Source organism: Chryseobacterium sp. SG20098 (assembly GCF_031844745.1).
In the GTDB taxonomy this organism is placed as follows: domain Bacteria; phylum Bacteroidota; class Bacteroidia; order Flavobacteriales; family Weeksellaceae; genus Chryseobacterium; species Chryseobacterium cucumeris.
In genome coordinates this window covers 1-115343 of the sequence record NZ_CP134622.1, presented here as the reverse complement: position 1 = coordinate 115343, position 115343 = coordinate 1, and the positions used below count along the sequence as shown (strand labels likewise).

97 protein-coding genes and 2 pseudogenes (1 of these 99 running past the window's edge) are annotated in these 115343 nt (G+C 37.1%); 40 read left to right on the top strand and 59 right to left on the bottom strand.

Translation table 11 applies throughout. From position 1 onward, the window contains the following. The 4 genes from carB to RHP76_RS00480 all read right to left on the bottom strand — a co-directional run. Nucleotides 1-804, bottom strand: partial view of a carbamoyl-phosphate synthase large subunit gene (gene carB, locus RHP76_RS00495; protein WP_120230614.1) — the 5' end (the start) only. Its footprint begins 2379 nt before the window's first position; 804 of the gene's 3183 nt are visible here — the first part of the coding sequence; it begins with the start codon at nucleotides 802-804; its stop codon lies beyond the left edge, outside the window. 59 nt (nucleotides 805-863) lie between these two features. Beyond that, nucleotides 864-1217, bottom strand: coding sequence for a four helix bundle protein (locus RHP76_RS00490; RefSeq protein ID WP_311230277.1), 354 nt, complete (start codon nucleotides 1215-1217; stop codon nucleotides 864-866). 41 nt (nucleotides 1218-1258) lie between these two features. Further along, nucleotides 1259-2332 (bottom strand): carbamoyl phosphate synthase small subunit, encoded by a 1074-nt coding sequence (locus RHP76_RS00485; protein ID WP_062670679.1) that lies wholly within the window; start codon nucleotides 2330-2332, stop codon nucleotides 1259-1261. Nucleotides 2333-2474: 142 nt separating this feature from the next. Then, entirely contained in the window at nucleotides 2475-3365 is an 891-nt protein-coding gene (locus RHP76_RS00480; protein WP_062670681.1) for an aspartate carbamoyltransferase catalytic subunit, read from the bottom strand. Between the two features lie 239 nt (nucleotides 3366-3604). On the opposite strand from RHP76_RS00480, the gene RHP76_RS00475 reads away from it, so the two are divergent. Then, nucleotides 3605-4066 carry an Lrp/AsnC family transcriptional regulator gene (locus tag RHP76_RS00475; RefSeq protein WP_034696246.1) on the top strand — a complete coding sequence of 154 codons (462 nt, stop codon included), beginning with the start codon at nucleotides 3605-3607 and terminating at the stop codon, nucleotides 4064-4066. A gap of 437 nt (nucleotides 4067-4503) precedes the next feature. Here RHP76_RS00475 and argH read toward each other — a convergent pair whose 3' ends face one another. The 8 genes from argH to RHP76_RS00435 all read right to left on the bottom strand — a co-directional run bounded on the left by argH (nucleotide 4504) and on the right by RHP76_RS00435 (nucleotide 13103). Beyond that, a complete protein-coding gene (argH, locus tag RHP76_RS00470; protein ID WP_288442461.1) occupies nucleotides 4504-5808 on the bottom strand; it encodes an argininosuccinate lyase in 1305 nt (434 codons plus the stop codon). Nucleotides 5809-6064: 256 nt separating this feature from the next. Then, nucleotides 6065-7147, bottom strand: coding sequence for a M20 family metallo-hydrolase (locus RHP76_RS00465; RefSeq protein WP_311229218.1), 1083 nt, complete (start codon nucleotides 7145-7147; stop codon nucleotides 6065-6067). Continuing rightward, nucleotides 7122-7916, bottom strand: a complete 795-nt coding sequence (gene argB, locus RHP76_RS00460; RefSeq protein WP_311229217.1) for an acetylglutamate kinase — start codon at nucleotides 7914-7916, stop codon at nucleotides 7122-7124. The genes RHP76_RS00465 and argB overlap by 26 nt, the downstream gene beginning before the upstream one ends. Before the next feature lie 66 nt (nucleotides 7917-7982). After that, nucleotides 7983-8942, bottom strand: coding sequence for an N-acetylornithine carbamoyltransferase (locus tag RHP76_RS00455; protein ID WP_311229216.1), 960 nt, complete (start codon nucleotides 8940-8942; stop codon nucleotides 7983-7985). 85 nt (nucleotides 8943-9027) lie between these two features. Then, nucleotides 9028-10167 (bottom strand): aspartate aminotransferase family protein, encoded by a 1140-nt coding sequence (locus RHP76_RS00450; RefSeq protein WP_120230609.1) that lies wholly within the window; start codon nucleotides 10165-10167, stop codon nucleotides 9028-9030. A gap of 84 nt (nucleotides 10168-10251) precedes the next feature. After that, a complete protein-coding gene (gene argC, locus RHP76_RS00445; protein WP_120230608.1) occupies nucleotides 10252-11217 on the bottom strand; it encodes an N-acetyl-gamma-glutamyl-phosphate reductase in 966 nt (321 codons plus the stop codon). 52 nt (nucleotides 11218-11269) lie between these two features. Next, nucleotides 11270-12466 (bottom strand): argininosuccinate synthase, encoded by a 1197-nt coding sequence (argG, locus tag RHP76_RS00440; RefSeq protein WP_123277955.1) that lies wholly within the window; start codon nucleotides 12464-12466, stop codon nucleotides 11270-11272. Then, entirely contained in the window at nucleotides 12438-13103 is a 666-nt protein-coding gene (locus RHP76_RS00435; RefSeq protein WP_062670699.1) for a GNAT family N-acetyltransferase, read from the bottom strand. Before RHP76_RS00435 ends, argG begins: the two co-directional genes overlap by 29 nt. A 160-nt stretch (nucleotides 13104-13263) precedes the next feature. Here RHP76_RS00435 and RHP76_RS00430 point away from each other — a divergent pair, with 160 nt between their 5' ends. The 13 genes from RHP76_RS00430 (at nucleotide 13264) to nhaA (ending at nucleotide 29096) form a co-directional block, all read left to right on the top strand. Then, nucleotides 13264-13680: an IS1/IS1595 family N-terminal zinc-binding domain-containing protein gene (locus RHP76_RS00430; RefSeq protein WP_062670701.1), complete on the top strand. Its 417-nt coding sequence runs from the start codon at nucleotides 13264-13266 to the stop codon at nucleotides 13678-13680. Between the two features lie 254 nt (nucleotides 13681-13934). Further along, nucleotides 13935-15314 (top strand): porin, encoded by a 1380-nt coding sequence (locus RHP76_RS00425; RefSeq protein WP_311229215.1) that lies wholly within the window; start codon nucleotides 13935-13937, stop codon nucleotides 15312-15314. A gap of 66 nt (nucleotides 15315-15380) precedes the next feature. Next, nucleotides 15381-16961, top strand: a complete 1581-nt coding sequence (locus RHP76_RS00420) for an MFS transporter (RefSeq protein ID WP_216444948.1) — start codon at nucleotides 15381-15383, stop codon at nucleotides 16959-16961. A gap of 43 nt (nucleotides 16962-17004) precedes the next feature. Beyond that, on the top strand, nucleotides 17005-17232 hold the full coding sequence (locus RHP76_RS00415; RefSeq protein WP_311229214.1) for a DUF6814 family protein: 228 nt from the start codon (nucleotides 17005-17007) through the stop codon (nucleotides 17230-17232). 64 nt (nucleotides 17233-17296) lie between these two features. Continuing rightward, entirely contained in the window at nucleotides 17297-17755 is a 459-nt protein-coding gene (locus RHP76_RS00410) for a GNAT family N-acetyltransferase (protein ID WP_120230605.1), read from the top strand. A 2-nt stretch (nucleotides 17756-17757) separates the two neighbouring features. After that, nucleotides 17758-17952 carry a hypothetical protein gene (locus tag RHP76_RS00405; protein ID WP_062670711.1) on the top strand — a complete coding sequence of 65 codons (195 nt, stop codon included), beginning with the start codon at nucleotides 17758-17760 and terminating at the stop codon, nucleotides 17950-17952. Further along, on the top strand, nucleotides 17945-20647 hold the full coding sequence (locus RHP76_RS00400; RefSeq protein WP_409193539.1) for an ATP-binding protein: 2703 nt from the start codon (nucleotides 17945-17947) through the stop codon (nucleotides 20645-20647). Before RHP76_RS00405 ends, RHP76_RS00400 begins: the two co-directional genes overlap by 8 nt. Before the next feature lie 9 nt (nucleotides 20648-20656). After that, nucleotides 20657-21016, top strand: coding sequence for a response regulator transcription factor (locus RHP76_RS00395; RefSeq protein ID WP_110011117.1), 360 nt, complete (start codon nucleotides 20657-20659; stop codon nucleotides 21014-21016). A 98-nt stretch (nucleotides 21017-21114) separates the two neighbouring features. Next, entirely contained in the window at nucleotides 21115-23001 is a 1887-nt protein-coding gene (locus RHP76_RS00390) for an AMP-binding protein (RefSeq protein WP_311229212.1), read from the top strand. Between the two features lie 61 nt (nucleotides 23002-23062). Then, nucleotides 23063-24970 (top strand): acetate--CoA ligase, encoded by a 1908-nt coding sequence (acs, locus tag RHP76_RS00385; RefSeq protein ID WP_288442452.1) that lies wholly within the window; start codon nucleotides 23063-23065, stop codon nucleotides 24968-24970. A 259-nt stretch (nucleotides 24971-25229) separates the two neighbouring features. After that, complete coding sequence (locus tag RHP76_RS00380; protein ID WP_062670722.1) at nucleotides 25230-25595, top strand: hypothetical protein; 366 nt, start codon at nucleotides 25230-25232, stop codon at nucleotides 25593-25595. Nucleotides 25596-25704: 109 nt separating this feature from the next. Beyond that, entirely contained in the window at nucleotides 25705-27915 is a 2211-nt protein-coding gene (locus RHP76_RS00375; protein ID WP_062670724.1) for a RelA/SpoT family protein, read from the top strand. Nucleotides 27916-27917: 2 nt separating this feature from the next. After that, nucleotides 27918-29096: a Na+/H+ antiporter NhaA gene (gene nhaA, locus RHP76_RS00370; RefSeq protein ID WP_079241208.1), complete on the top strand. Its 1179-nt coding sequence runs from the start codon at nucleotides 27918-27920 to the stop codon at nucleotides 29094-29096. On the opposite strand, the gene RHP76_RS00365 is transcribed toward nhaA, so the two are convergent. Continuing rightward, nucleotides 29093-30106, bottom strand: a complete 1014-nt coding sequence (locus RHP76_RS00365) for a YihY/virulence factor BrkB family protein (RefSeq protein WP_062670728.1) — start codon at nucleotides 30104-30106, stop codon at nucleotides 29093-29095. The two genes, nhaA and RHP76_RS00365, sit on opposite strands and share 4 nt — an antisense overlap. Nucleotides 30107-30335: 229 nt before the next feature. Here RHP76_RS00365 and rlmH point away from each other — a divergent pair, with 229 nt between their 5' ends. After that, the gene (gene rlmH / locus RHP76_RS00360) at nucleotides 30336-30809 is read left to right on the top strand and encodes a 23S rRNA (pseudouridine(1915)-N(3))-methyltransferase RlmH (RefSeq protein WP_062670730.1); all 474 of its coding nucleotides are present in this window, start codon (nucleotides 30336-30338) and stop codon (nucleotides 30807-30809) included. 158 nt (nucleotides 30810-30967) lie between these two features. On the opposite strand, the gene RHP76_RS00355 is transcribed toward rlmH, so the two are convergent. From RHP76_RS00355 to RHP76_RS00340, 4 genes are all read right to left on the bottom strand, one after another. Further along, complete coding sequence (locus tag RHP76_RS00355; protein WP_062670732.1) at nucleotides 30968-31420, bottom strand: tRNA (cytidine(34)-2'-O)-methyltransferase; 453 nt, start codon at nucleotides 31418-31420, stop codon at nucleotides 30968-30970. A gap of 80 nt (nucleotides 31421-31500) precedes the next feature. Beyond that, nucleotides 31501-32313, bottom strand: a complete 813-nt coding sequence (locus RHP76_RS00350; protein ID WP_120230601.1) for a tetratricopeptide repeat protein — start codon at nucleotides 32311-32313, stop codon at nucleotides 31501-31503. Next, on the bottom strand, nucleotides 32310-32876 hold the full coding sequence (locus RHP76_RS00345; protein ID WP_062670736.1) for a phosphatase PAP2 family protein: 567 nt from the start codon (nucleotides 32874-32876) through the stop codon (nucleotides 32310-32312). The genes RHP76_RS00350 and RHP76_RS00345 overlap by 4 nt, the downstream gene beginning before the upstream one ends. Before the next feature lie 2 nt (nucleotides 32877-32878). Further along, nucleotides 32879-33220, bottom strand: coding sequence for a Sec-independent protein translocase subunit TatA/TatB (locus tag RHP76_RS00340; RefSeq protein WP_034696279.1), 342 nt, complete (start codon nucleotides 33218-33220; stop codon nucleotides 32879-32881). 384 nt (nucleotides 33221-33604) lie between these two features. Here RHP76_RS00340 and RHP76_RS00335 point away from each other — a divergent pair, with 384 nt between their 5' ends. After that, complete coding sequence (locus RHP76_RS00335) at nucleotides 33605-34552, top strand: hypothetical protein (protein WP_062670738.1); 948 nt, start codon at nucleotides 33605-33607, stop codon at nucleotides 34550-34552. Between the two features lie 75 nt (nucleotides 34553-34627). Here RHP76_RS00335 and RHP76_RS00330 read toward each other — a convergent pair whose 3' ends face one another. The 3 genes from RHP76_RS00330 to secD all read right to left on the bottom strand — a co-directional run bounded on the left by RHP76_RS00330 (nucleotide 34628) and on the right by secD (nucleotide 39866). Continuing rightward, complete coding sequence (locus tag RHP76_RS00330) at nucleotides 34628-35431, bottom strand: arylamine N-acetyltransferase family protein (RefSeq protein WP_311229211.1); 804 nt, start codon at nucleotides 35429-35431, stop codon at nucleotides 34628-34630. Nucleotides 35432-35520: 89 nt separating this feature from the next. Then, entirely contained in the window at nucleotides 35521-36780 is a 1260-nt protein-coding gene (locus RHP76_RS00325; protein ID WP_120230597.1) for a TCR/Tet family MFS transporter, read from the bottom strand. Nucleotides 36781-36956: 176 nt separating this feature from the next. Then, entirely contained in the window at nucleotides 36957-39866 is a 2910-nt protein-coding gene (gene secD, locus RHP76_RS00320) for a protein translocase subunit SecD (protein ID WP_311229210.1), read from the bottom strand. 216 nt (nucleotides 39867-40082) lie between these two features. Between secD and RHP76_RS00315 the strand changes: the two genes are divergently transcribed. From RHP76_RS00315 to RHP76_RS00305, 3 genes are read left to right on the top strand one after another with little or no spacing between them, the layout of a single operon-like run. Further along, on the top strand, nucleotides 40083-40448 hold the full coding sequence (locus RHP76_RS00315) for a PQQ-dependent sugar dehydrogenase (protein ID WP_311229209.1): 366 nt from the start codon (nucleotides 40083-40085) through the stop codon (nucleotides 40446-40448). 26 nt (nucleotides 40449-40474) lie between these two features. Further along, nucleotides 40475-40975: a PQQ-dependent sugar dehydrogenase gene (locus RHP76_RS00310; RefSeq protein ID WP_311229208.1), complete on the top strand. Its 501-nt coding sequence runs from the start codon at nucleotides 40475-40477 to the stop codon at nucleotides 40973-40975. Further along, nucleotides 40954-41439, top strand: coding sequence for a T9SS type A sorting domain-containing protein (locus RHP76_RS00305; RefSeq protein ID WP_311229207.1), 486 nt, complete (start codon nucleotides 40954-40956; stop codon nucleotides 41437-41439). The genes RHP76_RS00310 and RHP76_RS00305 overlap by 22 nt, the downstream gene beginning before the upstream one ends. Before the next feature lie 203 nt (nucleotides 41440-41642). Here RHP76_RS00305 and hemN read toward each other — a convergent pair whose 3' ends face one another. From hemN to RHP76_RS00290, 3 genes are all read right to left on the bottom strand, one after another. Continuing rightward, entirely contained in the window at nucleotides 41643-43001 is a 1359-nt protein-coding gene (gene hemN, locus RHP76_RS00300) for an oxygen-independent coproporphyrinogen III oxidase (RefSeq protein ID WP_062670747.1), read from the bottom strand. A gap of 178 nt (nucleotides 43002-43179) precedes the next feature. After that, nucleotides 43180-44193 (bottom strand): WD40/YVTN/BNR-like repeat-containing protein, encoded by a 1014-nt coding sequence (locus RHP76_RS00295; RefSeq protein ID WP_288442444.1) that lies wholly within the window; start codon nucleotides 44191-44193, stop codon nucleotides 43180-43182. 49 nt (nucleotides 44194-44242) lie between these two features. Beyond that, complete coding sequence (locus tag RHP76_RS00290) at nucleotides 44243-45760, bottom strand: amino acid permease (protein ID WP_062670751.1); 1518 nt, start codon at nucleotides 45758-45760, stop codon at nucleotides 44243-44245. Between the two features lie 164 nt (nucleotides 45761-45924). Here RHP76_RS00290 and pnuC point away from each other — a divergent pair, with 164 nt between their 5' ends. The 5 genes from pnuC (at nucleotide 45925) to RHP76_RS00265 (ending at nucleotide 51913) form a co-directional block, all read left to right on the top strand. Next, a complete protein-coding gene (gene pnuC / locus RHP76_RS00285; protein ID WP_120230593.1) occupies nucleotides 45925-46587 on the top strand; it encodes a nicotinamide riboside transporter PnuC in 663 nt (220 codons plus the stop codon). Between the two features lie 4 nt (nucleotides 46588-46591). Then, the gene (locus tag RHP76_RS00280) at nucleotides 46592-47257 is read left to right on the top strand and encodes a hypothetical protein (RefSeq protein WP_062670754.1); all 666 of its coding nucleotides are present in this window, start codon (nucleotides 46592-46594) and stop codon (nucleotides 47255-47257) included. An 89-nt stretch (nucleotides 47258-47346) separates the two neighbouring features. Beyond that, entirely contained in the window at nucleotides 47347-48114 is a 768-nt protein-coding gene (dapF, locus tag RHP76_RS00275) for a diaminopimelate epimerase (protein ID WP_288442441.1), read from the top strand. Between the two features lie 32 nt (nucleotides 48115-48146). Further along, complete coding sequence (mltG, locus tag RHP76_RS00270; RefSeq protein ID WP_202843893.1) at nucleotides 48147-49172, top strand: endolytic transglycosylase MltG; 1026 nt, start codon at nucleotides 48147-48149, stop codon at nucleotides 49170-49172. A 131-nt stretch (nucleotides 49173-49303) separates the two neighbouring features. Next, nucleotides 49304-51913, top strand: a complete 2610-nt coding sequence (locus tag RHP76_RS00265) for a TonB-dependent receptor domain-containing protein (RefSeq protein ID WP_123277967.1) — start codon at nucleotides 49304-49306, stop codon at nucleotides 51911-51913. A gap of 45 nt (nucleotides 51914-51958) precedes the next feature. Here RHP76_RS00265 and RHP76_RS00260 read toward each other — a convergent pair whose 3' ends face one another. The 4 genes from RHP76_RS00260 to RHP76_RS00245 all read right to left on the bottom strand — a co-directional run bounded on the left by RHP76_RS00260 (nucleotide 51959) and on the right by RHP76_RS00245 (nucleotide 55186). Continuing rightward, nucleotides 51959-52411, bottom strand: coding sequence for an adenylyltransferase/cytidyltransferase family protein (locus RHP76_RS00260; protein WP_062670769.1), 453 nt, complete (start codon nucleotides 52409-52411; stop codon nucleotides 51959-51961). A 139-nt stretch (nucleotides 52412-52550) separates the two neighbouring features. Continuing rightward, nucleotides 52551-53573: a UDP-glucose 4-epimerase GalE gene (galE, locus tag RHP76_RS00255; RefSeq protein ID WP_311229206.1), complete on the bottom strand. Its 1023-nt coding sequence runs from the start codon at nucleotides 53571-53573 to the stop codon at nucleotides 52551-52553. Between the two features lie 21 nt (nucleotides 53574-53594). Next, entirely contained in the window at nucleotides 53595-54053 is a 459-nt protein-coding gene (locus RHP76_RS00250) for a hypothetical protein (protein ID WP_311229205.1), read from the bottom strand. Nucleotides 54054-54061: 8 nt separating this feature from the next. Then, nucleotides 54062-55186, bottom strand: a complete 1125-nt coding sequence (locus tag RHP76_RS00245; RefSeq protein ID WP_062670775.1) for a DegT/DnrJ/EryC1/StrS family aminotransferase — start codon at nucleotides 55184-55186, stop codon at nucleotides 54062-54064. Between the two features lie 88 nt (nucleotides 55187-55274). On the opposite strand from RHP76_RS00245, the gene RHP76_RS00240 reads away from it, so the two are divergent. Then, entirely contained in the window at nucleotides 55275-56876 is a 1602-nt protein-coding gene (locus RHP76_RS00240) for a S8/S53 family peptidase (RefSeq protein WP_120230587.1), read from the top strand. A gap of 220 nt (nucleotides 56877-57096) precedes the next feature. Here RHP76_RS00240 and RHP76_RS00235 read toward each other — a convergent pair whose 3' ends face one another. Further along, on the bottom strand, nucleotides 57097-59631 hold the full coding sequence (locus RHP76_RS00235) for a phosphoenolpyruvate carboxylase (RefSeq protein ID WP_311229204.1): 2535 nt from the start codon (nucleotides 59629-59631) through the stop codon (nucleotides 57097-57099). Between the two features lie 222 nt (nucleotides 59632-59853). Here RHP76_RS00235 and RHP76_RS00230 point away from each other — a divergent pair, with 222 nt between their 5' ends. Both RHP76_RS00230 and RHP76_RS00225 read left to right on the top strand, forming a co-directional pair. Continuing rightward, nucleotides 59854-60258 carry a hypothetical protein gene (locus tag RHP76_RS00230; RefSeq protein WP_311229203.1) on the top strand — a complete coding sequence of 135 codons (405 nt, stop codon included), beginning with the start codon at nucleotides 59854-59856 and terminating at the stop codon, nucleotides 60256-60258. A 37-nt stretch (nucleotides 60259-60295) separates the two neighbouring features. Then, nucleotides 60296-60901, top strand: a complete 606-nt coding sequence (locus tag RHP76_RS00225; RefSeq protein ID WP_311229202.1) for a hypothetical protein — start codon at nucleotides 60296-60298, stop codon at nucleotides 60899-60901. A gap of 249 nt (nucleotides 60902-61150) precedes the next feature. Here RHP76_RS00225 and lpdA read toward each other — a convergent pair whose 3' ends face one another. Next, nucleotides 61151-62551 (bottom strand): dihydrolipoyl dehydrogenase, encoded by a 1401-nt coding sequence (gene lpdA / locus RHP76_RS00220; protein ID WP_288442427.1) that lies wholly within the window; start codon nucleotides 62549-62551, stop codon nucleotides 61151-61153. Between the two features lie 98 nt (nucleotides 62552-62649). Between lpdA and RHP76_RS00215 the strand changes: the two genes are divergently transcribed. The 4 genes from RHP76_RS00215 (at nucleotide 62650) to RHP76_RS00200 (ending at nucleotide 65769) form a co-directional block, all read left to right on the top strand. Next, nucleotides 62650-63057 (top strand): winged helix-turn-helix transcriptional regulator, encoded by a 408-nt coding sequence (locus RHP76_RS00215; protein ID WP_311229201.1) that lies wholly within the window; start codon nucleotides 62650-62652, stop codon nucleotides 63055-63057. A 148-nt stretch (nucleotides 63058-63205) separates the two neighbouring features. Further along, a complete protein-coding gene (locus RHP76_RS00210) occupies nucleotides 63206-64369 on the top strand; it encodes an iron-containing alcohol dehydrogenase (protein ID WP_311229200.1) in 1164 nt (387 codons plus the stop codon). A gap of 217 nt (nucleotides 64370-64586) precedes the next feature. Next, nucleotides 64587-65048, top strand: coding sequence for a lipocalin-like domain-containing protein (locus tag RHP76_RS00205; RefSeq protein WP_062670787.1), 462 nt, complete (start codon nucleotides 64587-64589; stop codon nucleotides 65046-65048). Nucleotides 65049-65112: 64 nt separating this feature from the next. Then, the gene (locus RHP76_RS00200) at nucleotides 65113-65769 is read left to right on the top strand and encodes a GDSL-type esterase/lipase family protein (RefSeq protein ID WP_120230581.1); all 657 of its coding nucleotides are present in this window, start codon (nucleotides 65113-65115) and stop codon (nucleotides 65767-65769) included. Between the two features lie 81 nt (nucleotides 65770-65850). Here RHP76_RS00200 and RHP76_RS00195 read toward each other — a convergent pair whose 3' ends face one another. From RHP76_RS00195 to RHP76_RS00185, 3 genes are all read right to left on the bottom strand, one after another. After that, complete coding sequence (locus tag RHP76_RS00195; protein ID WP_120230580.1) at nucleotides 65851-67203, bottom strand: DEAD/DEAH box helicase; 1353 nt, start codon at nucleotides 67201-67203, stop codon at nucleotides 65851-65853. A 151-nt stretch (nucleotides 67204-67354) separates the two neighbouring features. Then, nucleotides 67355-67867 carry a hypothetical protein gene (locus tag RHP76_RS00190; RefSeq protein ID WP_311229199.1) on the bottom strand — a complete coding sequence of 171 codons (513 nt, stop codon included), beginning with the start codon at nucleotides 67865-67867 and terminating at the stop codon, nucleotides 67355-67357. A 125-nt stretch (nucleotides 67868-67992) separates the two neighbouring features. After that, nucleotides 67993-69639, bottom strand: a complete 1647-nt coding sequence (locus RHP76_RS00185) for an ABC1 kinase family protein (protein WP_120230579.1) — start codon at nucleotides 69637-69639, stop codon at nucleotides 67993-67995. 87 nt (nucleotides 69640-69726) lie between these two features. Here RHP76_RS00185 and RHP76_RS00180 point away from each other — a divergent pair, with 87 nt between their 5' ends. From RHP76_RS00180 to RHP76_RS00170, 3 genes are all read left to right on the top strand, one after another. Then, nucleotides 69727-70539, top strand: a complete 813-nt coding sequence (locus tag RHP76_RS00180) for a tetratricopeptide repeat protein (protein WP_120230578.1) — start codon at nucleotides 69727-69729, stop codon at nucleotides 70537-70539. Nucleotides 70540-70664: 125 nt separating this feature from the next. Continuing rightward, the gene (locus RHP76_RS00175; RefSeq protein ID WP_167497813.1) at nucleotides 70665-70829 is read left to right on the top strand and encodes a hypothetical protein; all 165 of its coding nucleotides are present in this window, start codon (nucleotides 70665-70667) and stop codon (nucleotides 70827-70829) included. A 146-nt stretch (nucleotides 70830-70975) separates the two neighbouring features. Next, nucleotides 70976-71620, top strand: a complete 645-nt coding sequence (locus RHP76_RS00170) for a DUF4890 domain-containing protein (RefSeq protein WP_120230577.1) — start codon at nucleotides 70976-70978, stop codon at nucleotides 71618-71620. Nucleotides 71621-71681: 61 nt separating this feature from the next. Here the strand turns inward: RHP76_RS00170 and RHP76_RS00165 are convergent. After that, nucleotides 71682-73184: pseudogene (locus RHP76_RS00165) on the bottom strand (nitrilase-related carbon-nitrogen hydrolase). Between the two features lie 90 nt (nucleotides 73185-73274). On the opposite strand from RHP76_RS00165, the gene RHP76_RS00160 reads away from it, so the two are divergent. After that, nucleotides 73275-73661, top strand: coding sequence for a hypothetical protein (locus RHP76_RS00160; RefSeq protein ID WP_311229198.1), 387 nt, complete (start codon nucleotides 73275-73277; stop codon nucleotides 73659-73661). 376 nt (nucleotides 73662-74037) lie between these two features. Here the strand turns inward: RHP76_RS00160 and guaA are convergent, their stop codons facing one another. The 10 genes and pseudogenes from guaA to RHP76_RS00110 all read right to left on the bottom strand — a co-directional run bounded on the left by guaA (nucleotide 74038) and on the right by RHP76_RS00110 (nucleotide 86152). Further along, nucleotides 74038-75567 (bottom strand): glutamine-hydrolyzing GMP synthase, encoded by a 1530-nt coding sequence (gene guaA, locus RHP76_RS00155; RefSeq protein WP_062670805.1) that lies wholly within the window; start codon nucleotides 75565-75567, stop codon nucleotides 74038-74040. A 173-nt stretch (nucleotides 75568-75740) separates the two neighbouring features. Continuing rightward, nucleotides 75741-76979 carry a phosphoribosylamine--glycine ligase gene (purD, locus tag RHP76_RS00150; protein WP_062670807.1) on the bottom strand — a complete coding sequence of 413 codons (1239 nt, stop codon included), beginning with the start codon at nucleotides 76977-76979 and terminating at the stop codon, nucleotides 75741-75743. Nucleotides 76980-77068: 89 nt separating this feature from the next. Beyond that, on the bottom strand, nucleotides 77069-78586 hold the full coding sequence (gene purH, locus RHP76_RS00145) for a bifunctional phosphoribosylaminoimidazolecarboxamide formyltransferase/IMP cyclohydrolase (protein WP_062670810.1): 1518 nt from the start codon (nucleotides 78584-78586) through the stop codon (nucleotides 77069-77071). A gap of 175 nt (nucleotides 78587-78761) precedes the next feature. Beyond that, on the bottom strand, nucleotides 78762-79328 hold the full coding sequence (purN, locus tag RHP76_RS00140; RefSeq protein WP_120230574.1) for a phosphoribosylglycinamide formyltransferase: 567 nt from the start codon (nucleotides 79326-79328) through the stop codon (nucleotides 78762-78764). Between the two features lie 74 nt (nucleotides 79329-79402). After that, nucleotides 79403-80380, bottom strand: a pseudogene (gene purM / locus RHP76_RS00135) (phosphoribosylformylglycinamidine cyclo-ligase). A gap of 289 nt (nucleotides 80381-80669) precedes the next feature. Next, nucleotides 80670-81221, bottom strand: a complete 552-nt coding sequence (locus RHP76_RS00130) for an NADPH-dependent FMN reductase (RefSeq protein ID WP_062670816.1) — start codon at nucleotides 81219-81221, stop codon at nucleotides 80670-80672. 37 nt (nucleotides 81222-81258) lie between these two features. Beyond that, nucleotides 81259-81987, bottom strand: coding sequence for a pirin family protein (locus RHP76_RS00125; RefSeq protein WP_120230572.1), 729 nt, complete (start codon nucleotides 81985-81987; stop codon nucleotides 81259-81261). 359 nt (nucleotides 81988-82346) lie between these two features. Then, entirely contained in the window at nucleotides 82347-83765 is a 1419-nt protein-coding gene (locus tag RHP76_RS00120) for an MFS transporter (RefSeq protein ID WP_311229197.1), read from the bottom strand. Beyond that, nucleotides 83765-84283: a nuclear transport factor 2 family protein gene (locus RHP76_RS00115; protein ID WP_288442407.1), complete on the bottom strand. Its 519-nt coding sequence runs from the start codon at nucleotides 84281-84283 to the stop codon at nucleotides 83765-83767. The genes RHP76_RS00120 and RHP76_RS00115 overlap by 1 nt, the downstream gene beginning before the upstream one ends. 9 nt (nucleotides 84284-84292) lie before the next feature. Next, nucleotides 84293-86152 carry a glycoside hydrolase family 13 protein gene (locus RHP76_RS00110; RefSeq protein WP_288442404.1) on the bottom strand — a complete coding sequence of 620 codons (1860 nt, stop codon included), beginning with the start codon at nucleotides 86150-86152 and terminating at the stop codon, nucleotides 84293-84295. Nucleotides 86153-86355: 203 nt separating this feature from the next. Here RHP76_RS00110 and RHP76_RS00105 point away from each other — a divergent pair, with 203 nt between their 5' ends. Then, on the top strand, nucleotides 86356-87345 hold the full coding sequence (locus tag RHP76_RS00105; RefSeq protein WP_062670824.1) for a sterol desaturase family protein: 990 nt from the start codon (nucleotides 86356-86358) through the stop codon (nucleotides 87343-87345). Between the two features lie 57 nt (nucleotides 87346-87402). Here the strand turns inward: RHP76_RS00105 and RHP76_RS00100 are convergent, their stop codons facing one another. The 4 genes from RHP76_RS00100 to RHP76_RS00085 all read right to left on the bottom strand — a co-directional run bounded on the left by RHP76_RS00100 (nucleotide 87403) and on the right by RHP76_RS00085 (nucleotide 95206). Further along, nucleotides 87403-89559, bottom strand: a complete 2157-nt coding sequence (locus tag RHP76_RS00100) for a glycoside hydrolase family 97 protein (RefSeq protein WP_062670825.1) — start codon at nucleotides 89557-89559, stop codon at nucleotides 87403-87405. A 79-nt stretch (nucleotides 89560-89638) separates the two neighbouring features. Next, nucleotides 89639-90751 (bottom strand): SusE domain-containing protein, encoded by a 1113-nt coding sequence (locus RHP76_RS00095; protein WP_311229196.1) that lies wholly within the window; start codon nucleotides 90749-90751, stop codon nucleotides 89639-89641. A gap of 16 nt (nucleotides 90752-90767) precedes the next feature. Further along, nucleotides 90768-92336, bottom strand: coding sequence for a RagB/SusD family nutrient uptake outer membrane protein (locus RHP76_RS00090; protein ID WP_311229195.1), 1569 nt, complete (start codon nucleotides 92334-92336; stop codon nucleotides 90768-90770). A 17-nt stretch (nucleotides 92337-92353) separates the two neighbouring features. Beyond that, nucleotides 92354-95206: a SusC/RagA family TonB-linked outer membrane protein gene (locus RHP76_RS00085; RefSeq protein ID WP_311229194.1), complete on the bottom strand. Its 2853-nt coding sequence runs from the start codon at nucleotides 95204-95206 to the stop codon at nucleotides 92354-92356. A 334-nt stretch (nucleotides 95207-95540) separates the two neighbouring features. Between RHP76_RS00085 and metG the strand changes: the two genes are divergently transcribed. After that, on the top strand, nucleotides 95541-97580 hold the full coding sequence (gene metG, locus RHP76_RS00080) for a methionine--tRNA ligase (protein WP_311229193.1): 2040 nt from the start codon (nucleotides 95541-95543) through the stop codon (nucleotides 97578-97580). Nucleotides 97581-97644: 64 nt separating this feature from the next. Beyond that, the gene (locus tag RHP76_RS00075; protein WP_062670833.1) at nucleotides 97645-98307 is read left to right on the top strand and encodes a hypothetical protein; all 663 of its coding nucleotides are present in this window, start codon (nucleotides 97645-97647) and stop codon (nucleotides 98305-98307) included. Here RHP76_RS00075 and RHP76_RS00070 read toward each other — a convergent pair. The 7 genes from RHP76_RS00070 to RHP76_RS00040 all read right to left on the bottom strand — a co-directional run bounded on the left by RHP76_RS00070 (nucleotide 98280) and on the right by RHP76_RS00040 (nucleotide 107690). After that, on the bottom strand, nucleotides 98280-98984 hold the full coding sequence (locus tag RHP76_RS00070) for a class I SAM-dependent methyltransferase (RefSeq protein ID WP_062670835.1): 705 nt from the start codon (nucleotides 98982-98984) through the stop codon (nucleotides 98280-98282). The two genes, RHP76_RS00075 and RHP76_RS00070, sit on opposite strands and share 28 nt — an antisense overlap. 148 nt (nucleotides 98985-99132) lie before the next feature. Beyond that, nucleotides 99133-99945, bottom strand: a complete 813-nt coding sequence (locus RHP76_RS00065; protein WP_288442395.1) for a siderophore-interacting protein — start codon at nucleotides 99943-99945, stop codon at nucleotides 99133-99135. Between the two features lie 104 nt (nucleotides 99946-100049). Further along, nucleotides 100050-102260 (bottom strand): TonB-dependent receptor, encoded by a 2211-nt coding sequence (locus RHP76_RS00060; RefSeq protein ID WP_311229192.1) that lies wholly within the window; start codon nucleotides 102258-102260, stop codon nucleotides 100050-100052. Nucleotides 102261-102608: 348 nt separating this feature from the next. Further along, nucleotides 102609-104201 (bottom strand): MFS transporter, encoded by a 1593-nt coding sequence (locus RHP76_RS00055; protein WP_288442392.1) that lies wholly within the window; start codon nucleotides 104199-104201, stop codon nucleotides 102609-102611. Between the two features lie 102 nt (nucleotides 104202-104303). Beyond that, a complete protein-coding gene (locus RHP76_RS00050) occupies nucleotides 104304-105422 on the bottom strand; it encodes an HlyD family secretion protein (protein ID WP_062670845.1) in 1119 nt (372 codons plus the stop codon). A 22-nt stretch (nucleotides 105423-105444) separates the two neighbouring features. Further along, entirely contained in the window at nucleotides 105445-106755 is a 1311-nt protein-coding gene (locus RHP76_RS00045; RefSeq protein WP_120230559.1) for a TolC family protein, read from the bottom strand. Nucleotides 106756-106844: 89 nt separating this feature from the next. Continuing rightward, the gene (locus tag RHP76_RS00040) at nucleotides 106845-107690 is read right to left on the bottom strand and encodes a helix-turn-helix domain-containing protein (protein WP_062670849.1); all 846 of its coding nucleotides are present in this window, start codon (nucleotides 107688-107690) and stop codon (nucleotides 106845-106847) included. Nucleotides 107691-107764: 74 nt separating this feature from the next. Between RHP76_RS00040 and RHP76_RS00035 the strand changes: the two genes are divergently transcribed. After that, nucleotides 107765-108238, top strand: a complete 474-nt coding sequence (locus tag RHP76_RS00035; protein ID WP_311229191.1) for an Mpo1 family 2-hydroxy fatty acid dioxygenase — start codon at nucleotides 107765-107767, stop codon at nucleotides 108236-108238. Here RHP76_RS00035 and RHP76_RS00030 read toward each other — a convergent pair. Next, the gene (locus RHP76_RS00030) at nucleotides 108235-109302 is read right to left on the bottom strand and encodes a DUF2891 domain-containing protein (RefSeq protein ID WP_311229190.1); all 1068 of its coding nucleotides are present in this window, start codon (nucleotides 109300-109302) and stop codon (nucleotides 108235-108237) included. The two genes, RHP76_RS00035 and RHP76_RS00030, sit on opposite strands and share 4 nt — an antisense overlap. Before the next feature lie 180 nt (nucleotides 109303-109482). Between RHP76_RS00030 and RHP76_RS00025 the strand changes: the two genes are divergently transcribed. Continuing rightward, complete coding sequence (locus tag RHP76_RS00025) at nucleotides 109483-110370, top strand: DUF4349 domain-containing protein (protein WP_311229189.1); 888 nt, start codon at nucleotides 109483-109485, stop codon at nucleotides 110368-110370. A gap of 141 nt (nucleotides 110371-110511) precedes the next feature. Here the strand turns inward: RHP76_RS00025 and RHP76_RS00020 are convergent, their stop codons facing one another. From RHP76_RS00020 to dnaA, 4 genes are all read right to left on the bottom strand, one after another. Continuing rightward, nucleotides 110512-112122 (bottom strand): lytic polysaccharide monooxygenase, encoded by a 1611-nt coding sequence (locus tag RHP76_RS00020; RefSeq protein ID WP_311229188.1) that lies wholly within the window; start codon nucleotides 112120-112122, stop codon nucleotides 110512-110514. A 451-nt stretch (nucleotides 112123-112573) separates the two neighbouring features. Beyond that, nucleotides 112574-113272 (bottom strand): SAM-dependent methyltransferase, encoded by a 699-nt coding sequence (locus tag RHP76_RS00015; protein WP_311229187.1) that lies wholly within the window; start codon nucleotides 113270-113272, stop codon nucleotides 112574-112576. A gap of 66 nt (nucleotides 113273-113338) precedes the next feature. Further along, nucleotides 113339-113788, bottom strand: coding sequence for a low molecular weight protein-tyrosine-phosphatase (locus RHP76_RS00010; RefSeq protein ID WP_216444981.1), 450 nt, complete (start codon nucleotides 113786-113788; stop codon nucleotides 113339-113341). A gap of 100 nt (nucleotides 113789-113888) precedes the next feature. Continuing rightward, nucleotides 113889-115343, bottom strand: coding sequence for a chromosomal replication initiator protein DnaA (dnaA, locus tag RHP76_RS00005; RefSeq protein ID WP_120230554.1), 1455 nt, complete (start codon nucleotides 115341-115343; stop codon nucleotides 113889-113891).

The window sequence follows — 115343 nt, the reverse complement described above, 5'->3', positions numbered from 1 at the left end:
GGAAGCATTTCTCAGCAGCTGATATTCTCTGTCTGAAAGCGTCTGAGAAGGCGCAACTACGATAGAGTCTCCTGTGTGAACACCTACCGGGTCTATATTTTCCATGTTACAAACTACAATGGCGTTGTCGTTTGCATCACGCATTACTTCGTATTCAATTTCTTTGAAACCTGCGATTGATTTTTCAATAAGACACTGTGTAACCGGGCTGTGTTTTAGTCCCAATTCAGCGATTTCTTTCAATTCAGCTTCTGTGGAAGCGATACCACCTCCGGTTCCTCCCATTGTAAAGGCAGGACGAACAATTACAGGATATCCGATTTCATCTGCAAAAGCAAGAGCTCCTTCAACCGTATTTACGATATCAGATTCCGGTACCGGCTCGTTCAGTTCTCTCATCAGCTCACGGAAAAGATCTCTGTCTTCTGCTCTGTTGATGGCAGAAAGTTTTGTTCCCAATACTTCCACTTTGCACTCTTCAAGAATTCCTGATTTCTCCAGTTCTACCGCCATGTTAAGACCTGTCTGGCCTCCAAGGGTTGGTAATAAAGCATCCGGACGTTCTTTTCTGATGATGTGGCTTACAAACTGTAATGAAATCGGCTCAATATATACTTTATCAGCGATTTCCACATCCGTCATGATCGTTGCAGGGTTTGAGTTGATCAAAATTACTTTGTAGCCTTCTTCTTTCAAAGACAAACAAGCCTGCGTTCCTGCGTAATCAAATTCAGCTGCCTGACCAATGATGATAGGTCCTGAACCGATTACTAAAATTGTTTTTATATCTGTACGTTTTGCCATTTTTCTTTTTTTAGATACAAGATGTTAGATGTCAGATTTCAGACTTCCAACAGGTTGTTTTACTTTTTTAAATTAGATTTGAATGTATAAATCATTCTTTGAATTTCATTTAGATTTGATATTAAACCATTAACTTTTTCTGCTTCAAGTAAATTTAATTCTCTAGTTAAAATTAACTGGGTCTGTAACTCAAAGGAGGATGCATTTGCTATTCCAAGAAAATGATAAAATTCTCTATCATTATTTCTTCCTGCACCTTCAACTATATTTGAAGGAATAGAGATTACAGATCTTTTAATTTGAGAGATCAAACCAAACTTTTCATCTTTAGGTAACTCCGCACAAATGATATAAACCTGTTTTGCAAGTTCAATAGATTTCTGCCAAAAGACCAATTTTTCAAAATTATGCATGATAAAGTCTGCTATCTGATGTCTAATATCTGAAGTCACTCTTATTTCTTAAAGTCCTCCATCATTTGAATGAACTCATCAAACAGGTAATTTGCATCTTCAGGACCCGGGCTTGCTTCAGGGTGATACTGAACGGAGAAACAAGGGTGGATTTTGTGTTTTAATCCTTCGTTTGTTCTGTCATTTAAGGCAATGTGTGTTTCGATAAGGTCTGTTCCTTTTAAACTTTCCTGATCAACAGCATACCCATGGTTTTGAGAAGTAATGGCTACTGTATTTTTCTCCAGATCCAATACCGGGTGGTTTCCTCCTCTGTGTCCGAATTTCAGCTTGAAAGTTTTCGCTCCACAAGCAAGACCAATTAACTGATGTCCTAAACAGATTCCGAAGATTGGAACTTTTCCTAATAATCCTCTGATCATATCCAAGGCGTGTGGTACATCTTCCGGGTCACCAGGACCGTTTGATAGCATGATACCGTCCGGATTCATCAATAGAATTTCTTCTGCAGTCGTGTCTTGAGAAACCACGATGATGTCACAGTTTCTTTGAGACAATTCTCTGATAATTCCTAGTTTTGCACCGAAATCTACTAAGACCACTTTGAAACCTCTGTTCGGGTTAGCGTAAGGTGTTTTTGTAGAAACCTCCTCTACCTGATTGGTTGGGAAAGTTGTTGATTTCAACTCAGAAGCTACAGCAGCTTCGTCAGCATCATCGTTTACAATTTTTCCTTTTACTACTCCATGGTTACGAAGAACTCTTGTCAGTCTTCTGGTGTCGATACCTGAAATTCCTGAAAGGTTTTTCTTTTTAAATAATTCATCTAAAGTAATCTGAGTACGGAAATTGGAAGGAAGATCGCACAGTTCTTTTACGATAAGCCCTTTAATTGCCGGCTCGATACTTTCATAATCATCACGGTTAATACCATAATTTCCGATAAGCGGATAGGTCATACAAACTATCTGACCACAGTATGATGGGTCAGAGATCAATTCCTGATACCCTGTCATTCCGGTATTGAAAACTACTTCCCCTGCAGTTTCCAATTCTGCTCCGAAACCTTCTCCATGAAACACTTCACCGGACTCCAGTATTAATTTTTTCTTCATTTTAAACTTTTATCTCTTATTATTTTATATGTCATTAACAGGTCGCCCCTACGCGGCTCTTTACCTTTTTACTTTTTACTTTTTACTTTTTACTTTTTACTTTTTACTTTTTACTTTTACCCTGGCTCTTTTACCTTGGTTCTTATTTAAAAGTATACCCTTTACTTTCCAACGCTTCTTTCAAAATGGCCATTCTGGCGAAAACACCATTTTCCATTTGTTTAAAGACTCTTGATCTTTCACATTCTACAAGATCTGAATCTATCTCGACACCTCTGTTGATCGGAGCCGGATGCATGACGATTGCTTCTTTTTTCATGGCCTGTTCTCTTTCTTTGGTCAGACCATATCTTTTATGGTACTCTGAAGCAGTGAAGCTCATTGCTGCATCGTGTCTTTCATGCTGGATTCTTAATAACATCAGAACATCCACTTCAGCGATCAGCTCATCCACTGACATATACGTTCCGTTGATCAAGGCTCCTTCATCAAACCATTGTTCCGGTCCTGAGAAGTATACTTTTGCTCCCAGTCTTCTTAATGCTTCTGCATTTGAATTGGCAACACGGCTGTGTTTTACATCTCCTACAATTCCCACCTTCAGTCCTTCAAACTTTCCGAATTCCTGATAGATGGTCATCAGATCCAGCATACACTGTGAAGGATGGTTTCCTGTACCATCTCCTCCGTTGATTACCGGAATCTTAATATTTTTCAATTCCTCGAAGTATCTGTCTTTCTTATCACGGATCACTACAAGGTTCACTCCTATACTTTCAATGGTCTTTACAGTGTCATAAAGACTCTCACCTTTGTTTACCGAACTGTGTGATGCATCAAAAGGAACTACCTGAAGTCCCAGTTTTCTTTCCGCAAGATCGAAGCTTGTCTTCGTTCTTGTACTGTCTTCGAAGAAAAGGTTTGAGCAAAAAACTTCTCCTTCAATTTTAGCAGTTTTACCATTTGCAAAAGCCAGTGCTTCTGTCAGTATACTGTTGATTCTCTCGGTGCTTAGTTCTGTAATCGTAAACATAATTCTAATTTTTGGGCATAAAAAAAGCGAAGACAACAATCTTCGCTAATAACAATAAATATCGTAAAGGGCGCTTTCGCCCGGTAAATCTAATGATATAAATGCTTTTTTATTCATTAGGTGCAAAGATACAACAATTTCATGAACCTACAAAAATTATGTTTAAAATAAATTAAAAACTTCAGTCTTTCCTTATTCTCATTTAAAATTAATATTTTTGTTAGCACACAACTTTATTTATGGATTTAAAAGACAAAATGATTCTCAGTATTATTCAAGAAGATTCTACATTATCGGTTAAAGAAATTTCCGAAAAGATAGGTCTTACCTTTACTCCTACGTATGAGCGAATCAAACAACTGGAGAAGCAGGGCATCATTGAAAAATACGTAGGTCTTTTAAACCGTGAAAAACTGGGTCTGAATATCATCGTTTATTGCAATGTCCGTCTTAAGGAGCAATCCAAAAAAGTATTGGAGACCTTTGAGGACAACATTTCCAAATACGACGAAGTTCAGGAAATCACCAGCCTTTCCGGGGAATATGATTATATGCTGAAAATTATCGCGAAAGATATCAATTCCTATAATGAGTTTGCCGTGAGCGTAATTTCAAACCTTCCCAACATCGGACAATATCACAGTTCTATTGTACTTCACGAGGTGAAAAAATCCACCAAGTTTAAAATTGATCTGGAATAATCCCTCTTATTTTAAACTCATTATTCATTCCTATTTCAATTGCTGAAAATCTTTGATTTACTTGCGTCTTAAAAGTAATATCTATTATACAATTCCTTGCACCTTTGTGTATACCAACAATTTTCATTTCTACTATCTTGTTTAGAAAACGCAAAGACGCAAAAGAAATTTATTAATTTTATGCTTTAAGGCGCAAAGATTTTATCTCCGATAAAATTTTATACAGCAGATTTAATCTCAATTTCCAACCATAGTCAGTTTAAAGATCAATCATCAAATTCAAAGAGCGGAGTAAAATCCAACCATTAAGATCACTTAAGCAGTTAAGATTTATTAAAGATTAAGGTTTCCACAAACGAAAAGACAGCAGGCTAAAATATTTTTAGAATTTCCACTGATTTTTGCCTAAGTTTTTGACGACCTTAATGGCTTAGATTCTAACCCAATAATTTATTTTTCAGTTTATTGAACTGATATTCTATTTTGTCCAGGCAAAGATTTCCGATACTTCCCTGGTGGGTATGTTCAAGATTTCCGGGTTCAAATTCAAACGTATTGTTTTCAATTTCCTGCCCTACTTTTACATAAGCATCACGGAAAGAGCTTCCGCTTTTCACCTCTTCATTGATCTTTTCCACACTGAAAAGGTATTTGTATTTTTCGTCCTCCAGAATCCCGTCTTTTACCTTAATATTTGGTAAAGTATAGCTTAGGATCTCCAGACATTCTTTCAGGGAATCAATAGCCGGGAAAAGAATTTCTTTGGTCAACTGTACATCTCTGTGATATCCTGAAGGCAGATTGCTTGTCAAAAGAATCAACTCGTTGGGAAGTGACTGAATTCTGTTGCATCGTGCGCGAACCAGCTCAAAGATATCCGGATTTTTTTTGTGCGGCATAATACTGCTTCCCGTAGTAAATTCTTTTGGAAAGCTGATAAAATCAAAATTCTGGCTTAGATACAAACATACATCATAAGCAAATTTCCCAAGTGTTCCAGCTAAAGTAGCCATTGCCATTGATAACATTTTTTCTGACTTTCCACGGGTCATCTGAGCATACACCGAATTATAGTTCATCGACTGGAAGCCTAGATTGTAAGTGGTACTTTCACGATTGATCGGGAAAGATGAACCATAACCAGCCGCTGATCCTAATGGGTTTTTATTAATGATATTCTTTACTGAAAATAACATTTCCACGTCATCCAAAAGCGCTTCTGCATAAGCTCCAAACCATAATCCAAACGAGGAAGGCATTGCAATCTGCAAGTGAGTATATCCTGGAAGCAAAACGTTTTTATGCTGATCTGCCAGTTGAATTAAAATCTGGAAAAACTCATCTGTAAGGGCTGTGATCTCACGGATTTCATCCAATAAATACAATTTGATATCCAGTAAAACCTGATCATTTCTTGATCTTGCCGTATGGATTTTCTTTCCTGTATCTCCTAATTTTTCAATTAAGATTGCTTCTACCTGAGAATGGATATCCTCAGCTTCTTTATCAATTTCAAAAGTCCCATCCTCAATTTGATTTAAGATACTATTTAAGACAGATAACATCTGTTCTGACTCTTCCTGAGTGATAATTCCGGTTTCTGCCAGCATCTTGCAATGGGCCATAGAGCCTTTTACGTCATATTTGGCTAAACGTTCATCAAAGTCAAGGTCTTTACCGACTGTAAAGTTATTGACTAGTATATTGGTGGCAAGGTCATCCTTCTGCCATATTTTTTTCATATTCTCTGATTTAAAATACTGATGGGTCTTGACAAGCCCGGCAAGGCAATCCTTATTACTATTAACTATAAAAAAACATTTCCTTATGTGAAGCTTTCATTCCTAATTTTCTTTTTTGCATAAATCTTTTAAAAACTAAACTTCATGCCTGCCGGACGGAGTCAAAACATATATTGAGCCGGAAGTCTGATGCTGGAGGCTGGAAGCTAATAACACACTGCAATAACTTCCATCTTCCTACACCCATCTTCCATTCTTATAACACTTTTTCTAAAATTCTGATGTAGATTTCTATTCCTTCTTCTATTTCATGGATATAGATAAATTCATCTGCAGTATGAGAGCGCCTACTGTCTCCAGGTCCCATTTTCACTGATGTACATGGAATAATCGCCTGATCTGAGGAAGTAGGTGAACCATAGGTGGTCCTTCCGATTTCAATTCCTGCTTTTACAAAGGGATGATCCATTTCGATCTTGGAGGAATTCAGCCTGAACGATCTTGCCGTTAATGTAGATTTCATCTGAGATTGGATGATATCAAACGCTTCCTGATTGGAATATTCATCCGTTACCCTCACATCCAGTGTAAAATTGCACGATTCCGGAACCACATTATGCTGTACTCCTGCATGGATTCCTGATAAAGTCACTTTAACTTCGCCCAGATATTCTGAAACCTTCGGAAATTTAAAGGCTAAAATATTCTGCAGATCCTGCATACATTTTACAATTGAGTTATCATCATTAGGATGAGCGGCGTGAGAAGGAGTACCTTTCATTTCTCCATCAATCACAAGAAGTCCTTTTTCTGCAATCGCCAGATTCATCTGCGTGGGTTCTCCTACAATGGCGAGTTCTACGTTGTGTAGCTGCGGAAACAGAGCCTCTATTCCATCAAATCCTGAAATCTCCTCCTCTGCCGTCAAAGCAATAACTAAATTATATTTTAAATCTTCTTTATTATAAAAATGTAAAAAAACCTGTGCCATAGAAACCAAAGAAGCTCCGGCATCATTACTTCCCAATCCAAATAATTTTCCATCTTTTTCAATAGGGACAAACGGATCCAGCGTGTAAGCTTTATTTGGCTTTACCGTATCATGATGGGTATTCAGTAAAATAGAAGGTTTAAAGACATCAAAATGCTTATTTACCGCCCAGATATTATTTTTAAAACGTTTGGTAGGAATCTGGTGTTTTTTGAAAAAATTTTCAATTTCTACCGAAGTATTAAACTCATCTTTACTGAATGAAGGAATCTCAATCAAATTTTTAAGCAATCCGACCGCATTATTCAATAGCTCTTCTTTATTATAAACAGATTTCAGTTCCTGCATGATGATTTTCTATATGGTTTTTCAATTCTGTATCTTTGATCAGAAACACTTTGTCTACATTATTTTTTATAGCTCCAAGAGCATTTTCAAGTTTGGGCAAAATCCCTTTGTGAAGTTTTCCTTCTTCTTTTAGTGTGGTAAAATCTTCTTCAGTTACACTTTTAATCACAGATTCAGGATCGTTTATATCTTTCAAAACACCTTCCTTATCAAAACAATACAACAGTTCAACTTCATATTTCTCAGAAAGAGCCTGTGCCATCACAGAAGCAATGGTATCTGCATTGGTATTGAAAAGATTTCCTTTTCTGTCGTGGGTAATCGCAGAAAATACAGGAACAAGATCCAGTTTGATGAGTTTTGAAACCAGCTTTCTGTTCACACTTTTCTTGGTAATATCCCCCACAAATCCAAAATCGATTTCAGGATGTTCTCTTTTCTTAGCTTTAATTAAATTTCCGTCTGCTCCTGAGAATCCTATGGCATTGCATCTTTTCTGCTGCAACTTTTCAACGATATTTTTATTGATTCCTCCCGCATATACCATCGTTACAATATCCAGTGTTTCTTTATCCGTAATCCTCCTTCCATTGATCATCTTTTGTTCGATACCCAGCTTATCAGCAAGCGTTGTTGCCAACTTGCCTCCACCATGAACAAGGATTTTCTTTTCAGTAATTTCGGAAAACTGTTCTAAGAATTGGCTTAATAATTCCTCATCATCTATTAAAGCTCCGCCAATTTTTATGATGTATAACTTTTCTTTCATTGTAAACGTTTTGTGATCTTTTCTTTTTTCTATCCTTGTCAACGTTTTGAACCTTGACAAGGATTATTATTGGGCTTTCAATTCATCTAAAATTTCACTGAATACAGCCTGTGCGGAGAAAATACGGTTTTTTGCCTGCTGATAAATGACAGAATGATCTCCATCCATCACTTCATCACTCAGTTCCACATTACGGCGAACCGGTAGACAGTGCATTACTTTCGCATCATTGGTATGCGCTAGTTTTTCATTCGTAAGCATCCACTCACCCTTTACTTCAGGCATTGCTGCGTAGTCATCAAAAGAAGACCAGTTTTTCACATAGATAAAGTCTGCATCTTTCAATGCTTCATCCTGATCATGGATTACTTTCACATCTTTTGTGAAGTTTTTATCTAAATCATACCCTTCGGGGTTTGTAATCACTAACTCTACATCCATTTCCTGCATCCATTCTGCGAAAGAATTTCCAACGGCATGAGCAATAGGTTTGATATGCGGTGCCCAGGTCAATACCACTTTTGGTTTATGGTCTTTTTTCCAATTTTCTGTAATGGTGATGCAGTCTGCTAAACTTTGCAGTGGATGGCGGGTAGCTGATTCCAGAGAAATAACAGGTACTTTTGCATGCTTTTCAAACTGGCTTAGGATGCTTTCATTCACATCATCTTCTTTGCTCTTCATCCCTGCAAAACAACGTACCGCAATGATATCACAATATTGATTTAACACTTCGATAGCATCTTTGATATGTTCTACAGTGTCGCCGTTCATCACCGCTCCGTCAGCAAATTCAAGATTCCAGGCTTCCTGTGCTGCATTTAACGTCAACACATTTAAACCTAAATTTTGAGCTGCAATCTGACTGCTCAGACGGGTTCTCAAACTTGAGTTTAAAAATACAAGTCCGATTGTTTTTCCCTTTCCTTTTTGTGTTTCAGTAAGGGGGTCTGCTTTTATCTGTAAAGCTTTTTTTATGATTTCCTGTAAGTTATCTATATCACTTACAGAGGTAAATTTTTTCATTTGGTATTTTCTATTTTTTTTCAATGGACAAATGGAATATCCATTTCATTTTAAATTAATTTTAAAGATTTTGTTTTTAAATCGCTTAGATATTTTCCAATACCCCCTTCAGGGCACTGATGAAAAGATCTGTTTCCTCTTTTTTGATATTCAGTGCCGGAAGAATCCTTAAAACACTTTTATCATTAGAGTTTCCAGTGAAAATATGATGATCGAACAGTAATTCTTTCCTTACTTCTGAACAGTCTCTGTCGAGTTCTATTCCGATCATCAATCCTTTCCTTCGGATAGATTTAATATGTGGTAAATCTTTAATTTCATTTTCAATATACTCACCCATCTGTTGCGCATTTTCAAGAAGATTTTCATCTTTCATGACATCCAGCACAGCAATAGAAGCGGCACAGGCAAGGTGGTTTCCTCCAAATGTCGTTCCCAGCAAACCATTGCTTGCCTCGAATTTAGGATGGATTAAAACTCCGCCCACAGGGAAACCATTTCCCATTCCTTTAGCCGTAGTAATAATATCTGCTTCTACACCAAATTCCTGATGCGCAAAGAAATATCCGCTTCTCCCATACCCGGACTGCACTTCATCCAAAATAAGAACAGTATCATATTTTTCACATAATTCTTTGATTTTAGATAAAAATTCCGGTGTTGGAATCATAATTCCTCCTACTCCCTGAATTCCTTCGATGATTACGGATGAAATTTCATTTCCAAATTTTTCAAAGGTTTCTTCAAGCTCTTGTATATCATTCCATTCTGATTTGATAAATCTATCGGAAAAATTAACCGGAGCTACAATTTTCGGATTATCAGTCACTGAAACCGCTGCAGAAGTTCTGCCGTGAAATGAGCCTGAAAAGTAAAGCACTTTGCTTTTTCCGTTATGAAATGAAGCCAGCTTCAATGCATTTTCATTGGCTTCTGCTCCAGAATTGCATAAGAAAAGGTTATAATCTTCATACCCTGAAAGCTTTCCTAATTTTTCTGCCAGTTCAGTCTGTAATTCATTCTGAACAGAATTGGAATAGAAAGAAATTTTTTCAAGCTGATCTTTCAGCTTATTCTGATAGTGTGGATGGTTGTGCCCAATAGAAATCACAGCATGACCTCCGTAAAAATCAAGATATTGTTCTCCCTTATCGTCCCAAAGAAAGGATCCCTGAGCTTTTACCGGATTTATGTTGAATAATGGATATACGTTGAATAAATTCATGTCTTTTTATAAATGATAATTGATAAATAATGAATGATCCGGGATTCGGGTTTCGAGTTCCCATACATCCATCTACTTTCTATATTAGAATGCTATCGGTTTCAGGTTTAATCCTGCATTTTCTTCCCAGTTCATAGCCAGATTCATATTCTGTACGGCCTGCCCCGAAGCACCTTTTAACAAATTGTCAATCGCTGAGTGAATAACGACAACATTTCCACTCTTTTCGATTTGAATCACACAGCGATTGGTATTGACAACCTGCTTTAAATCCACTGCCTTCCTGCTTACTGTAACAAAAGGCTCCTCTGCATAAAAATCCTGATACAAATGTTCTATTTCCTCCAGCTCCAGCTCCGTCTTCATGGTGGAACTTGTAAAAATCCCTCTTGCAAAATCTCCTCTCCAAGGAACAAAGTTCAGGTTTACTTCTTTATTATTGAATGCAATCAGCTGCTGCAAAATCTCATCCACATGTTGATGAGTTAATGTTTTATAGGCTGAAACATTATCATTTCTCCAGGTAAAATGAGTGGTTGCCTGCAGAGACTGCCCGGCTCCCGTAGAACCCGTAATCCCTGTGGTAAAGACCTCATTCAACACTCCTTTTTCCGCCAATGGCAGCAAAGCCAATTGAATGGTCGTAGCAAAACATCCCGGGTTCGCAATACTTTTAGCACCCACTAGTTGTTTTTTATTAATTTCCGGCAATCCGTAGATAAAATTTCTGTTTCCGAAATTTCCTTCTAAGCGGAAATCGTTTCCAAGATCAATCACCAGCGTTTCATCCTTGACAGGGTTCTGCGTTAACCAGTTTTGACTTTCTTTATGAGGAAGACATAGAAAAAGAACATCCACGTCTTCAGGCTTATCCGTCAAAACCATTTCACAAACCGTCGTTAAATCCGGGTACAGATCCGAAATTCTTGTTCCCGAATTCGAACGACTATATAAAAAACTCAATGTCACATGGGGATGAAAAGCCAGTAAGCGTATCAGCTCACTTCCTGTATAACCGTTGGCACCAATAATTCCTACTGTTTTCTTCATTTTAATTCTGACAGCATTTTGTTCTGCCTTTCATTACATCTTCCTTGCGGAACTAGTTGATATTTTGGTTAATCTGGTGGTATATATTTAAAGAATTGCTTACAATCTTCGTATATCCTTTTACATCTTCTCCCGTCCATGCTCTGTTCGCTTCTCCATAGCTTCCGAATTTGTCGGACATCAGATCATGATCAGATTCAATTCCATTAAGAATAAATCTGTAAGGATGAAGGGTTACAAATACTTTCCCGGTTACTGTTTTCTGAGAATCTACCAAGAACGACTCAATATTTCTCATGACAGGGTCTAAGAAAAGTGCTTCATGAAGCCAGTTTCCATACCAGTCGGATAACTGCGACTTCATCATTTGCTGATATTTTGAAAGCGTATGTTTTTCCAATAAATGATGCGCTTTAATAATCACCGATGCTGCTGCCGCTTCAAATCCTACTCGTCCTTTAATCCCAACAATGGTATCCCCTACGTGAATATCACGACCAATTCCATACGCTGAAGCCAGTTCTTCTATTTTTTGAATGGCGTATACTGAATGTTCAAAGCTTTCTCCATTGACTCCTACCACTTCTCCGTTTTTAAACTCGATCTCCAACTCTGAAGGTTGAGTTTCTTTAATTTGAGACGGAAAAGCTTCTTCCGGCAGGTAATTTCTGGATGTCAGTGTTTCTTTACCGCCTACTGAAGTTCCCCAAAGTCCTTTATTGACAGAATATTGAGCTTTTTGAAATTCCATTTCATAACCGTGTTCTTTCAAAAACTCAATTTCTTCTTCACGGGACAAAGCCATATCACGAATTGGAGTAATAATTTCAATATTTGGACACATCACCTGGAAAATCAAGTCAAAACGAACCTGATCGTTCCCTGCTCCTGTACTTCCGTGAGCAATGGCATCTGCCTGTACTTCAATGGCATATTTTGCAATCTCCTGCGCCTGAATAGTACGTTCAGCACTTACCGATAGAGGATAGGTATTATTTTTCAATACATTCCCGAAAATCAAATATTTCACACATGAATTATAGTAATCTTCCTGAGCGTCTACGCACCTGTACTCTTTTACTCCAAGGTTTAAGGCTTTTCTTTCCAACTCTTTTTCTTCTTCTTTTGAAAAACCTCCGGTGTTTACAGTAACGGCATACACATCATACCCTAGTGTTTCACTAAGATATTTAGCACAGTAGGAAGTATCTAAACCTCCGCTAAACGCTAAGATGACTTTCTTTTTCATCTGGACTCTTTTTATTTTTATTAATGGTCACATGGAATTCATCAAAATCTTTCTGAATCATTCCATCATATTTATTTTCAGGCAGATTATTCACTACCTCCTCTTTTTTTTTATCGTTTTCCGGAACAAATAACATGGCTGTACAAAGACAGTTTTTACGTTCCTTCATCATTAAAATTTCATAGTTTACACAATTTTTGCAGCCGTTCCAGAATTCTTCATCCTGAGTCAGTTCAGAATAGATCACGGGTTTATATCCCAAATCACTATTTATTTTCATTACTGCCAAACCTGTTGTTAATCCAAACACTTTCGCATCCGGATATTTGTCTCTAGATAACTGGAAAACTTTCTGCTTGATCTGAGTCGCTACTCCGCCGTTCCTGAATTTCGGTGACACAATCAGCCCCGAATTAGCCACAAACTTCCCATGTGACCAGGTCTCTATATAACAGAAACCTACCCACTCTCCGTTTTCAGTGGCTACCACAGCATTGCCTTCTGAAATCTTTTTACTCAAATATTCTATAGAACGTTTTGCGATACCCGTTCCTCTGCGCTGTGCAGAATCGTACATTTCCTGCTGTATTTCACTCACATACATTAGATGTTCGCATGAGGAAATTTCTATTTCCATTTATTTATCTAATTTTTTTGGCAAATTTAAAATATAATTTCTTTTAAATCCAAATTAAAAAGATATTTTTTTTGTTTTAAAATTTTAAGCAGGTAAAATTATCTTTATAAAAAAATATACATTTGCTAATTTATTATATATTTGCTAAAATAATATAGTTATGGAGAATACCTGTCCTAAATGCAAGAGTATCAAAGTAGTAAAAAGCGGTATCATCAACAATAAACAACGCTTCCACTGCAAAGACTGCAACTATTATTTTACCGTTAAAAAACTGGGAAAGCAAATAGACGATTACTATGTAACCAAGGCTCTTCAGCTTTATCTGGAAGGCTTAAGTTACCGTGAAATTGAAAGAATTATCGGTGTTTCCCATGTTACCATAAGCTCATGGATTAAAAAATACAATATCACAAGGCCGCCCCATTCTGAATTCCATCCTGTTTATAAGATACTAAAGCAAAGCGAACTGATTGAGTATATCGCTCAGGAAGAGAATATTAAAAACTCCGGAATTATCATCACACAATTTGCCGATAAGTATATGCTGATTAAGTGGGAACGGTTTAAAAAGTAGCGCGGGTTTCGGGACGCGAGTCATGAAGTTTTAAAACCGAGGTGAAAATACTCTTACAAAAAACTGTATATCAAATATTTAAAAAATCATAATTTTAAAATCTTAAACCCCAAACCTCGAACCCCGCATCCCGAAAATCAAATTCTACTAAATATTAACTATACTACTACCAATAATATATATTAAATTTTCATAAATAAATTATTAATTACAATTTGGCATTCACAAAAAACAACGCCAAAAATTGATAATTTATGAAGAAATTACTTACATTCATTGGATTAGCTTTAATCAGCAGTTCCTTATATTCACAAGGCTCTCCTGATTATGGCAGTGGCTTAAAACTTAACCTCAACCAAAACGGGGATAAATTCGTCAGATTTATTTTATGGGACCAGTTTTGGGTAAGAAATACATCTATGAACCCCGGAACCATGGTAGGCGGTGAACCTGCTGACAACTCATGGAGTCTGGGAAACAGAAGGTTACGTGCATTAACATACGCACAGATCTCTAAGAGATATATGATCCTGCTCCATTTCGGAATTAATAATCAGACTTTCATCAATGGCGGCGCTTCAGGCACCTCAGGAACAGGAGGTTATGGAAACGGAAAGAAAACCCAGCTGTTCTTTCATGATGCCTGGAACGAATATGCAGTTATTTTACCTGGAGAAGCGGGAAAATTCAGTTTAACTTTAGGGGCCGGACTACACTACTATATGGGACTTTCCCGTATGACCATGGCTTCCACGCTTAACTTCCTTACATTAGATTCTCCTGTTTTCTCATGGCCTTTGATTGATAATTCAGATCAGTTTGCAAGACAGCTCGGAATGTTTGCCAAAGGAAAGTATGGAAAACTGGAATATCGTTTCAGTTTAAATAAACCTTTCGCCACAGATCTTGTTCCTGTGAATGTAACAGATCCTTCAAAAGCAGTCGCTGTTGATAATAACGGAAATCCCAGTTTTTCAAAAGCAGGATATGTTGAATATCAGTTTCTTGATGAAGAATCCAACACACTTCCTTTTAAAGTTGGATCTTACCTGGGAACAAAAAAAGTCTTCAATGTAGGTGCTGGTTTTTATCATCAGGCTGACGGAACAAGAACTTCTGTCAATTCAAACATTGAAAAACATGATATTACCCTTTTTGCTGTAGATGCGTTTGCAGACATTCCTTTGGGTGAGGCAAAAAATAAAATGGCCGTTTCTGCCTATGCCGGATATTATAATTACAATTTCGGACCGAACTATGTAAGAAATCTGGGAACCATGAATATTGGCGCCTCTGATCCTAATTTTATAGGGAATAAAGCCATTGCAGGACCAGGAAATCTACAGCCAACTATTGGAACAGGTAATATTATCTACGCCCAGGCAGGTTTACTATTACCGAGTCAGGCAGAAAAGCCAAAAATCAGAATACAGCCTTTTGCTGCTTATACTCATAAAAGTTTTGAGGCTTTTGATAAATCTTCATCTCAGTTTGATGTCGGAGCCAATTGGTTTATAGACGGACATCACGCAAAAATAACGACACAGTATTCCACAAGGCCTGTTTATACAAATCCTACGGAAAGTCCTTCTTCTAAAGGAGAATTTATTGTACAGTTTCAGATCTACCTGTAAGGTTTTAATGGTTCAAAAAAAATTATAATTAACATCCTATTCCACTAACATCAAAAACTAATCAATATGAGCGAAAATCATCACGAAAGCTACGAAAATATGACCGACAGGCAGAAAAACCGCACCATCTGGAGTGTGATCACTGCCTCATCTCTCGGAACATTGATAGAATGGTATGACTTCTATATCTTTGGAAGTCTGGCCGTTGTTTTAGCGACCAAATTTTTCCCTGCGGATAATCCTACTGCCGCATTTTTATCTACCCTGGCTACTTTTGCTGCCGGATTTGTAGTAAGACCTTTCGGGGCATTATTTTTCGGGAGACTGGGAGATCTTATCGGAAGAAAATATACTTTCCTGGTTACGTTACTGATTATGGGATTTTCCACTTTCCTGATCGGATGTATTCCAAGTTATGAAACCATTGGATTTCTGGCGCCGGTTTTGGTTTTAATTTTAAGATTACTTCAGGGGCTTGCTTTAGGAGGTGAATACGGAGGTGCTGCCACGTATGTCGCAGAATACGCACAACCTCATCGCCGCGGATACTGGACCTCCTGGATCCAGACTACAGCAACAGCCGGACTTTTCATTTCATTAATTGTTATTCTGATCACCAAGACCACTCTTTCTGCAGAAGAATTCGATACGTGGGGATGGAGAGTTCCATTCTGGATTTCTATTCTGATGGTTGCTGTATCTTACATTATCAGAAAGAACATGAAAGAATCACCCCTTTTTGCGAAAGCCAAAAGCGAGGGAAAAACGTCCAAAAACCCTTTAAAGGAAAGTTTCGGAAACAAATACAATTTCAAATTTGTACTATTGGCTTTATTCGGGGCTGCGATGGGGCAAGGTGTAATCTGGTATACAGGACAATTCTATGCCATGAGTTTCCTTCAAAAGGTCATGAATGTAGAATCGGCGCAGGTAGATTCATTGATGGCTACGGCTTTATTTTTAGGAACACCCTTCTTTGTATTCTTTGGATGGCTTTCTGACAAAATCGGCAGAAAAGCAGTGATGATGACCGGAATGCTGATTGCTATTTTAGCGTACAGACCTATTTACGACAGCATGTTTAAAAGTGTAAACCTCGAAAACAAAACGATTGCAGCCAATGGAATTACAGAAAAAAGAACGGCTAAAATCCACAATGATATTGCGACAGACAGCCTGGTGACTTTTCACAAAGAAACACTTTATACAGACGGAACTTTAATTAAAAAAGACAGCGTAGTTCATTGGTCACCTTCAGGGATTGTTATGAAAGACGGAAAACCGGAAGAAGCCAAAGTTTCTCAAAGTTTAAAATTAAGTGACAACACCAAATGGTACCTGGTATTCCTTGTTTTCATCCAGGTGATCTTTGTAACGATGGTTTACGGACCTATCGCTGCCTTCCTTGTTGAAATGTTCCCTGTGAGAATCCGTTACACCTCAATGTCATTACCTTATCATATTGGAAACGGGGTATTTGGAGGACTTCTTCCAGCGGTAGCTACTTATCTGGTGACTACAGGAAAAGAAGCAGGACATGCAACATGGTATCTGGAAGGACTCTGGTACCCGATTGGAGTCGCTGCTGTATGTTTGATCATCGGATTATTTTATCTTAAAAATAAGAACAATAATCTTCACGATTAGGTACTGAATCACTCAAATTTTTATTAATTTTAAAACTACTAAAATGAACGGACTAAAAAAAATATTAGGCATTCTCTGGATCGCAATAGCATTAATTGTGGGTTACTTCGGAATTACCGTACTGGGAATCCCGAAAATAACTTCCGGAAAACAGGAAGATCTGGTTTTTGGCATCATCATTCTTTTTGTACTGATGCCGATTATCTCAGGCGGAATGGCAGTTTTCGGTTATTACGCCTTAAAAGGAGAATATTCTGACGATAAAATTTAAAAGCAAAAAACAGGTCATTGATGAATGCGGCATTCATCAATGATCTGTTATCAATTATAAAAAAATGGATATCACGATTAAAGCAATTCCCCGTCCTTCTCAGGATAAGAGCGTTATTGACCTCATCCACAGATTAAATACTTCTCTTATTACAATCTCTGGTGAGAGTGGAAGCAAAAGTGCAAACCTTGATGACTTTTCTCAGGAGAAAGCTTTGTTCCTCATTGCTGTAAGTGATGAAAAACCCATAGCCTGTGGAGGTTTTCGCCCCCTTTCACCAGAAGTATGTGAAATTAAACGCATGTTCTCCCTGGAAAAAAACATAGGCCTAGGCGGAAAGATTCTCTCAGCGTTAGAAAAAGCCGCAAAACAATTTGACTATAAATACATCTATCTGGAAACCCGTAAAAAAAATGACAATGCCGTAAAGTTTTATCTGAAAAACGAATATAAGGTCATTGAAAATTATGGAATTTACATCGGACGTGAAGAAGCGATATGCTTCAGTAAGGAAATAAAATAATTATGAAAAAAAGACACGAACAAAAACTTATCATACTGAGCGTAGGGCTTATGATTGCTTTCAGCATTCCTATTTCACTTCTTTTCAATAGTGACAGAGAAGTTTTGGGGTATCCTATGATCCTTATTTATCTGTTCGTGGTCTGGATGATTTCCATTGTGATTTCTTTTGTAATTGTAAAAAGACATGATGAGTAGTTTCGCATTATTTTTTGTCGTTCTGTTTTATCTGGCCCTCCTTTTCTTAGTTGCCTACCTGGCAGAGAAGAAAAGAAGCAAGCTTTGGATCAATAATCCATACATCTATGCTTTATCTCTTGCTGTATATTGTACTGCCTGGACGTATTATGGAAGTATCGGTGTGGCAGCGACAAGCGGATTAAACTATTTGCCAATTTACATTGGACCTATTATGATTATTCCGGCATGGATCTATATCAATACCCGGATTGTAAGAATTTCAAGGGTCAACAAAATAAGCAGCCTGGCCGATTTCATTTCATTGAGATACGGGAACAGCAGAAGCCTGAGTGCCATTATCACGATAGTCTGCCTTCTGGCGATAGTTCCTTATATCGGGCTGCAGATTAAAGCCATTTCTGAAACCTTCCATCTGGTAACTGAAACTCCGATGTCGAAAGACATTCTTACTGATAATGCAACTTTCGTGGTAATTTTAATCGCTTTATTTTCTTCTTACTATGGAACACGATATGTGGATGCTTCAGAAAAAAGGCTTGGAATTATCTCCGCCATTGCTCTGGAAAGTTTTTTAAAGCTATTTTTCATTATCATTCTCGGATTTTTTGTTATTTATTATGTTTTTGATGGTTTCTCAGATATTTATGAGAAGGCCAGTAAATTTGAAGATTTTAAAGAAAAAAACACCTTCAACGGAATTGAAGGTGCCCTGAACTGGATGGTTCTCTGCATGATTTCTGCAACAGCGATCTGCATTCTTCCAAGACAGTTTCACACCGCTATTGTTGAAAACAGGCAGGAAAAGCACATCAGAACAGCTATTTGGTTTTTTCCGCTTTACCTTCTAATCTTTACTGTATTTATTTTCCCGATTGCCTGGGGAGGAAGATTAATTTTTGACGGACAGAAAGTAAATCCTGAGTTCTACTCTATTCTGATTCCACAGCATTTCGACAATACTTTGATCACAGTATTCGTCTTTCTTGGAGGATTGAGCTCATGTATTTCCATGATCATTATCTCTGCCATTACTTTATCCATAATGCTTTCCAACAATCTCATCATTCCATACGGATTGCTGGGAAAATTAAAATCTGAAAGCGAGGAGCAAAATACAAGAATCATCACCAATATCAGGAAGTTCAGTATTTTCGCATTGATCATTATGACTTTTGCCTTCTACAAGTATTTCATTTTGAAAACTTCCCTGGATTCGGTAGGATTAATCTCATTTGTCGTGATTGCACAGCTGGCACCTGCATTTTTCGGAGCTTTATTCTGGAGAAGAGGAAGTTATAAAGGTGCTGTTACAGGACTTTTAGCCGGATTGGTAATCTGCTATTTCGGACTGATTATTCCCCAGTATTATTTTTCGTACAATCAGGAATTTAAAGGGGTCTTGAGGGATATGTATAATGCTTTCGGTTTTTTTACCATTCCTTATTTAGGAAGAATTCCACAGATCTTTTTCTGGTCGATGCTGGTCAATACAAGCTTATTTACCATTGTTTCCGTAAGTTCAAAAGGAAATTACCGTGAAAGAAACTTTGCTGAGCTTTACGTAGACATCGATAAGTACATTCAGAATCACGAAAATGCTTTTATCTGGCGAGGAACAGCCTATATTTCTGATATTCAGAATATTCTGGAACGTTTCTTAGGTAAGAATAAAACGGAACAGGCCTTAAGGATTTTTAATTTAAAATATAACATCGACTCCAATACTGAGACAGCCGATTCAAGGTTTATCAAATTCTCAGAAAACCTTTTGGCCGGAAGAATCGGTACAGCTTCCGCAAAAATATTGATTGAAGGAGTAACCAAGGAAGATAAAATATCTTTAAAAGAAGTTTTAAATATTCTCGAAGAATCGCAGGAAAATATCAGCTTAAATAAAAAGCTTACCGAACAGTCTGCAGAACTTCAGAAACTGTCTAATGATCTGAGGACTGCCAATGAAAGTCTGATTATTAAAGACCGCCAAAAAGACGATTTTCTGGATTCTGTCGCTCACGAGCTAAGAACTCCGATTACGGCCATCCGTTCAGCAGGAGAAATTTTAGCGGATGACGATGATATCCCTTTTGACATCAAACAGGAGTTTTTAAACAACATCATCACAGAATCCGACAGATTAAGCGAAATCATCAATGATATTCTTTATCTGGATAAATTGCAGCATGGTGAAATCTCTCTGCATATTCAGGAAAACAATATTGTTGACACGTATAAAAAAGCATTGAATCCGCTTCTTCACCTGATACAGCAGAAAAATATTCATTTGAGTGAAGTTAATCTCCTGAATCAGTCTATATTTGAATATGATGAAGCAAGAATGATTCAGCTGTTTCAGAATATCTGGGGAAACGCTTTAAAATTTACGGAAGAACACGGCACCATTCAGACCAAATTGTTTGAAAAGGACCAGCAGCTGATCATTACCATTTTCAATACGGGAAAGCATATCCCGGAAGAGGATCTGGAAATGATTTTTGATAAATTTTATCAATCGAAAAACCAAAACATATTAAAGCCTACAGGAAGCGGACTGGGATTGGCCATTTCCAAAAAAATTGTAGAGGCACACGGAGGAAGTATAAAAGCAGAAAACAGCGGGCTGGGCGTAACTTTCACCATCAACATTCCCAAAAAAACTAAAAAAGAGATTACAGATGAAGTTGAACACCATTAAAACCTTCTTATGAGAAAGATAATCATTGCGGATGACGAACACAAAATATTGATGTCGTTGGAATACAGCTTTAAGAAAAACGGATATGATGTTTATATTGCCCGTGACGGAATGGAAGTCCTTGACTTTCTGAAAACCATGGTTCCGGATGTGATTCTTCTAGATATCATGATGCCGAATCTTGATGGCTACAGCACCCTGGATCTTATTAAACAGGATGAAAAACTGAAAGACACCAAAGTGATCTTTCTAAGTGCTAAAAATAACCCAAGAGATATTGAAAAAGGATTGGAAATGGGTGCCGATGCCTATGTAACCAAACCTTATTCAATAAAAAAACTGATGCAACAAATTGAGGAGATGTTCTAAGAGATTGCTTCGCCTGCGGCTCGCAATGACACGACTACTTATCCTTGTCAAGATTTAAAACCTTGACAAGGATAAAAAACTAACACACAACTAATGATATGAATACAGATACCTTATTTAAACAAAGCATAGAAAACAAAGAAGGCTTCTGGAAGGAACAGGCCGGGAAAATACAATGGTTTGAATTTCCGCAGCAGATTCTTTCCAATGGTGAAAACGATTACCCACAGTGGTTTTCTGATGGGAAGCTCAATATGTGTTACTTATGTATTGACAGACACATTGAAGACGGTTTTGGTGATCAGGTTGCGATCGTTTATGATTCTCCTGTAACCCATCAGAAGAAAACCTACACATTTCATCAGGCAAAAGAGGAAATAGCAAAACTGGCTGGAGGATTGGTTTCTTTAGGGTTAAAAAAAGGAGACACAGCCGTTATTTATATGCCTATGATTCCGCAGACACTTTTTGCCATGCTGGCATTCGCAAGAATCGGGGTGATTCACAATGTGGTTTTCGGAGGCTTTGCACCTCATGAGCTTGTTGTCAGAATTGATGACTGCAAACCGAAAGTTTTAATCACAGCCACGGCCGGTGTCGAAATTGCAAAGAGAATCCCTTATCTGCCACTGGTAGAAAAAGCAATTGAGCTGGCTCAGGACAAAGTAGACAATATTGTTGTATACAACAGAAAATTAGTAGATAATCAGGATGAAATGTTTGACGGACTTATTGATTATGAAGAACTGGTAGAAAAATCAGCTCCTGCGGACTGCGTTTCTGTAGAATCCACTCATCCGCTTTACCTGCTTTACACCTCAGGAACTACCGGAAAACCTAAAGGAATCGTTCGTGACACAGGAGGTTATGCCACGGCATTACAATTCTCAATGACTTACATCTATGGTGTAGAACCGGGAGAAACCTATTGGGCTGCTTCAGACTTCGGATGGGCGGTTGGCCATAGTTTTTCTGTGTACGGACCCTTAATCAATAGAAACACGACTGTTATTTTTGAAGGAAAACCCATCATGACTCCTGATGCAGGAACTTTCTGGAGAATTATCTCAGAATATAAAGTTTCGGTAATGTTTACGGCCCCTACTGCTATCAGAGCTATTAAAAAAGAAGATCCGAACGGAGAACTGGTAAAAAAATACGATCTAACCCATTTTAAAAAACAGTTTCTCGCTGGTGAAAGATGCGATGTTGCCACTTTGGACTGGTTTGCAGAACATATTGGTGTTCCGGCAATAGACCATTGGTGGCAGACAGAATCCGGCTGGCCAATGCTGGGGTTGTTGACTCATGATGAAAATTATCAGATCAAAAGAGCATCTGCAGGAAAGCCTGTTCCGGGATATGATATTAAGATATTTGATGAAAACGGTTACGAACTCAATCCTCATCATGAAGGTTATCTGGTGATCAAACTTCCCCTTCCACCTGGCGCTATGCTTGGAATATGGAAAGACTACGCCCGTTTTGAAAGCAGTTATATGTCTCAATATAAAGGGTATTATTTTTCGGGAGACGGTGCTATTCAGGATGAAGACGGCTATATTTTCATTACAGGAAGAGTGGATGATGTAATTAATGTAGCAGGACACAGGCTTTCGACCTCCGAAATGGAAGAAATTGTTTCCTCACATCCTGATGTTGCCGAATGTGCTGTTGTAGGTATTGATGATGATTTAAAAGGACAGGTTCCTTTTGCCACGGTGGTGTTGAAAAACGGCTCGGCGATTTCTGAAGAAGATATTGAAAAAGACATCGTTCAGATGGTTCGCAACAAAATCGGAGCAGTTGCTTTTTTAAAAAACGTAATGGTTGTCAAACGTTTACCCAAGACGAGATCCGGAAAAATTTTAAGAAAGCTGATCCGGACACTGCTGGACGGTAAAGATTTTCAGATTCCATCCACTATTGATGATGAAAAAATCATTGAGGAAATCCAGGAAAAAATCAAGGTTTATAGAGCTTAAACGGGAAATTAAACATAAATTTAAAATATAATAAATTCAAATTTCAAAAAACGAAAGGGATATGAGAAATTACTTAATAGAAGATTTACCACAATATTTTGAAGACTATAAGAAGTCTATCAAAAATCCTAAAAAATTCTGGGATAAAGTTGCAGATCAAAACTTCGTGTGGTATCAGAGATGGAGCAAGGTTGTTAAGTACGACATGAATGAAGCGAAGATCACCTGGTTTAAAAATGCGAAACTCAATATTACCAAAAACTGTCTCGACAGACATCTTACCATAAGAGGGGAAAAAACAGCAATCATCTGGGAACCCAACGATCCTAAGGAAGAAGCACAGCATATTTCTTACAACGAATTATACACCCGGGTGAATAAAACGGCTAATGTTTTGCGCGATATGGGTATTGAAAAAGGAGACAGGGTCTGCATTTATCTTCCTATGATTCCTGAATTGGCTGTTACGATGCTTGCCTGTGCAAAACTGGGAGCTGTTCATTCTGTTATTTTTGCAGGATTCTCAGCTTCAGCAGTGGCTTCAAGGGTCAATGACTGTGAAGCAAAAATGGTTATCACATCAGATGGAAGCTACAGAGGTAATAAAGTTCTGGATCTGAAAAGCATTGTAGATGATGCGCTGGAAAAAACGCCGACCGTGGAGAAAGTTCTTGTGGTAAAGAGAACCCACAACGAAATTACCATGAAAGAAGGAAGAGATTACTGGATGGCCGATCTGTATGAAAAAGCTTCTCCTGATTTCGTTACTGTCATTATGGATTCTGAAGATCCTCTTTTCATTCTTTATACTTCAGGATCTACAGGAAAACCAAAAGGAATGCTGCACACCTGCGCCGGGTATATGGTGTACACCGCATATACTTTTAAAAATGTATTCAACTATAAAGAAAATGATATTTACTGGTGTACGGCAGATATCGGATGGATCACAGGACACTCCTATATTCTTTACGGGCCGCTGTTGAACGGTGCTACTACAGTGATCTTTGAAGGAGTTCCTACTTATCCGGAACCGGACCGCTTCTGGGAAGTGATTGAAAAGCACAAGATCACTCAGTTTTATACGGCACCTACTGCGATCCGTTCCTTAGCAAAAGAAAGTACAGAATGGGTAGACAAACATGATCTAAGTTCTCTGAAGGTCATTGGCTCAGTAGGTGAACCTATCAATGATGAAGCATGGCACTGGTTCAATGACCATGTTGGGAAGAAAAAATGTCCGATTGTAGATACATGGTGGCAAACGGAAACAGGAGGAATCATGATTTCACCGCTTCCTTTTGTAACGCCTACAAAGCCTACTTATGCTACCCTTCCTTTACCAGGTGTACAACCTGTTCTGATGGATGATAAGCGCAATGAAATCACAGGAAATCAGGTAACAGGAAATCTTTGTATCCGTTTTCCATGGCCCGGAATCGCAAGAACCATCTGGGGTGACCATCAAAGATATAAAGAAACTTATTTCACAGCTTTCCCTGGAAAATATTTTACAGGAGACGGAGCTTTGAGGGATGAAGTGGGCTATTACAGAATTACCGGGCGTGTAGATGATGTAATTATCGTTTCAGGGCATAATCTTGGGACAGCTCCTATTGAAGACAGCATCAACCAGCATCCGGCTGTTGCAGAATCCGCCATTGTAGGTTACCCTCATGACATCAAAGGAAATGCGCTGTATGGCTATGTAATGCTTAAAGAAACCGGAGAAGGACGTGATAAGGAAAATCTTAAAAAGGAAATCAATCAGTTAATTTCGGATCAGATCGGACCCATTGCGAAACTGGATAAAATACAGTTTGTTTCCGGGCTTCCGAAAACACGTTCCGGAAAGATCATGCGTAGAATTCTGAGAAAAATTGCAGAGGGTGACTTCAGTAATTTCGGAGACATCAGTACACTTTTAAATCCTGAAATTGTAGAGGAAATTAAAAACGAAAGAATTTAAATTTAATCAATTTTTTAACCAATAGAAGCCCTGGAAGTTATTTTCAGGGCTTTTTATTTTAGAACAAGGAAATTATCAGGAGATGGAAACGAATATTATCCAAATTGTTAAAATTAAACACCCGTTCAACAATCATTCTTAAAACATTATCATCATCTATTGAAAACTGAATATTAATTAACAAATTATATTGACTTAAATGCAATGATAATCAGAAAATTATTACTAACTTTAATGGGAACTTTAAAACCAATTAACTATGTCACATATATTAGCTGGAGTATTTGGTCATCACAGCGACTACAAAAAACTGGAAAGTGATCTGGAAAATTCAGGATTCGGAACTTCAGATTACATTGTATACCTTAATGATGGTTCCGGTAATTCCCAATATTTGGCAAGTGTTACCGTTAATGATCTTACTCAGATTGACCTTGCACGGAATGCATTTGTTCAGAATGCAGCATTGAAATCCTACTTATTTGAAAATATGAACATCAATGAAACCAATTACGATACCATCAAAAGGTATATTGATGCAAGAAACAGAGCTGAAATCCACAGCAGCCCTGATATTAAAATCAAAACATCAAGTGACGGTATGAATTCTGAAGTCAAATTCTAATCGATATAAAATCTAATAGCCGAAGATCCGTAGTGTATACTGCGGATCTTTTATGTTTGAAAAAACTAAAAAATTTCGTATTTTCGTCTAATTATAGGCATGTGCACAAATGAGCTACGATTTAGAACAAGAGAATAAAGAGATCCTTGCCAGATATAAGGACCTGATCTCTAATACATACAGAACATTGGATGAGGAAAATAATAAGCTCATCCGAAAGGCATTCGATATCGCGCTGGATGCCCACAAGGATCAAAGGAGAAAATCCGGAGAACCTTACATCTACCACCCTATTGCTGTTGCTAAGATTGTAGCAACAGAGATTGGTCTGGGTGCTACTTCTATTGCCTGTGCACTTCTGCACGATGTGATTGAAGATTCTGATTATACCTACGAAGACCTGAAAAAAATATTCGGAGAAAAGATTGCCAATATCGTGAATGGACTGACGAAAATTTCCATCATGAACCATCAGAATATCTCTGTACAGTCTGAAAACTACAGAAAACTTTTACTGACATTATCTGAGGATTTCAGGGTGATTCTGATTAAAATTGCAGACCGTCTCCATAATATGAGGACTCTGGAAAGCATGGCTCCGGATAAGCAGAAAAAAATTGCTTCGGAAACAGTGTATATCTATGCTCCAATGGCTCACCGTCTTGGATTGTATAATATCAAATCTGAGCTGGAAGATCTTTCTTTAAAGTATAATAATCCCGAAGTCTATAACGAGATCACGGAGAAGTTGGAACTGGCCAAGGAAAGCCGTGAAAGATATATCGAAGAATTTAAAAAAGAAGTATCTGAAAGACTTCATGAAGAAGGCTTAAACTTTAAAATCAAAGGCCGCGCGAAAGCTATTTCTTCCATCTACAGAAAAATGCTGAAACAGGGAGTTTCCTTTGAAGAGGTTTTTGATAACTATGCGATCAGAATTATTTATAAATCGGATGCAAAAAATGAAAAATTTCTGGCGTGGAAGATCTACTCTATCGTTACGGATGTATACCACAGTAACCCTTCCAGAATGCGTGACTGGATTACCCAGCCCCGTTCTACAGGATATGAAAGTTTACATTTAACGGTTTTAGGCCCTGATAAAAAGTGGATTGAAGTACAGATCCGTTCGGAAAGAATGGATGAAATTGCTGAGAAAGGAGTTGCTGCACACTATAAATACAAAGAAGGTTACAAACAGAGTTCTGATGACAGAAATTTTGAAAAATGGGTAACCGAGATTCGTGAAGTACTGGAACAGCAGCAGAATCTTTCCACCTCGGAGCTTCTGGATAACATTAAGCTTAACTTATATTCCAAAGAAGTATTTGTCTTTACGCCAAAAGGAGAAATTAAAATCCTTCCGACTAATGCTACCGCTCTGGATTTTGCCTTCTCTGTTCACTCCGATCTGGGAATGAAATGCTTAGGTGCCAAGATCAATGGAAAACTGGTTCCTATTTCCTATATCCTTCAAAACGGAGATCAGGTAGATATTCTTTCGTCACAGAATCAGAAGCCTAAATCTGACTGGCTGGAATTCGTAGTAACATCGAAAGCCAAATCCAAGATTAAAAGTTATCTGAACTCTCAGAAAAACCAATTGGTGGAAGAAGGAAAAGAAATTCTGCAGAGAAAACTTCGTCATGCGAAAATTAATTTTAATGATGAAGAAATTAATAAACTGCAAAAGTTCTTTAATTTAAAATCATCTCAGGAGCTCTTCCTTAAATTCCAAAGTAATGAACTGGATGTAAGCAGCCTGAGAAAATATATAGAAAGTAAAAACGTATTCAACAATTTACTTTCAAGATTCAGAAAATCGCCTAATAAAAGTCAGCATTTCGAGGATCTGAAAGAGGAAAACCTTGACATGATTGTCTTTGGGAAGGACGAAGAGAAGCTTAACTATACGTATGCAAAATGCTGTACCGTAATTCCGGGAGACAAAATTTTCGGATTCATCACGATTTCAGACGGAATCAAAGTGCATAGTGACAACTGCCCGAATGCCATCAATCTGAGAGCTCAGTACGATTATCGTGTTATTCCGGCCAAGTGGGTGAATGCAGAAAGCTTCAAAAACAGAGTAAAAATTGAAATTGAAGGACTTGACAGAATGGGTATGATTAATGATATCACGACTGTCATCAGTGGAAGTATGGGGATGGATATGAAAAGTATGTCTATTGAATCCAACAATGGTGTTTTCACAGGAAATATCAACCTCGAAGTCAAAAATAAAGGTCAGTTAGAAGAGACCTTTAAAAAACTTAAAAATATTAATGGTGTTTCCAGAGTGAGACGAGTACAATCGTAAACATGAATTTATCTCTTTATTTTAAAAAATTTTTCAACAACAGTCAGTCCTCAGGAATTATTCTTATTTTCTGTGTACTTATTTCATTGCTTATTGCCAATTCGTCTGCTGCAGAGAACTTTCAGCATTTTTTAGACCAGGAAGTAGGAACTCATCTTTTTGGTTTGGAATATCCTGTCAGCATCTGGATCAATGACGGATTAATGGCAGTTTTCTTCCTTCTGGTAGGCCTTGAAATAAAACGTGAATTGGTAGAAGGCGAACTTTCATCCTTTAAAAATGCCTCCCTTCCTATTTTTGCTGCGGTAGGAGGAATGCTTATTCCGGCAGTAATCTACAGCATTTTCAATACAGGAACGGAATACAGCAATGGTTGGGGAATTCCTATGGCAACCGATATTGCATTTTCTCTGGCTATCATTTCGATGTTAGGTAAAAAAATTCCTAATTCTATCAAGATATTTTTAGCGGCATTAGCTATTGTAGATGACCTGGGAGCGATCCTCGTGATTGCGATTTTCTATACGGAGCAAATCCACTGGAGCTATCTTCTCCTATCTTTTGGAGTGACTGCCCTACTTTTTATTTTAAACTTTTTAAAAGTAACCAAAACAATATTTTATATCATTCCGGGATTGTTTTTATGGTATTTCCTCCATCATTCCGGAATTCATGCTACGATAGCGGGTGTTTTGCTTGCATTTTCCATTCCTACCAATGCTTCGAATGTAGAAATTTCACCATTGGAAAAGCTGGAGCATCAGCTTCATATTCCGGTAAGTTTTCTCATTATGCCCATATTTGCTTTAACGAATACCAATATTACTTTCTCCAGTGAAATGGTCGCAGGAGTGACAAGTACGTTAGGTCTGGGAATTATCTGTGGATTGGTGTTGGGTAAGCTGATCGGGATCAATTTATTCTCATTGATTGCCATCAAATTAAAACTCAGTTCCCTGCCTCAAAACAGTAACTGGTTACAGATGATTGGTGTAGGGTTGTTAGCCGGAATCGGGTTTACGATGTCCATTTTTATTGCATTGCTTTCCTTCAAAGGAGAAATTCCGATTCAGGATGAAGCGAAGTTTGCCATCCTGATTGCGTCTTTTATCGCTGCCATTGCAGGATTTACCATACTTAGCGTAAGCTCAAAAGAAAACCCTGAACTGGAAGAGAATTAATCTTTCTTCCGGTTCTCCAATTTTCTTTTATGTTCCTCATCACTATCAAAGTCAGGTTCAGTAATCTGGGTGTGATATCCTGAAGCTTCCTTCTCAATCTCATCAGACAACAGCTTTTCTATTCTGAGTTTTCGGATCGCCATATTCAGCTCATTTCCGAATAAAAGGAGATATACATTGACATTCACCCAAACCATCAGCAGAATCATGCTTCCTATAGACCCGTAAAGAACGTTATATCGGGCTATATCTTTTACATAAATAGCAAAAATATACGTTGTAACCACAAATAGTACCGTTGTCAGAATGGCTCCCGGAACTGCTTGTCGGAATCTTGTAATCTTCACAGTACCCAGCCAGTAAAATAAGGTCAGAAGTATAAAGTAAAAAAGCGGGAAAGAAACAAACCCGATAATCTTGGAAAGGTTGTCTACAAGCCACGTTACATCATAAGCCGGAGTAAAAAGCTTCATTACAACCTCTGCGTAATACACTCCAAACAGTGTTAAAAAAACGATGGTAATAAAGCCTATCGTGATAAAAAATGAAAGAATAAACTCTTTTACATCACTTAATTTTTCATCTGTATTTTCATTAAAACCATTAATTAGGGAAAATGTACCATTGGTCGCAAAAATAAGAGCCAGAAGAATGGTCAGGTTACTGATTCCTTTCATATTCGGAATGATATTGCTTACAATGTATCCTTTCACGTCTCCTTCCATGTTGGAAGGGAAAACATTATGCATCAGTACATCAAAAATATAAAACTGAAGCTCATCATATAGCGGCATATGAGGCAGAACAGAAAGCAAAAACAGAATAAACGGAAAGAGACTTATGGTAAAACTCCAGGAAATAGCAGCCGCTTTTCTTCCAATTTTTCCTTTAAAAATCCCGGAGATATAGATCTGAAACATCTGCCAAAGCGATATTCCTAAAACAGGAATATGGATGCTGTCAAAAAACTCTTGAATCTTTAAAATAAATTTAGGAACCTTTACACTCATCGATCTGTTTGTCTTTATACAAAGGTAGGGGAATTAAATTAAATAGGGAAAAGATATAAGGTGATAGGTGGCAGGAATTAGATAACAGGTCGCTGATGTTGGGTAGCAGGGATTAAGGGAGAATTTGAGAGTGGGAGGACTTTAGAGTGTAAACTAAAAAACTTACAACCAAAAAACCAGCAACAAATTAACTGCGAAACCCTATCTTTGCCATCTGAAAATTCTTGCAATGCGAATCAGTTTACTTTGTATCGGTAAAACAGATGATAAGGAAATTACCTCTTTAATCAATTATTATCTCAACCGTTTACCCAAACACTGGAATTTTGAAATTACAGAAATTCCGGATGTAAAAAATGCCAAAAACCTATCTCCTGATCTTCTTAAAAAGGAAGAAGCCAAGTTATTCTTAAACCATATTGATAAAAACGATCTGGTAGTGATTCTTGATGAAAAAGGAAAACAGTTTACCAGCCGGGAGTTTTCTCAGAAAATTGATACCTGGATGAATTCCTCCGTAAAGAAAATACATATTCTGATTGGAGGAGCTTATGGCTTTTCTGAAGAGATCTACAGTAGAGCGAATGAAAAAATGTCTTTATCGAAAATGACTTTTACCCACCAAATGATCCGTCTGTTTATTGTAGAACAGCTTTACCGTGCGGACCAGATTCTACAGGGAAAACCTTATCATAACGATTAAAAAAAGAGGCTCCCGAGAATGTCATTCTGACGAAAGAAGAATCTCACCAATACAATTTATGAGATTCTTCACTCCATTTCTGAGCTACGTTCGCAGACTTTCAGTCTGTGTTCAGAATGACAAAAGCCAAATAATTTGACTTTTGAAACAACTTATCTCTATTTCAGACTGATCTGTCTCTTTGCTTCTCCTACCACAAAAGCAACAGAATTAGCAATATTAAAGCTCCTGATGAGTTTCGACATAGGAATGGTGAGATGATTTTCAAACAGGTCCAGGACCTCTTTACTCAGTCCCACACTCTCCTTTCCGAAAACCAACCAATCTCCATCCTGAAAGTCCGTTTCAAGGTATGATTTTTCGGCATGTGAACTCATTAAAAATACTCGTGATACATCAGGAATTACTTTAATCCATTCTTTTACATCTGCATATTCAGAAACATCGAGATGTACCCAATAATCCAACCCGGAACGCTTCAGGTTTTTATCATTAATTACAAATCCAAACGGATGAATCAGGTGTAATCTGCTTTCAGTTCCTACACATAATCTTCCAATATTTCCAGTATTATTAGGTATTTCGGGTTCTACAAGAACAATATTCAACATCTTTCTATCTCTTTTCGTTTTTTAGTATGGACTTTTTAGTATGGATTTATTTAAATGATTTGGGTAGAGTGTTTTTTAATTTATTTCTTTACACATTTAGCATAAGAATCAGTCAGGACTGCTTTTTCATAGCCTAAAGCAACTGCTTTATCCAGATTTTCACAAGCTTCCTTAATTTTGGATGTGTCCATGAGAATCATAGCCTTGCTCACATAAGATTGGGCAAATTTCGGGTCTATGGAAATTGCTTTGTTGGCATCTGTAAGAGCTTCTTTATATTTTTTCATTTTAAAATAGACGTCTGCTCTCCCATTATAAAGCAGTGATTCCGGTTTTTCAGAAAGAAGTTTATTATAATCTTTTAAAGCTCCGTCCAGGTCACCATTATTTTTTTTCAGATTGGCCAGTCCTGTTTTTGCAAAAAGATTGTCAGGAGCAAAAGTCAGAATCTGATTAAGGTCTTTGATGGCCAGGTCTTTTTTCCCCTGACTGTCATAAATTTTGGAACGTGTAAGATACAGATCCGGAGTTTCAGCATTTACCTGAAGTCCTTTTTCTATATATTCCAGGGCTTTTACTTTATTTCCTTTCTGACTGTAAAGCGACGAAAGATTGACGTATACAGAAACCGACAGCGGATTTGCTTTCAGGGCAGAATCGTAGGATTTAAAAGCCTGCGTCGTTTTTCCAAGCCTTCTCTGAGCTGTTCCGAGATAATCGTAATATTCTGATTGAAATTTTTGGATCTGTTCTTTTTCTGCCAATTTTAAATACTGCTCTTCTGCACATTTATAATCAGCTTTTTGAAAACATTCTTCAGCCAGTTTTTTATCCTGGGCATAGAAATTTAAAGAAAAACAGAGGGAAATTACTACTAGTAAAGTTTTTTTCATGAAGTTATAGTTTGTTTGTTGATCACTTTTTTGGCGAGTGCACCAAATATCACTCCCAATAAAGATCCAACAAACGCCCCCACCAAAATATCTATCGGGAAATGCACTCCTAAATATATACGGCTGTAGGAAACCACTATAGCCCATACAAATATAGCATATGGAAACCATTTAAGCTTATTTTTTAATAAAATACTTAAAAAGGATGCCAAAAAGAATGTATTGGAAGCATGAGCAGAATAAAATCCAAACTGTCCACCACATTTCACAATTCTCATGTGATGCTCTAAAGTAGGATCATGACACGGTCTGAGCCTTGCCACACCATATTTGAACACACTGGCTAACTGATCAGAAACCGTTGCTCCAATAGCCAAAAATATAAGGATAAAAACTAATGATCTTAGTTTGTGGTTTTTATATAAAAAATAAAGAAATATAATATAAAGAGGCACCCAGATCCAGGTACTGGAAATCAGCATCCAAAACTGGTCGAAAGATGAATCGCCCAAATTATTAAGGTAAAGAAATACCTTCTTATCTTCCTGAATGATTTCCTCCATACTTATCTGCTTACAGGTCCTTCGTAAGTCTCATCATCTGCAGGCTTCGGTTTTGGAGGCTCATTGGAAGCAACAGAAGAAGGTTCCGTCAGAATATCTTTCTGAATATCATTCATCGGGTTGAAATCCTTTGCAGCATCTTTTACCTTCTCAATCTCACGTTTGATTTCAGAAACAGGATTATCTGTTTCCTTCATGATTTCAGTTTTGATATCTTCTACTGCTCCACGCATCTTTCTAACGCCTGCACCTAAATCACGCGCAATCTGGGGCAGCTTATCCGGACCGAATAATACAACGATTGCAATGGCAATGAGTGCCATTTCTCCAATGCTTAATTCCATGGTGTAAAATTACGAAAGATTATTGCATTTATAGACTGTAAACTAAAAATTTAAACAAATTTTAAGATTTTATAATGAAGTTCAGGATTCAAGGTTCAAGGTTTAAAGTTCAAGGTTTAAGGTTTTTTAGACGGGTTGCGGGTTTTGAGATTACTTTTTTTACGTGGGGCGAGTTGCTCTTTCTTTTTATTACTGTTTACCCACAAACTTTAAACTAAGAACCTTGAACCCTAAAACTCTTCCACTCTCAAACTTAGCTACCTAACATCTGCAACCTGCAACCTACAAACCCGACATATCAATTAACAAATATTTAATTCAAAATAGTGAGAATTAAGCAGCAATTATGTATATTTATAATGCACAACCAAACAAATATTAATTATGAAAAAACTAGTGACTACTTTTAAAGTTTTCGCCGTGTTATCGGTAATGGCACTCTACAGCTGCCAGAATGAAAACAATGAAATGAACCAACAGGAAGCTGTTCAGGCTAAGACAACCATCGATGAGCTGAAAAAAGAAATTACTCCTTCGTCTTCTCAACTTATTCCTGAAGCAGTACAGCTTCAACTGAATGAATCCACCAAAAATCTTGAAACGTATTTAAAAAATGATTTACAGATTGTGGGAGTGGCTGTATTGGGAAAAATTTCAACCCAACAAGGGGTAGAACTGTCTAAAAAACTGATTACGGATAAAGATCAGTTCATTGCTTCCGGAAATATTTTGGATCCATCCTCTGTAAAAATCGGAAAAATTGGAGATTTATATCATGGTGAGGATTTAACAATCGCCCAACAAGGATTAAAAGAAGCCATCACCGGAGAAGTAAAAGCGGGCACCCAGGTTATGGAAGTAACATGGAACGGTAAAAACGGAAAATTTACCACCTTATGTTTTTATGGAGATTCAGGGATTATCTGGGACAATATCTTCGGAGGACTTGTGATGATGGATACCCGAGGAAATTCAGAAACATCTGACAGAGAAGCTTCAAAAGTAGCTTCTACATGGTATAAACAGTGGTGGACAGCCAATTGGCTTTGGGGTTCTAAACGAGGTGAAGCCGGATATAAGATTACCATTTATTATTCAGGATCCACCGTTTCCAATGCAGATGTAAGTGATTGGGGCTATATAAGCTTAGGGAAAGCAAAAAGCGAAAGTAAAATAACCAAAAAGACAGGAGCTTACGGGCAATGTCGCTATGCACTGGGGCTTTGTACACCAACAGGTTCTTTAAGCTTTAACTCCACTAATTTCTCTGTATCATTCTCCGGATTAGGCAGCAATATTGTAAGTAACGGGACAAAATCCCTTTATCCATAGTTATTTTCATAAAAATCAGATTTTAATCAAAACGGGAAGCTCAGTGAGCTTCCCGTTTATTATATTTTATAAGTCTTACCAGATTCTGACTTTTGACTTCAACGCTTCTATCGCATTTTCTTTAAGCCCAAAAGTATTAATCAATATTTCATAGAGCTGTATATCATTTTCTATCGTTATAGATTCCTTTTCACCATCACGAGTCCGGATATTCAGAACATGGTCTGTATAGGTATAACGAGCATTCTCATCTACTTTTGAAAGAATCAGTCTGTTCTTAAAATGAGAATCCGGATGAGTAGACAAATACCAGTTGGAAATATCAAGGTCAACAGGTTCTACATTTTCAGGAGTAAATCGATACACAGGAAGCCACTGCTCCTTCCACATCCAAAGCGTATAGGTTTCTTCTTTATGGGAAACTTTAAACATTCCGTTGGGTGTTTGCTGCTGCTCTTCTTCATTTAAAAGTACAGGTGCAGTGAGCGTGGCTGTTCCAAATCCACAATCTACTACATATTGATCTCCATCAAAATCGACAATAAGCAAAAGATGCGTCTGTGCAGCAATACTATCCTCCTGCCTTCCCCACACTACCCTTCCAAGCTGGAGCTTTACATTGAATCCTAATGTTTTTAAAACTTCACTTAAAAGCAGATTCTGTTCATAGCAATATCCGCCTCTGGATTCAATAACCAACTTTCTGAAAACATCATCTACATTCAAAGAAGGCACTTTTCCAGTATAAGAGTCTATATTTTCAAATGGAATATATTTAGGATGAAGCTGATGTATTTTCCTCAATGTTTCCATGCTCAATTCAGGAGTTCCGGAGAAATGAATCCGTTCCAAATACTTTTCCAGATCTGATGTATTCATAATTTGGTTTTTTGTTTCAAAATAAATAAAAAAGACTTGTAAAATTATTGAAAGATAACCCGAAAATTAATTATAGTTCATCAATAGAACTATGACTTGTGAAAATCCTTTTCCGAGGTTACATCAACTAAATTTTTATTTTTTTTCTGAAAAGCAGAATAAGTAATTACCACACTGACCGCCATTAAAATAAATGCTAAAAAGAAAGGTGCCCCTGAAAATTTGAACGGTGCTTCATCATGCGTGAAATAGTAAAATAAATTAGTCATCATCGGAGGTCCTATAATGGATGTAGCACTCATTAAACTCGTTAATGCTCCCTGAAGTTCTCCCTGTTCATTGGAAGGAACACTTTTCGTGATGACAGACTGTAAAGCCGGTCCGCAAATTCCTCCTAAACAGTAAGGAACCAGAAACACAAACATCATCCAGCCTTCTGAAGCAAAGGCAAACAATAACATTCCTACTGCATAGAAAGCCAATCCGTAATAAATACTTTTCTGCTCGCCCAGTCTGGGTGTTGTATATCTGATAAGCCCGCCCTGTACAAGACCTACCAGCAAACCTACTACTCCCAATGAGATTCCTACCATTCTTTCTGTCCAGCTGAATTTATACATCGTAAAGAAGCTCCAGTTACTCTGTACCGCATGGCCTGCAATATAGATCAATATCAACGAAACAATCAAACCTGAAATTTCAGGGTGCTTGCCTAAAAACTTAAATGAACCAATAGGGTTGGCACGTTTCCAGTCGAATTCTCTTCTTTTATCTTTATCCAAACTTTCAGGAAGGATGAAATATCCATACAAGAAGTTAAGCAGACACAGACCTGCTGCGGCATAGAAAGGAACTCTGGCTCCATAATGTCCTAGAACTCCACCCAGAACAGGTCCTATGATAAATCCGAGCCCAAAAGCAGCACCTATCAGTCCGAAATTCTTAGCCCTGTCTTCATCCGTGGAAATATCAGCAATATAGGCACTGGCGGTAGTGACACTTGCTCCTGTAATCCCTGCAATGATCCTTCCTAAAAACAGCCACCAGATCGTTGGAGCCAGCGCAAGGAAAATATAATCGATTGCAAATCCGAAAAGAGAAATCAGAATGATGGGTCTTCTTCCGTATTTGTCACTAAGATTTCCGACTAACGGAGAGAATATAAATTGCGTAAATGCATAGGCAAATCCAAGCCAGCCACCATATTTTGCAGCTTCACTAATATCTGCATGAATAAGTTCCTCAATTAATTTAGGAACAACAGGGATGATGATTCCCCATCCCGTAATATCGATCAGTAAAGTAATAAATATGAAGCCTATAGCTGCTTTTTTCTTTGAATTTTCCATGATGGTGCAAAATTAATCAAATCTGAAAAATAATGATTCTAAATTATCAATAGTTAATATGTATACTAAAAAAAGTAAAGCAATACGAGCACGAACAGCTGACCACTATTTGGACTTTGATTAAAAAAAAGGCCGTTTCTTTCGAAACGGCCCTTACTAATTTATTGTAGTTTGTATTACTTAGAAGCGAGTTCTTCTTTAGCAGAAGTAGATTTTCCATGTACCTCTTCTTCTTTCCCAGTCTTAAGGAAGTCATAAGCAATTGCAGACGCCACAAAGATGGATGAATAAGTACCAAATCCAATACCGATTAGCATCGCAAACATGAATCCTCTTAAGTTATCACCTCCGAAGATGAAGATCGCAAGGATCACCAAAATCGTAGTGAATGAAGTGTTGAATGTTCTACCCAACGTACTTGAAATAGAGTCATCAAACAGACCAGCTAGTGTTAATGATTTTTTCTCTCTCAGGTATTCTCTGATTCTGTCGAAGATAATTACCGTATCGTTAATTGAATATCCTAACACAGTAAGAATCGCAGCAATGAAGTCCTGATTGATCTCCATATTGAACGGCATATATTTGTGAAGCAATGAATATGCTCCTAAAATAATTACCGCATCGTGGAATAGAGCAGCAACTGCTCCAAGAGAGAACTGCCATTTTCTAAATCTTACAAGAATATAGATGAAGATCATTGCTAATGCAGCTAATACCGCATAGATACCGTGAGTCTGGATATCATCAGCAACCGAAGGTCCTACTTTCTCAGAAGAAATGATTCCTGCGTGGTCTTTATCAGCAGATTTGAAATCTTTCAATGTTGTTCCTGCCGGTAAGTTTGATTTTAAACCTTCGAATAATTTCTGTTCGATAATCTGGTCAGCCTTTAAAGATTCATCCTCGATAAGGTAATCTGTAGAGATCTTTAATTGTTTATTGTTTCCGAAAGTCTTAGCTTCCACAGAAGAGTTCTTACCGTCTTCAGTTTTGAATAATGCTACTAATTTTTCTTCAACATCTTCAGCTTTTACATCTTTATCAAATCTTACCACATAGTTTCTACCACCGGTAAAATCAATACCATATTTGAAACCGTGTGTTGCGATTGAAATAATACAAATAACTGTAAGAACAGCAGAAACGATGTAAGCATATTTTCTCTTTCCGATGAAATCGATCCAGGTATTTCTGAATAGGTTCTTCGTAGCCGGAGTCCAAACAGAAAGTCCTTTTCCTTTATTTAATCTTGAGAAAATCATTACTCTTGAAAGCAATACAGACGTAAATAATGTCATTAAGATACCGATCATCAACGTCAATGCAAAACCTTTAATAGGCCCTGTTCCGAAGAAGAACAATACAACTGCCGTTAAGAAAGTCGTAGTGTGACCATCGATAATCGCATTTAATGCATGTTTGAAACCATCTTTGTAAGCTTCAAGAATACTTTTCCCAGCGAATAATTCTTCTTTAGTTCTTTCATAAATGATAACGTTCGTATCCACCGCTACTGCCATGGTAAGAACGATACCCGCGATACCTGGAAGCGTAAGGGTAAAGTCACCCGAATCCATAATACCGAAAATATAGAATAAGTTGATCACCATCGCAATTACCGCGTATACACCAGCTCCACCGTAGTAGAAAATGATATAAACAATGATAATAGCAAATGCAATGATAAACGACATTAAACCGGAATCAATAGCCTCTTGTCCTAAAGATGGACCTACAACGGTAGCCTGAACTACTTTTGCACCTGCAGGCAATTTACCAGCACCTAACACATCTACCAGTTCTTTAGCTTCTTCCTGAGAGAAGTTACCAGAGATCTGAGTTCTACCGTTAGGGATAGCATTTACAACGTTAGGAGCTGTGTATACTCTGTTATCAAGAGTTACGGCAACTGGTTTTCCAACGTTTTTCTCAGTTAATGTTTTCCATTCTTTTGCTCCTTTAGAGTCCATCTGCATATCTACCACTACTCTGCTTAGTTCATCGTAGCTGATGTTTGCAGTTTCTACAGCACCGTCTACCGGAGCTTTCTGGTTAATGTTACCTCTGATCGCATACAATACTAAACTTTCAGTATCGGTAGCTTCAGGTTTGTAACCCCACATGAACTGAGTATATTTAATGTTAGCCGGACGTAAAGACTGACCTACTTTGCTGTTTAAAATTTTGTTTACAACTGCAGTATCGGATAATTTTACGTTAGCAACACCGTTTGTTCTTAATTTGTCAAGCTGTAAAAGGCTCATGAAGTTCACATTCTTTGCCACTCCCATAGAATCTCCTTTTGCAGCAACCATAGTTGTCAAAGTCTGGAAATAAGGTGCAATTTCAGGAACCTGCTGTACTTCCCAGAACTGAAGTTTTGCAGAAGTCTGAAGCATTTTCTTCACTTTATCGATGTCCTTCATACCAGGCATTTCCACAGAAATTCTCGCTGTACCAGGTACTCTCTGAACGTTTGGCTGGATAGCTCCAAGTTTGTCAATTCTCGTTCTGATTACCTCGAAAGCTGTTCCTACAGATGCATCGATTTTTCTTTTAACAATGCTTTTCACCTGCTCATCAGGTGTGTTGTACTTCACCTCAGTAAGGGTTGTATTTCCGAAAATTTCCGGATCCGCCAACTTAAGATTTGCCCCTTTAGCTTTGTTAATTACATCGAACTGCTCAAAGAAGTTGTCGATGTAAGGTTTAGTAGAATTCTTCTGTGCTTCATCAGTTTTGTTTAAAGCCTCAATAAGAACAGGATTTGTAGAATAATTGGTTAAATCATTCACAAGATCTCTTTGGTTAATTTCCAAAAGAACGTTGATCCCTCCTTTCAAGTCAAGACCAAGTTTCATTTCCTTGTCTTTGGCTTTAGTGTAATAAAGTTTTGTGAATCCTAAATTCAAAGTATCCTTAGAAAGTCTTGCGATTTCTTTTTGATACTTCTCCGGATTGTCTCCTGCAATAGCAGTTGACTGCTTTTCAATTTTGCTGGCGTACCATGTTGGTAATAGCTCGTTTAAGCAAATCAACCCTAGTACAATAGCGACAATTGTAATAAGTCCTTTTCCTTGCATTTTGTTATAACTACGTTAAATTAAGTCGGCAAATATAATGATTTTCTTGTATTTTATGAATTTTTAACAACAGAAATGGTTTATTTCCAGATATATTGGTATCGTGATTTCTATTTAAGATTTAACAATTTTTTCATACTATCATAATGAAGTCTTCAAAATCGATTGGTATAAAATTTTCATTTACTTTTCCAACACACTAACTCTCAAAATATTATGAAAAAATTACTTTTTAGCATCAGTGTTTTTTCTTCCTTAATTGTTAATTCTCAAAGCATTAATTTGGAAGAATTTGTGACAGGACTTACCAGCCCTGTAGAGATTACGAACGCCAATGACAGCCGCCTTTTTGTGGTTCAACAAGACGGCATCATTAAAATTATTCAACCCAATGGGACTATTAACACAACCAACTTTCTGAATATCGGATCAAAAATTACTTTCGGCGGTGAAAGAGGCCTTCTTGGTCTTGCATTTCATCCTCAATACTCTACCAACGGGTATTTTTTTGTGTATTACAACAACCTTTCAGGCAATATTATTGTTGCCAGATACAGTGGAGTTCTACAGACCCAAACGTAGCAGATCCTGCTTCTGAAAAAATACTGTTGAATATTCCCAAACCATTCGACAATCACAATGGAGGAAGCATTCATTTTGCTCCTGATGGAAAGCTTTGGATCATCACCGGAGACGGAGGAAGTGGTGGTGACCCGAATAATAATGCCCAAAATAAAAATGTTTTATTAGGGAAAATGTTGAGAATCGATGTGGATGCTACCGGCCCTTACAATATTCCGCCAGACAATCCTTTTGCCGGAGCCGGAGTGGATGGTGCAGACGAGGTATGGGCTTATGGTCTTAGAAATGCCTGGAAATTTTCTTTTGATCTGACTACAGGCAATGCTATGATTGCGGATGTTGGACAGGGAGCAATAGAAGAAATCAACAAAATGCCCATTACTACAGCCGGATTAAATTATGGCTGGCGTTGTTATGAAGGAAATAATGCTTACAATACAGCAGGATGCGCTGCACAGTCTACCATGGCCTTCCCTGTTGCTGTATACAACCATTCTGGCGGGAAATGTTCTATCACAGGCGGCTAGGAAGCCAATACCCGTCACTTCAGGGAAAATATTTCTTTGCAGATTATTGTTCTTCTCAGATCGGAATGCTGGATACCAATAATACCATTACTTGGACGACTCCTTATTCCGGAAATAACTTTTCTACTTTTGGAGAAGATTATCAAAAAGGATTGTATGTCGCAGATTTGAGCAATGGAAAAATTTTCAAAATATCTACAGGAACTTTAGGAACTAATGAAAATACTTCAGGAGCAGTAAAGGTTTATCCTAATCCTGCTTCCAAGGAAATTTTCATTGATGGGGTGATAGATAAAAAAGCAACCCTGGAAATCATCAGTGCAGAGGGAAGAAAAGTGATGGAAACGGATCAGATTATTAATGGCAAAGCAATTAATATCTCAGGGATACCTGCCGGAGTGTATTATATTAATCTAAAATCCGGGGAACTGAAATTATATAGTCAGAAATTGATTATTAAATAGTAGTAGCTGGTTTTAAACGCAAACGAAACGCTAAGGCTTTTAAATTCTATAAAAAAGGGTGGCAAAGGCTTTTCACCAAGCAAAAAACATTGGACTACTCTAGACACCTTAATACAATCTTAATGTTTCAAAAAAGTTTAAACAAGTTCAAAACAAACCCACGGGTCTATAAAAAAGCGGTTCAGAATTGAACCGCTTTTATTTTATATAGTCATTGAGAAAATCCTGGTTTCAGGTTTGTTTCTCATCATCCTCAGGTCAAAAACCATGGCTACATTCCTTGTGAATGCTCTTCCGGCTTCTGTAATTTTAACTTCAGTTCCATTGATCTCAACCAAACCGTCATTTTCCATTTCTTTCAGCATTTCCAGCGCATTGTCAAGCTCAGGGAAAGAGTTATTAACATCAAAAGTGGTTTCAAGCTGACACATAAGATTCAGAATATGTCTTCTTACCGTAAGATCCTCATCGCTCAGAACGTGTCCTTTTACAACAGGAATCTCACCTTGTTCAACCATTTTCTGATATTCTTCCACTGTTTTTACATTTTGGGCAAAAGCATACCATGAATCTGAAATAGCAGACATACCAAGCCCAACCATCAGCTGGGTTTTACTAGAGGTATACCCCATGAAATTTCTGTGTAGTTTTTTATGAATCAGAGACTGATAAAGATCATCATGCTCAAGAGAGAAGTGATCCATCCCAACCTCAATATATCCTAGATCCTGAAGCAGCTTTTTACCATCTTCATACAAACGGCGTTTTTCTTCTCCACTTGGAAGGTCATTTTCATCAAATCCTCTTTGTCCGACACCTTTCACCCATGGAACGTGTGCGTAAGAATAGAATGCCAGTCTGTCCGGTTTCAGTTCCATAGTCTTTCTGATGGTATGTTCCATTGCTTCCCAATTCTGGTGTGGTAATCCGAAAACCAGATCATGGCTGATTCCTCTGTACCCTATTTCCTTTGCCCATTCCGTAACGTTTTTCACATTTTCAAAAGGCTGGATTCTGTTGATAGCTTTCTGAACTTTAGGATCGTAATCCTGAACTCCAAAGCTCACTCTTCTGAAACCAAGGTCATATAAGGTCTGAAGATGTTCCTTCGTCGTATTGTTTGGATGCCCTTCAAAAGAAAATTCAGGGTGCTCTGCAATGTCTACCGATGAAAAGATCCCTTCCAGTAATGTTCTTAAATTCTCAGGGGAGAAAAAGGTAGGAGTACCACCTCCCAGGTGTAATTCTTTCAGTTTAGGTCTTTCGTTGAAAAGATCAAGATATAGTTTCCATTCCTTTAAAACACTTTCCAGATAAGGTATTTCAACACTATGCTGTTTGGTAATACGCTTATGGCAAGCACAGAACGTACACAATGCCTCACAGAAAGGCAAATGGATGTAAATAGAAATTCCCTCCTCTGCATTGCTTTCATGAAAAGACCTGATTACCGTTTCTTTCCATTGTTCCGGTGAGAATGTTGATTCATCCCAATATGGAACGGTAGGATAAGAAGTGTAACGCGGTCCGGGAATATTATACTTATCTATTAAAGAGTTCATTTTGAAAATTAAAATTTTATAAGGGTATGAAATTTAACATAATTAAAATTCCACCCTACAAAATTAACCATTAGTTATGAATTTTAACCTATGAATTATATTAGGTTCTATTTTATAATGAGTCTAAATACGTATGATCAGGCTTTTGGCCAATAGTGATAAATTCTATTCTTGCTATTTAAAATTTTAATTTCATCACCGCAATTCTGTTATTTCCTGCAAGAACCACTTTATTAGCATCAATCCACTGGCAGACAAAGAATCCTTTTTCATCAGAAATTTTAGTCCATGTTTTTCCAAAATCTGAGGAATAACTGATGTGCTTATCTCCCACTGCCACTATTTCTTTTCCTTTGGATCCCGGTTTTATTTTCACACAAGTGGTATATCCCGCATTCTGTCCTGAAGCCTGAATCTGCCAGGTTTTTCCTGCATCATTTGACGTTGCAATATTATTGATATTAGCATCCTGTTTGGTATAATCTCCTCCTGCTGCTATTCCGAAACAGTCTTCAAAAAAATCAATGGAATACATTCCCTGGGAAGATTCTCCTTGTATGATTGGGGTATTGAACAGTTCTATTTTATCATCTTTCAGGTTCATTCTTAAGATTCTTGAAGCTTTTCCTCCAGTCGCAATCCATAAGTATTTTTTAGAGGATGAAATATTGGTATTGCTGGCGGCAAAAGCAGCTTCGCCATCATTTAACGTTACATTATTTTTAAACATGTTCCATTTCCCATCCTTATATACCGCTAGTTTCAGCAGGTGATCTTTATCTGCGTCACTGAAGGTATAGGCAAGTTTATCATTCACGAAATGCAAAGCATCATAAAACGCTGTTTTTGCAGTATCTTTAAAAATCACCTGTGATTTCAGATCTTTTTTATCAATTTTGAAAAAACGTGCCGGACTTTCAATATTGATTGCATAGAAAGAAGTTTTATTCTGTCCTAGTGTTCTGAACTGAAGTTTTTCTTCAGATAGCCTGACCTGTTTCTGGTTTTTATAGTCTTTAAGATCTACAAACCCGAATTTGGAATCCGTACCGCTGTACCATACTTTGTTGTCATATAGTTCAAGAGCCCTGATACTGATTTTATCGTTAAGAATGGTTTCAAGGCTTTCCACCTGTTGGGAAAACGCTGTAATTCCTACGGACAGGAATACAATGGAAAAAATATTTTTCATAGTAATAGTATTGTGACAAAAAAAACCGCCGAAGCGGTTTATATTATTATTAATCCTGATTCTGATATTTTTCAGGGTTGTTAAGCTTACTGTTTGATTTTCCGTAAAGGAAGTATACCAAACCTCCTAAGAACAACCATACTGCAGAAAGTTCCAATGCATGAGCACTTAGGTTAAAGATCAAATATAGGTTGATAATTACTCCTAATGCCACTACGATTTTATAAGCAGGAACTTTGAAAGGTCTGATCAGGTTAGGTTCTTTCTTTCTCATCACCCAAACTGCGATACAAACCAGTGTAAATGCAAACAGGGTTCCGAAACTTGTCATATCTGCCAATGTAGAAATTGGTGTAAATGCAGCGATTAAAGCTACTACAATTCCTAACAGGATAATTCCTTTGTAAGGTGTTTTTGTTTTTGGATGAAGCTGTCCGAAGAATTTAGGAATCAACCCGTCTTTTGCCATACCGATGAAGATTCTGGACTGCCCCATCATCATTACCATTACAACAGAAATCAACCCTACGGTAGCAGCAATCGTTACGATATTACTCGCCCAGTGCTTTCCTGCAATTTCAAAAGCATACGCAACAGGCGCTTTGATGGCATCCGGATATCTTCCTTCAGGATTAAAGTCTGTATAATGCATCATCCCTGTCAATACAAGAGATACACAGATATACAATGCTGTACAGATCAATAGTGAAGCGATGATAGCGAAAGGTACATCTTTTTTAGGGTTAATAGCTTCTCCAGCCTGTGTAGAAACAGCATCAAAACCGATATAAGCAAAGAAAATAGCTGCTGCTCCGGAAATAATACCTTTAATCCCGTAGGCAGAAACCAGATCTCCTTCAGAGTTCTTGATCTTTATCGGATCAGGAATAAAAGGCTTCCAGTTTTTAACACCATCTACCGCATTGTAAAGATCCGTATTAGAGAAAATAATGTATACACCAGCGATAATCACAAAGATAACGGCTGAAGTTTTCATTAAAACGATCAGGTTATTCGCTCCTGCTGCCTCTTTAGTTCCTTTTACCAATAATGCAGTAATTAAAAGAACCAGAATAAATGCTGGCAGGTTCATAGAAAAACCATCTCCGGTATAACTTGCCGGGTCTGATGTCAGATAGGCAGGCAAATGAATATTAAAAATCTTCAAAAATTTATTAAAATAACCGGACCAACTCACGGAGACGGCCATACTCGCCATCGCGTACTCGAGGATGAGACACCATCCCATGGCCCATGCAAAAATTTCTCCTACTGTTCCATATGCATAAGCATAAGCTGAACCCTCTACAGGAATAATGGATGCAAACTCTGCATAGCATAATGCAGCAAAAACGCAGGCGATCCCTGCAATGATAAAGGAAATGGCAAGTGCTGGTCCTGCGTGATAATAGGCTCCTGTTCCTGTAAGAACAAAGATTCCACCACCGATGATAGCACCTACTCCAATTGCTGTTAAACTCCATTTTCCAAGGACTTTTTTCAGCTCACTTTTCTTCATATCTGCCTCATAGGCACTTAGTGGCTTTTTAACCCAAATTTTCGACATGTTTTTTTATTTATTAAGGATTTACGAAAATATAAAAAATTTAGGAACTCCCACGTTTATCGTTAAACTTTCCTCATTTATTTTACATTAAAGGTTTAAAAACCTGAACAACACATTATATAATCCATTTTAAAAAGTCCATATTTTTGCTTATTTTTGATTGCATGAATTTATATGATCTTTTTGTAAAGCCTTATGAAAGCTATGATTCTTTACAAATTATGTTGGAAGCATCAGGTGCAATTTTCGGAATACTGAGCGTATTTTTTTCCATAAAGAAAAATATATGGGTGTATCCTACCGGCATTATTTCAACGCTGATCTATGTATATCTTCTTTTCAATGCCGGGCTTCTGGGAGACTGTATGATTAACGTCTATTATACTGTCATGAGTATTTATGGATGGGTTCTATGGGCAAGAAATTCTGAAGATCATGTTCACGTAGAAGTTACATGGGCTACCCGAAAAGAATGGATACATGCAAGTATTCTTTTTGTGCTGAGTTTGGCATTTGTTACTTTTATTTATTATTGCAAACCTTATATTGATCATTTAGAAAGTGGTTATTTGGGATTGTATCATCTCGACTGGGCCAATTGGATGGATATTTTTACCACTTCCATATTTTTAGTAGGAATGTGGTTGATGGCCAAACAGCGCATTGAGAGCTGGATTTTCTGGATTCTCGGAGATCTTATTTGTATTCCTATGATGATTTTTAAGGGACTTGGAATCACTTCGGTTCAATATTTGGTATTTACTATAATGGCGATCTTAGGATACGTCAATTGGAAAAAAAGTTTTAAAGAAAAAAAAGTACAATAAAGTCATGAAAAATTTATTTAAAATAGCAGTCAGTATTTTTGCTATTACCAGTTTAACCTCTTGTCTAGCATATACCGACGGATATGGAAGCAATAGTGGTTACGGATATGGTGATCCCTACTACAACAACGGGTATTATTATGCTCCTTCAGGATACTACGGAAGCGGAGGATATTGGGGCAATGATGGCTATTATTACAGAAACAACGTTAATTATTACTATGATAATGGCATTCCTTATTATTATGACAATTATAATAACTCCAGAAGAAAAGTCTATGTAGAAAGAAGATCATCTTCTTCTTCAAGACCTCAAAACGGATTCCAGAATACGCGTACAACGAACAGTAACGGTTCATATAATAATAACGGAGGATTCAATAATAATAGAAACTCTAACAGCAACAGCGGATTCAGAAACCAGAATAGTGGTTATCAAAACAATCAGGGAAATCAGAACAACAGTGGTTTCAGAAACTCCAACAGTAACAGTGGATTCAGAAATCAAAACAGCAGTAATCAGAACAACCAGGGAAACCAGAATAACAGCGGTTTCAGAAATTCCGGAGGCAGCAGATCAGAGTCTTCCGGCGGTGGATTCAGGAATAGCTCGGGCAGCCAAAGCACCAGTTCAAGCAGACAGCAGAGCGGCGGTGGCGGCTTTAGATAAAACGATTATAAATAAGGAAACGAACAGCTAACACTGTTCGTTTTTCATTTAAAATATAGTAATTTTGCTTCTTCATTTAACAAAAAAATATGGAATTTTATAAATATCAGGGAACAGGGAATGATTTTGTAATGGTAGACAACCGTGATCTCCAATTTACTAAAGATAAAGATAGCATTGAAAAATTATGTGACAGACGTTTCGGAATAGGTGCTGACGGTCTTATTCTATTGGAAAACGATCCTCATTATGACTTCAAAATGGTGTACTACAATTCTGATGGCGGAGAAAGTACGATGTGCGGAAACGGAGGAAGATGCCTTGTCGCTTTTGCTTTTTTCCTTGACATCTTCGAAGACAAATGCAAATTCATTGCGACAGATGGTGAACATGAAGCTGAAATCCATAACGGAATCATTAAATTAAAAATGATCAATGTGGATACTATCTCCCGCGACGGAAATGATTTTGTTCTGAATACCGGATCTCCTCATTATGTAAAATATGTTGACAATCTGAAAGATTATCACGTTTATGACGAAGGATATGGCATCAGAAATTCAGAAAAATATAAAGAAAAAGGAATCAATGTGAACTTTGTAGAAAAAATTTCCGATAATGAAATTTTTGTAAGAACCTATGAACGAGGCGTTGAGGACGAAACTTACAGTTGCGGAACAGGAGTTACAGCTTCTGCTTTAACTTTTCTGCAAAAACATAATCTAACCTCTGTAAAAGTTAAAACTTTAGGTGGAAACCTTAAAGTACATGCTGAAAAAAGCGGTGATGCATTCCAGAATATTTGGCTGGAGGGTCCTGCAAAGCAAGTTTTTAGAGGTAAGACAGATCTTCTTTAAAAACAAAAAACTTTTAATCAACATTGATAAGAATGAAAAAAGCAATTCTCATTGTCATTCTGCTGGTTTTTGTAGTGGCAGGATTTTTTGGTTTGAGATTTTATAATAAATATTTAGGAAATAACGTAGAAAAGGATGGTTACGTTCTGATTCCTCATAGAGCAGGATTTAAACAGATCCTCGATTCTATTGCTCCTTATATTAAAGACAGGGAATCTTTTGAAGCTGTAGCTAAGGAAAAAGGCCTTGATACGAATTTTAAAGCAGGGCGATATCATATTCAGAGCGGAACAGGTAACAAAAACCTTGTCAATATGATCAAAGCAGGTAACCAGACTGCAAACTCTTACAGAATCGGTGATTTTGGAGATATGTATCAGATGATTGGTAAGGTGACCAAAAAAACGGAAATTGATTCATTACATTTTGTGAATGATCTGGATGCCGTGGCACAGGAGAAAGGCTATAAAAATGTTGAAGATTTAAAAAAATATTTTTTCATCGATACGTATAATTTTTTCTGGACAGTAAGTCCGAGAGAATTTTTTGCGAAGTTCGAAAATCAGTATAATGATTTCTGGACGAGTGAAAGAAAAAACAAGGAGCAGCAGTCCGGTCTTACAAGAGATCAGATTTATGCTTTAGCTTCTATTGTTTATAAGGAATCCGGAGGAAAAAAGGACGAAATGAAAACGATTGCAGGATTATATTTAAACCGTTACAGAAAAGGAATGAAACTTCAGTCTGATCCTACGGTAATTTATGCAATTAATAAGCAGACTAATTTTAAAGAACCTATAAAAAGGGTATTATATAAGCATTTGTCTACACCATCACCTTATAATACTTATGCCAATGCAGGTATTCCTCCGGGACCTATCTGTGTAGTGGATAAGAATTCAATAGATGCTGTTTTAAATGCCGAAAACAACAACTATATATTTATGTGTGCTGATCCGGCAAGATTCGGATACCATAAGTTTACTGCAAGTGCTGAAGAACATGCAGTGAATGCAAAGGCTTATCAGGACTGGCTCAACTCAAAAAATATAAAATAAGTTTAGAAGCACCAGAAAATTTAAACAGTTAGAAAAAAATATACAACCATAATGTTTTGATGTTCACATTATTATAGACACTCAAAATATTAAGGGTTATTCTTTCACGATCTTATACAAAAAAATAACCTATGAAGAATAAGACAGAAATTGTCACTATTTTCACCAGAAAAACTTTAGGACTTACCTTAGTACTTTCAGCGGCAGCACTAGCTTTTGCACAAGAAAAGGCTGGAGTTTCAGGAATCATTGTCAACAAAAAAAATCAACCGGTTCCTTACGCTTCCGTAACTTTCAGCAATAAAGCCAACAAGACTTTAAGTGATGCTGTACTAACTGATGAAAAAGGACAGTATCAGCTGCAACTTATGCCCGGAGACTATGACATTACAGTAGAAGCTATTGATTACAAAAAAAGTGTAGTCAGCAAAAACATTGCAAAAGCAGGTAATATCGGTGCTCTATCTATTGAAGCAGAGGCAACCTCTACTGTAGATGGTAAAACGAAAGAAATACAGGGTGTTGTTATTACCGCATCAGCAACCAAAGCATATAAAGTAGAACTTGATAAGAAAACTTATGATCCTTCACAGGATATTGTAAGTAAAGGAGGAAATCTTCAGGATGTTTTGACCAACGTTCCCTCGGTTTCCGTAGATACAGACGGAACAGTATCGATGAGAGGAAGCACCAATGTTAAGTTTCTGATCAATGGAAAGCCTTCTGCCCTTCTTGGAATAGATGACGGAGCTAATGCATTACAGAGTATCCCTGCTGACCAGATTGAAAGAATTGAAGTAATTACCAACCCTTCTTCTAAATTTGAAGCAAGTGGAACCTCCGGTATTCTGAACATTATCCTTAAAAAGAGCAAAAAAGTAGGATTTAATGGAAGTGTAGTAGGATCTCTGGGATATTTTCCAAGAACCTCTCTTAATACCAATCTGAGCTGGAGAAAGAATAACTGGACCTGGTTTTTGAATGGTGGTGGTGGCTACACAGAAAACAAAACCAAGAATAATTCGGAAACAACCTATCATAATCTTACATTTCCTAATGTAGTTGCTAATCAGCAGCCTAATGATGTTCTTGCTCATCAATTGCAAAACTCTACCAACAAAACTTATAATAAAAATTATAATGTAAGTGCAGGTTTTGTTCATGATTTATCTGATAAAACGTCAATTAATTTTACAGGGTTAGTGAGAACATTTGAAGGAGACGGAAATGAACTTCTTGATACGTATGACAGTTTTTATAGGTTCTTCAGAGATTCTCCGGATCCAAGCACTACAGCTGGAAAATGGAATTTGTTAAATCCTTCCGGAAGAAGAGATTCTAAAAGTGTATTCAATAATCTTGCTTTTCAAGGAGATTTAGGATTAGATCATAAGTTTGATGATAAGGGACAAAATTTATCCGTATCATTGAGCTTGCAAAGAAACAGAAGTAATAATAATTCTGATATTCTTGAAACGTATGACCTTCGTCCGGATGTGCAAGATGTAACCAGAAGACATTCTGTAAGTAAAACGATTATCGGTAAGGCAGACTATGAGCTTCCAATAGGAGAACAATCTAAGCTTGAGGCAGGATACAGATTGGATGTCAATGACAACACCTATGATAATTTTGTAAGCAGTACTTCCAATAACCCTTATATTCCAAGTTATAACAATAACACAGATTATAAAGAAGTTTTTAATGCTTTTTATTTACAGTTTAAAAGTAAAATCGGAGAAAAATTTGCTTATCAGCTAGGTTTAAGAGATGAGCTTTCCAATGTAAGCATCAATTATATCAATCAAAATCCTAATGATAAACGAATAGACAAAACGAAGAACTACAATAATTTATTCCCGAGTGTATTTTTAAGCTATGATTTATCTAAAAACAATCAGATTTTGCTTAATTATTCCCGCAGAATAGACAGACCAAGATCATTCTTTATGGTTCCCTTCCCGAATTACAGCAACAGCCAGAATATTTTTGAGGGAAACATAGACCTGAACCCATCGTATGTAGATTCATTTGAAGTAGGATATAATATTACCAGAAAAAAGTTTACGATTAATCCTACCTTATATTACAGACATTCCACTGATGATACTAAAATGCTAGTCTACAGACCTGATGAAAGTCTGGGAGTATTCTATACAAAACCTATCAATTTAGGAAATGACGACCGTTATGGTTTGGATCTGAACTTCACCTATGACCCTTTTGCATGGTTAAAAATAATGGGTAGCCTTGATATGTTTGGATATAAAACCAGCGGAATTGCTTATTATGATGCGATTGATAAAAATAAGCAGAAACAAACCCGCAACATGGATTTTACAGGTGACGGCTTCTCTACCAGAGCACGTTTAAATACAACATTTAAACTTGACAAAACTTTAAGTGTACAACTTCAGGGATTCTATAGAGGGGCACAGAAATCTGCCAACCAAAATACACAGGATATGTATGCTCTGAATCTTGGTGCTTCCAAAACAATCTGGAAAGGAGACGGAACCATTTCCTTCAATATTCAGGATATATTCAATACAAGAAGCAGAGAAGTATTCAGTTTCAATGAAGATTATACAAGAAGAAACTATATGCAATGGCAACCAAGACAGTTTTCTATTTCTTTAACTTACAGATTCAAGCAAGGAGAGAAAATTGATCAGCCTAAAAAGAAAAAGGATATCAATTCCAATGCAGCCGGAGATGATCAGCAAGGCGGCCCAATGTAATACAGCAAAAATCCCGAAAGTTTCTTTCGGGATTTTTTATTTCTGTTATTTTACAGGTTCTGCTTTTGCGTATTTTTCTTTTTCAGCTTCATAAATTCTCCTTCTCAGATCGCTGGTGGAAAACCTATGGTCTCTTTTATTGAAAAATAGCTCAATTCCTTTTTCTTCACAGTATTTCTTACCTGTAAAGTCTTTGTCCATGTAATCATCCCCGATGATTCTTACGTCAATCACAAATGATTTAAGAATATCCAAAAGGTCTTCTTCTGTGTAATAAGGAATTATCTCATCCACAGCATTCACCGCTTTCAGTTGGATATATCTTTCAACAATAGTCTGACTTGGCTTATTTTTGTTTGGACGATCGTGGGACGGATCGATTTGAAGTCCGACGATTAAATAGTCACATACAGTTTTAGCTTCTTCAAGCATTTTAATGTGACCTGCATGCAATAAGTCAAATGACGAAAATGTAATACCTATTCTCTGTGTCTTCATATTAATGTTAAATTAAAGCTTCGCTGAAATAAATGTTTTTTAAAAAGATAAAACACCAAATTTCAAGGAAGATGTTTTTGTAATTTGTTTTATGATCGTTTAAATTGCTCTTTCTATATAAGCATTTCTCAATGCTAAGTTATGAATTTCTGGTGTTCAGATATTTTTGCCATTCCCAAACTGTTCTTAAAGCTTCTTCAAGCGAGGTTTCAGACTTCCAGTGAAGTTCTTTCTCAGCTTTATCCGGGTTGGCATATGCAATAGTGATATCCCCTTCCCTTCTGGCACAAATCTGATAAGGCACTTCTACATGATTGGCTTTTTCAAAAGCTTTTACCACTTCCAGTACAGATGAACCCTTTCCTGTTCCCAGGTTGTAGATATCTATCACAGCATCCGACGAAGGATCCTCTATCAGTTTCTTTAATGCTGCAACATGTGCTTTTGCAAGGTCAACAACATAGATATAGTCACGAACGGCCGTTCCATCCTCTGTAGGGTAATCATCACCCCAGATATTCAGTTTCTCACGAACTCCGGAAGCCGTCTGCATCACATAAGGCACTAAATTATTAGGAATCCCTATCGGCAATTCTCCCAGTTTTCCTGAAGGATGTGCTCCGATTGGATTAAAATATCTTAATAGTGATATTTTACTTTGATAGGCTTTTGCAAAATCAATCAGGATCTGTTCTCCCATTTGTTTTGTTTTTCCATAGACACTTTCAGGGGTTTTCAACGGGGTATTTTCATCTATCGGCATTACATCTGCCTGTCCGTATACCGTACATGATGAGCTGAAAATAAAGTTGGAGATCTTTCTTGCTTTAAATTCCTGAAGAATATTAATCAAAGAAAACAGATTATTCTCATAATAATCAACAGGAATGATCTGGCTCTCTCCTACCGCTTTAGAGGCAGCAAAATTGATACAGCCATCAATCTGATGAGCATCAAAAACCTGAGTAAGAAGTTCTTTTCTTCTTAAATCAAAAGGATAAAAAACAGGCTTTTTACCTGTAATTTCCTCAATATTTTTTAAAATAAACTTTTCCGTATTGGATAAATCATCTACAATAACCACTTCAAAGCCGTTATTAAGAAGTTCTACAACAGTGTGAGAACCAATATATCCAAGTCCGCCGGTAACGAGTATTGCCATTTTTTTATCTTTTGCGCTTTCTTAGTCTTCGTTTTTTCCTATATTTTCTATTTCATTGATTCCTGTCTCTTCTTTCTCACTCTTTTTATTAAGATAAAAGATATAAAAAACAATAAAACCTATAACTCCTGTATTAAAAGTAATTACAAAGTTATAATATGAGTTATTAACATAAGTTTTAACCAGGGTATATTCGGCATAACAAACCAGAATAAAGATCATTACTGCAAAAAAATTGAGGATAGTCTTTGCCCGTTTTATTTTAAAATAAATGATCCCTCCTGAAATTAAATTTATGATAATATAAAAAGAGTATTTTGCGATATTTTCATAAATACTCTCTTTATAATATGTGGAATAAGATGAGGAATTATAAGACTTCAATGTATTTATAATATAGATTGAATACAGCCCCACAATAAAACGGTGAAATCCTAAAAAGAATTTATATTTTCTCCCTTTTAAAAAAAATTCCTTCATACTTATTTTTATCCCATAAACTCAAGTACTGCATCCGTAATATACTTCAGCTGCTCTTCGTCTAATTCTGTATGCATTGGCAACGAAATTACCTGATCCAAAAGCTTATCTGTATTCACAAAGTCTGCTGCATTACTTTCCTGGAAGTATGCTTTTTGCTTTCTTAATGCTACCGGATAATAGATCATTGCAGGAATTTCTTTTTCCGCTAAAAACTTCTGAAGCTCATTACGTTTTCCATTCAGGATTCTTAACGTATACTGGTGGAATACGTGAGTAGAGTTTTCCGCTCTTTTTGGAGTCAGGATATTCGGGTTTCCTTCGAAAGCTTCATCATAAAAATCAGCTGCTTTTCTTCTGGCTTCGTTGTAAGAATCCAGGTGAGGAAGTTTCTTTCTTAAAACCGCAGCCTGAATACTGTCCAAACGTGAGTTTACTCCTACCTCATCATGGTAATATCTTTCGTACATTCCATGGTTTACAATTCCTCTTAAACGGTGGGCTAATTCATCATTATTGGTAAAGATAGCACCTCCGTCTCCGTAACATCCCAGGTTTTTTGAAGGGAAGAAAGAAGTGGTTCCCACAGTAGACATTGTTCCTGCCTGTTTTACACTTCCGTCAGAAAATGTATATTCTGAACCGATTGCCTGAGCATTGTCTTCAATAACAAATAAATTGTGCTCTTCAGCAATTTTTAAAATTTCCTCCATATTAGCGCACTGTCCGAAAATATGCACCGGAATTATCGCTTTTGTTTTGGGCGTAATTGCTTTTTTAATCTGTTCAGTAGAGATTGTGAATGTATCATAATCTACATCTACCAGTACAGACTTTAATTTAAGCAGGTGAATAACTTCTACTGTAGCAGCAAAAGTAAAATCAGCTGTTATAATTTCGTCTCCTTCTTTCAGATCCAACGCCATCAGGGCAATCTGTAATGCATCTGTACCATTGGCACACGGAATAACATGTTTTACGTCTAAATAAGACTCCAATTCATTCTGGAAAGACTTTACTTCAGGACCGTTAATAAATGCCGCAGAATCCATTACATTCAAAACTGCATTGTCTACATCATTCTTTATTTTGTAATACTGACTTTGCAAGTCAACCATCTGAATTTTTTTCATATACTAAATATTTCTGTAAAAATAAGGAATTTAAAATCCTATCAAAAATTTTATTGATTTTGTTTTTATCTTTATACAAATAAATTTTATGAAAAAACTTTTACTCTTTTGTTTCCTAACTGGTTACCTTGCCGTTTCCGCACAAACGGAGCTCGTCTTTGTTTACTTCACGGATAAGCCTAATAAAGCTGCTTTTTACGCCAATCCGCTGTCGGAACTCAGCCAGAAATCACTCAACAGGCGTACCGCGCTGGGAATTCCCCTCAATGATCAGGATGCTCCTATTGAACAGTCTTATCTTCAGAATCTTCAAAATTTGGGATTTGTTGTTACGGATTATTCAAAATGGCTTAATGGTGCAGCAGTTAATGCTACTGCTGCACAAAAAACATTACTTCAGGCTCAAACTTATGTTTCCTCTGTTGAAAGTTTTGCCAGAAACAGTTCTGCTACTGTGAAACCAGCACCAGGAAAATGGAAAGACGATGCCAGCATCAATAAAATACTTACCAATTTTAATTACGGTTCCGGAGCCGGACAAATAGATCAGGTGAATATCCGGCCGCTTCATCTGGCAGGCTATACGGGAACAGGAATTTCCATAGCGGTGATTGATGCCGGATTTCCAACGGTGAATACAGGTGCTGCTTTTTCAAGATTGTGGACCAATAATCATATCAAAGCCTCTTATGATTTTGTAACCAAAACCGGAGACATCTACAATGCATCTCTCAGTACTCATGGCTCCGTCGTGTTAGGTGCTATTGGCGGATATCTTCAAGACGTTTTTGTAGGAGCTGCACCTGATGCTGACTTTTATCTTTACCGCAGTGAAAATGCTACCGTAGAGATTCCCGAAGAAGAACTCTACTGGATTGAAGCTGCTGAGGAAGCAGATCGAAAAGGAGTAGAAATTATTACTTCTTCACTAGGATACAATGTTTTTGACGAAAGCCGTTACAATTATACATATGCCAATATGGACGGGAATACTTCATTTATTGCCCGTGGAGCAGGTATTGCCGCTGACAAGGGTATTTTTGTTCTTGCTGCTGCAGGAAACTCCGGACAACAGCCCTGGCATTACCTTATGACACCCTCTGACAATGCAAAAGTATTTTCTATCGGATCTGTAGATTCAGCCGGAAATGCATCCGGATTTTCTTCTTTCGGACCTAATGCTCTCGGGGTGGTAAAACCGGATGGAAGTACCCAAGGGAGCGGTACAACAACCGTGTATGATAATGCGACCTTAGTTGTAAACGGAACTTCTATTGCTACTCCTATTGCCGCAGGCGGTGTTGCATGTCTTATTCAGGCATTCCCAACAATGAACAGAGAGCAGATGAGAACAAAACTGAGACAAACGGCTTCACTTTATCCTGCCCATACCGATCAGATGGGATATGGTATTCTTAATTTCGGAAGTTTATATAATCTCGTTCTGAATACCTCTGAGACTGTAAAAAAAGACAGGTTCTCCATATTCCCGAATCCTGCAAAAAATATCCTGAATATTGCATCAGAGCAAGAAGTTCAATCGTTAGAAATATATGATAACCTTGGAAGACTCATCAGGAAAAGCAACAACCAGAAATCTATAAAAGTGGAAGATTTTTCCAAAGGAACCTATTATCTGAAAATTCAGACGAAGGACAAGGTTTTCTACGAAAAATTCTTAAAGGAATAATTTTGTTTCTCGCAGATTACTCAGATTGAGCAGATTTAATACAACATAAACATCTGTACAATCTATGGTAGATATATTACTATTTTTTGTCGTATTACAACATAAAAATAAGTTTGAGCTAAAGCTCATTAAATGGTTTATAATAAAAAACGGGCTTTAGCCCGTTTTTTATTGATATTGATTATCATTTCGTTATGATCATTCTTATTAAAAAAATAGCTTATGCAGAGTTTCTGCTTGCATTAATATTCCCGAACAGTGAACGCGTTACCAGCTTTTCATAAGCTTCTTTGTTGCCTTCTCCTTTCTGAATCTTCATTAAAGCATATTGCTGAATACTCAGCAACGGAAGTACAATCTTCTCGCGGATCTTCACCGATTTTCTGGATAACGGATCTTCTTCCTGAAGCATTTTAAATCCTGTCAGTTCCAGCATAATGTCTCTGGAAAGCTCATATTCATCGAAAAGGACATTCCAGAAAGCACCGAACTTCGGATTATTTTTGATATAGTAAGTCAATGGGAAGTAAGACTTGTTCATACTCATCATGGAGTTCAGAACTAAAGTCTTAAAGAAATCTGACCCTTTGTAAAGTTCCCTTACCTCTTCAAATCTGCCCTGTTCTTTCATCTTTTGCATTGCATATCCAAAACCGAAGAACCCAGGTACGTTCTGCTTCAATTGTGACCATGATCCTACAAACGGGATGGCTCTCAGATCTTCAAACTTCAGTTCGCTTCCGTTTCCTCTTTTTGAAGGCCGGCTTCCGATATTCGTTTTTCCGTAATATTCAAGCGTACTCATTTCCTGCAGATAGGGAACAAACATAGGATGCGCTTTCAGATCTGAATATTTTTTATAGCTGATATCCGCCAACTCAATAATCAAAGCTCTTTCTTTTTCGGTAAGTTCTTTTTTTGAATTTTTGAATACGTCATTTTCTACACCGGCGGTCAGAAGCTGTTCAAAGTTGTATTTTGCCTGTTCTTTATTTCCAAAAATACTGGTAATCGTCTGCCCCTGAATTGTTAGTTCTATTTTATTATTCGCAATTGTTTTTCCCTGAGAAGCATAGAAATCGTGGGTCTTCCCTCCTCCTCTGGCTGGTGGTCCGCCTCTACCGTCAAAGAATACCACTTTAATATTATTCTGCTCGGAAAGTTTTGTCAGTACTTCTTTGGCTTTATAAATTTCCCAGTTGGCTTTTAAATATCCTCCGTCTTTGGTTCCATCTGAGAATCCAAGCATGATCGTCTGCTGATTTCCTCTTTTTTCAAGATGCTTTTTATAAACAGGATTATGATACAGCTCATTCATTACATTTTCTGCATTGGCAAGTCCTTCCATGGTTTCAAAAAGCGGAACAATATCCATATTGATCGCTTCATCCCGATAACCGCAGATTTTAAAGAAGGCATATACATTCATAACATCTTTTACCGCGTCAGAATTGGAAATAATATAACGGTTCATTCCTCTCAGTCCGTTCAGATTCTGGATTTCTGTAACCTGAGAAACCGTTAATAAAGTATCTTTTACAATATCTTCGAAATCCTCCGCATGTACCGTTTCTGACATCTGAATCAGTTTACTGAACTTCTGTTCGTAATCAGCCTCTTCATTTCCGTAAACTTTTGCATATACCTCATCAATAACTTTCTGATGAATTCTGCTGTCCTGGCGAATATCCAGCGTAGCAAAGTGAGTTCCGAAGATCATCACACGATCCCTGAAATTGACCAAAAGATCTAAAAATAAAGAATTATGCTCATTGATCAATATTTTTTCTGCCTCATTGGCTTTCTTTAAAATATCTTCGGCTTTAATGCTTTTCCCGTCAAAAATGGCAGCATACAGCTCTTCACTTAGCTGGGTCAACACTTCGGAAACACCTCTGAAACTTAATCTTCTTCTGATAAATTTCAAATGGCTGTAATAAGACTTCAGAATGGCTGAGCGAAGTTCTTCCGCTACTCTTTTCGTTACCTCTGCGGTTACAAAAGGATTTCCGTCTCTGTCTCCTCCCGGCCAGAAACCAAGCTGGATAATATCTTCATGAAGGTGAAAATGTCCGTTTCCAAAAGTCTTTTTGATCTTTGTAAAGAGTTCACCGATGGTATCATAATACACATATCTCAGGTAAGAAATAATGCTTAGTGCTTCATCTATCGGAGTAGGTTTTTCTTTATTGACAAAAGGAGTCTTCCCCAGCTGCTGCAGAAGCATATCAATCTGCGTCACTGAATCACCGGTAATTGCTCCTCTCAAATCCTGAATAATTCTTTGTACCGAACTTGGATAAAACTGAGTGGGGTGCGCAGTAAATACAACCTTAACACTGAAATCTTTCAATTTCTCGCGTACTTTTTCAATTTTATGATCCTGAAAAGAACGCTCAAAGAGGTTGGTCACCGTTCCATTATCACTTTCTGAATGGAGATTAGGAAATGCAGCATCCTCAATACTGTCAAACAAAACTACCTGTCTTTCTATATATTGTATGATCTTGAAAAGCAGTTCAAGTTTCTGCTCTTCCTTCTGAAGATCGGTATGATTTTTAAAGAATTCTTCGACGATATCTTCAGGAGTTTTTCCTGCTTCATAGCCGGTCCTGCTTTCCTCATAAAGAAATGGAAGCAGCATTCCGATATTCGTCATTTTATCATAAGGCAGGCTCATAAATAATGAATTATAGATCTGGAACTTATTTTCCACAATCTGCCTGAATTTTTCTGCGCGTTGGTCATGTATCATATTAACAAATGTAAGCGATTTTGAAATTACTTTAATTGACAAATGACAAAAATAAAAGATGAAAACTATTTTTTAAAAAATTTTATAAATACTTTTTCCAGAGTAAACAAACGATTAACTATGGAATACTTGTATAGGTTTTAAAATTATAGAAATCCATTTTTACTCATTCAGATTTAATATAATTTTGATTAACTTTACTCTTCACACCATCCATCATCCATGAATAAAATATTTACTTTTTTACTCGTAGCCCTTCTTTTCATCTCTTGTGAAAAAGATTGTTACAATCCACCTCTGCCGATCCTTTTTAAGTTTGTGGATTCTAATGATGAAAATCTTATTGCCAATGGAACATTGACCACTTATTCAGTTCAGGACGAAGATAACAATAGTGTCCAACTATCCAAAACATCTGAAAATATGATCATTGTAGAAAATGTAGGTGCCTATAATGGAACAAAAAAGTATAAATTCTTTTCTAATATTAAAGACTTAGACTTTTCAATACAATCATCAGAATTTAACGGGGGGTGTGATGGCTATCAAATTAATAAATTAACGTTTACAGGTATAGATATTGATGTAACTGCTGAAAAAGGATATTATAAAATTGTACTGGAATAATTCTCTTTCTTACATTTGCACCGGAAACCCACTCTCTATGAAAGTAATCATCGCATTTTCCCTGATTCTCTCCAATCTGCTTTACAGCCAGATCAAGGTTCCTGATGATTATAAAAAAATTCCTGATATTCTTGATACAGTAGAATATCTCTATCCTTTCATTGTTCCTGATAAAGACTATGCTTACTGGCGTGTTCTGAGTAATGATGTGGACTATGAAAAATCAGTACTTTATGAAAGCCAGGCTCCTGACTTTATGACCATCAATGAACCGGTTCCTGAAAAAGGTTTTTTCCAGAAATGTATTGGGAACAACTGTTTTTCTTATATTCTGGCTTGCAAAAACGAAAGGTCTTTTTATTTTTCCAATGAGCAGCAGCTGAGAGATTTTATCGGAACTGTAGACAATCTTCCAGAGGCTATTTTACTGGCAAAAACGTATGGGTATTCGGTGGATACAAGTAACCGATTTACCGGAGCTTATAAAATTGAAGACCGCCATATTTCAATGTACCTTATGCAGTCAAAGGGTTGTCCGGCTGTGAAAGAATCTTTTTGGGTTAAAATCAATAGAAAAACAGGAAAGCTGGAAGCAAAAAGCAATGGAGTTTATACGAAGGATGAAAACTGTACTTCTTTGTAACTGAATTTAAAAAAACGCCAAGGCGCAAATTAATTTATCAAGATACAGCTTTAAGGCGCGAGGATTTTACCTGCAATAAAATTTACAAACTGCTAATGTAAACCATTAAGATTTTTTAAGTTGATAAGGATAGTTAAGAGAATAGCTAAAGCTATTTTTTAGCAAGATGCTTTTTTTCATCTAAGGTGAATCTTAATGATTCTTATGCTCCTCACAGATCTTAATGGTTTAAATTTTAGCATGACTTCATTATATATTAATTGCTCCTTGTCCTGAAGCAATCAAATAAGCCTCTTTTAAAGTTTCAGAATAGGTTGGATGGGCATAGGAAATACGGAACATATCTTCTGCAGTCACCTCATATTCCTGAGCGATAACACCCTGAGCAATCAAATCTGCAGCTCTGGCTCCAATGATGTGAACTCCCAGCACTTCGCCATATTTCGGATCAACCAAAACTTTGGCAAAACCTTCCATATCCATTGAAGCACGGGCTCTTGCGCTGGCAGAAAAAGGGAATTTCCCTGTATTATATGCGATATTATTTTGTTTCAGGTATTCTTCCGTATATCCTACTGAAGCTACTTCAGGCCACGTATACACCACTGAAGGAATACGATTATAATGAATATGACGTTTTTGTCCGTTAATGGTTTCCGCTACAAAAACACCTTCTTCTTCCGCTTTGTGAGCCAACATTGTTCCCCCGATAACATCTCCTATTGCATAGATAGCAGGCACTGAAGTCTGATTGTTTTCATTTATTTTAATAAAACCTCTCTCGTCCAGCTGTACATCCGTATTTTCAAGACCCAAACCTTTTACATAAGGGCTTCTTCCCACTGCTACCAATATATAATCTGCTTCCAGTTCACCTTCTGTTCCGTTTTTATCTTTAAAAAAGACTTTGCCCTTAGAGCCTACATTCTGGGTTTTATATACAGATTGATTGAGACGGATATCAATTCCTTCTTTTTTAAGAATCTTCTGCATGCTTTTTCCTAACTCATGGTCCATGGTGGAAATCAGATGATCGGCATATTCCAGAATAGTTACTTTCGTTCCGATGCGGTTGAAAATAGATGCCATTTCCACTCCTATCACTCCACCGCCTATGATTACCATAGATTCCGGTTTTTCCTGCAAAGAAAGGGCTTCTGTGGAAGTAATAATCCTTTTTTTATCAATATCTACTCCTGGAATAGTTGATGGTTTTGAGCCTGTAGCAATTATATAATGCTGTGCAGTAATCTCTTTAATTTCAGATTCACTGAGAATTTTTAGGGTAGAATTATTGATGAAACTTGCTGTCCCTTTTAACCTTGTAATTTTATTTTTATTCATTAAAAAGTCCAGCCCTCCTGTATTTTTTGAAACCACCCCTGCTTTTCTTTTATACATTTGGGAAAAATCCAGTTCAATAGTATCCAGCCTAATCCCATGTTCCTTGAATTGATGCTGTGCTTCAGCATAATGATGAGTGCTGTCCAATAATGCTTTAGTCGGAATACAGCCCACATTGGTACATGTTCCTCCCAATGTATCATACTTTTCTATAATCACGGTTTTGTATCCCAACTGGGCGCTTCGTATCGCCGCTACATATCCGCCGGGTCCTGAGCCAATTACGGCAATGTCATAATGATCCATTTGATTTATTAATTTTTATGATTAAATTTACTTGCAAAATAAAAGCAAAATTATAATAAACACTTTCATTTTGCAAGCATTATTTTAAAATTAACAAAATGAGTAAAAAACGATCCGACTGCCCGATCAGCTGTTCACTGGAAATGTGGGGTGACAAATGGTCTCTGCTTATTATTAGAGACCTTATGCTGAAAAAGGAATGTACTTATGGTGACTTTCTTAAGGCAGATGAAAAAATAGCTACCAACATTCTGGCCACAAGACTGCAAAACCTTTTAGACAATGGGATAATTGATAAAAAAGACCATCCGGACAGCAAGTTGAAAATTCTTTATTTTCTGACTCAGAAAGGGATTGATCTTATCCCCGTGATCGTTGAAATCAACCTTTGGGGTGATCAGTATCTCACGATTCCTGATGACCGGAAAAAACTATTGGAAGAGATCAAAAAAGATAAGGAAGCCTTTATAAAAAGAGCAAAAGCCTATCTTTCTCCTGAAGCATAGTATTTGGATTAGAAAGGAATAAAAAATATTAATCAAAGAAGTTCAAAGCGATAGCTTTCATAAAAATGAATAATAGCAATTTTAAAATTTCATTAACTCACTTTTCCTTTTTCATTCCGTAAATTTGACTTAAAATAAATTTAGAACAATGCTTAATTTCGAGTTTAAAAATCCAACAAAAATACTTTTCGGGAAAGGTGAAATCGCTAAAATTTCCAAAGAAATTCCTCAAGATGCAAGAATATTAATGATTTACGGTGGCGGAAGCATCAAAAATAATGGTGTTTACGATCAGGTAAAAGAGGCTTTAAAAGGACATGAATTATATGAGTTTGGCGGAGTTCCTGCCAACCCTGAATATGAAGTTCTGATCAATGCTTTAAGATTTATTAAAGAGAAAAACATTACTTACCTTCTTGCAGTAGGTGGAGGCTCTGTGATTGACGGAACAAAATTCCTTTCTGCAGCAGCCAATTATGATGGTGAACCGTGGGATATCCTGAGAAAATCGGTGAGAACTTTTGAAGGAGAAGGAATGCCTTTTGGAAGCATTCTGACACTGCCTGCAACAGGTTCAGAAATGAATTCCGGATATGTGATCTCAAGAAGAGAAACCCATGAGAAATTATCTTCGGGAGGACCGGGACTTTTCCCGCAATTTTCTGTCCTGGATCCGGAAGTGATCAGAACGATCCCTAAAAATCAGATCGTGAACGGAATCACTGATGCCTACACTCACGTTTTGGAACAATATATGACTGCTCCTTCTTCTGCAGACCTTCAGGAAAGAATTGCAGAAAGCATTCTGATCAGCCTGCAGGAAACTGCTCCTAAAGTATTGGCTGATGATTTCAACTATGATGCTGCCGGAAACTTTATGTGGTGCTGTACAATGGCTTTAAACGGCCTGATCCAGAAGGGAGTGATTACAGACTGGGCAGTACACGCTATGGGACATGAGCTGACGGCTTACTTCGGTATTGACCATGCAAGAACACTGGCGATTATTGCTCCATCCCATTACCGTTACAACTTCGAAGATAAAAAAGGAAAACTGGCTCAGTACGCTGAAAGAGTTTGGGGAATCAAAGACGGAAGCGTAGAGGAAAAAGCTGAACTGGGTATAAAAAAACTGGAAGAATTTTTCCACAGTCTTCACATCAAAACCAAGCTTTCCGAATATACGGAAGACTTTAAAGGAACAGCTGAAAAGGTTGAAAAAGCCTTTACAGAAAGAAACTGGCTGGGACTTGGAGAATACAAAAAACTGACTCCGCAGGATGCTTATAAGATTGTAGAAATGAGTTATTAAGGGATTCGGGGTACGAGGTTTGAGCTATGCTGTTTCAAGATTCGGATGAAGCGCTTATCTTCATTTTCAGTTTGAAAATATATAACCCGAAACTCGCATCCCGTATTGCAACCTCTATAAAATTATTTAATTTACAAACATTCGTTTAAAAAATCATTATTTCATTATAGATATTTCAAATTTATTTATATTTTAGCATATTCTTAAATTTGTGAAAATGAAAAAACAGCTACTTTTATTTGCCTTTTCCGCCCTGGCGCTTACTTCTTGTAAAGATGATAATCTTGAAGCTTATGATATGGATATCATGAAAGGAGATTGGAAGGAAGTTAAAAGGGAAGTAATTTCTGGAAAAGATAATAAAACAGTGCTTTATACTGAAACGTTAACCGGATGTGCAACCAAAAATACTCTTTTCTTAAGAACAGATTATTATGTGAGCTACACGGCGTATACGGGAGAAGGGGCCAACTGTACTCCAGCTCCCAAAACTGAAGGAAGATATACCTACGATGCCGATTCAAAAATTATTGGAATTAAACTTGGCGACGAAGGATCTGTCAATTACAGAATTGATATGTTAACAGCCAAAGATCTTAAACTTGCCCAGCAGTCAGGGATCTTTGATATGGATGGAGATAAAATTCCGGATATCCCTTACGTTACCTACAAAAGATAAAATATAAACTCCCGCTAATCGGGAGTTTTTTATTACTTTTATATCTAATTTAAAACTGAATATAATGAAGAAGATTCTATCAGCATTTCTATTGCTGTACTTTGCTATTGCCTTTTCTCAGGAAAAAAAACCGATGTTCTGGCAGGACATCCAGGAATTTAAAAAGCTGGATCAGCAAAATCCGCCTCAAAAGGATGCTATTTTATTTATCGGAAGTTCCTCATTCACCAAATGGACGGATGTAGCGGATTATTTTCCCGGCAAAACAATCATCAACAGAGGTTTCGGGGGATCCAGACTTACAGACCTTAATAATTTTGCAAATGATCTCCTAGCACCTTACCAACCCAAACAGATCATTATTTATTGTGGTGAAAATGATTTTGCTGATAATCATAAGCTAAAAGCCAAAGTAGTCGTTGACCGATTCAAAGCTTTCTACAAAAAAATACGTGAGCGATTTCCTGATATTGAAGTAGATTATATCTCCATCAAATATTCGCCGAGCCGAGAAGTGATCTGGCCACAGATGAAAATCGCCAACAAAAAGATTGCTGCTTTTATGAAAAAAGAACCAAACGCAGAATTTATTGATGTAACTAAGGCTATGGAAGATGCTAATGGAAATGTAAGAAAGGATATTTTTGTTGAAGATATGCTTCATTTTAAGCCGGAGGGATATAGAATCTGGACAAAGATTATCACTCCTTATCTGAAATAAACTACAACCCATGACAAAAAAATAATATCAAATTCGATTAAAAATAAAAAACGATTCCTGAATTGGAATCGTTTTTTTATTTTATTTCTTTCTTTTCGATTTCGAAATTGCTTTCTGCTGCGCTCTGTTGGCTCCAAACTTCTTAGGAGCTTTTCTTTTAGAAGGTCCACCCCAGTTTTCTTTGGTATTTTTAGCCTTTTTCTCGTGAAATGCTCCGCCTCCTTCATTCAGTTTTACCTGTACAGGATTTTTCATCACTACCTGATCTTCTTCGGCAGCGATTTTCTTAGGATTGATCTTAACACCTTCAGGGAATTCATTAAATTTCAATTCTTTGTCCATCAACAGCTCGATATCAAGCAGCAAAGGTTCTTCTTTTTTCGTTACAAAAACCAAAGCTTTTCCTTCTTTATCTGCTCTACCCGTTCTACCGATTCTATGGATATACTGCTCAGGAACTTCAGGGGTCTCAAAATTGATGACATGCGTAATGTTTGAGATATCAAGACCTCTTGCCATGACATCGGTAGTAATCAAACCTCTGATCTCTTCATTTTCAAAGCTTTTCATCGCTTTTAGTCTGTAGTTCTGTGATTTGTTGGAGTGAATCACATCAAACTGTTCAGGGAAAAGCTCATTGATTTTAGTAAAGAGCAGATCAGCATGCCTTTTATTATTGTTAAAGATCAATACTTTGGACATATCTGCATCATTCTTCAGCAAATGTTCAAGTAAATTGATTTTAGTATTAAAGTTTTCAACTTTGTACCCTGTCTGTTCAATTTTTTCAAGTGGAGTTCCTGATTTTGCCAATGAAATTTCTACCGGACTTGCAAAATATTCATCCAACATATCATCTACTGCTTCTGTCATAGTAGCTGAGAAAAGAATATTCTGTCTTTTCTCCTTCATCATTTCAAAAATGTGGGTAAGCTGTGGTCTGAAACCAAGGTTAAGCATCTCATCAAACTCGTCAATGATCAGCTTCTGAACTTCCTTCAGAGAGATTGCATTGTCTATGGAAAGGTCCATCACTCTTCCCGGTGTTCCTACCAGAATATCACAACCATCATTAAACAATAGTTTTTGAGTATTGATATTTTTTCCACCGTATATTCCGATTACTCTTGCCGTAATATTTTCTGTCAGTTTTTCAAGGATTTCAGTCACCTGTACCACCAATTCTCTTGTAGGAACAAGCACCAAAACAGTTGGATTTCCTGTCTTACTGTATTTCCATGTTTTCAGAACGGGTAAAAGATAAGCCAATGTTTTTCCGGTTCCGGTCTGTGCAATTCCCATTACATCCCTTCCCGAAAGAATAGGCTTTAAGCTCTTCTCCTGAATGGGAGTAGGTTCAAATAATTCCAGATCCGCTAAAACATCAAGAATTTTAACCGGAAGGTCAAAATCCGCAAAAGTGAGTTTTTCCATTTTGCAAAGATAGGTATTTAATTACAAGTTGAAAATTTGAGTTGGCAGATATTAGCCAGCAGGTTGCAGAGAGTAGCTATCTGATTATAGGGAATTACTACCAAATACAACTGATGTTTCTAGCAACAAATAACAACCAGCAACAAATTAATTACTCATTTACCTTTACACTATTGACTTTGATTTTAATATCATCATCTTCCCATTTACTGGAGGTAATAATAACATATCCTTTCTTTTTAGGATCTTTTTTGATGGGGAATTGATCCTCTTCCCACTGATTACAATGCGTTGAAATAGAAGGCAATAATGGTTTCCAGCCCGTTTTACTTAAAGTATACACATAAAAAGGATGCCAGCAGCTGGTACACCAATTGGGATAAAATCCGATCTCTTCCTTCCCATCACCATTAAGATCTCCCAAATTATACAGACTTCCCTGGTTTGCAGGTGTAATGGTTATAGGTTTTATGTTTTTATCACTGAAATAAATGGTTGTTTCGCACTTTCCTTCACATTCGTCACCACAGTCGCTGACTTTTGTATAGGCGTATTCTTTTGTTCCGTTTCCGTCAAAATCTCCCTGAATTTTCTCTTCACGTCCCTGTTGAGCCATACAATATGAGCTGAATAAGGTGATTGTTGTTATAATAAGCGTTTTCATTGTTGGTTTAGGTTACGAGGTTCGGGGTTCGGGTTACAATTTATAAGTTAAAAGTTAAAGATTTTACAATTTTTCATCCTGCATTATAACGTCAACTATGCAAGTCAAATCACATAATGCGTGTATTATTTTCTGGTTACTCTTAGCAGGAGGATTATGACTAAAAGGATTGAAAAGATAAAGCCTAAAACTGCTACTAATGACAGTTCTCCGATTCTTGGTCCGGACTCGGAAGAAAAGACAATGGCTGTGGCAATGATATTTGCTCCTAAAACCATAGCCAGAATCAGATTGATGACACTGGATTTGATCAGTTGGTTGGTCTTATCTATATTTTTGATTTCGCTGGAAACCGTAAATTTATTTTCATCCAGCTTTTGAAGAACGGAACGGAGCTCTTTCGGAATTTCATCCACATTATCCGTGAAATTCATCATCCGGTCCATCCCTGTTTTCAAAAGATTTTTAGGACTGATTTTCTTGGTAAAAATCTTTTTGGTGTAAGGGTGAAGACTTTTAACAATATCAAGATCAGGATTAATACTCCTTCCCACTCCTTCTATCAGGCTGATTCCTTTGAACAGAAGATAGAAATAATCCGGCATATAAAGCCTGTTGTCTTTCAATATATCCTTCATCTTGTTGATAATGACCTGTACATTGATATCCTGTAATGACGAGCTGTGAACAAAATTCAGAATATCATCCACATCATTTTCAAACCTTCTTTCGTCCGGAATTTCATAGCTTATGGCCATTTTTTTGAGTGAACGGACTATTTTATGCGAATTTTTAGCGACAAAACTGACAATAAGATTTTCAAGAATTTCTTTATCATTAGGCTGAATTTTCCCTACTGCTCCGAAATCGATGAAAACAATTCTGCCGTCTTTTCTTACTAAAATATTTCCGGCATGAGGATCGGCATGGAAAAACCCATAGTCTAAAATCTGTGATACAAAGAGTCTCAATCCTGTTTCTGAAACCTTTACAGGATCGATATCATTAGCCAAAAGAACAGATTTATCGGTTACTTTGATTCCATCAATAAATTCCATACAAAGAATATTGTTGTTGGAAAATTCTTCGTACACTTTAGGAACGTATGTTTCTTTATTGTTCTTAAAATTCAGACGGAACTGCTGGATATTATTTTTTTCATTGATCAGAGAGACTTCTTCGAGTAAAGATCTTTCAAAGGTAGAAATAGCCTGTTTCAGATTGAGTTTTTCTCCTATCTCCGAATAAGTGGATATCAGCTTTTCAATATCTTTAATCAGCAGTAAATCATCTTCAATGACAGACTGAACATCAGGTTTTCTCAACTTTAAAATTACCGGACTGCCATCCAACAGAACAGCTTTGTACACCTGTGCAATGGAAGCCGTAGCCAAAGGCTTTTTCTGAATTTCACGGAAATAATCTTTGACGGAAATATTGAATTCACTTTCCAGCGCTTCTTCCACAGCCATATCTACCGTATCCACTTTGTCCTGAAGTTTTTGTAACTCCTGGATCAATTCCGGCGGCAATAAGTCTTCCCTGTTACTAAATGTCTGACCCAATTTTACAAAGGTAGGTCCCAGCTCTTCTAGAGCGAGTCTTATTCTTTCATAAACGGTTCCTTTTGAAATGATTTCATCTGAATGACCAGAAGCTTCTTCCTGCTTATTTCCATTCATTCTAGCCAGAATATCTTTGAATCCATATTTACTTAATACGGAAATCAGTCTTGCGGATCTTTTCAGTTTTCTTTGAGGCTTGTCAAACATAGTGTATCAATAGTAGGTGCAATTTACTCCAAAAATTGTTCCTATTTTTTATTAAATTCGAGAACAAAAACAATAATAACTTCACCTATGAAAAAAACTATACTCTTGTTCTTTTTCCTCATTATTTCCTCCATCCTTTCAGGGCAGTCTAATTACAACCTTGGATATGCGGAATATATTAATGAACATTACAAAGAAGCAATCTCACTTTTTACTAAGGCCATCGAGAAAAAAGAAAAAACTTTTGACTCTTATCTTTACAGAGGAATGTCTTATTTATATTTGGAGGATATTAAAAATTCGAAAGAAGATTTTGATAAAGTTCTTAAACTGGACCCCAAAAATCGCAGGGTCTATTCTTTTTACGCTACTTATTATTCCTCTCTGGCCGATTTTGGAAAAGCACTGGAGTATTATAATATTGCGATAGAGAGAGATCCTTTAGACTATGATTTATATAGTGAAAGAGGGGGCGTTAAAGCAGAACTGGGAATGTATAATGAAGCTTTGGCTGACGCCAATATTTCAGTAGAAAAACAACCTAAAAATTTCAGCAATTATCTGAACCGCGGATATATAAAAATGCGAATGGATAATTATTCTGAAGCTATTGAAGATTTCAATACATCATTGTCCTTAAAAGAGAGCCAGAAAGGATTTGGAAACAGAGGGGCGGCTTTTGCCTTGCTAAAACAATATGATGCTGCGCTTAAAGATTTAGAAAGATCCCTGCAATATAATTCTGACGACCCAACGGTTCTTTATATTCGTGGGGAAGTGCTGCTAGCTATGGGGCAACAGGAAAATGCATGTAAAAGCTTTCTTAAAAGCAGGCAATTTGGAAATACAGGGATTGATGATGTCATTTCCCAGGCAAAATGCACAGAGCTTAAAAATTAAAAAATTCACACATAATCAATATTTTAAAGGATAATATACATCAATATTAATAAAAACGGGTGGTATATTATAAAAATTAATATATTTACAACATACAAATTAAAACAATTCAAAAGTATTAAAACATGAAAAATTTACGAAACAACAAACTTTCAAGAGAACAATTAAAAGGAATTGCAGGAAGCGGAATCATTATCGGAAACTGCTCAAACCAATGCTGCCCTACAGACGGAAGACCAAAATGTCCTGGACTGATCTGCCCTGCTGTAGTATGCCCTCAGTATATGTAAGACCAGAGTTTATACAGAATTATACGGTACCCGAAGAAATATTCTTCGGGTATTTTTTTTACCCTGAAAAATGCCTATGTACCTCAATTTCTGGCACATTATTTCTATCTGAAAAGAAAAAAATACAACTCTATAATTACAACACTATGTTAAAAAAAATTATTTCAGCTGGTCTTATTTTATCAGCAGTTCTGTTTACAACACAAGTAAAAGCACAGGTAGCATCAGCGAGATCTATTGCAGAAGTGGCCACAAAAGAAATGAGTTATTTAGGGCTTACAGAATCACAGGCAAATAAGGTTACAGAGATCAATAAAATGACAGCAGATGCTCTTATTGCTCTTGATAACAAAGCCGGTGACAATAGCAGTTCCCAGAATAATAAAATGATTGCTGACGAATTTGTAAGCATCATTGCCCAGCGTCATCAGGCGATGGAGCAGATTCTTACTCCTGAGCAGATGGCTGTAGTAAAGCAAGACAGAGCAGAAAAGATTGCTCTTTTCAGAACATTGATTATGGTTCCTATTCTGGATCTGACTGAAAGACAGGTTGAGCAGGTATACGAGATCAACTTCAAAGGAGTACAGAAAGTTCAGAAAGATTTTGGAAAGCGTCTCAACAAGAAAAATGCGAGTCCTGAAGATGCTGACAGCAATAAGGCAAAAAAGGTTATTATAAGCGATTTTAAAGTCCTTGATAAAGATTTTAAAAAGATATTAAGCCCGGAACAATATGAGGTTTATAAAAACAATCAGGATTTAATCAGAGAATCTGCTAAAAAAGGATAGTTCGGTCCGTTTGGATAGTAAAATATCTGCGGCAGCTCCGTTGGAGCTGCCGCAGATATTTTTATTTAAGGTAAGTTTCGTAAAGGTCTTTTCTTCGGTCTTTCATTACCTGAACAGAACCGTTATGATGGAGATCTTTCAACAGATTCAGATCTACATCTACAATCAGGGTCATTTCTGTGTTGGGAGTAGCTTCTCCTTTCACGGCATTGGATGGAAAGGCAAAATCGGAAGGGGTAAATACAGCAGCCTGTCCAAACTGAATATCCATATTATTAACCTTCGGAAGGTTTCCTACGCAACCGGCAATGGCAACGTAGCATTCGTTTTCAATGGCTCTTGCTGCGGCACAGTGGCGTACTCTCATGTAGGCATTCTGAGTGTCTGTAAGATAAGGAACAAACAGAATCTTCATCCCCTGATCGGCCAGAATTCTTGGTAACTCCGGAAATTCCACGTCATAGCAGATGACAAGACCTATTTTTCCGCAGTCGGTATCAAAAACTTTGATTTCATTTCCGCCTTTCATTCCATAATATCTCTTTTCGTTTGGAGTAATATGAATTTTTCTGTATTCATCCATACGTCCATCACGGTGAAGAAGATAGCTTACGTTGTACAATTCATTATTTTCAAAAACAGGCATACTTCCCGAAATAATATTGACGTTGTAACTGATGGCCAGCTCTGAAATTTTTTCTTTGATTTCCTCTGTCAGCTTCGCCAGCTCTATCATACTGTCCCTTTCGGAAAGATTATTGAAGGGAGCCAGTAAAGGCGTGTTGAACAGCTAAGGGAAAAGGACGAAATCAGATTTGTAATCTCCCATTACGTTTACAAAGAATTCTACCTGCTCGTAAAAAGCTTCAATATCTTTAAAATGCCTCATCTGCCATTGCACCAATCCGAGACGGATAATGCTATCCTGCATGGTATTCGGTTTTCTGCTGTAATAAATATTGTTCCATTGCAAAAGAACTGCATTTTCTCGTGAAGCTTCATCTTCCGGAAGATATTTTTTCAGGATTTTTATCGGAAGAAAATTATTGGAAAGCTGGAAAGACAATACCGGATCATAGATCTCCTTATCTCTTACTTTTCGGATATAATTTCTTGCAGAAAGCTCGTGGCTGTATTTGTGATAATTGGGGATTCTGCCTCCAAGAATAATCGATTTCAGGTTTAATAACTCACAAAGTTCTTTTCGTGCATCGTAAAGCCTTCTTCCCAAACGTAACTCACGAAACTCAGGATCTACAAAAACTTCAATTCCATAGAGAACATTCCCCGTTGAAGTATGGGTATTGAATGTATAATTTCCTGTAATATCACTATAGGTATGATCGTCCCCGAATTCTTCATAATTGACGATAATGGAAAGCGCTACAGCAGCGAGTTTTCCGTCAACCGTGATACAAATTTGTCCGTTAGGGAATATTTTTGTCAGTTTATCAATACTTTTTTTGGACCATATAGACTCCGACATCTGTGGGTAGGCCCTTTTCATCGTTTCCGCCAGTTCATCATAATCCTGAAGGGTCAGGTTTCTTGTTTCTATTTGCATTTGATGTAATTTTACTTAAATTTAGTGAAAATATTTTACTTAAATCCTTATAGATAACTACTTCCCCAACTATTTATACAAAATTTAACAGTGGATATCACCGAAATTTTACAAGCAGCAGTTCACTCAAATAATTATTGGAAACACTCTGATTTCAGTTCTGTAATCGAGGCGCTTTCATTTCCTTATCGCAGTGATATAGAAAAGGAAACAGAAAAAATTGCTATTCTAAATTTGGGAAATAAAACTGTGGGATATATCTGTCTGAATTATCCTCTGATTTTTATAGAAAAGCTATATGCTTTACAGGTAAAAAATATTCTGCATACATTTCGTGATATAGAATATATTATTGTCGATACGCTATCTAATCCGTATTTGACTGTAGATCCTGATATTTATAATGCTTATTTTGATTTTATAGAAAACCTGAATGCTTTTTCTGCGGAAGATTTTTATTTTTACAATGTAAATTAAAAATCATTCTTGTCCGATTAAATTAAATTTTTATTAGTTGATGAAACCATACGCAGTAATTTTACTCATAAGCGTCACCATTATGTTTATTTTAAGAATCTTTTATGCTGATACATCAGTCAATGTTTCGCATAATTTAAACTTGTTTTCAGCATCTGAAATAAAACCCCAGGAAGCAAAAAGTTTTATTTACTTCTATTTAATAGGTACTATGTTAACAAGTTATGTCATTTTCCATAAACATATACTCTTCAAGCTGATATATTGCTTGTTAATTGCTTTAAATATTTTACTGATCATTTCTTCATTGAAACAGTTTTAACAAAAAAATCCTACCCAAAATGGGCAGGATTTATATTTAAATTCAAGTCAAAAATTATTCCCACTCAATCGTTGCAGGTGGTTTGCTTGAAATATCGTAAGCTACTCTGTTGATTCCTCTTACTTCGTTGATGATTCTGCTGGAAACGGTATCCAGGAACTCGTAAGGAAGTCTGCTCCATGTTGCTGTCATAAAGTCAATGGTGTTGGCAGAACGTACTACAGCAGTATATTCATAAGTTCTTTCATCACCCATTACTCCTACAGATTTTACAGGAAGAAGTACTACAAATGCCTGAGATACTTTTTCATAAAGATCATTTTTGTATAATTCTTCAATGAAAATATCATCAGCTTCCTGAAGAATTCTTACTTTCTCAGCATCCACAGCTCCCAATACTCTGATTCCTAATCCAGGACCTGGGAAAGGGTGTCTGTATACCAGGTGATGAGGAATACCCAATTCTTCTCCTACTCTTCTTACTTCGTCCTTGAAAAGCTCTCTTAATGGCTCTAATAATTCGAATTCCATATCTTCAGGAAGTCCTCCAACGTTGTGGTGTGACTTGATTACTGCAGATGGTCCATTAACAGACTGGCTTTCGATAACGTCAGGATAAATGGTTCCCTGAGCTAAGAATTTAGCACCTTCAATTTTGTGAGATTCTTCGTCAAATACGTGGATGAATTCATTTCCAATGATTTTTCTCTTTGCTTCAGGATCGTCTACTCCGGCTAGTTTTGAAAGGAATCTTTCTTTAGCATCCACCATTTTAATGTTCATATGGAAATGCTCTCCATACTGATCCATTACTTTTTTCCCTTCATCCTTTCTCAATAATCCCGTATCTACGAAGATACAAGTCAACTGATCACCGATGGCTTTGTGGATCAAAACAGCGGCTACAGAAGAGTCTACACCTCCTGAAAGTCCAAGGATTACTTTGTTGTCTCCTACTTTCTCACGGATTTCCTCAACTGTTTTTTCAATATAGTTAGTCAGTTTCCAGTTTTTCTCTGAGTTACAGATGCTGAAAACGAAATTTTCAAGCATTTTCCCTCCTTCTTCTGTATGAGAAACTTCCGGGTGGAACTGAACGCAGAAGATTTTTTTGTCTTCATTGGAGATAGAAGCAATTACGCCTGATTTCGCATTTAATTCAAAACCTGCAGGCAATTCTCCTACTTCGTCAAAGTGGCTCATCCAAACAACAGAGTTCTGAGTAACTCCTTTTAATAAAGAGCTTTCTTTAACGATCTCTAAGTTGGCTTTACCGTATTCTCCTTTCTCTCCTTTGTTTACTTTTCCTCCTAAAAGGTGAGCCGTCATCTGCATTCCGTAGCAGATTCCCAATACAGGAACTCCCTGCTCGTATAATTCTTTCTCAACCAGGTGAGCATTTTCTGCATTTACAGAACTTGGTCCACCGGATAGGATGATTCCTTTTGGCTGTTTTGCTAAAATATCTTGTAATGGTGTATTGTAAGGCAAGATTTCAGAGTACACACCCATCTCACGGATTCTTCTTCCGATAAGCTGGTTGTACTGGGATCCGAAATCTAAAATAATAATACCGTTGTTCATTTTTGATAATTGATAAATGATGATTAAATTAAAAGCTTTAAGCTATAGGCTTCAGGCAATAAGCTTTCTATAACGCAATAAGCATGCTGCCTGTAGCCTAAAGCTTATTGCTTACTTAACTGTTTTACAAAAAAAGACTTGGATTAGCTCCAAATCTTTTTTCGTGATTTTTATTAAAACTTTCCGATGTCTTCTCTATAGAAGCCGTAATCGAAATGTACGTGACCTGCGTCTTCGTAAACTTTCTTGCGGGCATCTTCGTAAGTAGCTCCTGTAGCCACAATGTTCAGTACTCTACCGCCATTGGAAACTACTTTATCACCTTTGGTGACAGCTCCTGCGTATAACAGTTTACTGTGTTTCAGTTTGTCTTCTCCTGTAATTTCGAAACCTATTTCGATATTTCTCGGATATCCTCCTGAACACATAACAAGGCAAACTGCTTTTTCGTCTTTAAACTTAAGCTCAATGTCTTTTCCTTCCATACAATCCTGAATCACATCCAGAAGATTGTTTTCCATCAACGCCATCAATACCTGAGTTTCAGGATCTCCGAATCTCATGTTGTATTCAAGAAGGTAAGCTCCGTTTTTCGTTACCATCAATCCGAAGAAGATGATTCCTTTAAATCCGAAACCTTCAGCTTTAAGACCTTTGACAGTAGGTTCTAAGATATTTTTCTCAAAATCTGCATAGTGCTCCTGAGTAAATTCCGGGCTTGGTGCTACTGAACCCATACCTCCTGTGTTAGGTCCTGTATCTCCGTTTCCAGCTTTTTTATAGTCTTTTGCTGCTACACATGGAAATAATTTTTCTCCGTTAGAGAAAGCAATAATAGAAGCTTCAAAACCTTGTAAATATTCTTCAATAACTAAACGAATACCAGCATCACCATAGATTCTTCTGATCATGAAATCGTGGATTGTAGCTTCAGCTTCTTCAAGGTTATCACAAATAACAACACCTTTTCCCCCAGCTAAACCACTTGCCTTGATTACCAAAGGATACTGCTGTGTCTGCACATACTCTTTAGCTTCGTTATATGAATCAAATACTACAGCTTTAGCTGTTTTGATATCATAGGTCTGCATAAATTTCTTAGAGAAAGCTTTACTTCCTTCCAGGCTCGCTACTTTTTGAGTAGGCCCGAAAACCTTAAGATCATGCTTTTTAAATTCGTCCTTGATACCTGCTACAAGAGGAGCTTCAGGACCTACGATCGTAAGATCAATTTTTTCTTTAATAGCGAAATCTCTAAGTTCTTTGATTTCTGATAAATGAACATTTTTCCCTATTACATCGGTAGTAGCATTCCCGTTGGCAAAAAACATTTTAGAAATTCTTGAGTCATTCTGAAGCTTTGCCGCTAAAGCAGATTCTCTACCGCCTTCACCTATGATTAATATTCTCATACTTTATTTATTATCTAGTCTTAATTTACAAATATATAATTTTGAATGCTAAAAATACAATCCCTAATTATTTTTTAATTCTATTTTAATTAGTGGAAAAAGTGTCTGACACCTGTAAACATCATTGGAATACTGTGCTCGTTTGCAGCCTCAATACTATCCTGATCTTTTACACTTCCACCGGGCTGAATAATCGCCTTGATGCCTTCCTGAGCGCAGAAATCTACTACATCACGGAAAGGGAAAAATGCATCTGAAGCCAGTACTAAATCTCCTGAGAATTTTTCTTTTGCTCTTTCGATCGCCTGCTGTGTTGCCCAGATTCTGTTTACCTGCCCGCCACCGATACCGAATGCCTGAATTCCGTTGGAAACTACGATTGCATTAGACTTCACATATTTTACTACTCTCTGAGAGAAAAGCAATGCTTTTTTCTGCTCTTCTGTAGGCTGTACTTCAGTTACCACTTTGATATCATCTGAGAAGTGAAGGTCATTATCCTGAACAAGGATACCTCCGTCTACTTTCACCCAGGTCTGTTTGTCAGAAACAGGGTTCACGATTTTGATGATTCTCAGGTTTTTCTTTTTTCTTAAAATTTCAAGAGCTTCTTCATCAAATTCAGGAGCCATTACAATTTCAAGGAAAGTTTTGTTGAGTTCTTCCGCTGTTGCTGCATCAATTTTATAGTTCATTGCAACAATTCCGCCAAAGATGGAAACCGGATCACATTCAAATGTTTTCTGATAGGTTTCCAATGCTGAAGTTCCGATCGCAACGCCACAAGGGGTAGAGTGTTTTACGGCACAACAAGCCATTTCTTCTTTGAACTCAGTGACTACTTTCCAGCAAAGGTCCATATCACGAAGATTGTTGAAAGAAAGTTCTTTACCTCCAAGCTGTTCAAAGTCTTTCATCGCTCCGTTTTCGAAAGTAGAAACGTAGTAAGCTGCTGTCTGGTGAGGATTTTCTCCATATCTTAGATCTGCTACTTTTTTATAAGAAGCATTCAGATAAGTAGGATATTCTTCATCTAAAAGCATTCTTGAAATAGCCGCATCATACGCAGAGGTAAGGTTGAATACTTTTCCTGCAAGTTTTTTACGGGTTTCGATATACGTATCACCGTTTTGCTCCATTTCAATTTTCACTGCTGCATAGTCTTCAACATCAGTGATTACTGTTACAGAATCAAAGTTTTTCGCTGCAGAACGAAGCATTGAAGGTCCACCGATATCGATAAACTCTACTTTTTCATGTAAAGAAATGTCTTTGTTTACATTTTCAAAGAAAGGATAAAGATTTACGATTACCATGTCAATCAGACCAATTCCGTGCTCCTGAACGGTTTTCATGTGCTCTTCATTGTTACGAACAGCCAACAATCCACCGTGAACTTTTGGGTGTAAAGTTTTCACTCTTCCATCCAACATTTCAGGGAAATTGGTAACCTCATCAATCTGAATAGGATTTAAACCAGCGTCTTTCAAATGTTTGAACGTTCCTCCTGTAGAGATCAACTCATAATTCTGAGCTTCCAAAAACTGTGCGAATTCTATTAATCCACTTTTGTCAGAAACACTGATTAAAACTCTCTTTTTACTCATTTTACTTTCAATTTTTTACTTTTTACAGCTATTTCAAACTGTGTCCGGGTCTTTCACCTCCGAACTTACTTTTATTTTACTTAGATTTCTTTTTATTAATGTAACAATGTATCAGTCCAGCAATGTAACAATACCTTCAACATTGGTAAATTGGTACACTGATACATTGTTATATTTATTCATTTCCCAGGACCTTATTGATCGCGATCGGAAATATTTCATATTCAATCTGGTGAACTTTCTGAGCCAGGGTTTCAGGAGTGTCCTCAGCGGTTACTTCGAAAGACTTCTGAAGAATAGCTTCTCCTTCGTCAATCCCTGGTGTCACAAAATGTACAGTTGCCCCACTCTCTATTTCTTTCGCTTCAATAACTGCATTGTGAACGTTCATTCCCCACATTCCTTTTCCTCCGAATTTTGGAAGCAAAGCCGGGTGAATATTGATTATTTTACCATTCCAGTTTTCACAGAATTCAGATTTTAAGATGGATAAGAATCCTGCCAATACGATTAAATCTGTATTTTCCGGGATTACTTTAGCCAATTCACTGCTGAAATTCTTTCCTCTCGGAATGAGTATGTTTTCTATATTGTGATTCTTTGCTCTTTCCAGTCCGAAACATTCTCTGTCTGCTACCACCAGAGTTACTTTTGCATTCCGGATTTCTCCTGAGTCAATAGTATCAATGATTCTCTGCAGATTGGTTCCTGAACCGGATACGAGTACAACAATGTTCTTCATTATTCAGATGTTAGATGTCAGATTAAAGATTACAGACTTACATCTGATATCTAAGATCTGAAATCTGATGTCATTTAAAATTTCAAATTGATTTTCTCTGCTCCTTCAGTGATTTCACCGATTTCGTAAGCGTCATCTAAAAGGTGTAATACTTTTTCAGCATGTTCAGCATCTACAACGATTACCATTCCTACACCCATGTTGAATGTTCCGTGCATTTCTTTAGGATGTTGATGTTAGGGCATCACACTAGGAATTCTGATTTTTGATTCGTCGATAGAAGCACAAAGTCCTTCAGGAATAATTCTAGGAACGTTTTCGTAAAGACCACCTCCTGTGATGTGGGCAATTCCTTCTACTCTTACTTCTTCCAATACTTTGTGAATATCTTTGTAGTATAGTCTTGTAGGAACTAAAAGCGTCTCGTATAATGGTTTTCCTTCAAACTCTTCTTCAAAGTCCGGGAATACTTTTCTTACTAAAGAGAATCCGTTTGAGTGGAATCCTGAGCTTGGCAACGCAATAATTTTGTTTCCTGCTTTGATCTTAGAACCGTCAATGATCTGGTCTTTTTCTACGATTCCTACACAGAATCCTGCAACATCATAATCTCCGGGCTGGTACATTCCAGGCATTTCAGCAGTTTCACCACCAATCAATGCACAGTTGTTATCCTTACAAGCGGCAACCATTCCTAAAACGATTTCTGCAGCGATTTCTGAATCAAGCTTTCCACAAGCCAGATAATCCAGGAAGAATAAAGGTTTAGCACCGTGGCAAAGAATATCGTTGGCACACATTGCGAAGCAATCTACCCCGATAGAATCGTATTTTTTGGTATCTAAAGCTACTTTCAGCTTTGTTCCTACTCCATCTGTTCCTGATACAAGAACCGGATTTTTGTATCCTCCGATTTCATAGAAAGCACCAAAACTTCCCAAGTGGTTCAGTACATTGGAATTGTGGGTTTCACCGACCGCTTTTTTGATCTTGTCAACCGTTTTGTATCCTTCTTCTTTGTCTACTCCTGCTGATTTGTAAGTGTTGCTCATGTCTGCTTAGATTTTTAGATATAGGATTTCAGATCTCAGATTTCAGATGATTCTTATCTTGTATCTGACGTCTTGCGTCTTCTTATCTTTTAATATTTCAATTACTTTTATACTCGATTTTAGAAAACAAAAAAGCCGACAATCTTTTCAGATTATCGGCCGTTATTTTATCTCAGAATTTCAGAGCCCACAACTTTCCCTTTATGAGAAAAACATTGTTTATAGGAGGTCTGAATTTTCATCTCTTTTCTTTTTGCAAAAATAGTAATTTTAAATGAATATTCAAATTCTATTTTTCAAGGATTGTTTCAATGGCTGCAATCTTCTTAATTTTTTCTTTTAACTCACTGTCTTTCTCTTCATTAGAAATTTTCTGAGCGGCTTTATCAAAGTTATCATTAAAGAAAGGAAGAGAAAAAGTTTCCACCACATTTCCTCCGTGGAAAGGGAAACGCTTTGATGCTGCTTCCAAAACACCTGCTCCACCTCTACCTCCGGGAGATGTAGACATCAATAGCATAGGTACTTCGTTCCAAACGGTTCTGTCTTTGATTCTGGATACCCAGTCGAACACATTTTTGAATGCTGTAGAATACGTTCCGTTGTGCTCTCCCAAAGAAACAAGTAATACATCAGCACCGTCAATTTTTGCTGCGAAATCATGAGCTTCCTGTGGAACACCGCCTGCTAATTCTCTTTCGTGTTTATAGATAGGCATTTCGAAAGGGTTTAAATCGATTACTTCTACTTCTGCATTTTCAAATAACGTTGATGCATAGGCTACCAACTGTTTGTTCATTGAAACTTCTGAATTACTTCCTGCTATTGCTAAAATTTTCATAGGTGAGGTTTATTTTTAAGATTACAAATTTAGTTTTTTATTTAAGATAAGACGGCAGTTCCATAGGTACTTCCATTAATAATACTTCAGTGTCTTCCACGGCTTCTATATTAAAGCTCTGTGTATCCCAGATTCCCAACCCGTCTCTTTCATTCAGAACGCGGTCTCCGATTTTTGCACTTCCTTTTAAAACAAATACATACACTCCATTTCCTTTTTTGTTGAGCATATAATTTTTACCGTTTCCTTTTTTAAAGTTGGCCAGATTGAACCATGCATCCTGATGAATCCAAACTCCGTCATCATTTTTATTGGGAGATAAGATCTGTTGGAATCCATTGATTTTCTCTCCTTCTTTGATACTTTTCTGATCGTATCTCGGTTCAACATTCTGTTCTTTTGGGAACACCCAGATCTGAAGGAATTTTACTTCTTCATCTTTATTTTTATTGTATTCGCTGTGCATGACACCTGTTCCGGCACTCATCACCTGGATTTCTCCTTTTCTGATTACTGCTGTGGTTCCCATGGAGTCTTTATGTTCCAGATCTCCTTCCAAAGGAATGGATATAATTTCCATATCTCTGTGTGGGTGTGTTCCGAAGCCCATTCCCTGCGAAACGGTGTCATCGTTCAATACTCTTAAAACTCCGAAGTTGGTTCTATCTCTGTTTTGATAGTTGGCAAAACTGAATGTATGGTAAGAATTTAACCATCCGTGGTTGGCATGGCCTCTTGAATCTGCTTTATGATATACTGTTTTCATTTTCTGTGATTATTTATAGTACAAATGTACGGGATGTAGGTGTTTAAAAAGTTGATGTAGGTTAAGAAAGGAAATTTGGAGAAATTAAAAAGGTTGAGAAAGCTCAGAAAGTGAGGATCATTTTATAGGTCTGATTACGCGATTTTTTTATTTACAGTATGTTTTTAAGGCGCAAAGATTTTATTTGCGATATAAGTATACGAAGGATAGATTTTAAGTTTTGGCTAAAGCCAATTGATGAATGTTTAAAAGAAAAGCGGGCTAAAGCCCGCTCCTATTGAATTTTGTGATGCTATTTTAAATTAAATTTCAAAACACATCACATTACTTATTTCTAACCTCTAGCTTCTATTTTCTAATTAAAAATGTACCTGCTTGATTTCTTCTTCAATTTCCTTAGCGGTTTCATCTTCAGATTTCACAAAAACCATGGTCACTACAGCTCCAATCAGCATGCAAACACCTCCTACAACCACATAATCCATCGCCTGCTTTCCGAAAATCCCGCTTACGATAGGACCTCCGAACAAACCATTGATAATCTGCGGAATCACAATAAAGAAATTGAATATTCCCATATAAACGCCCATTTTCCGTTGTGGAATCACCTCAATAAGCATTGCATAAGGCATTGCTAAAATACTTGCCCAGGCAAAGCCTAATCCAATCATTGAGATCCATAAATTGTTGACATCCTTAATGAAATACATGGAAACCAGTCCCAAACCTCCACACAATAAAGCTAAAGCATGAGTCTGTTTTTTACCAATCAGTTTAGCAATTGGTGTCAATAGAAAGGCAAACGGAATCGCCCAGAGATTGTACATTCCGAAAAGTTTTCCGGTAAGGTCACCTGCATCATTAAATGCCTTGGAATGGGTATCTTCCGGGGAAAGTCCAAAATGATGGGTTGCCAGAGCACTGGTGGTAAATACCCACATGGTAAACAATGCGAACCATGAGAAAAACTGAACAATTCCCAGCTTTTTCATCTGCAAAGGTATTGCTGCAAAGTCTTTAAAAATATCTGAAAACTTAGAGTTATGTTGGTCTGCGTCTTTTCCATCTTCAAAATCAGCAAATTCCTTTGGGGAATATTCTCTGGTTGTCATGATGGTGTATAGAATTGATATGATAAGCAATCCTGCGCCGATATAAAAAGAGTAAATGACATTATCTGCTACAAATCCTGCTGGTGCTTCATTGGAAATCCCCATTTTTGTTAACCAGTCCGGAAGATAAGAGCCTAATACCGCTCCTATTCCAATCAGAATTGTTTGTACAGAAAACCCTATCGTACCCTGATGTTTAGGAAGCATATCACCTACCAAAGCCCGGAAAGGTTCCATGGCAATATTCACTGAAGCATCCATCATGGCTAAAAATATTACCGCTAACAAAAGTGCATTGGCGGCAAACATCTGAGTAACGGATGCTGCATTTGGAAGGAGAACCAATCCTATCGCACACAAAACAGCGCCAATAAGGAAATAAGGCTTTCTCCTTCCCAACGGACTCCATGTATTATCACCCATGTGGCCGATAATAGGCTGAACAATGAGTCCTGTAATAGGAGCCACCAGCCAGAACCAGGATAACTCGTGAACATCTGCTCCTAAATTCCCCAAAATACGGCTCGCATTTCCATTTTGTAACCCGAATGCCATTTGAATTCCCAGGAATCCCATGCTCATATTGATAATCTGGAGCATGGATAGGTCTGGTTTTTTCCTTTTTCCTACCTTCCCATTATCATATTTCCCCATCATGATTGCCATTACAACTTTAGTTTTTGAATTAATGCATCTTCGATAGGGGTCTTCTCAATAACCACTTTATCTACCACCTCATTAGGTACTGTCACAGAAAGAACATATTGCTTAACCTTCCAGTTTCCGTTGATTTTCTCTACCACTCCCGAGCCTCTGCAGATCTTCATCTGGGTATCCAGTAATTCATCAAACCAAGCCAGTTTTCCGTCTTTGCTGAAGTAAATATTTCTTTTAAGGGCCTTAAAATTCCAGGTTTTCTTTTTGTCGAAATAAGGTTTTGCCCATACCATAAATGCTTTTTTGTCCCAGATTTCAGTAGCGTCTGTACCGATAAAGGTAGATTCATCTGCAAACAGATTAAAATAGGCATCATAATCCGCCTTTGCTGCCATTGTATTGAAGGTATCAAGCATGGTAGTGATTTCCGATTTTTCTTTTTCAAATCCGGTCTTCGACTGTGCTGTAAGTAAAGAAAATCCCAGTAAAAAAAGGATTAATGTATAAGCAGTCGTTAGTTTTTTCATAGGTAATTATTATTTTTCTAATTCAATGATGAATGGTGTCTTTGCAGGGATATTCATACTGTTTTGTAATGAAATTTCTTTTCCTGAAATTACTTCTTTTCCTTTTGTATATCCATTCAGTGATTCTGCGAATCTTTTCAGATCTAACGTCTGATCTTTTTCATTATTGTTGATGGCCACCATTACACTTTCTTTTTCATTATATCTGAAATACACAAAAACGCCATCCTGAGGAACGAAATTTTTAGTTTTTCCATGATGTATCACGTCTTTACCTTTTCTCCAGTTTAATAATTTCTGAGTAAACCGGAAAAATTCTTTCTGCTCCGCAGTTTGAGCGGATGGATTGAAAGCGTTTTGTGTATCAGATTTCCAGCCTCCTGGAAAATCCCTGCGGATATCCGCATCACCACCAGTTTTTTTATCACCTCTCATTCCTATTTCTGATCCGTAATAAATCTGTGGAATTCCTCTTACTGTCGAAATCAGAGTGAGTGCCATTTTATAGGCATCAGGATTTGCATTAAAGATTTCATTCCATCTTTCGGTGTCATGATTTTCAAAGAAAACAAGGGTATTATTGATATCCGGATAAAGGAAATCGCTGGTAAAAGAATCGTAAATACGGATCATTCCTTTATCCCAGCTTTCTTTTTCTTTAAGGGCTTTAGGCATGTTTTCAAACAGCATAAAATCCATCACCGATGGTAAATTTGAATTGTAATTTTCTATCGCCCCGATCTTCGAATTTTTCTGCCACGCGGCAATTTGAGCTGCTGTATACAGCCATGTTTCCCCTACGATATTGAATTTCGGATATTCATCGGTAATCGCCTTTGCCCATTTTGCCATGGCGTCTTTATCATTGTAAGGATAGGTATCTACACGAAATCCTCCCAGCTCGGCATATTCGATCCACCAGATAGCATTTTGGATCAGATATTTCAGGACCAATGGATTTTTCTGGTTGATATCAGGCATCGTTGTATCAAACCATCCGTCCAGGGCATATTTTTTATCAATATCCGAAGCATTGGTATCAAACTGTGTCGTCGTTTTATAGTTTGACCGTTTAAATCCTTTTTCTCCTTCATCAAACCAGTGTATCCAGTCTTTGGAAGGAAGATCTTTAATCATCCAGTGGGAGCCGCCCCAGTGATTGGTTACATAATCCATCACTAACATCATCTTTCGCTTATTTAGCTCCTGGGATAATGTTTTATAATCTTCGTTGGTACCGTAGCGTGCATCAATTTTATACAGATCGGTCTGAGCATAACCGTGATAGGAATACACTTTTTCGTTATCCTCATTCACGGGAGTCAGCCAGACTGCTGTAGCTCCTAAATTCTGGATATAATCAAGATTATTGATAATCCCGCGGAGATCTCCTCCATGTCTGCCGTTGGGAAGACTGCGATATGCTTTTTCGGTAAGCTCCGGTCTTGAATCATTCTTCTCATCACCATTGGCAAAACGGTCCGGCATGATCAGATACATGAGATCTTTTGAAGTAAAAGATTCGCGATCGGCAGATCCCGGATTTCTTTGTTTCAGCTCATAAGTGTATGAACCCATATTCTTTTTGCCTTTCTTAATATCGATAGCAAACTTCGGAACGTTTATTTCGTTGGTATTGACTGTAATAAAAACATAGTTAGGATTATCTACTTTCCTTATGTCTTTGATCTGTATGCCATCTGAAAGCGTAATCTCGTTATTAGCCACTTCTTTTCCGTATACAAGAATCTGAAGTTCAGGATTTTTCATCCCCTTCCACCAGAAAGCAGGCTCTACTCTTTCCAGATTTTTCTGGGAAAAAGCAAAAGAAGCTATCGAAAGGGCGAATGCTGCATATATTGTCTTCATATTAGTGTTCAATTTAGCATTAAATTTTCATATATACGTTCAAAAATGTAACGGAAAGTCTCTTTTTTTAATCTTCATTTCTATAAGATTATCAGATTAAATGACTTCATTTTAATTTTTATAAAGAATAATTAAATTTTTCACAAAAAATTCATGCACAAAGTTAATTTCCCATGCTTTTTATGTTTAGTTTTATAGAAAAAATGTTGGATTTCAGCAATATGTTCAAAACTGAAGGACCGGATGTTGTTTACACATGGACAATTCCTGTTTTTGCTGCTATAATTTTCCTTGAAATGGCCTACAGTCATTTTAATAAAGAGAAAATATATGAGACAAAAGACGTAGCAACAAATGTCCTTTTCGCCTTGCTTAATTATGGACTAGATATCATCATGAAGGGTTTCTCCTTATTTGTTATGATGTTTTTTTACCAGCACCGTCTTTTCGACTGGCAGGAGGGGATCTGGTACTGGATTGCCGTATTCCTGGCTCAGGACTTTGCGTATTATGTTCATCATTATGTAGATCATCATTCCAGAGTTTTCTGGGCGGTACATATTACTCATCATAATTCTGATTATTTCAATATCAGCACGGGATTCAGAAGCCCTGTATTTCAGCCGTTGTACAGGTATTTATTTTTCTCTCCACTAGCTTTCATGGGTTTTCATCCGTGGCATATTCTGGTAGCCTACTCTTCTATACAGATTTACGGCACGTTTGTACACACCCAATCGATTAAAAGTATGGGATTTTTAGAATATATCCTGGTGACACCTTCTCATCACAGGGTACATCACGCCTGCAATATCAAATATCTGGACCGCAATATGGGAATGGGACTGATTATCTGGGATAAAATTTTCGGGACTTTTGAAAAAGAAGATCCTGAAGTTCCTGTAAAATATGGAGTTTATCCGAAAATAAAATCCAAAGATCCCGCAACGATGCTTTTCTATGAATGGAGAAGAATAGGGAAAGATATCAGACAGCCGGGAATTTCTTTTAAAGACCGCCTAAAATATCTTTTTTATTCGCCGGGATGGAGACATGACGGAACTGGAAAAACCGTCAAACAGTATCAGAAAGAATATAAAGAGAAAATAAAAACTCCTGTTAAAGTACAGGAACAACTATTAGAATCTGAAAATCAATATTCCCAGCTGATTCAACACGCAGAGGATAAATAAAAATACCCCGGCCATCGAAAATCCGATAAACCGGGGCACCTTAGTGTATCTTTACAATTATTTTACTGGTTTAATTGAAATTGCGAAACCGCCGCTTCTTACCATTTTAAAATTAATTTTCGACTTACTTGTAATCTCTTTTTTGTAGATGTTATAGCTTTGAGGGTTATCGATATAATCGGCATCTTTTCCATCTTCATAGATGGTTGCCTCATATTTCTTTCCTTTATCCAGGAATGAGAAGTCTACAGTATACTCACGTTTGTTTTCATCCGTGATACCTCCTACAAACCAGTTTTCAGTGCCTTTTGCTTTTCTCGCTGTAACTACATAATCACCAGGCTCAGCAGCTAAGATTTTTGTATCATCCCAATCTGCTGCAACATCCTTAATAAACTGGAATGCATCCATATGCTTTTTGTAGTTCTCGGGAAGATCCGCAGCCATCTGAAGCGGCATATACATCGTTACATAAAGTGCTAACTGCTTTACCAGAGTAGTTTTTACAAAACGGTTATCTCCAGGGAAATAATAGTCAAGTTTTGTCTGGAAAATTCCCGGCGTGTAATCCATAGAACCTCCCATCCATCTTGTAAAAGGAAGAACCGTCTGATGATCCGGCTTATTTCCTCCGAAAGCTTCATATTCCGTTCCACGTGCTGCTTCTGCAGAAATATAATTTGGATAAGTACGGCTTTCTCCTGTAGGACGTACGGATTCGTGAGAATTCACCATGATTTTATAGTCGTTTGCTTTTTCTGCAATTCTATAATAATGGTTGATGGTCCATTGAGAGTAATGATGTTCCCCTCTAGGAATGATATCTCCTACATATCCTGTTTTCACAGCATCATATCCATATTTATTCATGGTTTGGAAAGCTTTATCAGCCCATCTTTCATAGTTTGTCGCAGAACCTGAAGTTTCATGGTGCATGATCAGCTTGATTCCTTTTGAATGCGCATATTCATTCAACATTTTAATATCAAAATCCGGGTAAGGAGTAATGAAATCGAAAACAAACTCTTTTGAATGTCCGAACCAGTCTTCCCAACCGATGTTCCATCCTTCGATCAACAATCCCTGGAATCCGTTTTCTGCTGCAAAGTCAATATATTCTTTAACTTTTGTATTGTTGGCAGCATGTTTTCCGTTTGGAGTTAATTTTGCAAAATCTGTTTTACCTAAATGGACATTTTCAGCGGTAGAATAAGCCCATTGTGATTTTCCGATAATCATTTCCCACCAGACTCCCATGTATTTTGTAGGGTGAATGTAAGAAGTATCGGTGTACTTTGTAGGCTCATTAAGGTTGAAGATCATTTTAGAATCCATCACCTGCTCTGCTTTCGGAGCTACAATAATTGTCCTCCAAGGCGTTACTGACGGAGTCTGAATGTATCCTTTCGCTCCCTGTCTGTCGGCAGTCAAATGCGTTTTGAATTTAAAATTCTGTGCATCTACCTCAAGGTGTGAAGCCGGATAATCCAATACAGCTGCTTCTGCAACGTTAATATACAATGGCTCTTTTCCTTCTTTTTTAAGCATCAATGGAGACTGCACTGCATTTTTCACCAATGACTGTGAAGCGTTGGCATCATATGCTTTATCCCATTTTGAAGGGATTTCGGATACTTTTGTTTCCTGATACTGATACTCCTGAGAGTCATAATCTGCAACCATCCACCATGCCTTCATATCGGTAGGGAAATCGATTTCAGAATCTTCTTCTCTGATGACGAAATAATTAAGGTTTTTCTGTTGTGGGAATTCATATCTGAAACCCAATCCATCATTGAATAATCTGAACTTTACCACAATACTTCTGTCTGTAGAAGCCTGATTCAGGGTGACTGCCAGTTCGTTGTAATGGTTGATATAATTTTTCTTTTCTCCTAAAACCGGCTGCCAGGTTTCATTTTTGGAGTCTCTTTTTTCATCTGTCTTTGCAAAACCGTTGTTCAGATCGTATTTTGCATCTTCTGGTTTGGCAATCTCAGAAGCGAATTTTATGGCTGTGTCTTTAAATAATCTCAATCCCAATTTAGAATCTTCCACCACTACTGCCCCATTGTATTTCAGGTTATAGTAAGGTACTCCTTCTTTCAGCTGAAAGTTCATTTCGAACTTTCCGTCCGGAGATTTTAAAGATTGGGCTTTCACACCTGTAAACATCATTGAGAGCAAAAGTGCTCCAACTGTAATTTTCTTCATAATGACTATTTATTAACTTAAAAAATAAAGTGCTGCGGTAAAGCAGCACTTTGCTTTATTTTAGTTTGTTTAGTTTAATTTACAATTTAGTAATGGTTAACTTGTAATATGCTGAATTGTGTAGATCCAGTTCAATTTTATAATTACCTGCCTGTGAAACTTTATATCCAGGATCTCCTGTAACAGTTCCCTCTGAGCTTAAATAGGTCTGAACACCTGTCCCTGAAACTAAAGTCTGCTCTGCATCTTTTGGCTGGAACTTTATTGCCCAATCATCATTGGCTCTGAATTTAAATACTCCGGTATTGGATAAAGCAATTGAATTGATAACATAGGTTTTGGTTGCAGGATTGTATACAAAGTCAGTATCTGATCCCCATCCCGTAGGCGTTGCATCACCAATAACTCCGAAGTTTGCTAATGTAGCAGAATAGGTATTTGCTGCCCAGTCTACTTTTAAATAATAAGTTCCTGCTGTAACAGCTTTTATGTTAACCTCTCCTGTTTCCACTAATTTCCCTGTAAAAGTACCATCGTCTCCTTTATCTCCTGTATAACTTTGATTGATTGTAAACTTATACTCACTGTTAGGATTGGTAACATAAATAAAGCCTCTGTACTTGTCATTTTTCTCAGGTGAAAACAAATTCGGTGAGTTCGCTGGATCCCAATCTGCATATCCTGCTGCTCCGGCATATCCTCCGGGAACATTGATCTTTGGATATATAAGGTCCGGATTTGGTTTATATCCTGTCATATTCACAGTAACTACGTTTGAATAAAAGAAAGTAGTACTGTTTAATGCAGTTCTCATTCTCACTTCAATAGGCTTAGCGGTATCCGGAGCTACATTTAACTGAGCGAGGATATTATTAAGCTGCAAATGGGTAAGTGAGAACGTTTTCTGGTCTGAAGGCAGATCCTGGAGTACATTTGTTGCGAAACTGGTTCCGGCAACTGCAAACTGTAGAGAATTGTTGAAACCTACACTTGGAGTAAAAGTTGGATTTTCCCAGGTAACAGTCAGTGCATTTTGTCCTGCCTTCGTTTCATCAAGTACTACAGAAGTTTTATCTGAAGTTATTTTAGCCTGTGAAGTGTTATTTAACTCTAGTTTATCATCCTCTTTAGAGCATGAGATAAGGTATAAACCTACCAGAGCCACTAATAAAACGTTGAATATTTTTTTCATTTTTTAGTTTTTTAAATTAATAACCTGGATTTTGAGTTAAATTAGGGTTTGCCTGAAGGGCTGTTGTCGGTATTGGAAACACTTTATAGTTATCTGAAATAGATGTACCATTTTTAACACCTCCTTTCCAAGGCCATAAATAAGAAGATCCGGTAAACATTCCATATCTGATAAGATCCTGTCTTCTTACACCTTCCAAATTCAGCTCACGTGCTCTTTCATCCAGAACAGACTGTAATGTAATTGAGCCTAATGCAGATGCTCCTGCTCTGGCTCTCACCTGATTTACATATGTTAAAGCCTGGGCTGCATTAGCTGAAGCCGCTCCTCGAAGGGCACATTCTGCATAAATAAGGTATGCATCACTTAATCTGAATAAAGGGAAATCTGTTGATGAGAAAGCTGTGGCTCCACCTGTTCCATCAGAATTTTTATTCCAGAATTTATCTGAAGGGAAACCGTTATTCCAGGTTTTGTAATCATCCATTTCCCACTGATGCCCCTGAGTCCAGAATAATCTCGCTCTAACATCATTACTATTCTTAAGATCAGTAGCATTATTACCAAATAAGCCATACCATGCTTTTGTAGCTCTGTGTCCGGCCCATCCGTCAGTCGCCCCAAAATTTGCTAAAACCATTGTTTCTGTACTCAAGCTTCCATTAACAAGGTAGGTTGTATTTCCATAACTCTGGCTAGAAACCGCATCTGCAATTAATGGGAAAATTATCTCTTTTGAAGTATTATTATCTGCTGAGAAATTTTTTCTGAAATTAGATTCTAATTGATATCCGCCTTCATTAATAACTTTCGTAATATAAGTACCTGCATCATTATATCTTGCTGTCCCCGTATAAACTTCAGCATTTAAATATAACTTTGCCAACAACATTCTCACTACTGATTTATTGGCTCTTCCGTAAGAATTAGAAAGAGGAAGCTGGGCCTCAATTGCCAACAATTCACTTTCTACATAATTGAACAAATCTTTTCTTGAAGTTTCTGGTAATGGTGTACTTGAGTTAAAGTTATCATCTGTAACCAAAGGTCCTTTTCCAAATAAATCTATCAGATAATAATAAGAGAGGGCTCTCAGGAATCTAAGTTCATTAATAACCTGGTCTTTATTAGCATAATTAATATTGCCTTTTTTCATGATCAGGATCAGGTTGGTAGACTGTGGAATGGTATAATAAATTCTATCATATACATATTTAAAAAATTTATTATTACTGGTCCAGTTTGTGGTAGTGGTAAGTTGATCCAAGCCATTATCCCCCCACCTGTTTTTCATTGCATCAGCAGTAAAGTCATTCAAATTTACAATACCTCTGATAAAAGGTGATTCTCCCGCATTAGCTCCTTCTATGTCAGATTTATCCGGACCTTCCACACTGGAAAGTGCGAAACTTGCATATAATCTTGAAAGCAATCCTTCAACTGCTTTGGGATCTTGCTGTAATAGATTTTCTAGGGTCAAATCATATTTTGGTTCTGTATCCAGATCATTCAAACAAGATGTAGTAACAAAAGCCAACATAGAGGCTATTGCAATGAATTTTATTTTAAATTTAATGTTTTTCATTTCTCTAATTTTAAATTTTAGAAATTAAAATTGAAACCAAGTGTATATATTCTTGGTCTTGGATAAAAATTATTATCAATGGCATTGAAGTTTTCAGGATCTTGTCCTTTATATTTTGTGATAACAAATGCATTACTTACAGAACCATATATTCTAACATTCGTAATGCCAAACATATTCTTAACAAGATATCCAATTGTAGCATTGTCTAATCTTAAGAATGAGGCATCTTCCAAAAAGAAATCAGAAAAATATGTATTGTCTGTCAAATTCATAAACGGTGAATTTGCTGTATAATTCAGAACATTATTCAGAGCCACATCATTTTGCGGAACAGCATATGATTTAAAGCCTTGTGCTAGTTTTCTTGAATTAAATACCTTACCTCCTATCTGTCCTCTGAAATTAGCACTCAAGTCCCAGTTCTTGTAATTCAGTGTAGTACTGAATCCGTAAGTCCAGTTAGGTCTTAAAGCGGTATAATATCTGTCATCGTTATTGATTTTACCATCACCATTTCTATCAACATATACATCTGGTAAAGGATTTCCTGCACTGTCATATACCTGCTGGAATACCCAAGCGGAATAAGGCTGATATCCCTCCACATGATATGCCAGCTGTGTTCCTGTGCCTACAGGAAGCCCCCCATCCTGTGCAAGAAGGACCGATTCAAGTTTTGTTACCTTTCCTTTATTATAAGATATATTTCCAGAAATACTCCAGCTTAGGTCTTCTCTTTTTATAGGAGTAAACGTTAAGTTGGCTTCAAATCCTCTGTTATTCATTTCCCCTACATTATCAACAAAGCTGTTTGTCAATCCCTGTCCTGGTGGTATAGATCTTCTAGCCAGAAGATTTGTAGTTTTTCTGTCGTATACGTCAAAGCTACCGGTTAGCATACCATTTTTCAGAATTGTGAAATCTAAACCTCCGTTAATTGTTGTGGTTGTTTCCCAAGTAAGATTTTCATTAAAAGGGAGTGCACTATAAGTTCCTATTGCAGGAAAGTATTGGGAGTTTGTGCTTCCAATCTGGAACAACGGTCTTGATGGATAGAATCCTACAATACCGGTAATATCCTGTTGTCCTGTTTTCCCCCATCCCAATCTAAGCTTAAGCTCTCTAACTGAAGAAACATCCTTCAGGAAGTTCTCTTCATTCAGTTTCCATGCAAAACCTACCGCCGGAAAGTACCCCCATCGGGAATCTTTTTTGAACAGTGAAGATGCATCTGCTCTGAATGTAACAGTAAATAGGTATTTATTTAAAAGATCAATATTAGATCTGGCAATAAATGATTGTAAATTTAATTCATTCAAGTATTTATCCTCAGGATTCAAAAAAGGTAATACAATTGGAACTCTTAAACCCGTGCTCGGATCTCCGTCATCATATTTATAACGATCTTTATCTCCTTCATTTCTGAAATTCTGATATGAATATCCACCCTGGATCAGGAAATTAGAGATAAATCCTGAAAGCTTTTTGTTATATACCAAATAAGCATCCATCGTTTTATTGGAAATATTTTGTATTTCACGATAATCAATACCAGGATTGAAAACGTAAGGTGCTGAACCATCTGTAGGCAACTTGTAAGTTTGTATTGCGTTATTACCAAATATTGTTTTAAGATCAGATTTTGATGATTCCAATCCTAAATTCAATACAGCCCTAAGATCCGGTAAAAAATGCATTTTATAATCAAACTCAACATTTCCTAGAAATTTATTGACCCTTTGAGGCGCAGAACGCTGTAATAAAGCTGCTACGGGATTATCCTGTCCAATTTTTTTATAAGGGTTCTTATTATTATCAATATTCTGATAATAGCCTCCAAAGTCAACTCCATATGGAAGATTATTTGAATAAATAGGTAAAGTTGGATTAATATTAATAGCACCACCAATGGCTGCACCTGCATCAATAGCATTTAAGTCGGAAATAATCCCTTTTGCGTTAATATCAACTTTTAAATGGTTATCAAAGAATGTAGGGGTTATTTTCAAAGACCCTGAAAATCTTTCATAATCACTGGTCTTTACTACTCCTTCAGTTCTGTTATATCCTAATGATAATCTAATCGGAAGTTTTTTGAATAAGTTTCCTGAAATACTTAAGTTATTATCACTGGAAACAGATGTTCTATAGATCGCTCTTTGCCAATCGGTATCATATATTTGTCCCGGAGTTGTAGGATTGTCAGGACTTCCACCTACACCCAATCTATAATTATACTGAGGATAGTAGGTATTGATGTAGTTGACGAAGTCTGAAGACTTCATTACATCCATATACTTTGTTACTTCACCTACCGATACATTGGTACTTAAATTAATTTTCAGCTTTCCACCTCCTTTTTTAGTAGTAATAATGATGACACCGTTTGAGGCACGGGAACCATAAATTGCGGTAGCTGAAGCATCTTTCAAAATCGAAAAAGATTCAATATCATTCGGGTTTACCAGATTCAAAGGGTTTCCAACACCAGCAGGATTACTGGAATCAAGAGGAACTCCGTCAATTACAATCAATGGATTATTCTGGGCATTCAAGGAAGCTCCACCTCTGATCCTGATGTTTGGTTTTGAATCCGGAGAACCTCCATCGTTAGTAATTCTTACACCGGGAGCTTTACCGTTGATTAGCTGATCTGCAGATACAATAGCTCCTTTATTAAAATCTTTCTCAGAGACCGCAGTGATAGAACCTGTAAGGTCAGATTTCTTCTGCTTCCCATATCCTACTAAGACAACTTCCTCTATTTTCTTCTCCTGAGGAAGAGAATCTTTTTTCTGCGCATGTATTACTGTACTGGCCAGTAAAAAAGCGGGCGCGATTTTTAATACTGTTGTAAAATTCTTCACAATCTTATTTTTTATAGTTTCGTTTTTCAGTCATATTTTGGCCCAGAGCCAGACTCGCAATTTAAAAAAAAATTAGAATTATTATAAATTTAATATAATTTTAGTTAAAATTATGTATATTACGAAACCTATTTTAGTTAGTTTTTTAAAATCCAATAATTTACAACGTCTTATGCATTACATAATATTTGTTTTAAATTAAGAAAATGTTAAACAATTGTTTAACTTAATTTCATATTCAACCTTTCAAAATCGCTTTCTTCATCATAATAATGCCACTAATAGCGGTATTCAACAGATATTCCTTATCTTTGCAGTTAAAACTTTACTATAAATGTCAAACAGAAAGATGATTACGGCAGCTTTGCCTTATGCAAACGGGCCGGTTCATATAGGACATTTGGCAGGTGTTTATATTCCTGCGGATGTTTACGCAAGATTTCAGAGAAGATTAGGAAAAGATGTAGCGTTTATCTGTGGTTCAGATGAGCACGGGATTCCTATTACCATAAGAGCTAAAAAAGAAGGAGTAACTCCTCAGGATATCGTGGACAAATATCACGAAATCATCAAAAAGTCTTTTTCTGATCTGGGAATTTCATTTGATGAATATTCCAGAACAACATCTAAGAAGCATTATGAAACCAGTCAGGATTTCTTCAAAGTTTTATACGAAAAAGGAAAATTCACTGAAGAAATTTCTGAACAGTATTTTGATGAGCAGGCAGGAGAATTCCTTGCTGACCGTTATATTGTAGGAACTTGCCCTAATTGTGGTAACGAAAATGCTTACGGAGACCAGTGTGAAAAATGTGGTTCTACCCTTTCTCCTTCTGAGCTGATCAATCCGAAATCAATGCTTAGCGGAAATGTTCCTATCCTTAAAGAAACAAAAAACTGGTATCTTCTATTAAATGAATACGAAGACTTTTTAAATGAGTGGATCATTGAAGGTCATAAAGACGATTGGAAGCCTAACGTATACGGACAGGTTAAATCTTGGTTAAATGACGGTCTTAAGCCTCGTGCCATGACCAGAGACCTGAACTGGGGAGTTCCGGTTCCTCTTCCAAATGCTGAAGGAAAAGTATTATATGTATGGTTTGATGCTCCTATCGGTTATATCTCTTTCACCAAAGAATGGGCAGAGAAAAACGGAAAAGACTGGAAAGACTACTGGCAGAGTCCAGAAAGCGATCTGGTACATTTTATCGGAAAGGATAATATTGTATTCCATTGTATTATTTTCCCCTCGATGATGAAAGCACACGGAGATTATATCATGCCGGCTAATGTTCCTGCTTTTGAATTCCTGAACCTTGAGAACGATAAGATCTCAACATCAAGAAACTGGGCAGTTTGGGCTCATGAATATGTGGAAGACTTCCCCGGACAGCAGGATGTTTTAAGATATGCGCTTCTTTCATCTGCTCCGGAAACAAAGGATAATAACTTTACATGGAAGGATTTCCAGACTAAGAATAATTCTGAGTTAGCTAATATTTTTGGCAACTTCATTAATCGTGTTGCAGTATTAATTAACAAAAACTTTGAAGGAAAAGTTCCTGAAGGAGATGTAAATGCACCAGAATTAGAAGAAATCAGCAAAAGAGCTGTAGAAATCAGAAACTCTCTTGAAAATTATGAATTCAGAAATGCATTAACAGCATTTATGAATCTTGCAAGATTTGGAAATCAATACTTGCAGAATGAAGAGCCTTGGAAAACGGTTAAAAATGACATTGAGAAAACCAAAAATACATTATTTATTGGAGCTCAAATTTCAGTTGCACTAGCAAATTTAGCTGAACCATTTTTACCTTTTACAGCACAAAAATTATATAAAATTTTTAATGTAGAACAAAAAACATGGTCTGAAGTTGAGAATTCAAAAGTATTAATTGAAGCTGGCCATTCAATAATGGCTAATGCTCCAATTTTATTCTCTCAAATTTCGGACGATGTCATCGAGGCTCAGATCCAAAAACTGGAAAACACAAAACAAAACAATAAAAAAACAAACCCTAACGCAAACCCTATGAAAGAAGAGATCACATTTGATGACTTTACTAAAATAGACCTTAGAACAGCAACCATTTTAGAAGCTGAAAAAGTAGAAAAAGCAGACAAATTATTAAAGCTTACTGTAGATACAGGAGTAGATGTAAGAACTGTTGTTTCCGGGATTGCAGAAAGTTTCACTCCTGAAGAAGTAATCGGGAAGCAGGTAATGATCCTTCTGAACCTTGCTCCTAGAAAGATCAGAGGAATTGAATCTCAGGGAATGTTATTATTAACAACAAAACCAGACGGAAAATTATCTTTCGTAACACCGGATGACAGCAATGTTGAAAACGGTATTGAGATCGGATAATTAAAATCCTTATAAAGATAACAGGCTGTTTCACGAGAAGCAGCCTTTCTTTTATAGACAGCTTATGGTCAATAAAAATGTTTTAAGAAAGCTTTCCAATCAGGAACTAGAGAGATATTTAAAAGAAGGCAACCGCTTTGTTCCGGAGGCTGTTCAGGCAGCTTTTGAAATTCTGGAAGAAAGAGGGCGTATTTTCAATGAGCAGGAAAAAACAGCTGTTCAGCAATTAATTCAGCGTAAACAAGAAGCTGAAGAAGTAAAATTTACAGAAGAACGTGAACTTTGGAAAGATCATATCACTGAAGATACGAATGCTGTTAAACTTTTTCCGAGAGACCTTATCTTACTTGCTGGAGGACTTTTGGGAACAATTCCAGGAGCTTTATTGTTAGGACTGAATTTTATTAAGCTTAAAAAGTATGGAGCAGCAATTCTAACATTTGTTTTCGGAATTGTCTTTTTACCTATTCAGAATTTTTTAGTTCCACTCATATATAAGGAAAGTATACAAGGATTTTTTACTTATAGAAAAAGTCCAGAATTTTCCATGGCTGCCGTAGGTGCTTTAATTTTACTGGTATTATGGGTTTTGTTTACACCAAAAAAGCTACCTTATAAGGCAGCTTCTTATATCTTACCAGGTATTATTTGCTTGATAATGTTAGCAATTATCATCAATTACCCTGAATGGTTTTCTGGTTATCTCTTAGTAAGCTTCGCTAAATAAGAATCTTCATCTTTCAATACTCTTTCTATTTTGAAACCATTATTTGTGGCAGCATTTTTCAAGGTATTGAAATCAAGATACAGCCAGGTAATCGGTTCTTCAGATTCCCCTTTATAATGAACCACATATTCCAGTTCTCCGTAGTATCCACCAGCCGGAATATACACTCCCCCATCTTTATCACGATCGAACATATAAAGAATATCCGTACTATCAATTAAAACCTGTCCTTCATCGTTCAGTAAAGTATGTAGTTTCTGAAGATAAGTATCAATTTTCGCAAGGCTTTCAAAAACTCCGGTACCGTTCATCAGCAATAAAATAGTATCAAAAGTTTCTCCGGAGAAATCAAGCATATTCTCACAAACTGCTTTTTTTATGCCTCTCAGCTTGCAAACTTCAACAGATTTGGGTGAAATATCCAATGCGGTAACCTCAAGATTTCTTTCATTTTGAAGGTATAAAGAATGAGAACCTGCACCCGCCCCGATATCCAGAACTTTTCCGTTGGATAAATGCAGTGCTTTCTGCTCAATATCATTCATTTCTTCAAAATCTCTGAATAAATAATCCACCGGAAGTTCATCCAGCTCAGAAATTGACGTTTCAGTCTGCAGATCTTCAGGATTGTCATTGTGATAATAATCCCAGATCGCTCTGCCCATTAAATCTTTCATAGTGCAAAGATAATAGTTCAATGTTCAATGTTCAAAGTTTTTGGTTGAATGTTGCGGGTTTGCGAGATGCGGTTACGAGTTTCCAGGTGCAAGATTCGGTGTAGCTACAACTTTAAACCTTAAACCTTGAACTTTAAATCCCTGCCTTCTACTCCATCGAATCCTTCTCCTTATGTCTGTCAGCCTGAGATTCGTTTTCTGCTACGCCTGCTTTCCAGTAAGAATAAGCGTACAATTCCTGGGAAGTCCAGTTTTTCTCTTTTCTCAGATAGGTACGGATTTCTTTCACGCTTGAGAATTCACAGGCTACATAACCAAACTTTGTTGATTCCGGAATTTCAATACTTTTTACCGCATTTGAAATTTCACTGCTGATCTGAGGCTGTGGATTGTGTAACCATTTAAAATCAATCTGAGCATTGGTTTCAAGCAATTGTTCGTCTTCTTTTCCGTGAACTTCAATGATACAAATACCTTTTGCCGTTTCAGGAAGTGTTTCCAGAATAGCACTGATCACCGGAATAGCTGTAGCATCTCCTACCAGCAAATACCAATCAGCTGCCGGATACAATTCTTTTCCTTCCAGACGCATCATCACTCCAAGCTTTGAACCTGCTTCAGCTTCTCTTACCCATCTGGAAGCAGGTCCACCATCTCCGTGGTCTACAAAATCGATGATCAGTTCATTTTTTTCCAGATCAATTCCTCTGTGGGTATAAGTTCTGATTGCAGGAGCCACTTCTTTAGGTGGATACACCCATTGATGATTTTCATCCAGTGTGGGAAAATGAACCTCATTCAGTCCGGCCGGAGGAACTGCGATCTTATTATTATCTCCCACCATGGTATTTTGGAACAAATAAACTTCCGGTGAGTACAAATACACTCTGATAAAATGGTCAGTAATGTATTCTTTTCTGGTGACTTCGGCAACGATCTGCCCTGTTGAAATTTTAGCCATAACTGATTTTTTTAAATTAAAATCCGGTTTCCGATTGATTCAGAAACCGGATTTGAAATACAATATGTTTTCAGATCATGGTATTTTAAATCCCGATCATTTTTTTAAAATTCAAATGTGTAGGAAAGGTTGAATGTTCTTCCTCTACCTTTATAATTAAACAATTCCGGAAGTCCGTAAGTAGAATACAATACTTGGGAACGCTTGCTCCAAATTGTCTGATAATCTGTATTGAACAGATTCTGGATTCCTAAGTTGAATTTTCCCCAGTTGAAACGGTATCCCATCATCAGATCTGATGTATTATAGCCTTCCACTACATTATTAAGCTCGTCTTTCTGCTTGAAATTCTGTAACGACTGGAATCTGAATGACCAGTTCTTAATATTATACCCGATATACGTCACCAATTTGGAAGGGGAAGCATTGTAAATTTCCTGCTTCTGCCATTCTCCGTCTTTGTCTACTTCAGATTTAATCAAAAGTCCGCTGGCACCGAAATACACTCCATTGCTTAAAGAATAGGAAACCTCAACTTCAATTCCCATATTTCTTAATTTCAAATCATTCACAAGAATCTGGAACGTCTTTTTATCTACGGCAACGGTTTTGTCTGAGTTACTCAAAAATCCTGCAATCTGAGCTCTTAGACCTCCTCTGTTCACACGGTATCCTGCTTCAAACTGATTGGTTTTGATAGCCTGAAGCGGTTGTTCTTTCACATTGATACTGGATACTACATCCCAGTTTGTTCCTACCAATTTGTACTGTCCTATTCCATAAAATTTGGCAGGATCTGCTAAGCTTGCTCCCTGGGAAAATGTTCCCCAAACCTGATGCTGCTCATTGAATTTATATAATAAACCTGCATTAGCTAAAGTCACATTATAAGAACTTTCACCTCCGGGAATTGCCGATGCTGAATTTCCATACCCCATAGCAATCTGTGTCTGCTGCTCTGAGCCTACAAAATCATCCATTTTTACGTTGATATGCTGATAGCGGATTCCGGCATTCAGTTGTAATTTGGGAAGAATATTGTATTTTGCCTGAACATATCCTGCATAACTCTGTGAATGATTGGTTGGATATCTGCCAAGGCTGTATTTTGTTTCATTCACTAAACCACCGCTGGACATTGTTTTGGCAATATCATAAACAGACTGTGTTCCTTCAAATTTTTCAAAATCGAAGTCTGCTCCGTAAGTAACATTTAAGCCTCTCCATGATTTTGACAACAAAGCTTTAATCCCTGAATAGTAAGTATCCTGCTGCGAAGAAGACATATAAGGTATTTTTCCCGTCTGTAAGGTAACATTTCCCGGGAATGGATAGAATCCTAATTTTTCACCTCGGGTAGCCAATTGCACATATAAATCCTGGCCACCTAAAATTCCGTTTCCGTTATACGCTACGGTTGCCATATAACGTTCCGTTCCTACATTTTTATCTGATGAAAATCCATCTCTCATTTCGAGTAATGAAGCATTTTTTGTTGTAAATGCACTCAGATTTTCACCTAAAAATAAACTTCTGTCTCCATTAAATTTAGAATTGTAATACTGAACAGATGCTGTTATTTTATGTTTATTGTTAAACTGATATCCTCCGGTAGCCAGGATATCAATAGACTGGTTATACTGAAGATCGGTCTGGGTAATATCAGTAAAAAGCTGTTTCTGATCTGCCCCATACACACCTCCATTCTGCTGATAGGCTACTCCCAATCTTCCAAAGAACTTATCTCCTTTTGCGGCAATAGACTGAGCAGCACGGAAGTCATGGTCATCTTTTCCCATAAATCCTGTACGTACACCCAGTTCAGTTTCACCGCTGATTCCTTTTTTGGAAGGTGTTTTTGTAATGATATTGATAATACCACCGGTAGCGTTACCTCCATAAATTGAACTTGCTCCTGAAAGCACTTCAATTCTTTCGATATTAAAAGGATCAATAGCATCCAGCTGACGGCTGATCGCACGAATACTGTTCAGAGAAACGCCGTCTATCATCACCAAGGCAGAACGTCCTCTCATATTCTGACCATAATTGGTTCTTCCCTGCGGACCGATATCCATAGAAGGTATCAGAATTGATAACATTTCTTTGATCGGAACTCCACTTTTGGCTTGTTCCTGAATTTTTTCTTTCTGTACTACCCAAACTGTTCCCGGAACTTCAGAGATTTTTGTTGGTTTTCTGGAGGCTACGATTACCACATCTTCAATACCTTTGGAGGCAATAGAATCTTTAACGGTCTGGGAAAATAATATTCCCGAAGCTAAAAGACCTATGAATGCATACTGCTTTTTCATTCTTTCTACTCAACGTTTTATAATTCTACAAAGATAATTCTTATTTAGAAAGAATAAAAATAACTAAACATGAAATTTTCCCTTATTTAATGATGGTAAACCTCTTTTACGGAAAAGTTTTCTAAATCTGGATATATATACACCATTAAAAAGGATTTAAGGAATAAAGTATAGTTAAGATAAATCATTCTGTTTTTTAAGCTTAAGGCGAAGCTCATCTTAATACTCTAAATACCTTACTACAATCTTAATGTTTCAAAAAAGTTTAAAATTTGATATCTTCTTAAAAACGTAAAATCCCAGCCCAACTAAGGACCAGGATTTTACTGGTAAAAACAAGGTTTCTTTTTATACTGCAGGACCTGCAGCATCTTTTATTTCTTCTAATAATTTTTTTCTTTCGCGAAGTCTTCTTCTCGCAATGACCGATTTACCGCCAAGAACTCTTACAAATCTAAAATACTGGAATCGTTTTGCTCCGAAATGATGAGTCGCAACATAAGTCAGTACTCCAAATCCGACTAAAATAATATATCCGAATATCTTCTTGGTGGCGATGATAATAGCATTAAGCTGAATGGCTTTCATATTGGCTGCTACATTCTGAGGAGTCACCGTCATTCCATCCATATAAACAGCAAGATCTCCTATTGCCGTAACCTGAAAACGGTATTGAAACCAGGAATATAAAGTTGAAAAAATTCCTACGGCAAGAAAAGTTCTCCAAACCAATACAAGTCCGATGGCCGCCAGCATTTCATCCATTTCAAGCTTATCCAGCGTATAAAACCATACGGAGATAAACAATGAACACATTCCGTAGCCCTTTAAAAACATAGGCAGATACCAGTTGTCATAACTGAATTCCAGAACCATAGAAAAATACATGATAATGGCATATGCAACCATTGCTGCAAAACCTGAAAAAATGTACATTTTCAAAGGTTTTTCTTTTTTGAACCAGAAAATGGCTATGATTCCTGCTAAAATAATTCCTGGAATCATCAGTAGACTCAGCCTGGTATTGGTCAATTGATCATATCCCAAAACTCCTACCGCAAACGTATTCTGAATAGAAGCTGTTCCCAGAAACATTCCCAGCCAGAAAAGCATGAACAAACCGTGCTGTACATTATTTTTGGTGAAAATTTTGAATGAAAGATACGGGCGTTTTAAAGTCAGCTGACGGATAGAAAGCAGTGCAAAGCTGACAAAAGCTGCAATACTTCCATAGATGATGTTCCTGGAGTTGAACCAGTCCTGCTGTCTTCCAAATGAATACACATAAGCCGAAAACATGAATGTTGAGATGAAAAGCAAAATACTCAGCCAGTCAATATAATGCAGGGGAACTTTTAATGCAAAATATTTGTCATGCATAAAAATCCAGTGTATCAATGCTAAAATAAAGCATAAAACAGCTGTAAGCAGGTAGAACTGCTGCCAGTTGTAAAGAAGGGCAAACTCAGCAGCATAATAGGTTGCCACCTGGTTCATGACAAGAACGAATGTATAGAAAGCTCCATAAAATACTCCACGATTTCCAATCATGACCATCAATGGCAGAAACAGTTCTATGGTAACCATCATTTTCATAAAGCCAATCATTAAAGAAGTAAAAATAAAAATCATTGGCTGTAAAGTAGTCCCGTTCACGTAGCTCAGCAACCCTAAAAGTACCAGAAGCAACACCATCTTGTCCCTTACTTTGAATCTCATTTTGATTCTTAGGACAACAGGCATGCAAGCTCCCATCCCAATGGTAGTGGCGTAATTGGCCCACATAAAATATTCTGTCATGGCACCCGTTCCGCTTACAAGAGAACTGATATTCCCCGTATATACCCCACCGATGGGCATTACCACAGCAAGCAGTAATACAATCAGCAGCAGCTGTACGGGTTTCGGTACCCAATCGCTATATAATCCTTTGTTGTACATGATTTTTTAGGGAATAGACTTCAGATATCAGATGGCAGACTTTCGACATTCAACCTTAGCTTCCCATACGCATGATGTCTGAAATCTGATATCTTCCATCTTTTAGTCTTTATTAATATTCACATTCATATTCATTCCGGCACTCAGTTTATCCAGATCTTCTTTTTTGTTGGAAGCGGTAAACTCTATTCTTACTGGGATTCTCTGTTGTACTTTGATAAAGTTTCCGGTAGAGTTATCTGTAGGTACATTTGAATATCTCGAACCGGTAGCTGCAGAAACTGCTGTGACTACTCCTTCGAATTTTTTACCGCCCAAAGCATCGGCTGTCATGAAAATTTTTTCTCCTACTTTGATATTCGGCATCTGGCTTTCCAGGAAGTTGGCAGTTACCCACTTCTGACCATTCAGAACGATTGTTGCCACCTGCTGTCCTGGTTGGATCAACTGACCTTCAGAAATAGTTCTTCTTCCCATTACTCCATCATAAGGTGCTGTAATAACAGTATATGAAAGATTGATCCTTGCCATATCCAGAGCAGATTTTGTTCTTTTAATTTCGGCATCATTAATTCCTAATCTGCTTTTCACTTCAGTAGTGGAAAGGTTTGCGGATTGCTTTTGATTCACTAAAGTTTCATAAGCCGCCTTTTGAGCATCATATTCTGTCTTTACCTGATCATACTGCTGTCTGGTAACGGCTTCAGCTGCCAAAAGGTTTTTATATCTATTTAAATTCTGTTCAGCATTCCATAATCTCGCTTTTGCACCTGCGATATTAGACTGCATGACGTTGATATTGTTGGAAACCGTGTTCACTGAAGAACTTGTTGCCGTTTTCTGAGCCATTGCATTCTGATAAGCAGCTTCTGCCTGCCCCAATTGAGTAAGAATCTCACGTTCGTCAAGAATTACCAGTGTATCTCCTTTTTTCACACGCTGATGTTCGATAAACTTAATTTCTTTGATATAAGCAGAAACTCTCGTATTGATAGGGTTAATAAATTCCTCTACCTGAGCCGCTTCCGTGTAGGTTTTGCTTCCGATATGGAAATATTCACGAATTAACCAGAATAATCCGAATCCGATCACCAGAAAAACGATGATGTTGGAGATGATGGCTCTGATTTTATTCGTTTTATTTTTCTTTTTCTTATTTTCTACAGCAGATGCTGCCGGAGTTGGTGTTGTATTTTGAGTAGTTTGTCCCTTGTTTTCCATTGTTGATTTTCAGTTTTAAAAATTAAAGTGTTCCTGTAGATTTCAAAAGGTTGTAGTACTGATACAGAACATTGATTTCTGCATTTGCATAATCCAGTTCTGACTGTAGTTTCTGGTTCTGCGCATCAATCATTTCTGCCTGCACAGCCAGTTGGTTAAGATATTTGGCTTCCGTAATTTTGTAGTTTTCTTCAGCCAGTCTTTTGGAATCATTCAGAATATCTGCCTGCTGAATCGCTTCCTGATATTTAGTATAGGCTGCATTCACTGCCATATCTACATTCTGCTGTACCAGAGTCATGGCGTCATTCGCCTGATTCTTTTGCAGCTCACCTAATTTCACTTTTTCCTTTGTTTTAAAAAGAGTATCTATATTATAGCTCAAAGAAACTCCGGTCTGCCAGCCTCCTGAATACATATCCAAAACAGGGTTTTTTGCTGTAATCGGTCTTTGCAGCGTATATCCTCCGAACCCTGCCAGCGTAGGCGCATTATCCGTTTTTATAATCTCTATATTTTTATCTGCAACAGCAATATTTTTTTGAGCCGATTTCAGTAACGGATTGCTTTCATGGGCAAGATCTGTATAATACTCCATACCTATTCCGGATTCTTTATTTTCGAGGCTTTCCGTAGGGATAATCTCCGTATCAGAGGATAGGCCTAATGCAATATTCAGATTATAATTAAGGATTTTCTTATTATTCGTAAGGGTAAGAATTCCCTGGTCCAGATTTTTGATGGCCAATTCGCCACGAATTACCTCGTTTCTTGTGACCATTCCCTGCTGATAAAACTTCTGGATATTTTTCAGACGTTCCAGAGCCAGTTTTTTGTTATTCTGAAATACTTCTTCCTGATTGATGATTTTATAGACATCCAGATAATTGGAAATCACTAAAAATTTCACATCCTGTTTATTTTTCTCTAAATCCAGTTCCGAAAGCTGTTCACGAAGCCCTGCCATTTCAATAGATTTATTCACCAATCCTCCTTTGAAGATCAGCTGTGTTGCCTGTACAGCATACGAACTTCCGTAATGCGGCATCGGAACGTTTGTAGAATTTGAAAAATCTTTATCAATGGCTACTGCATCTCCTAAATAGAACTGGCTTGTAGAAGCTGTAATGGTAGGAAGTTTCTGAAGCTTAACCACATTGGTGTTCTGCTTTGCAATATCAATATTCTGTGCGGAGACTTTGAGCTGCTGGTGATTCTGAACAGCGAGTTCTGCCACCTCACCTGCAGTCATCTGCTTAATCTGTTGTGAAAAAAACAGCGCAGGAAAAGCTGCTATCAATACAGATAGTGCTGTTTTTATTTTCTTTGTCATTTTACCTTGTTTTACAGATGCAAAGTTAGGTCAACAACAAAATCAATCAAATGTTTGATTTTTGGAAAAAGATGTTCAAATGTAAGATTTTAATTTTCGAACTGATGTCTGTACTGTGTAGGGCTTACCTCAAGATGCTTCTTAAAAAAATGAGAAAATGAGTATTGATCGCTGAATCCGAGGATAGAAGAAATCTCCGAAACCGGTTTACTAGAAGAGTTTAAGAGTACTTTCGCTTCATTGATGACAATTAAAGCAATAATCTGGCTTGCAGACTTACCTGTGATGGTCTTGACCACAGAGGAAAGATGTCTGGTTGTAATGGATTGCCGTTCGGCATAAAATTCCACTGTCCTTTCTGTAAGATGATGTTCCGAAAGATCGGTAAGAAATACAAATACGATTTCTTCCTGTCTGGACATCTGATTCAAAGAACTGTTATCTTCCTTGGAAATAATTCCTGCCATCTGGTAACAAAAAACAGAGAAAAGATGCTCTACCATTTCTTTTTTATAGAGCATTTCAGTATCAGAATCCAGGATATATTTCAGGAAATTGACGCTTTTCCAAACGACTTCCATTTCGTCTTCAGGAAAAGGAACTCCTTTATTCATCTGCTGTCTGAAATATCGGTAAGTAATCAGCCGATTAAATTTCAATGATAAGGCAGAGATAAACTCTCTTTTGTAAGAAACCATTCTCGACTGAAAGTCATCCGTTACTCCCACCACTTCATAAATGGTCTGCGGATCGGTTACCATAAACATATTGGCAGAAACTTCAAGATCACTGAAATGCTGGCGAAGTTTTATAGTACCTGATTTAATAAATATAAAAGCAGGATTTTCAGGACGGAAAGGTTTACCGACAGCGATTCTCTCGAAAATATTTCTTTCCGTAAAAATATCAACGCCAAATTTTTCAAGGGCAGACATAAGACAAATGTAAGCAATCTTACCAGTGATTACAAAATTTTATTATTTTAGCAGGAATCCAATTTCCCTTCAGCATGAGAAAGGTTGATCTATTATTTGCAGAATACAGTAAAAGCCATAGAAACGCGACCAACAAGGTCATTCACTGGATTTGTGTGCCTTTAATCTTCTGGACAATTCTGGGCTTTGCCTCCCTGATTCCCTCTCCACATTTCTGCGCTTCCTACTTCGGATGTGCAAGTATTATAAGCCTTTTGGTGATTACTCTGATCACTTTATTCTATATACGACTGTCTTTTCTGATCGCTATTATGATGATTGTGATCATGCTGATCATGGAACATTTCATCTATCTTACCAATATCAGTGTCGGAAAACAATCCTGGATAGTTTATCTTTCTGTATTCATTATCACATGGATTTTCCAGTTTATAGGGCATAAAATTGAAGGAAAAAAGCCTACTTTCCTCAAAGACATTCAGTTTCTTCTGATAGGACCAATATGGCTTTTAGGCTTTATTCTTAAAAAGACAGGAATCAGATACTAGTCTTCCAAAGCATAAACCGCAAAACTGGCCAGCCAGTGGTCTCCACCATAATTTCCCTGGAAAAGCAACGGTAATCCATTATTGAGAAATACATCAGCTGTTTTTCTGAAGTCTTTTTTCAAGGGATGATTGGTAGGAAGTGCCTTTGAAATTCCTTTCATACACCATGCTTTAGAAAAAGACAATCCTACGAGATGAACAGTCTGATAATCGCTCAGATCACTTACTATAGGAATTTTCTCAACATTTTCCAGACTTCTTTTTTCGTAGAAAGCATTCAGCCATTGTACAAATTCTTTTTGGGGAAGAACTCTTCTCATCAGATCTGCAATTTCCAGACTTGGCGAGAAGAAATCTGAACCATCCGGTTCCAGATAAGCAGGTGTTTTCTGATCTTTTAAGAAAAAGTATTTAGCCTTTTCCATCAGCTGATTTTCGAAGTCTTTATCTTTATTGGCCCTTGCCCAATCTATCGCAAATGCCATAGCAAATGCAGTATTAGGGTGAACTCCGGTTCTGTTGGGATAAGTTTGTTTGGGAAGATAGGTCTTCCAGGATTTCAGAATCTGATCTGTTAACGGTTTCAGGTTTTGATGCCATATTTTAGCTTTCGGATGATCCCAGGTTGTGAGTTCTTCATCCAGTTTTAAAATCCACGCCCAGCCATAGGTTCTTTCAAAAGTTCCTGTCAGCTGATATTTTGTAAAGTAATCTGCTTCTGTCTGCAGTTTTTCTTTCTGAAATGATTCATCCAGAATTTTTTCAATCTCTCTGGCATTGGACAGATTAGGTTTTGTTTTTAAAAGTCTTGCCAGCATCCAATGTCCGTGAACAGAGCTATGCCAGTCGAAACATCCATAAAAACTAGGGTGAAGATCTTTAGGAGTTAAAGGAACTTCGCCTGCATTATTGATGATATGCGCTGTTTTATTAGGATATTCCTGATTGATACAATGAAGAGGTTTGTCGGATAATTTTATCGCCATCTCGTCTGTAAGTTTCGGAATTTCCTGGGCATACATCAGAAATGGAGAAAACACAAATGCTAAAAGACTTTTTTTCATGAATTAAAAATAGAAATAAATTACCAGTTCTCGTAATTTTTCAAGTTGGTTTTCCAGCATTTCTTCTATTTACTTATTTGATATTAAATTTTTTGTTTCATTTTAATTTTTTAATCAATCTTACCCATAATCATTTTTGTGCACACTTTTTGATCATACCCATAAAAAACTAATTAACCCATGAAAAAAATTATTTTACTGTTATCAGGTCTTATTCTGATCAATTGCAGCAAATCAGGTGGTGAAAAACAGGAAGTGAAAGCAGACCTGATGGAAGTTCTAACTGAAGATAGAGCACCTTCTCCTGCAGCAGCGCCTCCACCTCCACCACTTCCTATCTCTGAAAAGGTAGTTTCTGATGAAAATGGAACCAACAAAGATGTTCACCCCTCAAAGAAAACAGATACAATCTCCAAAAAAATCATCAAAAACGGAGATATGAAGATTCAGGTGGGTGATATTAAAAAAACACAGAGCCAGGTTAATGAAATCATTAGAAAAAACAATGCTTATATCCAGAAAGAAGAGTTTCAAAATACGGATATGGATGATAACCTTAGTCTGATTATCCGTGTACCTCATAAAAATTTTGATGCTCTGATCAATTCTTTTTCAAATGGCGTCGGAACTGTTTTATCTAAAAATATTTCATCCAATGATGTCACAGAGGAATATACCGATGTAGCGATAAAGCTGGCCAATAAAAAGATATATCTTGAAAAATACCGTGATATGCTTAAAAAGGCTGCTACTACGAAAGATATGCTGGAAATCCAGGAAAATATCCGTGAGCTGGAAGATGAGATCGATGTAGCAGAAGGCAGACTTCGTTTTATTGATGACAGGGTGAATTACAGTACACTGAATTTGAATTTATACAAAGAAAAAGTGAGAAGTTCCGCCACTTCAAAAATAGGTTTTGGAAGCCGCTTTATGGATTCTCTGACGGAAGGCTGGAACAGTTTTGTAAGCTTTATGCTGGGAATCATTTCTCTGTGGCCTTTCTTTTTGCTTATTCCTGTTATTATTTTTATTTGGAGGAAATGGAGATCGAATAAAAAGGATTAAAATTAACTTATTAAAAATCCGGGCATCTTCGATGCCCGGATTTTTACTGCATTATCAACAATTTATCCTGTTTCCAGTACTTGTTTAAAATCAATAACAATGCAATAGCCTTGTTAACAGCTGTTAAATATTTTTGAAAATTTACTTTCTGATGGTTTTGGTAATACGGGTTCCATCTTTATACTGAATCTTTACAAAATAGATTCCAGACTGAAGTAGGCTGATATTCATACTATTCTGTTCCGGATTCATGAAAGTCATGATCTGAAGTCCGTGAGGAGTGATGACATCTACCCTGCTTATTTTACCATAATAAGTTTCTGGTGCAAAATTGATCATATGTTCCGATACAATAATTGAAAGATCATTCTCTTTGTTAGCAAGAGACGATGTTTTGCAACTTTGACCTTCATTACAGTCATTTACCACTTTCCAGACAGCGTTACTTCCCGGTGCTTCTCCCGGATTTGCATACCATTTGTTTTTCCAGATTTTACAGGAATAAAAGACTTTCGTTCCGGCTGTAGGATATGCGTTGGCAGCGTTATACTGCTCTGCTCCACAATAAGATTGACCATTTCCGGATGTAACTTTCTTAGTTCTGATTTTTAATTCATTGCTGGCATCAGATAACTGATCGTTCATGGCAACCGATTTAACCGTGTAACGATATTCTGTGTCTTGTGCCAATCCTGTTCGTAAAAAGTTTGTTTGTACAGTCTCTCCTACCTTGATCCCATTTTCAAAGATCTGGTAGTTTTTGATGCCCTGTGAATGGGTAGATGCCATCCACATGAGTGAAACTGAATTTTCAGTAACTTCCATTGAATGGAGGTTTGATGGTGCTGTAGGTTTTTCAAGAGTACCTTCACTATTAGTTTTTATATTGAGTGGCGCACTTTTTCCTGACGTAAGTCCTGAAGAGCCTTTCGCCTGTATTTCATAGGTATAAATTGTGTTAGCAGTTAAGCCTGTATCCTGAAAAGTAGGTGTACTTACCTGTTGAATATTTTGTCCGTTGCGGAAAATGTTATAGGACACAGCATCTGATTGTGCATTCCAGCTTATTTTAGCAGAAGAGCTGGTTACTCCTACTTGTGTTAATCCTGTAGGAGTAGCGGGTGCAGAAACTCCTGTTCCGGAGGTTACGTTCACATCAATTACATTATAGAATGCATTGGTGGTATCTGCTACATCCCAGACTGCTAAAATAATATGGTAGCCCGTACGGTTGGCAGGAACTGTAATCTGATGAGAAACATTGTCCTGTGGTGGTGTTCCATTATGGATAACTGTACCTATAAGTTCAAGATCCTGGCGGGAAAGCGGCTGATTGGGATTCCAACCCTGCTTTGTCATATAATAATGCCATTTCGCTGTCGCATGGTACGCCGAGTATTTCCAGATAAAGGCATTCACACCAGTGGAAATATTGGTTTTCTTCCACCTGTCGGCAGTCTGTATGTCCAGTGTAGTGTCTCCACCGATGCTTCCATTAGCTGAGGCGATCTTTCCATCTGCAGGACCAGCCGCAGGAAACCCTTTTGGGGCTTCAAGAGATCCTGGTTCATTAATAACAGATCCATAGATACTAAATGCAGCAGAATAACCTAGTGCAGCCTTATCAAGGCTTCCTTGATATCCTCTGGAGGCAGGACTCAGTACATATCCGTGCGCAGACAGATGAATTAAAGATGGTACCAGCATCGCCAGCATCAGCAATAGCGCAAAAAAAAATTTACTTGTCTTCATAACTAAATATTTTGGTGTTATTGATTAATCTTCCGTAAAACTATTTTCTGAAACCCTTTTTCTCGATATAACTAAAGAAATAGAAAAGAAAACAGCTTTAATTCATTAAATAATTTGAATTGTATAATTTTTAATAAAAAAACAAATTAGACTAAATGAAGTAGTCAATATTTCATATTAAAACATAAAATTACAATTCATAACATCTTATATTTAACATATAGTCACAATATGTTAAAACATAAATATACAAAAAACTACTTAATTAATCACACTTTATTGAAATATTTTTTTTATATGAATTGATTGATAACAGAGGGTAGAGAGAAATGGAAATATAAAATGATGTCAGTTATATAATTTGCAAGCAGTACTGAAAACTATTTAATAAAAAAGCTGAAAGAATTGATCATTCTCTCAGCCAGTAGATTATATTCACAAAGAATCTGAGTTATTTCCCAAGTACGAAGACTGCAGGAATTTTATGAAGTTCCGGCTTTTGTTTCTGCCAGTCTTTTATGGTTTTTGTTTTGACAAATTCATGTTCCGGATCGTTGATATTGGCAGCAATACAAAGCTTTGTATTGGGTGATAAAAACTTGCATAAATCTTCAAAAAGCTGGTTATTTCTGTAAGGTGTTTCCATAAAAATCTGTGAATATCCGGTTTTCTGAACAAGACTTTCAAGATTCATAATCTGTTTCTTTTTCTCTCCTTTATCAATAGGAAGATAACCATGGAAGGTGAATTCCTGCCCATTAAAACCACTGGAAATCAAGGCAAGAATAATGGATGAAGGTCCTGAAACAGGAACTACTCTGATATTTTTTTCATGACACCATTTCACAATCAGATTTCCGGGATCTGCAATACATGGCAGTCCTGCTTCTGACAGTAATCCGAAGTCCTGCCCTTTCAGCATGAGCTCCTGAGCCTCCTTAATATCTGCATTTTCTGTGTATTTATCCAATAGAAATAACTTCAGATCAGCCTGTTTTTTTTCGGGAGCGAAAAATTTAACAACTTTTCGAGCTGTCTTCTCATTTTCCACAAAGAAATAGTCCGTCTGCATGATATAATCCTTCAGAACAGGGGAAAAGTGATTGATAGAAGTATTTTCTGATAAATAAGCAGGGAGTAAAAAAAGCATTGTATTATTTTTTTAGTTCTTTCGTTAAGTGAAGGTTATGGGAAATATTTTGCATTTTCATGCTTATTATTTTGATAATTGATTTTTGATAGCCTCACACCCTTTATCCAAAAGCTGGAAAACCTTTTCAAAATCGTTCATATCGCCCCAATAAGGATCCGGCACTTCAGCATTTTTGTGATCTCCCAACACCTCTAAAAACAAGGATACTTTCTGACGTTCTTCTTCATTTTTAGTTTTAGAAACCACATCTTCCATTACAGCAATATCCATACAGTAAATTTTATCAAAGGTTTCAAAATCTTTTCTGGTGATGGGCCTTGATCTTTGTCTGGATATATCGATATAATGATTAGCAGCCGTTTTAATAGCTCTTTTATCAGGATGTTCACCTTCATGCATTGAAATAGTTCCGGCAGAATCTACCATATAATGATCCGGTAGTTTTGCTTTCATAATTCCTTCCGCCAATGGGCTTCTGCATATATTTCCCAGACAAACCATTAATAATTTCATATCCTATGTATTTCAAAAGAGTTTTTTGTCACGACAAAACTAAATAAAAAATGAAGAATAAAACTATCCTTCATTTTAATTTATGTAAGCTCAACCTTAATTATTGTTTGATTCTTTCAGTAAGGTCTTTTACGTATTTCTTGATTTCTTTATCTATTTTAGAAACGTCTTTGATGGTATCACAGGCATACATTACTGTAGAGTGATCTTTTCCTCCCATTTCCTCACCAATCTTAGTAAATGTAGAATTGGTAAATTCTTTGGAGAAGTACATGGCAAGCTGTCTTGGCAATGCAATTTCTCTTTTTCTTGTTTTTGAAAGCAGCTGTTCTTTTTTGATTCCAAAATAATCACAAACCACTTCCTGAATATAAGGGATATTAATAATCTTCTTCTGATTCGCAGCAATTCTGTTGATGGTTTCCTTAAGCAACTCAAGACTAAGATCTCTCTTATATACGGTAGAGTATGCAATCACAGAGTTGATAACCCCGATAAGCTCTCTCACATTCGTTTTTGCTTCGGCAGCAAGGAAATCAAGCATATCTCCCGGAAGAACAATTCCGTCTCTGCTTAGTTTATCTTCAATAATCTGTCTTCTTGTCGATAGATCCGGAGATTTGATTTCTGCAGAAAGTCCCCATTTAAAACGGGAAACAATTCTGTCCTGGATATCCATAATATCAGCAGGTGCTTTATCAGAAGTAAGGATAATCTGTTTTCCGTTCTGGTGAAGGTGATCAAAAATATGGAAGAAACTGTCCTGTGTAGCTGATTTTCCGGATAAGAACTGAATATCATCAATAATCAGTACATCTACCATTTGATAGAAATTCGCAAACTCAGTCTGCTTATGAGCTTTAGCCGCAGAGATAAACTGCTGGATAAATTTTTCAGAAGACAGATAAAGAACTACTTTATCAGGAAACTGATTTTTTACTTCAAGACCCACCGCCTGTCCTAAGTGAGTTTTACCAACTCCATAACCTCCATATAAAAATAAAGGGTTGAATGCTGTTGCTCCAGGTCTTTTTGCAATGGATCTGGCTACAGTGGCTGCAAATTTATTGCTTTCTCCTTCTACATAACTATCAAATGAATAGTCAGGCTTCAGGTTAGAATCTATGTTTACTTTTCTAATACCAGGAACTACAAACGGATTTACAATATTAGCAGAAAAACCTTGTGGCATGGTTTCCTGTGTTTTCGGAGTAGGAACGCTTTGTCCCTTGATGTTCATGGTAACAGGCTTTTCTTCACCTTTTGGTCTGTTTTCCATTACAGAATACCATAATTTCACTCCTTTTCCAATATTTTTCTTCAGGGCAGCAGAAAGTAAGGACAGGTAATTGTCCTCTATATATTCCTTGTAAAAATCGCTTGGTACGATCAACGTAAGGTTGTTGGCCACCAACGAAAGCGGCTGAACCTTATCGAATAGCATATCGAAAGATTTTTCAAGTTTTTTAAGGTCAGAATTGTCTTCAGCAGCGTTCAGGTTATCGCGCATAAACTGAAGGCATTTCTGCCATATCATCATTAAATTGTCATCCAT

Bases quoted from the DNA above. Each gene is read 5' to 3' on its own strand.
- RHP76_RS00490 (WP_311230277.1), bottom strand. From the start codon at position 1,217: ATGCATAATTTTGAAAAATTGGTCTTTTGGCAGAAATCTATTGAACTT.
- RHP76_RS00485 (WP_062670679.1), bottom strand. From the start codon at position 2,332: ATGAAGAAAAAATTAATACTGGAGTCCGGTGAAGTGTTTCATGGAGAA.
- RHP76_RS00480 (WP_062670681.1), bottom strand. From the start codon at position 3,365: ATGTTTACGATTACAGAACTAAGCACCGAGAGAATCAACAGTATACTG.
- RHP76_RS00475 (WP_034696246.1), top strand. From the start codon at position 3,605: ATGGATTTAAAAGACAAAATGATTCTCAGTATTATTCAAGAAGATTCT.
- argH (WP_288442461.1), bottom strand. From the start codon at position 5,808: ATGAAAAAAATATGGCAGAAGGATGACCTTGCCACCAATATACTAGTC.
- RHP76_RS00465 (WP_311229218.1), bottom strand. From the start codon at position 7,147: ATGCAGGAACTGAAATCTGTTTATAATAAAGAAGAGCTATTGAATAAT.
- argB (WP_311229217.1), bottom strand. From the start codon at position 7,916: ATGAAAGAAAAGTTATACATCATAAAAATTGGCGGAGCTTTAATAGAT.
- RHP76_RS00455 (WP_311229216.1), bottom strand. From the start codon at position 8,942: ATGAAAAAATTTACCTCTGTAAGTGATATAGATAACTTACAGGAAATC.
- RHP76_RS00450 (WP_120230609.1), bottom strand. From the start codon at position 10,167: ATGAATTTATTCAACGTATATCCATTATTCAACATAAATCCGGTAAAA.
- argC (WP_120230608.1), bottom strand. From the start codon at position 11,217: ATGAAGAAAACAGTAGGAATTATTGGTGCCAACGGTTATACAGGAAGT.
- argG (WP_123277955.1), bottom strand. From the start codon at position 12,466: ATGAAAAAGAAAGTCATCTTAGCGTTTAGCGGAGGTTTAGATACTTCC.
- RHP76_RS00435 (WP_062670699.1), bottom strand. From the start codon at position 13,103: ATGGAAATAGAAATTTCCTCATGCGAACATCTAATGTATGTGAGTGAA.
- RHP76_RS00430 (WP_062670701.1), top strand. From the start codon at position 13,264: ATGGAGAATACCTGTCCTAAATGCAAGAGTATCAAAGTAGTAAAAAGC.
- RHP76_RS00425 (WP_311229215.1), top strand. From the start codon at position 13,935: ATGAAGAAATTACTTACATTCATTGGATTAGCTTTAATCAGCAGTTCC.
- RHP76_RS00420 (WP_216444948.1), top strand. From the start codon at position 15,381: ATGAGCGAAAATCATCACGAAAGCTACGAAAATATGACCGACAGGCAG.
- RHP76_RS00415 (WP_311229214.1), top strand. From the start codon at position 17,005: ATGAACGGACTAAAAAAAATATTAGGCATTCTCTGGATCGCAATAGCA.
- RHP76_RS00410 (WP_120230605.1), top strand. From the start codon at position 17,297: ATGGATATCACGATTAAAGCAATTCCCCGTCCTTCTCAGGATAAGAGC.
- RHP76_RS00405 (WP_062670711.1), top strand. From the start codon at position 17,758: ATGAAAAAAAGACACGAACAAAAACTTATCATACTGAGCGTAGGGCTT.
- RHP76_RS00400 (WP_409193539.1), top strand. From the start codon at position 17,945: ATGAGTAGTTTCGCATTATTTTTTGTCGTTCTGTTTTATCTGGCCCTC.
- RHP76_RS00395 (WP_110011117.1), top strand. From the start codon at position 20,657: ATGAGAAAGATAATCATTGCGGATGACGAACACAAAATATTGATGTCG.
- RHP76_RS00390 (WP_311229212.1), top strand. From the start codon at position 21,115: ATGAATACAGATACCTTATTTAAACAAAGCATAGAAAACAAAGAAGGC.
- acs (WP_288442452.1), top strand. From the start codon at position 23,063: ATGAGAAATTACTTAATAGAAGATTTACCACAATATTTTGAAGACTAT.
- RHP76_RS00380 (WP_062670722.1), top strand. From the start codon at position 25,230: ATGTCACATATATTAGCTGGAGTATTTGGTCATCACAGCGACTACAAA.
- RHP76_RS00375 (WP_062670724.1), top strand. From the start codon at position 25,705: ATGAGCTACGATTTAGAACAAGAGAATAAAGAGATCCTTGCCAGATAT.
- nhaA (WP_079241208.1), top strand. From the start codon at position 27,918: ATGAATTTATCTCTTTATTTTAAAAAATTTTTCAACAACAGTCAGTCC.
- RHP76_RS00365 (WP_062670728.1), bottom strand. From the start codon at position 30,106: ATGAGTGTAAAGGTTCCTAAATTTATTTTAAAGATTCAAGAGTTTTTT.
- rlmH (WP_062670730.1), top strand. From the start codon at position 30,336: ATGCGAATCAGTTTACTTTGTATCGGTAAAACAGATGATAAGGAAATT.
- RHP76_RS00355 (WP_062670732.1), bottom strand. From the start codon at position 31,420: ATGTTGAATATTGTTCTTGTAGAACCCGAAATACCTAATAATACTGGA.
- RHP76_RS00350 (WP_120230601.1), bottom strand. From the start codon at position 32,313: ATGAAAAAAACTTTACTAGTAGTAATTTCCCTCTGTTTTTCTTTAAAT.
- RHP76_RS00345 (WP_062670736.1), bottom strand. From the start codon at position 32,876: ATGGAGGAAATCATTCAGGAAGATAAGAAGGTATTTCTTTACCTTAAT.
- RHP76_RS00340 (WP_034696279.1), bottom strand. From the start codon at position 33,220: ATGGAATTAAGCATTGGAGAAATGGCACTCATTGCCATTGCAATCGTT.
- RHP76_RS00335 (WP_062670738.1), top strand. From the start codon at position 33,605: ATGAAAAAACTAGTGACTACTTTTAAAGTTTTCGCCGTGTTATCGGTA.
- RHP76_RS00330 (WP_311229211.1), bottom strand. From the start codon at position 35,431: ATGAATACATCAGATCTGGAAAAGTATTTGGAACGGATTCATTTCTCC.
- RHP76_RS00325 (WP_120230597.1), bottom strand. From the start codon at position 36,780: ATGGAAAATTCAAAGAAAAAAGCAGCTATAGGCTTCATATTTATTACT.
- secD (WP_311229210.1), bottom strand. From the start codon at position 39,866: ATGCAAGGAAAAGGACTTATTACAATTGTCGCTATTGTACTAGGGTTG.
- RHP76_RS00315 (WP_311229209.1), top strand. From the start codon at position 40,083: ATGAAAAAATTACTTTTTAGCATCAGTGTTTTTTCTTCCTTAATTGTT.
- RHP76_RS00305 (WP_311229207.1), top strand. From the start codon at position 40,954: ATGTTCTATCACAGGCGGCTAGGAAGCCAATACCCGTCACTTCAGGGA.
- hemN (WP_062670747.1), bottom strand. From the start codon at position 43,001: ATGAACTCTTTAATAGATAAGTATAATATTCCCGGACCGCGTTACACT.
- RHP76_RS00295 (WP_288442444.1), bottom strand. From the start codon at position 44,193: ATGAAAAATATTTTTTCCATTGTATTCCTGTCCGTAGGAATTACAGCG.
- RHP76_RS00290 (WP_062670751.1), bottom strand. From the start codon at position 45,760: ATGTCGAAAATTTGGGTTAAAAAGCCACTAAGTGCCTATGAGGCAGAT.
- pnuC (WP_120230593.1), top strand. From the start codon at position 45,925: ATGAATTTATATGATCTTTTTGTAAAGCCTTATGAAAGCTATGATTCT.
- RHP76_RS00280 (WP_062670754.1), top strand. From the start codon at position 46,592: ATGAAAAATTTATTTAAAATAGCAGTCAGTATTTTTGCTATTACCAGT.
- dapF (WP_288442441.1), top strand. From the start codon at position 47,347: ATGGAATTTTATAAATATCAGGGAACAGGGAATGATTTTGTAATGGTA.
- mltG (WP_202843893.1), top strand. From the start codon at position 48,147: ATGAAAAAAGCAATTCTCATTGTCATTCTGCTGGTTTTTGTAGTGGCA.
- RHP76_RS00265 (WP_123277967.1), top strand. From the start codon at position 49,304: ATGAAGAATAAGACAGAAATTGTCACTATTTTCACCAGAAAAACTTTA.
- RHP76_RS00260 (WP_062670769.1), bottom strand. From the start codon at position 52,411: ATGAAGACACAGAGAATAGGTATTACATTTTCGTCATTTGACTTATTG.
- galE (WP_311229206.1), bottom strand. From the start codon at position 53,573: ATGGCAATACTCGTTACCGGCGGACTTGGATATATTGGTTCTCACACT.
- RHP76_RS00250 (WP_311229205.1), bottom strand. From the start codon at position 54,053: ATGAAGGAATTTTTTTTAAAAGGGAGAAAATATAAATTCTTTTTAGGA.
- RHP76_RS00245 (WP_062670775.1), bottom strand. From the start codon at position 55,186: ATGAAAAAAATTCAGATGGTTGACTTGCAAAGTCAGTATTACAAAATA.
- RHP76_RS00240 (WP_120230587.1), top strand. From the start codon at position 55,275: ATGAAAAAACTTTTACTCTTTTGTTTCCTAACTGGTTACCTTGCCGTT.
- RHP76_RS00235 (WP_311229204.1), bottom strand. From the start codon at position 59,631: ATGATACATGACCAACGCGCAGAAAAATTCAGGCAGATTGTGGAAAAT.
- RHP76_RS00230 (WP_311229203.1), top strand. From the start codon at position 59,854: ATGAATAAAATATTTACTTTTTTACTCGTAGCCCTTCTTTTCATCTCT.
- RHP76_RS00225 (WP_311229202.1), top strand. From the start codon at position 60,296: ATGAAAGTAATCATCGCATTTTCCCTGATTCTCTCCAATCTGCTTTAC.
- lpdA (WP_288442427.1), bottom strand. From the start codon at position 62,551: ATGGATCATTATGACATTGCCGTAATTGGCTCAGGACCCGGCGGATAT.
- RHP76_RS00215 (WP_311229201.1), top strand. From the start codon at position 62,650: ATGAGTAAAAAACGATCCGACTGCCCGATCAGCTGTTCACTGGAAATG.
- RHP76_RS00210 (WP_311229200.1), top strand. From the start codon at position 63,206: ATGCTTAATTTCGAGTTTAAAAATCCAACAAAAATACTTTTCGGGAAA.
- RHP76_RS00205 (WP_062670787.1), top strand. From the start codon at position 64,587: ATGAAAAAACAGCTACTTTTATTTGCCTTTTCCGCCCTGGCGCTTACT.
- RHP76_RS00200 (WP_120230581.1), top strand. From the start codon at position 65,113: ATGAAGAAGATTCTATCAGCATTTCTATTGCTGTACTTTGCTATTGCC.
- RHP76_RS00195 (WP_120230580.1), bottom strand. From the start codon at position 67,203: ATGGAAAAACTCACTTTTGCGGATTTTGACCTTCCGGTTAAAATTCTT.
- RHP76_RS00190 (WP_311229199.1), bottom strand. From the start codon at position 67,867: ATGAAAACGCTTATTATAACAACAATCACCTTATTCAGCTCATATTGT.
- RHP76_RS00185 (WP_120230579.1), bottom strand. From the start codon at position 69,639: ATGTTTGACAAGCCTCAAAGAAAACTGAAAAGATCCGCAAGACTGATT.
- RHP76_RS00180 (WP_120230578.1), top strand. From the start codon at position 69,727: ATGAAAAAAACTATACTCTTGTTCTTTTTCCTCATTATTTCCTCCATC.
- RHP76_RS00175 (WP_167497813.1), top strand. From the start codon at position 70,665: ATGAAAAATTTACGAAACAACAAACTTTCAAGAGAACAATTAAAAGGA.
- RHP76_RS00170 (WP_120230577.1), top strand. From the start codon at position 70,976: ATGTTAAAAAAAATTATTTCAGCTGGTCTTATTTTATCAGCAGTTCTG.
- guaA (WP_062670805.1), bottom strand. From the start codon at position 75,567: ATGAACAACGGTATTATTATTTTAGATTTCGGATCCCAGTACAACCAG.
- purD (WP_062670807.1), bottom strand. From the start codon at position 76,979: ATGAGAATATTAATCATAGGTGAAGGCGGTAGAGAATCTGCTTTAGCG.
- purH (WP_062670810.1), bottom strand. From the start codon at position 78,586: ATGAGTAAAAAGAGAGTTTTAATCAGTGTTTCTGACAAAAGTGGATTA.
- purN (WP_120230574.1), bottom strand. From the start codon at position 79,328: ATGAAGAACATTGTTGTACTCGTATCCGGTTCAGGAACCAATCTGCAG.
- RHP76_RS00130 (WP_062670816.1), bottom strand. From the start codon at position 81,221: ATGAAAATTTTAGCAATAGCAGGAAGTAATTCAGAAGTTTCAATGAAC.
- RHP76_RS00125 (WP_120230572.1), bottom strand. From the start codon at position 81,987: ATGAAAACAGTATATCATAAAGCAGATTCAAGAGGCCATGCCAACCAC.
- RHP76_RS00120 (WP_311229197.1), bottom strand. From the start codon at position 83,765: ATGGCAATCATGATGGGGAAATATGATAATGGGAAGGTAGGAAAAAGG.
- RHP76_RS00115 (WP_288442407.1), bottom strand. From the start codon at position 84,283: ATGAAAAAACTAACGACTGCTTATACATTAATCCTTTTTTTACTGGGA.
- RHP76_RS00110 (WP_288442404.1), bottom strand. From the start codon at position 86,152: ATGAAGACAATATATGCAGCATTCGCCCTTTCGATAGCTTCTTTTGCT.
- RHP76_RS00105 (WP_062670824.1), top strand. From the start codon at position 86,356: ATGTTGGATTTCAGCAATATGTTCAAAACTGAAGGACCGGATGTTGTT.
- RHP76_RS00100 (WP_062670825.1), bottom strand. From the start codon at position 89,559: ATGAAGAAAATTACAGTTGGAGCACTTTTGCTCTCAATGATGTTTACA.
- RHP76_RS00095 (WP_311229196.1), bottom strand. From the start codon at position 90,751: ATGAAAAAAATATTCAACGTTTTATTAGTGGCTCTGGTAGGTTTATAC.
- RHP76_RS00090 (WP_311229195.1), bottom strand. From the start codon at position 92,336: ATGAAAAACATTAAATTTAAAATAAAATTCATTGCAATAGCCTCTATG.
- metG (WP_311229193.1), top strand. From the start codon at position 95,541: ATGTCAAACAGAAAGATGATTACGGCAGCTTTGCCTTATGCAAACGGG.
- RHP76_RS00075 (WP_062670833.1), top strand. From the start codon at position 97,645: ATGGTCAATAAAAATGTTTTAAGAAAGCTTTCCAATCAGGAACTAGAG.
- RHP76_RS00070 (WP_062670835.1), bottom strand. From the start codon at position 98,984: ATGAAAGATTTAATGGGCAGAGCGATCTGGGATTATTATCACAATGAC.
- RHP76_RS00065 (WP_288442395.1), bottom strand. From the start codon at position 99,945: ATGGCTAAAATTTCAACAGGGCAGATCGTTGCCGAAGTCACCAGAAAA.
- RHP76_RS00060 (WP_311229192.1), bottom strand. From the start codon at position 102,260: ATGAAAAAGCAGTATGCATTCATAGGTCTTTTAGCTTCGGGAATATTA.
- RHP76_RS00055 (WP_288442392.1), bottom strand. From the start codon at position 104,201: ATGTACAACAAAGGATTATATAGCGATTGGGTACCGAAACCCGTACAG.
- RHP76_RS00050 (WP_062670845.1), bottom strand. From the start codon at position 105,422: ATGGAAAACAAGGGACAAACTACTCAAAATACAACACCAACTCCGGCA.
- RHP76_RS00045 (WP_120230559.1), bottom strand. From the start codon at position 106,755: ATGACAAAGAAAATAAAAACAGCACTATCTGTATTGATAGCAGCTTTT.
- RHP76_RS00040 (WP_062670849.1), bottom strand. From the start codon at position 107,690: ATGTCTGCCCTTGAAAAATTTGGCGTTGATATTTTTACGGAAAGAAAT.
- RHP76_RS00035 (WP_311229191.1), top strand. From the start codon at position 107,765: ATGAGAAAGGTTGATCTATTATTTGCAGAATACAGTAAAAGCCATAGA.
- RHP76_RS00030 (WP_311229190.1), bottom strand. From the start codon at position 109,302: ATGAAAAAAAGTCTTTTAGCATTTGTGTTTTCTCCATTTCTGATGTAT.
- RHP76_RS00025 (WP_311229189.1), top strand. From the start codon at position 109,483: ATGAAAAAAATTATTTTACTGTTATCAGGTCTTATTCTGATCAATTGC.
- RHP76_RS00020 (WP_311229188.1), bottom strand. From the start codon at position 112,122: ATGAAGACAAGTAAATTTTTTTTTGCGCTATTGCTGATGCTGGCGATG.
- RHP76_RS00015 (WP_311229187.1), bottom strand. From the start codon at position 113,272: ATGCTTTTTTTACTCCCTGCTTATTTATCAGAAAATACTTCTATCAAT.
- RHP76_RS00010 (WP_216444981.1), bottom strand. From the start codon at position 113,788: ATGAAATTATTAATGGTTTGTCTGGGAAATATATGCAGAAGCCCATTG.
- dnaA (WP_120230554.1), bottom strand. From the start codon at position 115,343: ATGGATGACAATTTAATGATGATATGGCAGAAATGCCTTCAGTTTATG.